The 115,343-nt window shown below is 42.0% G+C and carries 100 protein-coding genes (2 of these 100 running past the window's edge); 68 read left to right on the forward strand and 32 right to left on the reverse strand.

Going from position 1 to position 115,343, the window contains the following annotated elements:
* A protein-coding gene (locus C8D97_RS00515) for a fibronectin type III domain-containing protein (protein WP_109761380.1) crosses the window boundary here: on the forward strand, window positions 1–478 show its end. Its footprint begins 2,168 nt before the window's first position; the window shows 478 of its 2,646 coding nt (coding positions 2,169–2,646); its start codon lies off the left edge, out of view; its stop codon occupies window positions 476–478.
* Between the two features lie 119 nt (window positions 479–597).
* Here C8D97_RS00515 and cysG read toward each other — a convergent pair whose 3' ends face one another.
* Complete coding sequence (cysG, locus tag C8D97_RS00520; RefSeq protein WP_109761381.1) at window positions 598–2,031, reverse strand: siroheme synthase CysG; 1,434 nt, start codon at window positions 2,029–2,031, stop codon at window positions 598–600.
* 112 nt (window positions 2,032–2,143) lie between these two features.
* Entirely contained in the window at window positions 2,144–3,337 is a 1,194-nt protein-coding gene (locus C8D97_RS00525) for a CvpA family protein (RefSeq protein ID WP_109761673.1), read from the reverse strand.
* Between the two features lie 182 nt (window positions 3,338–3,519).
* Between C8D97_RS00525 and C8D97_RS18240 the strand changes: the two genes are divergently transcribed.
* A complete protein-coding gene (locus tag C8D97_RS18240; protein ID WP_210204803.1) occupies window positions 3,520–4,347 on the forward strand; it encodes a hypothetical protein in 828 nt (275 codons plus the stop codon).
* A 54-nt stretch (window positions 4,348–4,401) separates the two neighbouring features.
* On the opposite strand, the gene C8D97_RS00535 is transcribed toward C8D97_RS18240, so the two are convergent.
* Entirely contained in the window at window positions 4,402–5,205 is an 804-nt protein-coding gene (locus C8D97_RS00535) for a hypothetical protein (protein WP_146196051.1), read from the reverse strand.
* Between the two features lie 596 nt (window positions 5,206–5,801).
* Here C8D97_RS00535 and C8D97_RS00540 point away from each other — a divergent pair.
* Genes C8D97_RS00540 through C8D97_RS00550 form a run of 3 tightly spaced genes read left to right on the forward strand, consistent with a single transcriptional unit; the run spans window position 5,802 to window position 8,809 of the window.
* Window positions 5,802–6,344 carry a GbsR/MarR family transcriptional regulator gene (locus tag C8D97_RS00540; RefSeq protein ID WP_109761383.1) on the forward strand — a complete coding sequence of 181 codons (543 nt, stop codon included), beginning with the start codon at window positions 5,802–5,804 and terminating at the stop codon, window positions 6,342–6,344.
* A gap of 42 nt (window positions 6,345–6,386) precedes the next feature.
* On the forward strand, window positions 6,387–7,814 hold the full coding sequence (locus C8D97_RS00545; protein ID WP_109761384.1) for a cytochrome ubiquinol oxidase subunit I: 1,428 nt from the start codon (window positions 6,387–6,389) through the stop codon (window positions 7,812–7,814).
* On the forward strand, window positions 7,811–8,809 hold the full coding sequence (locus C8D97_RS00550; RefSeq protein ID WP_109761385.1) for a cytochrome d ubiquinol oxidase subunit II: 999 nt from the start codon (window positions 7,811–7,813) through the stop codon (window positions 8,807–8,809). Before C8D97_RS00545 ends, C8D97_RS00550 begins: the two co-directional genes overlap by 4 nt.
* A 166-nt stretch (window positions 8,810–8,975) precedes the next feature.
* Here the strand turns inward: C8D97_RS00550 and C8D97_RS00555 are convergent, their stop codons facing one another.
* Window positions 8,976–10,529, reverse strand: a complete 1,554-nt coding sequence (locus C8D97_RS00555; RefSeq protein WP_109761386.1) for a M17 family metallopeptidase — start codon at window positions 10,527–10,529, stop codon at window positions 8,976–8,978.
* 356 nt (window positions 10,530–10,885) lie between these two features.
* Between C8D97_RS00555 and C8D97_RS00560 the strand changes: the two genes are divergently transcribed.
* The gene (locus tag C8D97_RS00560; RefSeq protein ID WP_109761387.1) at window positions 10,886–11,356 is read left to right on the forward strand and encodes a hypothetical protein; all 471 of its coding nucleotides are present in this window, start codon (window positions 10,886–10,888) and stop codon (window positions 11,354–11,356) included.
* Window positions 11,357–11,389: 33 nt separating this feature from the next.
* Here the strand turns inward: C8D97_RS00560 and C8D97_RS00565 are convergent, their stop codons facing one another.
* Window positions 11,390–13,645 carry a tetratricopeptide repeat protein gene (locus tag C8D97_RS00565; protein WP_109761388.1) on the reverse strand — a complete coding sequence of 752 codons (2,256 nt, stop codon included), beginning with the start codon at window positions 13,643–13,645 and terminating at the stop codon, window positions 11,390–11,392.
* 736 nt (window positions 13,646–14,381) lie between these two features.
* Between C8D97_RS00565 and C8D97_RS00570 the strand changes: the two genes are divergently transcribed.
* The 3 genes from C8D97_RS00570 (at window position 14,382) to C8D97_RS00580 (ending at window position 21,907) form a co-directional block, all read left to right on the forward strand.
* Window positions 14,382–15,488, forward strand: a complete 1,107-nt coding sequence (locus C8D97_RS00570; protein WP_109761389.1) for an efflux RND transporter periplasmic adaptor subunit — start codon at window positions 14,382–14,384, stop codon at window positions 15,486–15,488.
* Between the two features lie 126 nt (window positions 15,489–15,614).
* Window positions 15,615–18,848 carry an efflux RND transporter permease subunit gene (locus C8D97_RS00575; protein ID WP_109761390.1) on the forward strand — a complete coding sequence of 1,078 codons (3,234 nt, stop codon included), beginning with the start codon at window positions 15,615–15,617 and terminating at the stop codon, window positions 18,846–18,848.
* 5 nt (window positions 18,849–18,853) lie between these two features.
* Complete coding sequence (locus tag C8D97_RS00580; protein ID WP_109761391.1) at window positions 18,854–21,907, forward strand: efflux RND transporter permease subunit; 3,054 nt, start codon at window positions 18,854–18,856, stop codon at window positions 21,905–21,907.
* Window positions 21,908–21,958: 51 nt separating this feature from the next.
* Here the strand turns inward: C8D97_RS00580 and C8D97_RS00585 are convergent, their stop codons facing one another.
* Both C8D97_RS00585 and C8D97_RS00590 read right to left on the reverse strand, forming a co-directional pair.
* Window positions 21,959–22,768 carry a response regulator gene (locus C8D97_RS00585; protein WP_109761392.1) on the reverse strand — a complete coding sequence of 270 codons (810 nt, stop codon included), beginning with the start codon at window positions 22,766–22,768 and terminating at the stop codon, window positions 21,959–21,961.
* 56 nt (window positions 22,769–22,824) lie between these two features.
* Window positions 22,825–23,331, reverse strand: a complete 507-nt coding sequence (locus C8D97_RS00590; protein ID WP_109761393.1) for a GNAT family N-acetyltransferase — start codon at window positions 23,329–23,331, stop codon at window positions 22,825–22,827.
* 451 nt (window positions 23,332–23,782) lie between these two features.
* On the opposite strand from C8D97_RS00590, the gene C8D97_RS00595 reads away from it, so the two are divergent.
* The 7 genes from C8D97_RS00595 to C8D97_RS00620 all read left to right on the forward strand — a co-directional run bounded on the left by C8D97_RS00595 (window position 23,783) and on the right by C8D97_RS00620 (window position 29,077).
* Window positions 23,783–24,148, forward strand: coding sequence for a DUF6249 domain-containing protein (locus C8D97_RS00595; RefSeq protein ID WP_109761394.1), 366 nt, complete (start codon window positions 23,783–23,785; stop codon window positions 24,146–24,148).
* A gap of 21 nt (window positions 24,149–24,169) precedes the next feature.
* Window positions 24,170–24,703 (forward strand): RNA polymerase sigma factor, encoded by a 534-nt coding sequence (locus C8D97_RS00600; protein ID WP_109761395.1) that lies wholly within the window; start codon window positions 24,170–24,172, stop codon window positions 24,701–24,703.
* A 61-nt stretch (window positions 24,704–24,764) separates the two neighbouring features.
* A complete protein-coding gene (locus C8D97_RS00605; protein WP_109761396.1) occupies window positions 24,765–25,064 on the forward strand; it encodes a hypothetical protein in 300 nt (99 codons plus the stop codon).
* Window positions 25,065–25,415: 351 nt separating this feature from the next.
* Window positions 25,416–27,542, forward strand: a complete 2,127-nt coding sequence (locus tag C8D97_RS00610; protein ID WP_109761397.1) for a winged helix-turn-helix domain-containing protein — start codon at window positions 25,416–25,418, stop codon at window positions 27,540–27,542.
* A 162-nt stretch (window positions 27,543–27,704) separates the two neighbouring features.
* Window positions 27,705–27,893 (forward strand): hypothetical protein, encoded by a 189-nt coding sequence (locus tag C8D97_RS17985; RefSeq protein WP_146196052.1) that lies wholly within the window; start codon window positions 27,705–27,707, stop codon window positions 27,891–27,893.
* 190 nt (window positions 27,894–28,083) lie between these two features.
* Window positions 28,084–28,287, forward strand: a complete 204-nt coding sequence (locus C8D97_RS00615) for a DUF2158 domain-containing protein (protein WP_109761398.1) — start codon at window positions 28,084–28,086, stop codon at window positions 28,285–28,287.
* A gap of 268 nt (window positions 28,288–28,555) precedes the next feature.
* Window positions 28,556–29,077, forward strand: coding sequence for an aminoacyl-tRNA deacylase (locus C8D97_RS00620; RefSeq protein ID WP_109761399.1), 522 nt, complete (start codon window positions 28,556–28,558; stop codon window positions 29,075–29,077).
* On the opposite strand, the gene C8D97_RS00625 is transcribed toward C8D97_RS00620, so the two are convergent.
* Complete coding sequence (locus C8D97_RS00625) at window positions 29,074–31,533, reverse strand: DNA polymerase II (protein WP_109761400.1); 2,460 nt, start codon at window positions 31,531–31,533, stop codon at window positions 29,074–29,076. The genes C8D97_RS00620 and C8D97_RS00625 overlap by 4 nt on opposite strands.
* Before the next feature lie 390 nt (window positions 31,534–31,923).
* Here C8D97_RS00625 and C8D97_RS00630 point away from each other — a divergent pair, with 390 nt between their 5' ends.
* Window positions 31,924–32,661, forward strand: coding sequence for a glutathione peroxidase (locus tag C8D97_RS00630; RefSeq protein WP_109761401.1), 738 nt, complete (start codon window positions 31,924–31,926; stop codon window positions 32,659–32,661).
* A gap of 176 nt (window positions 32,662–32,837) precedes the next feature.
* On the opposite strand, the gene C8D97_RS00635 is transcribed toward C8D97_RS00630, so the two are convergent.
* Both C8D97_RS00635 and C8D97_RS00640 read right to left on the reverse strand, forming a co-directional pair.
* Window positions 32,838–33,527: a hypothetical protein gene (locus C8D97_RS00635; RefSeq protein ID WP_109761402.1), complete on the reverse strand. Its 690-nt coding sequence runs from the start codon at window positions 33,525–33,527 to the stop codon at window positions 32,838–32,840.
* A gap of 401 nt (window positions 33,528–33,928) precedes the next feature.
* Window positions 33,929–34,219, reverse strand: a complete 291-nt coding sequence (locus tag C8D97_RS00640) for a YebG family protein (RefSeq protein WP_109761403.1) — start codon at window positions 34,217–34,219, stop codon at window positions 33,929–33,931.
* Between the two features lie 304 nt (window positions 34,220–34,523).
* On the opposite strand from C8D97_RS00640, the gene C8D97_RS00645 reads away from it, so the two are divergent.
* From C8D97_RS00645 to C8D97_RS00670, 6 genes are all read left to right on the forward strand, one after another.
* Window positions 34,524–36,017: a S10 family peptidase gene (locus C8D97_RS00645; RefSeq protein ID WP_109761404.1), complete on the forward strand. Its 1,494-nt coding sequence runs from the start codon at window positions 34,524–34,526 to the stop codon at window positions 36,015–36,017.
* A gap of 57 nt (window positions 36,018–36,074) precedes the next feature.
* Window positions 36,075–36,584: a prolyl-tRNA synthetase associated domain-containing protein gene (locus tag C8D97_RS00650; protein WP_109761405.1), complete on the forward strand. Its 510-nt coding sequence runs from the start codon at window positions 36,075–36,077 to the stop codon at window positions 36,582–36,584.
* A gap of 4 nt (window positions 36,585–36,588) precedes the next feature.
* Window positions 36,589–37,167, forward strand: a complete 579-nt coding sequence (locus C8D97_RS00655) for a DUF1415 domain-containing protein (protein WP_109761406.1) — start codon at window positions 36,589–36,591, stop codon at window positions 37,165–37,167.
* Window positions 37,168–37,244: 77 nt separating this feature from the next.
* On the forward strand, window positions 37,245–37,793 hold the full coding sequence (locus C8D97_RS00660; protein WP_109761407.1) for a nuclear transport factor 2 family protein: 549 nt from the start codon (window positions 37,245–37,247) through the stop codon (window positions 37,791–37,793).
* Window positions 37,794–37,878: 85 nt separating this feature from the next.
* Entirely contained in the window at window positions 37,879–38,796 is a 918-nt protein-coding gene (locus C8D97_RS00665) for a recombination-associated protein RdgC (RefSeq protein WP_109761408.1), read from the forward strand.
* 364 nt (window positions 38,797–39,160) lie between these two features.
* Window positions 39,161–40,162, forward strand: a complete 1,002-nt coding sequence (locus C8D97_RS00670) for a serine hydrolase domain-containing protein (protein WP_109761409.1) — start codon at window positions 39,161–39,163, stop codon at window positions 40,160–40,162.
* A gap of 57 nt (window positions 40,163–40,219) precedes the next feature.
* Here C8D97_RS00670 and C8D97_RS00675 read toward each other — a convergent pair whose 3' ends face one another.
* Window positions 40,220–40,549, reverse strand: a complete 330-nt coding sequence (locus C8D97_RS00675) for a hypothetical protein (RefSeq protein ID WP_109761410.1) — start codon at window positions 40,547–40,549, stop codon at window positions 40,220–40,222.
* 339 nt (window positions 40,550–40,888) lie between these two features.
* Here C8D97_RS00675 and C8D97_RS00680 point away from each other — a divergent pair, with 339 nt between their 5' ends.
* From C8D97_RS00680 to C8D97_RS00690, 3 genes are all read left to right on the forward strand, one after another.
* Complete coding sequence (locus tag C8D97_RS00680; RefSeq protein WP_109761411.1) at window positions 40,889–41,776, forward strand: tetratricopeptide repeat protein; 888 nt, start codon at window positions 40,889–40,891, stop codon at window positions 41,774–41,776.
* Window positions 41,777–41,881: 105 nt separating this feature from the next.
* The gene (locus C8D97_RS00685) at window positions 41,882–42,481 is read left to right on the forward strand and encodes an RNA polymerase sigma factor (RefSeq protein ID WP_109761412.1); all 600 of its coding nucleotides are present in this window, start codon (window positions 41,882–41,884) and stop codon (window positions 42,479–42,481) included.
* 39 nt (window positions 42,482–42,520) lie between these two features.
* Window positions 42,521–43,105, forward strand: coding sequence for a hypothetical protein (locus C8D97_RS00690; protein ID WP_109761413.1), 585 nt, complete (start codon window positions 42,521–42,523; stop codon window positions 43,103–43,105).
* A gap of 54 nt (window positions 43,106–43,159) precedes the next feature.
* Here the strand turns inward: C8D97_RS00690 and msrB are convergent, their stop codons facing one another.
* From msrB to C8D97_RS00705, 3 genes are all read right to left on the reverse strand, one after another.
* The gene (msrB, locus tag C8D97_RS00695) at window positions 43,160–43,549 is read right to left on the reverse strand and encodes a peptide-methionine (R)-S-oxide reductase MsrB (RefSeq protein ID WP_109761414.1); all 390 of its coding nucleotides are present in this window, start codon (window positions 43,547–43,549) and stop codon (window positions 43,160–43,162) included.
* A 231-nt stretch (window positions 43,550–43,780) separates the two neighbouring features.
* The gene (locus tag C8D97_RS00700; protein WP_170115094.1) at window positions 43,781–45,520 is read right to left on the reverse strand and encodes a sensor histidine kinase; all 1,740 of its coding nucleotides are present in this window, start codon (window positions 45,518–45,520) and stop codon (window positions 43,781–43,783) included.
* A gap of 113 nt (window positions 45,521–45,633) precedes the next feature.
* Window positions 45,634–46,548, reverse strand: coding sequence for a ketopantoate reductase family protein (locus tag C8D97_RS00705; RefSeq protein ID WP_109761416.1), 915 nt, complete (start codon window positions 46,546–46,548; stop codon window positions 45,634–45,636).
* A gap of 21 nt (window positions 46,549–46,569) precedes the next feature.
* Here C8D97_RS00705 and C8D97_RS00710 point away from each other — a divergent pair, with 21 nt between their 5' ends.
* Window positions 46,570–47,862 carry an AmpG family muropeptide MFS transporter gene (locus C8D97_RS00710; RefSeq protein ID WP_109761417.1) on the forward strand — a complete coding sequence of 431 codons (1,293 nt, stop codon included), beginning with the start codon at window positions 46,570–46,572 and terminating at the stop codon, window positions 47,860–47,862.
* A 231-nt stretch (window positions 47,863–48,093) separates the two neighbouring features.
* Here the strand turns inward: C8D97_RS00710 and C8D97_RS00715 are convergent, their stop codons facing one another.
* From C8D97_RS00715 to C8D97_RS00725, 3 genes are all read right to left on the reverse strand, one after another.
* Window positions 48,094–48,831 carry a TIGR04219 family outer membrane beta-barrel protein gene (locus C8D97_RS00715; protein ID WP_170115095.1) on the reverse strand — a complete coding sequence of 246 codons (738 nt, stop codon included), beginning with the start codon at window positions 48,829–48,831 and terminating at the stop codon, window positions 48,094–48,096.
* Between the two features lie 390 nt (window positions 48,832–49,221).
* Window positions 49,222–49,812 carry a YajG family lipoprotein gene (locus tag C8D97_RS00720; protein WP_109761419.1) on the reverse strand — a complete coding sequence of 197 codons (591 nt, stop codon included), beginning with the start codon at window positions 49,810–49,812 and terminating at the stop codon, window positions 49,222–49,224.
* Window positions 49,813–50,010: 198 nt separating this feature from the next.
* Entirely contained in the window at window positions 50,011–51,264 is a 1,254-nt protein-coding gene (locus C8D97_RS00725) for a class I SAM-dependent methyltransferase (protein WP_109761420.1), read from the reverse strand.
* Window positions 51,265–51,465: 201 nt separating this feature from the next.
* Here C8D97_RS00725 and phbB point away from each other — a divergent pair, with 201 nt between their 5' ends.
* Window positions 51,466–52,212, forward strand: a complete 747-nt coding sequence (gene phbB, locus C8D97_RS00730) for an acetoacetyl-CoA reductase (RefSeq protein WP_109761421.1) — start codon at window positions 51,466–51,468, stop codon at window positions 52,210–52,212.
* A gap of 490 nt (window positions 52,213–52,702) precedes the next feature.
* On the forward strand, window positions 52,703–53,701 hold the full coding sequence (locus tag C8D97_RS00735; protein ID WP_170115096.1) for a DUF4339 domain-containing protein: 999 nt from the start codon (window positions 52,703–52,705) through the stop codon (window positions 53,699–53,701).
* Here C8D97_RS00735 and C8D97_RS00740 read toward each other — a convergent pair.
* The 5 genes from C8D97_RS00740 to C8D97_RS00760 all read right to left on the reverse strand — a co-directional run bounded on the left by C8D97_RS00740 (window position 53,698) and on the right by C8D97_RS00760 (window position 57,331).
* Window positions 53,698–54,387 (reverse strand): M15 family metallopeptidase, encoded by a 690-nt coding sequence (locus C8D97_RS00740; protein WP_109761423.1) that lies wholly within the window; start codon window positions 54,385–54,387, stop codon window positions 53,698–53,700. The genes C8D97_RS00735 and C8D97_RS00740 overlap by 4 nt on opposite strands.
* Entirely contained in the window at window positions 54,387–55,514 is a 1,128-nt protein-coding gene (gene dapE / locus C8D97_RS00745; protein WP_109761424.1) for a succinyl-diaminopimelate desuccinylase, read from the reverse strand. The genes C8D97_RS00740 and dapE overlap by 1 nt, the downstream gene beginning before the upstream one ends.
* On the reverse strand, window positions 55,514–55,861 hold the full coding sequence (locus tag C8D97_RS00750; protein ID WP_109761425.1) for an ArsC family reductase: 348 nt from the start codon (window positions 55,859–55,861) through the stop codon (window positions 55,514–55,516). The genes dapE and C8D97_RS00750 overlap by 1 nt, the downstream gene beginning before the upstream one ends.
* A gap of 134 nt (window positions 55,862–55,995) precedes the next feature.
* Complete coding sequence (locus C8D97_RS00755; protein WP_109761426.1) at window positions 55,996–56,946, reverse strand: hypothetical protein; 951 nt, start codon at window positions 56,944–56,946, stop codon at window positions 55,996–55,998.
* A gap of 40 nt (window positions 56,947–56,986) precedes the next feature.
* Window positions 56,987–57,331 carry a PadR family transcriptional regulator gene (locus C8D97_RS00760; RefSeq protein WP_109761675.1) on the reverse strand — a complete coding sequence of 115 codons (345 nt, stop codon included), beginning with the start codon at window positions 57,329–57,331 and terminating at the stop codon, window positions 56,987–56,989.
* A 329-nt stretch (window positions 57,332–57,660) separates the two neighbouring features.
* On the opposite strand from C8D97_RS00760, the gene C8D97_RS00765 reads away from it, so the two are divergent.
* Window positions 57,661–58,938: a GGDEF domain-containing protein gene (locus tag C8D97_RS00765; RefSeq protein WP_109761427.1), complete on the forward strand. Its 1,278-nt coding sequence runs from the start codon at window positions 57,661–57,663 to the stop codon at window positions 58,936–58,938.
* An 82-nt stretch (window positions 58,939–59,020) separates the two neighbouring features.
* On the opposite strand, the gene C8D97_RS00770 is transcribed toward C8D97_RS00765, so the two are convergent.
* Together C8D97_RS00770 and metH are read right to left on the reverse strand one after the other, a co-directional pair.
* Entirely contained in the window at window positions 59,021–59,551 is a 531-nt protein-coding gene (locus C8D97_RS00770) for a SixA phosphatase family protein (protein ID WP_109761428.1), read from the reverse strand.
* Between the two features lie 147 nt (window positions 59,552–59,698).
* Entirely contained in the window at window positions 59,699–63,364 is a 3,666-nt protein-coding gene (metH, locus tag C8D97_RS00775) for a methionine synthase (RefSeq protein ID WP_109761429.1), read from the reverse strand.
* Window positions 63,365–63,561: 197 nt separating this feature from the next.
* Between metH and C8D97_RS00780 the strand changes: the two genes are divergently transcribed.
* Entirely contained in the window at window positions 63,562–63,999 is a 438-nt protein-coding gene (locus tag C8D97_RS00780) for a preQ(1) synthase (RefSeq protein WP_109761430.1), read from the forward strand.
* A gap of 145 nt (window positions 64,000–64,144) precedes the next feature.
* On the opposite strand, the gene dapD is transcribed toward C8D97_RS00780, so the two are convergent.
* The 3 genes from dapD to map are packed head-to-tail and all read right to left on the reverse strand — an operon-like array spanning window position 64,145 to window position 68,437.
* Window positions 64,145–64,966 (reverse strand): 2,3,4,5-tetrahydropyridine-2,6-dicarboxylate N-succinyltransferase, encoded by an 822-nt coding sequence (dapD, locus tag C8D97_RS00785; RefSeq protein ID WP_109761431.1) that lies wholly within the window; start codon window positions 64,964–64,966, stop codon window positions 64,145–64,147.
* A 46-nt stretch (window positions 64,967–65,012) separates the two neighbouring features.
* On the reverse strand, window positions 65,013–67,670 hold the full coding sequence (gene glnD / locus C8D97_RS00790) for a [protein-PII] uridylyltransferase (protein ID WP_109761432.1): 2,658 nt from the start codon (window positions 67,668–67,670) through the stop codon (window positions 65,013–65,015).
* A complete protein-coding gene (map, locus tag C8D97_RS00795) occupies window positions 67,670–68,437 on the reverse strand; it encodes a type I methionyl aminopeptidase (protein ID WP_109761433.1) in 768 nt (255 codons plus the stop codon). Before map ends, glnD begins: the two co-directional genes overlap by 1 nt.
* Window positions 68,438–68,790: 353 nt before the next feature.
* On the opposite strand from map, the gene rpsB reads away from it, so the two are divergent.
* From rpsB to C8D97_RS00950, 31 genes are all read left to right on the forward strand, one after another.
* Window positions 68,791–69,546 (forward strand): 30S ribosomal protein S2, encoded by a 756-nt coding sequence (rpsB, locus tag C8D97_RS00800; RefSeq protein WP_109761434.1) that lies wholly within the window; start codon window positions 68,791–68,793, stop codon window positions 69,544–69,546.
* A gap of 161 nt (window positions 69,547–69,707) precedes the next feature.
* A complete protein-coding gene (gene tsf / locus C8D97_RS00805) occupies window positions 69,708–70,589 on the forward strand; it encodes a translation elongation factor Ts (RefSeq protein ID WP_109761435.1) in 882 nt (293 codons plus the stop codon).
* An 18-nt stretch (window positions 70,590–70,607) separates the two neighbouring features.
* Complete coding sequence (gene pyrH / locus C8D97_RS00810; RefSeq protein ID WP_109761436.1) at window positions 70,608–71,345, forward strand: UMP kinase; 738 nt, start codon at window positions 70,608–70,610, stop codon at window positions 71,343–71,345.
* A 15-nt stretch (window positions 71,346–71,360) separates the two neighbouring features.
* Window positions 71,361–71,918, forward strand: coding sequence for a ribosome recycling factor (gene frr / locus C8D97_RS00815; protein ID WP_109761437.1), 558 nt, complete (start codon window positions 71,361–71,363; stop codon window positions 71,916–71,918).
* Window positions 71,919–71,985: 67 nt separating this feature from the next.
* Window positions 71,986–72,735 carry an undecaprenyl pyrophosphate synthase gene (locus C8D97_RS00820; protein WP_109761438.1) on the forward strand — a complete coding sequence of 250 codons (750 nt, stop codon included), beginning with the start codon at window positions 71,986–71,988 and terminating at the stop codon, window positions 72,733–72,735.
* 36 nt (window positions 72,736–72,771) lie between these two features.
* Window positions 72,772–73,650, forward strand: a complete 879-nt coding sequence (locus C8D97_RS00825; RefSeq protein ID WP_109761439.1) for a phosphatidate cytidylyltransferase — start codon at window positions 72,772–72,774, stop codon at window positions 73,648–73,650.
* Entirely contained in the window at window positions 73,650–74,831 is a 1,182-nt protein-coding gene (ispC, locus tag C8D97_RS00830; protein WP_109761440.1) for a 1-deoxy-D-xylulose-5-phosphate reductoisomerase, read from the forward strand. Before C8D97_RS00825 ends, ispC begins: the two co-directional genes overlap by 1 nt.
* A gap of 9 nt (window positions 74,832–74,840) precedes the next feature.
* Window positions 74,841–76,166 carry an RIP metalloprotease RseP gene (gene rseP / locus C8D97_RS00835; protein ID WP_109761441.1) on the forward strand — a complete coding sequence of 442 codons (1,326 nt, stop codon included), beginning with the start codon at window positions 74,841–74,843 and terminating at the stop codon, window positions 76,164–76,166.
* 19 nt (window positions 76,167–76,185) lie between these two features.
* The gene (bamA, locus tag C8D97_RS00840; RefSeq protein WP_109761442.1) at window positions 76,186–78,675 is read left to right on the forward strand and encodes an outer membrane protein assembly factor BamA; all 2,490 of its coding nucleotides are present in this window, start codon (window positions 76,186–76,188) and stop codon (window positions 78,673–78,675) included.
* Between the two features lie 46 nt (window positions 78,676–78,721).
* The gene (locus tag C8D97_RS00845; protein WP_109761443.1) at window positions 78,722–79,228 is read left to right on the forward strand and encodes an OmpH/Skp family outer membrane protein; all 507 of its coding nucleotides are present in this window, start codon (window positions 78,722–78,724) and stop codon (window positions 79,226–79,228) included.
* Window positions 79,229–79,243: 15 nt separating this feature from the next.
* Window positions 79,244–80,290 carry a UDP-3-O-(3-hydroxymyristoyl)glucosamine N-acyltransferase gene (gene lpxD, locus C8D97_RS00850; RefSeq protein ID WP_109761444.1) on the forward strand — a complete coding sequence of 349 codons (1,047 nt, stop codon included), beginning with the start codon at window positions 79,244–79,246 and terminating at the stop codon, window positions 80,288–80,290.
* Window positions 80,291–80,312: 22 nt separating this feature from the next.
* On the forward strand, window positions 80,313–80,750 hold the full coding sequence (gene fabZ, locus C8D97_RS00855; RefSeq protein ID WP_210204817.1) for a 3-hydroxyacyl-ACP dehydratase FabZ: 438 nt from the start codon (window positions 80,313–80,315) through the stop codon (window positions 80,748–80,750).
* Window positions 80,747–81,529, forward strand: a complete 783-nt coding sequence (lpxA, locus tag C8D97_RS00860; RefSeq protein ID WP_109761445.1) for an acyl-ACP--UDP-N-acetylglucosamine O-acyltransferase — start codon at window positions 80,747–80,749, stop codon at window positions 81,527–81,529. Before fabZ ends, lpxA begins: the two co-directional genes overlap by 4 nt.
* An 11-nt stretch (window positions 81,530–81,540) precedes the next feature.
* Window positions 81,541–82,683 (forward strand): lipid-A-disaccharide synthase, encoded by a 1,143-nt coding sequence (gene lpxB / locus C8D97_RS00865; protein WP_109761446.1) that lies wholly within the window; start codon window positions 81,541–81,543, stop codon window positions 82,681–82,683.
* Between the two features lie 65 nt (window positions 82,684–82,748).
* On the forward strand, window positions 82,749–83,312 hold the full coding sequence (rnhB, locus tag C8D97_RS00870; RefSeq protein WP_109761447.1) for a ribonuclease HII: 564 nt from the start codon (window positions 82,749–82,751) through the stop codon (window positions 83,310–83,312).
* Window positions 83,313–83,379: 67 nt separating this feature from the next.
* Window positions 83,380–84,222: a hypothetical protein gene (locus tag C8D97_RS00875; RefSeq protein ID WP_109761448.1), complete on the forward strand. Its 843-nt coding sequence runs from the start codon at window positions 83,380–83,382 to the stop codon at window positions 84,220–84,222.
* 74 nt (window positions 84,223–84,296) lie between these two features.
* Window positions 84,297–84,521, forward strand: coding sequence for a DUF1653 domain-containing protein (locus C8D97_RS00880; RefSeq protein ID WP_109761449.1), 225 nt, complete (start codon window positions 84,297–84,299; stop codon window positions 84,519–84,521).
* Between the two features lie 131 nt (window positions 84,522–84,652).
* Complete coding sequence (dnaE, locus tag C8D97_RS00885; RefSeq protein WP_109761450.1) at window positions 84,653–88,132, forward strand: DNA polymerase III subunit alpha; 3,480 nt, start codon at window positions 84,653–84,655, stop codon at window positions 88,130–88,132.
* Window positions 88,133–88,298: 166 nt separating this feature from the next.
* A complete protein-coding gene (locus C8D97_RS00890; RefSeq protein WP_109761451.1) occupies window positions 88,299–88,475 on the forward strand; it encodes a hypothetical protein in 177 nt (58 codons plus the stop codon).
* 28 nt (window positions 88,476–88,503) lie between these two features.
* Complete coding sequence (locus tag C8D97_RS00895; RefSeq protein ID WP_109761452.1) at window positions 88,504–88,956, forward strand: hypothetical protein; 453 nt, start codon at window positions 88,504–88,506, stop codon at window positions 88,954–88,956.
* A 184-nt stretch (window positions 88,957–89,140) separates the two neighbouring features.
* The gene (locus tag C8D97_RS00900) at window positions 89,141–89,884 is read left to right on the forward strand and encodes a hypothetical protein (RefSeq protein WP_109761453.1); all 744 of its coding nucleotides are present in this window, start codon (window positions 89,141–89,143) and stop codon (window positions 89,882–89,884) included.
* 34 nt (window positions 89,885–89,918) lie between these two features.
* Entirely contained in the window at window positions 89,919–90,383 is a 465-nt protein-coding gene (locus C8D97_RS00905) for a hypothetical protein (RefSeq protein WP_109761454.1), read from the forward strand.
* Window positions 90,384–90,637: 254 nt separating this feature from the next.
* Window positions 90,638–93,622, forward strand: coding sequence for a DUF2339 domain-containing protein (locus tag C8D97_RS00910; RefSeq protein WP_109761455.1), 2,985 nt, complete (start codon window positions 90,638–90,640; stop codon window positions 93,620–93,622).
* A 217-nt stretch (window positions 93,623–93,839) separates the two neighbouring features.
* Complete coding sequence (locus tag C8D97_RS00915) at window positions 93,840–94,016, forward strand: hypothetical protein (protein ID WP_109761456.1); 177 nt, start codon at window positions 93,840–93,842, stop codon at window positions 94,014–94,016.
* 131 nt (window positions 94,017–94,147) lie between these two features.
* Window positions 94,148–94,537, forward strand: coding sequence for a hypothetical protein (locus C8D97_RS00920; RefSeq protein WP_109761457.1), 390 nt, complete (start codon window positions 94,148–94,150; stop codon window positions 94,535–94,537).
* 236 nt (window positions 94,538–94,773) lie between these two features.
* The gene (locus C8D97_RS00925; RefSeq protein ID WP_146196054.1) at window positions 94,774–95,268 is read left to right on the forward strand and encodes a hypothetical protein; all 495 of its coding nucleotides are present in this window, start codon (window positions 94,774–94,776) and stop codon (window positions 95,266–95,268) included.
* 100 nt (window positions 95,269–95,368) lie between these two features.
* Window positions 95,369–95,572, forward strand: a complete 204-nt coding sequence (locus C8D97_RS00930; RefSeq protein WP_109761459.1) for a transposase — start codon at window positions 95,369–95,371, stop codon at window positions 95,570–95,572.
* A gap of 109 nt (window positions 95,573–95,681) precedes the next feature.
* Entirely contained in the window at window positions 95,682–96,209 is a 528-nt protein-coding gene (locus tag C8D97_RS00935; RefSeq protein ID WP_109761460.1) for a hypothetical protein, read from the forward strand.
* 243 nt (window positions 96,210–96,452) lie between these two features.
* Entirely contained in the window at window positions 96,453–96,983 is a 531-nt protein-coding gene (locus C8D97_RS00940; protein WP_109761461.1) for a hypothetical protein, read from the forward strand.
* A gap of 236 nt (window positions 96,984–97,219) precedes the next feature.
* Window positions 97,220–97,621, forward strand: coding sequence for a hypothetical protein (locus C8D97_RS00945; RefSeq protein WP_109761462.1), 402 nt, complete (start codon window positions 97,220–97,222; stop codon window positions 97,619–97,621).
* A gap of 78 nt (window positions 97,622–97,699) precedes the next feature.
* On the forward strand, window positions 97,700–98,635 hold the full coding sequence (locus C8D97_RS00950) for an ankyrin repeat domain-containing protein (protein WP_109761463.1): 936 nt from the start codon (window positions 97,700–97,702) through the stop codon (window positions 98,633–98,635).
* 27 nt (window positions 98,636–98,662) lie between these two features.
* Here the strand turns inward: C8D97_RS00950 and C8D97_RS00955 are convergent, their stop codons facing one another.
* Both C8D97_RS00955 and C8D97_RS00960 read right to left on the reverse strand, forming a co-directional pair.
* Window positions 98,663–99,184, reverse strand: a complete 522-nt coding sequence (locus tag C8D97_RS00955; protein ID WP_109761464.1) for a hypothetical protein — start codon at window positions 99,182–99,184, stop codon at window positions 98,663–98,665.
* A gap of 109 nt (window positions 99,185–99,293) precedes the next feature.
* Window positions 99,294–102,254, reverse strand: a complete 2,961-nt coding sequence (locus C8D97_RS00960) for a reprolysin-like metallopeptidase (protein ID WP_109761465.1) — start codon at window positions 102,252–102,254, stop codon at window positions 99,294–99,296.
* 606 nt (window positions 102,255–102,860) lie between these two features.
* Here C8D97_RS00960 and C8D97_RS00965 point away from each other — a divergent pair.
* Together C8D97_RS00965 and C8D97_RS00970 are read left to right on the forward strand one after the other, a co-directional pair.
* Complete coding sequence (locus C8D97_RS00965) at window positions 102,861–103,412, forward strand: hypothetical protein (protein WP_109761466.1); 552 nt, start codon at window positions 102,861–102,863, stop codon at window positions 103,410–103,412.
* Between the two features lie 67 nt (window positions 103,413–103,479).
* Window positions 103,480–103,839 (forward strand): hypothetical protein, encoded by a 360-nt coding sequence (locus C8D97_RS00970; RefSeq protein WP_109761467.1) that lies wholly within the window; start codon window positions 103,480–103,482, stop codon window positions 103,837–103,839.
* Window positions 103,840–104,039: 200 nt separating this feature from the next.
* Here C8D97_RS00970 and C8D97_RS18490 read toward each other — a convergent pair whose 3' ends face one another.
* Complete coding sequence (locus tag C8D97_RS18490; protein WP_109761468.1) at window positions 104,040–107,579, reverse strand: S8 family serine peptidase; 3,540 nt, start codon at window positions 107,577–107,579, stop codon at window positions 104,040–104,042.
* A 676-nt stretch (window positions 107,580–108,255) separates the two neighbouring features.
* Between C8D97_RS18490 and C8D97_RS00980 the strand changes: the two genes are divergently transcribed.
* The 3 genes from C8D97_RS00980 to C8D97_RS00990 all read left to right on the forward strand — a co-directional run bounded on the left by C8D97_RS00980 (window position 108,256) and on the right by C8D97_RS00990 (window position 112,326).
* Window positions 108,256–109,992 (forward strand): sensor histidine kinase, encoded by a 1,737-nt coding sequence (locus C8D97_RS00980; protein ID WP_109761469.1) that lies wholly within the window; start codon window positions 108,256–108,258, stop codon window positions 109,990–109,992.
* Window positions 109,993–111,351: a sigma-54-dependent transcriptional regulator gene (locus C8D97_RS00985; protein ID WP_109761470.1), complete on the forward strand. Its 1,359-nt coding sequence runs from the start codon at window positions 109,993–109,995 to the stop codon at window positions 111,349–111,351. It begins immediately after the preceding gene.
* A 354-nt stretch (window positions 111,352–111,705) separates the two neighbouring features.
* On the forward strand, window positions 111,706–112,326 hold the full coding sequence (locus tag C8D97_RS00990) for a hypothetical protein (RefSeq protein ID WP_109761471.1): 621 nt from the start codon (window positions 111,706–111,708) through the stop codon (window positions 112,324–112,326).
* A gap of 102 nt (window positions 112,327–112,428) precedes the next feature.
* Here C8D97_RS00990 and C8D97_RS00995 read toward each other — a convergent pair whose 3' ends face one another.
* A complete protein-coding gene (locus C8D97_RS00995; protein WP_109761472.1) occupies window positions 112,429–112,917 on the reverse strand; it encodes an NYN domain-containing protein in 489 nt (162 codons plus the stop codon).
* Window positions 112,918–113,002: 85 nt separating this feature from the next.
* Window positions 113,003–114,379 carry an ATP-dependent RNA helicase DbpA gene (dbpA, locus tag C8D97_RS01000; RefSeq protein WP_109761473.1) on the reverse strand — a complete coding sequence of 459 codons (1,377 nt, stop codon included), beginning with the start codon at window positions 114,377–114,379 and terminating at the stop codon, window positions 113,003–113,005.
* 412 nt (window positions 114,380–114,791) lie between these two features.
* Between dbpA and C8D97_RS01005 the strand changes: the two genes are divergently transcribed.
* Window positions 114,792–115,343 carry the 5' portion of an Ig-like domain-containing protein gene (locus tag C8D97_RS01005; protein ID WP_109761474.1) on the forward strand. Its footprint extends 1,566 nt past the window's final position, so 552 of the gene's 2,118 nt are visible here — the first part of the coding sequence; the start codon lies at window positions 114,792–114,794; its stop codon lies beyond the right edge, outside the window.

Below are 115,343 nucleotides of genomic sequence, written 5' to 3' on the forward strand. Positions count from 1 at the left end.
TGAGTCAGTTTCTTTTGTTGCCACAGCTAATGACGCAGAAGATGGCGATATCAGTACTGTCATTGTCTGGACATCGGATCTGGATGGTGAGATTGGTCAGGGCAGCACTATCGATGTGCAGTTAAGTGTTGGTAATCATATTATTACGGCAACGGCTGCTGATTCAGAAGCTTTATCGCAGCAGGCCAGTATTCAGTTTGATGTCAATCCGGCTGCAGATCCAACAATTTTAAGCTGGGTTGCTCCAACTCAGTACACGGATAATTCTGCTCTGTTAGATTTAGCTGGCTTTAAGATTTACTATGGAACATCGGAAGGTAATCTGATTCATTCCGTTTCCATCAATGACCCTTCCGTGACATCGTATCAACTTGATCAGCTGCAATCTAATACAACTTATTACTTTGCTGTGACGGCAATTGATTCACTAGGAATTGAAAGTGACTATTCTGCGACGGTCAGTAAGATAGTTCAATAATATATTGATTAACTTTAAGTACGCTGATGTGTATAACTCAGCGTACTTTTTTAAGGGCTTCCAAAATATAACATTCTATAGGTTAGAGCATCGTCCATTTAACAAAACACGAAATCTAATCAAGCCGTTTTTGACAATAAATACTCATTATCATTTTGCACATTTAACCTATTGTAAAGCTTCACCACCTCGCCAATAATGATAATCGCGGGTGAGGTTATTTGCGCTTGTTTAACGCGTTGAGCAATATTTTTTAATGTACCTATAACAACTTTCTGATTGTCCTGGGTTGCGTTTTGAATAACCGCCACGGGCATGGAAGGTGTTAAACCTTGCTCTATCAGTTTTTCTCCGATTATTGCAAGTCCTGTTAAACCCATATAGATAACCAGAGTGTTATTGCTTTGTGCCAATGCCGTCCAATTTAAGTCAACGCTGTTATTTTTTAAATGGCCTGTGGCAAAAGTTACCGACTGTGCGTAATCACGATGAGTTAATGGAATACCACAGTAAGTGGATGCGCCAGCGGCAGAAGTAATGCCAGGAACCACATCAAACGAAATGCCTGCATCCACCAGTTGCTGGGCTTCTTCACCGCCCCTGCCAAAAATATAAGGATCGCCACCTTTCAGTCGAACCACCCGTTTTCCCTGTTGGGCTTGATGTATTAACAACTCGTTAATTTTATCCTGTGGTACACAGTGTTGTGCTTTTTGTTTACCCACGTAAATGCGTTCGGCATCTCGACGAACCAGATTTAAAATAGGTTCTGATACCAGTCGATCATAAACAACCACATCGGCTTTTTGCATCAAGCGAAGCGCTTTAAAAGTTAGTAAGTCGGGATCGCCGGGACCTGCGCCAATTAAGTACACACTGCCCTGTGATTGCGACGGCATATTTGTTAAAGCTGCGTATTTGTGTTGATTAAGCAACTGAGTTAATTGCTGCTCAGCCTGTTGATGTTTGTTATCGAAAACTTTCTCAGCAATGTCGCCTTCAAAGGCCTGCTCCCAAAATGCTTTTCGTTGCATGCCAGTGGTTAACGTCTGTTTTACGCGTAATCTGAATTTATCCGCCAGTTTTGCCAGCCTGCCATAGGCCGCCGGTATTAACGACTCAAGACGGCCTCGAAGTAAACGGGCGAGCACCGGCGCTTTGCCTCCGGTACTGATGGCAATTGTTATCGGAGAGCGATCAATAATGGCAGGAGTGATAAATGAACAAAGGGGGGCATTATCGACCACATTGGCAAATATCTGCTGTTGTTCCGCCTGTTCGGCAATTTGTTGATTGAGAGCCTGATCATCGGTTGCTGATATTACCAGCCATTTTTTTGTCAGATAATGTTCGGAGTAGGTGTCTTCAATTAACTGAATGTTATTAGACGATTGCGCCATCTGTTCAACAGTTGAGCTGATCCGTTTCGCTATAACGGTGATAAGCGCACCTGCCTGATTAAGCAGCTCAATTTTTCTTGCCGCGACTTCGCCTGCACCAACCACCAGGCATTGCCGACCACGCAACTGAGTAAAGATGGGAAAGAAATCCATAACAACCACACAACATTAAAAGCTTATGCGTTATTGTTGAGCAGTGTAGGATGATTAACAAATAACGGAGTTATATGGGCTTATTCAGTTACAGGAATAAGCCACACAAATACTATTGTTGGTCTTGTTCCGGCTTTTTATCGGAATAGTGCACGCGACCGTGTTTATCGACCCACTTATAAATTTTCGATGACTTTACACTGTTAACCGTAGTTCGCGTCAGGTTTTCAGCCGGGGCTTTGTCTCGTAAAACATTGGTGTATTGATTCGCCTCTTCCGAAGTGAGTCGCTCAAACAGGTCGGCTATTTTTTGAGAATTCATCAGCTGAACAATATTACCAGACTGTAAGATACCTCTAAGCTGCGGATCATTGATAATGGCCTGTGATTGTGGATCCTGCTCGACAAATTTTGCCCGCGCCCAGATGTCCCTGATTTTTACTGCCATTTGTTGATCAAACGGGCTGTCTTGATCACTTTGTGCCAGCTCTTTACTGATAACTTTAAAATGAGGGTTATTGATAAGTCGTCGAAATGCCGGTATTTGTTGGATGCGGTACACATCACCGGAGTTTAATATTGACTGATTTTGTGATGATAAAAATAACTCGCGAAAATCAGGACTTTCGGTAAGGCTCCTAACATGATGAATCGTGGCTTTGGGCGATTCCATTAATCGCGCCGTTAAACTGGCCATCTCAGGTTGATCCGTTGTGGCGGTTACCGCGGTTTTAATCAAAGAACCGGTGATCCGTTTTGAAAACTGCTCAATCAACGAAAGAGAGGCTTCATTAGAATTTAAATGGTTCGCGGCTGTACCTGAATGGCTTTTGTTTGGAGAGGTATTTGAAGCGGTGTTTGCAGAAGTGTTTGCGATGGATGATGACATGGCATCATCGGATGGTGCTTGATTCAGTAATTCATTTCCCAAAGATATGATCCAGACCAGTAGCACGCCCACCGCCGAACCGATCACGCCGCCAAGTACTGCGCCTGTGATCCTCGATATTTGGGATAATTCAGGTTGTTTACTGGAAACCGCCTTATAGATGGCCGAAAAAATCAAATCGAGCACAAAGCTGGTGATGGCAAAAATGACCACACCAGCGACCAGGTAGCCGAGCAGGCCATTGAGCGACGTTTGCTCATTTAACCAGCTGCCAACGTTAGGAGTAAAAAGTAATGCGCTGATATAAGCGCCTGCCAGTCCTAGCAGTCGAAACGACAGTTTGGCGATGCCTTTGCGGTATCCTTGAAATATAAATAAGCCAACACAAATGAGAAAAACGAGAGTAAACACGCTCATAATTATGTGAGTTCCTTTAATCTGTCACGTAGGCTCCAGTGTGCGGTAATTAAATAAAAATCGCAACGCAAAGGACTTGTTCTATGCACTTGTAGGCACCAGAATATAAGAAGATAGAACGAACCGAATCATTGTTTTTCTAACTAACGATTATATTCAAGACAGAAAAGGAACGATTTTCTATGCAATGGCTGGATCAACAATTATTTTTAACGTTATGGCTGCAACGAAAGAAAACCGTTACGCAGTCAGCTTCATTAAATGAGTCTAGGGTGTTAGTGGAGTTTCCTATAACTGTGGTTAAAAGTCATGTCAGCACAAGTGCGCACAACTATGTTATTGAAGGAATAGGTAATGCAGAGGCTTGGTACGGTGTTATAGAGTCGCAATACTTTATGATCGAGTGGGTATGTGGCGATCCATGCTTTTCTATTTATTTATCGAACGACGATGGTCAGCCGCCGAGAGATTGGCAATTTATTAAACAACTGGAGCAATTACCGTTTAATGTTTTGGCTCATTTAAGCTGGATAAGTAACCATCAGACCGATGGTAAATATTCGTTGTTTTACAAGGATGGGCAGTGTATTCAACCGTTTTGGACAAGTTCATCACTCGACAGTGTGCAGCAACTGAAACAGTATCTTAATTCACAGGGTGATAATCGAAATTTTGCTGTGGCATTAACTGAGCAATTTTACGCGGATTGGGCCGGCTATAAAGTCATTAATGGCAATAAAACATTACTTTGTCGATACCCGAATCGTTATTCTGTAGAACGCGCGATTCAGCATGAGCAGAAGCAGAATAATCAAGGAAAATATATTATGGAGTGTGAAGACGCAGAAAACGAGTCGTTGCAAAAAAAGTGGGGATTGTTTCGGCTGGATGATAACGATAATACGTTTTTAATGGAGCGATTTACTTATCAAGTTGATGCGGAATTTGCCGCTATGGCGTATGAAGCGAAAGGGCATCATCAAAGCTATTGGGTCGAGCCTGTTAAATAACAAAGCGTAAGTTGATATCTTCGGTCATCGAACTTCAGGCGCTCTACTCTTACTTTAAGACGGGCGATTTAATAATCGTTTCAGTTCAATGGTTGCAATGTAATGCTCCACCAGTTCGTCGAGCATTTTTCGCCCAAAATTAACCCAGCGTTTGCGATCTTCCAGTTTATCGCTATTAATAAAGTTGATGATGGGCTGTTCAAATTGGGCTTTTACAGAATCCAAAATTTGTTGCTGTGATAGCAGGTAGATGGATATGACTTTTGTTTGACGTTTCGGTAATGACCACACCGGATGTTCGTGATCGAGATCAGTTTGCGCTAATCCACTGTACGAAACAATAGGTATATAAGGCTGCGTGTCATTTAATGTTGCTTCGGTTTTATCAAACGCATTGGACAGTGACAGCATAATGTCGGGGACACCCAGACCTGCCTTATTCAATGCGTTGATCCAGTCACTATTTTTATGATGAGGCAACAGATGTTTTGTAGCGAAGTCAATGGAGCATTCTTTTCCGTAACGGACGAGCGTGCTGTCGATGCTGGCATTTAAGTAAGCTAAATAAGATTTTTTAATCGAGCGTTGCGAAAGGAAGTGTTTTATTGCAGGGATTGCCGCATGGACCAAAATAGCGACTGCCAGAGCAATAATAAATTTTCCGAGAAGAGAGTGATTCGTTGCTGGGGATGTCGCAGCGTGGGCGGTCGATGAGGCTGATATTACGCCAATTAACGCAATAATTAGCCGACTTTTGGGCCGACCATAAGCTTTATATCGAGTGTGAGCAAGGCTTTGAAAACGATCATTTTGGAGTTTTCCTTTAAAAGCGTGGGTTAAGTTTAGCGTAGTTCGCATGTTTTTGTCCATTTTATGCTGTTGCTGTACCAATCCATATTGGCGAAAGGGTGCTTTGTAATGGTAGCTCAATGCAACTGCTTGTATTTTATCATTATTTATTAACTCATAGAGCGTGTTTATCTTTCATTATTTGAGATGCAGGAGGTTATTTTATGTCACAACAAGGCAGAGGGAGTGATGAATAGTTATTCTCGACTTTGTCTCCTGAGTCGTTCTACCTCCTACATCCTGTAGTCGTATTTGAATGACCGATAACGCAGTTGTGACATAAAATCACCCCTGCCCGAAGGGTTGAGGCTAAAATTAAGCCACTCTTTGTTGAGAATTTCTTATTTAGAATAACTAAACTTCAAAATTCACGCCGCGATTGGCTTAATTTTGGCACTCAAGATCTCAAATAATGAAAGATAAACACGCTCTAGTAGCAGGATTTTACTGGATTTATCTAAATATGAAAGCGTTTGACGTTAGCGGATCCTCTGCCTAGCCTTAAACGGTTATATAACGTTAAAAAATAAGCGGACATTAAATTATCTTGTATAAATATTATTAGTGTTTATAATTTCAGTAATTTCTGAAAATTAAGAATTGTTATGAATTTATCGCCTGAAATTGAGCCCTTTGTCATACATTTTGGCGAAATGGGCAGCCACTGGGGGTTTAACCGCACGGTGGGGCAAATGTTTGCTTTGCTGGTGCTGTCAGAAGACGCTTTAAACGCCGATCAACTGGCCGAGTCGCTCGATGTGTCGCGCGGTAATGTCAGTATGGGGCTTAAGGAATTGCTATCCTGGCGATTGATTCGGACACAACCTCAGCCGGGCGACAGGAAAGATTACTTTCGACCTAATGGCAGTATCTGGGAACTGGCCATGCAGGTATTGTCCGAGCGCAGAAAGCGCGAAGTCGATCCAACCCTTTCAGTGCTGCGCAGTCAGTTGATGAGAGTGGAAGATGGCAACAACAGTTTTGCCCACGACAAAATGCAAGAAATTCATGATTTACTTGAGTTATTCATCGGTTGGTTTGACGATATTCACAGAATGAATCCGGAGAACTTGAAAACGTTACTGAAGCTGGGATCGGGCGTCGGTAAAGTGCTGGATATGAAAGATCGATTGTTGGTGAAAAAATAAATTGTTAATTCGCTTATGTAAATAAGCCTGAAGGAGAATCTAATGATAGAGACTCTTAATGAAAGTACCGAAATATTATCGCGGATTCAGTTTGCGGTGAATATTAGCTTTCATATTTTGTTTCCCTCTATTTCCATAGCGCTTGCCTGGTTTCTGTTTTATTTTAAAGTTCGCCATCATATTTCCAAGCATCCAGTCTGGATGCGCATTTATCGCTTTTGGGTGAAAATATTTGCTTTAACCTTTGCACTGGGTGTGGTCAGCGGCATAACTATGTCGTTTCAATTTGGCACCAACTGGCCGGGGTTTATGGATAAAGTTGGCAATATTGCCGGACCACTGTTGGGCTACGAAGTACTGACCGCATTTTTTATGGAAGCTACTTTTTTAGGCGCCATGTTGTTTGGTATGAATCGTTTACCGCCGTGGTTTCATACGGTCTCAACCTTTCTTGTGGCGATTGGCACAACCATGTCTGCGTTCTGGATTTTAGCGTTAAACTCATGGATGCAAACCCCGCAAGGGTTTGAAATGATCGACGGTGTCGCCCATGCCAAAGACTGGATGGCAGTTATTTTTAACCCATCATTTCCTTATCGGTTACTGCATGTTTTATTGGCTTCTGGATTAACCGCCTGTTTTTTAATGGCGGGTATATCCGCGTATCGTTTATACAAAGGTGATGAAAAACGGGCACCTAAAGTCGCGCTGCGCATTTCCCTATTTGCCGCGGCGCTGTTAATACCGTTACAAATTTTAGTCGGCGATTTGCACGGGCTGAATACCTTTAAACACCAACCGCAAAAAGTCGCAGCAATGGAGGGTATCTGGGAGACTCAAAAAGGTGCTCCGTTATTATTATTTGCTGTGCCGGATGAAGAAACTCGCAGCAATCATTTTGAAATTGCGATCCCTAAATTAGCCAGTTTAATTTTAACCCATGAAACAGAGGGCGAAGTAAAAGGACTGAATGAATTTAAAGGGGAGCACCCACCCGTGAAACCGGTATTTTATGGTTTTCGAATAATGATTGGCGTGGGCTTCTTAATGTTGGCAGTCAGTTGGATTGCGTCGTTATACTTTATCCGAAAAAAATCACTTCCAGTCTGGTTAAACAAAAGCATTATTGCCATGACATTTTCTGGATGGATTGCCACACTGGCCGGGTGGTATGTGACTGAAATTGGTCGGCAACCCTATTTAGTATCTGGCATATTAAAAACCAAAGATGCGGTTACAACCATAGCTTCAACAAACGTTGGTATTTCTTTAACTTTATATATTGTAGTGTATGCAGTATTACTTTTTGCCTATATTCAGACGTTATTTTATATGGCTCGTAAATCCATTGATGTGGATGAGTTCAGCACCATGGACGATGCAATCAAGCAATCGACACTGGGTGATCATGATGGCTCTGCTTCAAACCATGACTCACAAAAAATTTCTGCTCAGGAGGGTAACGCATGACATTAGAACAAGCTCTACCCAATATCTTTTTATTGTTAATGGCGGTCGCCATTTTATTGTACGCCATCCTGGATGGTTTTGATTTAGGTGTCGGCTTATTGTTGCCGATGGATAATCTGGCGCATCGTGATCGCATGATCGCATCCATTGGCCCTTTTTGGGATGCCAATGAAACTTGGTTGGTGTTGGCTGTTGGTATATTGCTGATAGCGTTTCCTTCCGCTCATAATATTGTTTTGCGTGAACTTTATTTACCGGCAGCCATTATGTTGGTGGGATTAATTTTACGCGGCGTTGCGTTCGATTTTAGAGCGAAAGCGGTAACCAAGTATCAGCGGTTGTGGGATAAGTTATTTAAAGCCGGCTCTTTTATTGCCGCTTTGTCGCAAGGCTTTATGCTGGGCATGTATGTTACTGGTTTTGAATACACAGTGGCAACGGTTATGTTCTCATTACTAACATCCATTGGTGCTGCTGCGGCCTATTTGTATATTGGTGGTGCCTGGCTGGTATTAAAAACCGAAGGTGAGTTACAGGTTTTTGCGGCAAAACGCGCCCGTCGGGCGGGTTGGCTTATGGCGCTTTCGTTTGTTGCCATTTGCGTGGTGAATCCATTAATTAATCCGGAAGTGGCCACTCGTTGGTTCAGTATGCCGGGTGCATTAATTTTATTTTTAATCCCGTTAATGTGTGGTTTGATCATCGTTATTGTTGATCAATACTTAAAAAATGTACCGGTGAGAGATGACACAGCCTGTTGGCTTCCTTTTGTTGGTGCTGCAGCTTTGTTTGTGTTTTGTTTGGCCGGTTTTGCTTACAGCTATTTTCCTTACGTTATTCCTAATCAGCTGTTGGCCGAAGATGCTGCCAGTGCACCTGCTTCTCTTATGTTTGTGTTCTATGGTGTGGCTATCGTACTTCCGGTTATATTGGCTTACACCATTTTGTCTTATCGAATATTTAAGGGAAAAACAACGGAACTTACTTATTATTAAATTGAGTAATGTTAACCGATCCGTTGAAGTGGGTTTAGGTAATACCCTGGAGCGAAAGATAAACACGCTCTAGGAACATTCACGAACAATAAATACGTCTAAAACAAAAAGGGAGTTAACGGCTTGTTAAACAAGTCGTTAACTCCCTTTTTTATTGCTTGTTAACCTAACCCTTTAAAAAGTGACCCGCTAAAGCAATCACGGGTGCTGCGGTGGGTTTGTCGTGTTGCCAGTCGCCAGACTCAACACCACTGCCGGCAATATCAATATGACAGTAGGGTAATGGTTTATCGGAGTATTGGCCGTGTTCATCCAGGCCGGAAGCAACGCTTAAAAACGTCATTGGGAACTGGTGACCACGAGCCACGGATACGGAGGCACCGTTATTGGAAGATAAGAGATCATCAGCTTCGCTTCGTGGTCGAATAATTTTCCAGTCTTCTCGACGTGGCCGACTGATTTCGGCACAGTCGCCCCATATTTCACCGCTGGCCTGAAGATTTGACGCCAGCTTATTGTTTCTCGCAGGCGCGTTTTCTACAAAGATTGTGTAGGGACCTGCGGTAAGCGCTGCGTGTCCGGTTAGGGTGGCGATGGTGAATAATTGAGAGTTGGCTTCATTGGTTGCTTGAGCGCGACAGTGGGATAAGAGATCACACATTACCAGTCGGCCTTCGGCATCGGTGTTACCAATACGAACCCGTTTGCCAGAATGGGCTGTAATAATTTCGTCAGCAACAAAACAGTCGGCACCAATGCTGTTTCGCACAGCGCCAATGGCACCAATCACTTTTATACCTTTAGGTTTTAATTCGGCGACGGTTTTCATAAATCCTGCAACCGCTGCTGCGCCGCCTTTATCTCGGCTCATACCGGCCATGTGGCCGCCTACTTTAAGATCCGCACCGCCGGTATCGTAAGTGACCGCCTTGCCAACAAACATTAACGTTTGTTCGATGGGGCCTTCGCCTTCATAGGTTAGGTGAACGACACGAGGTTGATGACGAGTCACACTTTGAGAGGCACGAGCGACAGCCGCCAGCAGCGGGTATTTTTGCTCCAGATCAGCGCGATCCGACTCAACGGTGACTTTTACGTCGGAACCCTTAAAGGCGTCTTCGCAATATTCAGCGAATTTTGGTGGCGCCATACGCTCTGGCTCGGTACCGCACAAGTCACGAGCGAGTCTACGTCCGGATTCAACCGCCGCCAGATAATTAATATCCAGTCGGTTATCCGGATCCAGAAGGCCAATGGTTTTTACCGGCTCCAGCTTTTCTTCGCCGACTACTTCACGGCCTTCAAGTGGTTTCCATAAGGACTGACAGGCGGATAAATAGGCAACAGATAATGCTTCTTGAAACGACTCATGTTTTGGTAAACCTTCAACGGCGATCACTGGATTAACAGCACCGGCGTTTTTTGCCATTTCTATGGCCTGTTTTGCGGCATCACCAAAGTCGCGTACATCGGCCACATCTCTTGTTAAATCGGCAGTGGGTGCGTGGATCAGTCGATGACCCGGACAGTCGTCACTGTGTAAGAAAACAATTTCTTTGCCAACGCGATGGTCAGTTTTGGCGGCGTTGCGAATTTGCGCATCAATGCCCTCGTGATGAGAGAAACCAATGGTACTGGATACAATGATCAGAGCGTCGAATGAAGGCTCCTGACTTAATTGATCAAAGCTGGATAATCCAACAGGATTCGGAAAAGACATAGTGTACTCCGTAAAAGATAAAGTAACTTTAAATATGGCTCTAACCTACTGCTATCGTTAATAAAATACAAGTCTCGTGAGCTTTTGACGTCACCTAAAACAGTGAGCAATTCAAGGGTATTGAAGTTAGCTTGTTAATTATCTCAAATTTATAATAGTTGTTGTTATTCAACAGGTTACAGAAACTTTACCCGGTTTTTACCCATAAAATGCTTATCGTGGGTAATAATTGCGAGTAAATTACAGGTTAATTAAGAATCGGCGATCTTTAAAATTGAATCATTCAGAGTTGATTGATTTATAATCAGGTTCACTAAGTATTAACAATAATAGAATCTATAACAGGGGTAATTTTTATGGCGTTGTTAAAACATTCTCTGGCGATAGCTTTATCCGTAACAAGCTTGAGTATTTTGTCTCATGAACAGGCTATGGAAAAAGGTTGGTGTGCTGCTGGTACAATTTCAATTTTGGGTAACTTCAGCTTAAACAAACCATTACTTGAAAAATTCAAAGGTGAAGAAAACGCAGTATGTAATCAATTAAGAAGTTGTGGTCAATTTGATGATGATGACTACACCATATCCACACGTGCGGCGACCAGTTTATGCCATTCATTCAGTGAAGCGGAACTTGAGTATCGCACAACGGGTGATCATCAAACGGTTCGGGCTATTATTCACTCGCCTGTTACTGCCAAAAACTCGGAAGACAGCCATCACGAACTTTACTCAATTGATCAAGGGATAGAGTTTTCATGCGGTATTTGCCGGATCGAAACAGAGCAGCGTCGCAGTAATGCAACCGCTACTCGAAGTAGTCAGTAAGCTTTTGATAAACAGGACTTATCGTTTCGTCAGTTACAATAAAGCTTCAGCTCGAATGTGCTGTGTTATTCGATCGAGCTTTTGTTCTAACATTGTTTTATCATTCTCTGGCGGGTCACACTCCGCCAGAATAAAGTGAGCGGTACGCAAAACTTCGCGCCAGCGCGGTTTTTTAGGCAGCGTCTTAATGGTTAAATAACGATCCAGCGAGCGTGTTCGCAGTCGACCATCATCAATCGACACGCGCCAGATACCGCTTTTTTCTGCCAGCTCAATGCGAGAAGTCTTTGTTGTGGTTTCCCATATCTGTAAGCTGTTTAACATTAGGTCTACCAGCATTTGATGATAACTTGCCTGGGGTAAGACGGCATTGACCGGCAGGTCATTCGCGGCATCATGATGATCACAAATAATTATCATAACCATAGGTTCCTCACGATGAATGCTGCTGGCAATAATATTGTATTGCTGTGATTTTCCTTTGATCATTAAAGTGATGTCTTTTAAGTGTCGATGCTCAATATCTTCTTCACTTTGCCAAATATTCCAAAATGTTTGATTGCTAAAAGGAATAATATTTTTCAGTTGCTCGCCTTCTATTTTTGACGGTGCAATATTAAGCAGTTCACCAAGAGCATTATTTGAAAATATCAGTGTTTGTTGATTATTGAACAGCATGATGGGCTGAGTCAGCTGGCCAAAGGCGGATTTTAATGAATTGTAGTTACTGCCAAGATCAGTCACTTTTTGTCGATGAAAGGCAATTTCTTGTTCAAAGGTTGCTTTCATTTGTTTTCGTTTTTTTAATAGCCAGATAATAAAAACCACGGAAGCCATAACCAACAGGAAAATGGTCAGTATCAGTAATGTGATTTTATTTTTGTTATTAGAAATTTCCAGCTGCTTAATTCGGTTGTCCTGATTGAGCAGTTTTATTTCTTTTTGTTGTTGATCGTACTCAAAAAATGCACGTTTTTGAGCGAGCGATTCATCGTGACTTCTTTCAAAATAATCCACCTGCCGAGCCATTTGTTTGGTTTGGAACTGCAGCGCTTTTTGCCATTGCGAAAAATGAGAGGCATTTTTTACCAATAAATCGAGCGCTTTTAATTCAAGGCTTCTATCCGACTGAGACTCTGCCTGTTGTAAGGCTGATTGGTACAGTGATTCGGCTTGTTGATAATTGCCCTGCAATGACTGCAGTTTACCTAGCGCCAGTTTTAATTTTGATGACTGATCATTAGCGCCTAAAGCCAGTTCCAAAGATTGCGCGTGATCCAGATATTGTTGCGCGATGGTTAGTTGTTCTTGGTGCAGGCTGTTACTTGCCAGTAAAACCAATAAACGGAGCTGTGCGTGTTGTTGATCGGATTGTTGGAAATAATCTAACGATTGAGAAAAGACCTGTTGCGCTTTTTTTGGTTGATTCTGTTCCAGATATATCACACCTAAATTTTCTCGCGTATGAGCAATCGCGGCTTGATGATCGGCCTGTATATAATAGTTTAATGCTTGAGTGTAATAGTCTTCTGCTTTAATCCAATCTTTTAATTTCCGGTAAACCGAACCAATATTATTTAATGTAACGGCCAGAGATTTAGGCGATGCGTAAGTTTCTTTTATGGTTAAGCTTTGTTGGTAGGCTTGCAGCGCTTCTGGGTATTCGGTCATCGCCAGATGAGCGGTTCCTATGTCAGACAAAGCTTTACCAGTTAATTGCGGGAATTGTTGATTTTGTTTTCTGTTGGTTAATGCTTTGGCTTGTTGAAATAAATTTAATGCGTGCGGATAACGTCCCTGACGATAAGCGAGTATGCCCTGTCTGCGTAAATAATTAAATTGTAATGTCAGTGGCTGTTGGGCCCAATTATAGGATTGTAATTCACCGAGACGTTGCTCGGCCTGTTTAAAGCGACCCTGACGAGTATAAAGTTCAACCAGCTTCAGTTGCCAATCTATCACTGAGGTATTGGTCTGTTTAGTATCTTCTAATGTCGTCTTCTTGAGAGTTTTAGAGATGATGTGTTCACAGTATTCGATCTGCTGCGCTAACGTGTCCTTGGCGATCAAGCAATGATCATCAGGTAAATTATTAGGTGCCACAGAACTTGTGTTGTTTTTTTGTTGTGAGAGATGACCAGTGGCTTGTTCTGCATACACTATCGAGCAAGCACCGCACAAAGACATTAGGCCAAGCAAAATAATGGCAAAGGAATACCCTGAGCATAATTGAGTTGAGCGTGACTGATTTGGGCATAAGTAACTGGGCATGGCAGGTTTAAGCATCATTGAAAGCACCTAACCTTACGCATTAACGATAAGACATTCAATTGTTCATATTGCGCACAGATATGCCTGGACATTTCTATCGGAAGGTTTTGTTTAAATAATTAAATCCTTTTAAGGGCTTGGTGCGTCTAAAGATTCCGATAGTGCGTCAATCGGATGATCATTTGATCGTAAAACAAATGGATCGCGGAAGGGGTCATTGACCAGCCGAAGAATTGAATAGCCAAGATCCTGTTTGAGGTTAAGCGCATTCTTTTGCTTTAGACACATTCGTTAACATTTGCAGTCATCTGAACCACTGCATCGACGTATCGTTTAACTAAGTAGCCACTTTTTTGTGTAACTGACTAATTTTGAACGGTCATTGATATCGCTACGATTAATATAGTTCCATAAAATCAATAGGTTATGGCTTTTATATTGGTTTGGCACTTATTCTGCTTGTGGGTTAATTATCAGGAAGGTTAATGACGTTCTGTTGAGCGATATTAAGGCTAAACAGACGTTTATGTGAATCTTCTGGATATTTGGTTACAAATTCAGGCTGTATTCATGTGACTTGGTGTTGTATAAATGTATAACACATGGTGTTAAGTCCTTACATTGAGTCGTTTGGACAAGGCTTTGCTGGTGAAAAGGTTAATGCTCTAGATTGAACACGCTCAAGCTAGAACAAAAGCAAAGCAAAAGTAGAGAAAAGCAGTACTTCAGAATTTATAGATAATTAGGATGAGTTATGAATCGTTTAAGACAGGTAGTGGCGTTAAGTACAGTAGCTGCAATGGCATTATTAAGTGGCTGTAATGATGGTTCGGCAAAGACATCTGAGCAGGCTGAAAACGAGAAAAAGGAAGAGGTAGCTGTACCGGTTGAAGTTGCCAGTGTCGCAACGGGTGATATCAGCGCTGTTTATTCAAATACCACTTCATTGGAAGCTGAAAATCAGGCGGTCATAGTGGCAAAAAGCAGCGAAATCATTACCGAGATTTTTGTGGAAGAAGGTGACTTTGTTGAGAAAGGTCAGCGTATGGCGCAGCTGAATACCGATAAACTAACACTGGAAGTTAAACGTGCTGAGGCGAACTTAAAGCGTCTTAAAACGGAATTAGAACGAAATCGTCGAATTTACGAAAAGAAAATGGTCAGTTCCGACACTTACGAAAAATTAAAGTTTGATTATCAGGCTCAAAAAGCGGCTTACGAATTGTCAAAACTGCAATTGGAGTTTGCCTCGGTCGTTGCGCCCATATCAGGTGTTGTTTCTGAACGAATGGTAAAAGTTGGCAATATGGTGAATTTGAATCAGGCCATGTTTAAAGTGACCGATTTCGATCCATTGCATGCGGTTATCCATGTGCCCGAGAGAGAGTTATCCAAATTAAAAACTAATCAAGCGGCCTGGTTAAAAGTAGATGCACGGGAACAACAATTATTTACAGGAAAAATTTTACGTATTAGTCCAGTGGTTGATCCAACCAGTGGCACTTTTAAGGTAACCGTAGAAATTGAAAACAAAAACAATGCGCTTATGCCCGGCATGTTTGGTCGAGTGGGTATTGTTTACGCTAACCATAAAGATACATTGTTAATCAGTAAAGATGCTCTAATCGCTGAAGAGCAGGAACCTACTGTATTTAAAGTTAATGACGGTGCCGTCGTCAAAGTTAATATTACAACTGGATTTGAAGATAACAACAATATCGAGGTTCTGACCGGTCTTAATTCAGGTGATCAGGTAGTTATCGCGGGTAAAAATAGCTTGAAAGATAATAGTAAGGTAGAGATTTTAGGCCAGTCAAAAGAAGCTGATGCAACGTCACTAGCGGGTCTTAAAGTTAACTAAAACGGATGACGCATGGCGAAAGTATTGTTACGCAAGACTTTCGCTGCCATTTTTAACAGGAATAATAAATCGCTGCAGTCAAATGCGGTTTATGAACCATCTTATTGCAATTCTTTGGGGACATAGATGAGTTTAACCAAATCAGTTGTTGATGTATCGACACGACGTCCAGTAACCGTTTCAATGTTTACGATTGCGCTGTTGGTGTTTGGTATGGTTTTGGTCGGTCGATTGGGTTTAACGCTGCTGCCCGATTTATCTTATCCAACTTTAACCGTGCGAACAGAGTTTGCCGGTGCTGCTCCGGCCGAAGTTGAAAACTTAATTTCAAAGCCTATTGAAGAATCCCTTGGTGTTGTTAAAAATTTGAGACAGATACGATCAATATCTCGTGCCGGACAATCGGATGTTGTGCTTGAGTTTAACTGGGGTTCTGACATGGGTATGGCAGGCCTCGATGTGCGTGAAAAACTGGATGTTGTGCAGTTGCCATTAGAAGTTAAGCGCCCCAGTTTATTGCGATTTAATCCGTCTTTGGCGCCAGTGGTCCGGTTTGCACTTTCATCAAAAACGTCTGCTGCATCAAGTAATGAAGAAAATTCTGTTGCGAGTGAATCACGATTAATCGAACTGCGCCGATTTGCGCAGGAAGAAATTAAACGTCGAATTGAATCGATAGAAGGTATTGCTGCAGTAAAAGTCAGTGGCGGTCTGGAAGATGAAGTTCAGGTATTGGTGGATCAGGAAAAACTGAGCCAGTTAAATCTATCGATACAACAAGTTGCTGCACGGTTACGCGCCGAAAATGTTAATTTATCCGGTGGTCGACTTGAACAGGGTTCGCAACAGTTTTTAATCAGAACCATTAATCAATATCAATCCGTCAGTGAAATAGCCAACTCCATTATCGCCATTCAAAATGGTAAAACGGTTTATTTGAATGATATTGCCGAGGTTAAACAGAAGTTTAAAGAACGAGAAGCCATTACTCGCCTTAATGGGGCCGAAGCGGTTGAAATTGCCATTTACAAAGAAGGCGATGCGAATACGGTAACGGTCGCTGAACGATTAAGTCAAAAAGTAAATCAAATTAAGCGAAGCGTACCTGATGATATGCAGCTTAAGGAAATTTATAATCAATCGACATTTATCGAACAGGCAATTGATGAAGTGGTTAGCAACGCCATAGTAGGTGGTGTGTTGGCCATGATTATTCTGTATTTGTTTTTAAGGAATTTCCGCGCAACCTTAATTATTTCATTGTCGATCCCAATTTCAGTAGTGGTGAGCTTTAATATGATGTTTGCTGCTGAAATAACCATGAATATTATGTCGCTGGGTGGTCTGGCGCTGGCGGTTGGATTGTTGGTTGATAATGCTATTGTGGTGCTGGAAAACATTACACGCCATAAAGAGCAAGGTAAAGATGCGGTTACAGCCGCTCGAGAGGGAACCAAAGAAGTTGCTTCGGCAATAACGGCGGCTACCTTTACAACCGTTGCCGTATTTTTGCCCTTGGTTTTTGTTCAGGGGATAGCCGGGCAGTTGTTCAGTGACCAGGCCTTAACGGTAACTTTTGCTCTGCTTATTTCTTTATTGGTTGCGATAACCTTTATTCCTATGATGGCATCGATTGGTGGGCGCAAAAATCCATATTCTGGCAACGATGAACATACCGCTAAACAACCTGGTAAGAATATTTTTATTCGTTTGTTAAGAGCGATTTTTGTCGCTGGGCCCAGTTATCTGATCTCATTTTTTATGATTATCAGCAAGATTTTTAGTCGAGTATTTTTTGCTGTTTTTTATTTACTATCGATCCCATTTAACTTTTTTTATCAAGCCATAGAAAAAGGCTATGCGCGTTTACTTAAGCGCTCGCTTGAATTAAAAGCGTTAGTGATACTGGTGGCTCTGGTGGCCTTTGGTTCCAGCTTATGGCTGGTAAATCGTATAGGCGTTGAGCTAATACCTCAGTTGTCGCAAGGGGAATTGATTGTTGAAATTAAGGCAGCATCCGGTACGCCCTTGCAACGAACCGATGGATTAGTCAATCAGGTTCAATCAATCGCCTCTTCAATTTCAGGCATTGAAAGAACCTACTCTGTTGCCGGAACCGGCAATCAGTTGGATTCAAGTCCGGAAAAAGGCGGTGAAAATATTGGTGAGCTTAATATTGTTATTGCCAAACCCTTGTCTCCAGAAAAAGAAGCCCGGGTGATCCGTGAACTACGATCGGCGTTAAGTAATATTACAGCCATAGAATTTAATATTGAAAAGCCATCGTTATTCAGTTTTAAAACACCTCTGGAAGTTGAGGTAATGGGCTTTAATCTGGAAAAGGTTAAGCAGCAGTCAAACCGTCTTATGGATAAGATGATGCAACAAGACAGATTCACCGATATCAAGTCAACCTTGCAGCAAGGGCATCCTGAAGTTCAAATTAAATTTGATCATGTGAAAGCTGCACACCTTGGGCTCAGTGTGCCCGATGTTGCGGATCGCGTTGTGGATCAACTTAAAGGAGAGGTTGCTACCAAGTACGCATTTCGTGACAGAAAAATCGATGTATTAGTAAGAGTAGAAGAAGATGATCGGGCATCAATTAATGATGTTAAAAAGCTGATCGTAAATCCACAAGCCGATAGACCGATCACATTAGACGCTATCGCGGATATTACCGTGGCCATAGGTCCCAGTGAGATCCATCGTATCAATCAGGAACGGGTGGCTATTATCAGTGCCAATTTAAATTATGGCGATCTTGGCGAAGGCGCTAATGTATTAAAAAATCTGGTGGCGGAATTACCTGAGCTAAAAGGTATTGAAGTGAGAGTTGCCGGACAAAACGAAGAAATGGAAGTGTCATTTAATTCATTAAAGCTTGCGCTTTTATTGGCAATCTTTCTGGTTTATCTGGTTATGGCGTCACAGTTTGAATCCTTATTGCATCCTTTCGTTATTTTATTCAGCGTTCCCTTAGCCTTGGTGGGTGCGGTTTGGGCGCTATTTATTACGGGATCAACCATCAGTGTGGTGGTGTTTATTGGTTTAATTATGTTGGCGGGTATTGTGGTTAATAATGCCATTGTCCTGATTGATAAAATCAATCTGTTAAGAGAGCAGGGCATGGAAAAATATCAGGCAGTAAAAGAAGCCGCTAATGCCCGATTACGACCGATTGTTATGACGACCTTAACAACCACATTGGGTATGTTGCCATTGGCATTAGGGCTGGGTGAAGGTGCCGAAATTCGCGCACCAATGGCCATTACGGTAATAGGCGGCTTATTAGTCTCGACATTGCTCACATTAGTGGTGATCCCTGTGCTCTACACCTTGTTTGATAGAAAAGGATAGCGCCAATGAAACTTACAGCACTTGCACTGAAACGCCCGGTTACCACCTTAATGTTTTTCCTTTGCTTTCTGGTAACCGGATTGCTGGCTTCTCGGTTGTTACCACTTGAGTATTTTCCTTCGGTAAATTTTCCGGGGATCTTTATTCAGGTGCCCTACGGAAATTCATCGGCAGAAGAAATTGAAGAAACCATCACCCGGCCGATGGAGGAAGTGCTGGCTACCATGAGTTCCATTCAAACTCTCTGGTCGACCACCACTGATAATAATGCACAATTGTTTTTGCGCTTTGGTTGGGATCAAAATGCCCGCATTAAAGGTATTGAGGCAAGAGAAAAAATTGATGCTATTCGTGGTCAGTTGCCCGACGACTTGCAGCGAATCTTTGTGTTTACAGGTGGCACCGGTGATATGCCGGTTTTGCAGCTGCGTATTTCGAGTCAGCGTGATCTGTCTAACGAATATAATTTACTGGAAAGAAAATTAAAGCGACCCATTGAACGCATCGATGGTGTTTCAAAAGTTGATTTATATGGTGTCGATCAGCAACAAATTAAAATTAAGTTAAACGCTGATCGGGTTGCCGCTCACAATATCAATCTGATTGAGTTAAATCAGCAATTGCAAAAACAGAACTTTTCCTTGTCGGCGGGATTAATTACCGATGATCAAAATCGTTATCGGGTTAAGCCACTGGGTGAATACCGAAGTATTGAGGATATTAAAAATACAGTGGTTAATGAACAGGGTGTTCGCTTGTCTGATATAGCCAATGTTGTTTTTGAGCAACCCATCGCACGAGAAGGCCGACATCTGGATAGAGACTATGCGATTGGTATGTCGATCACACGTGAAGCCAATGCAAACCTTGTGGAGGTAGCAACAAAAGTAATTGAGGAAATTGAAAAGGCTGAAAATGATCCGGCATTTGACGGTATTAAACTTTATACCATGGACAATCAGGCTGAAGGTGTTACTAACTCCCTTGGGGATATCAGCTTGTCGGGCATCATTGGTTTTGTATTATCGGTTATCGTTTTGTATTTCTTTTTACGGGAGTTTACCTCAACCATTATAGTCGCTTTAGCGGTTCCTTTTTCGCTAACCATCACCTTGGCCTTTATGTTTTTCTTTAATGTGACGCTGAATATTTTATCGATGATGGGATTAATGCTCGCCATAGGTATGCTGGTGGATAACGCAGTGGTGGTTACTGAAAGTATTTTTCGATATCAGGAAAAGTACCCTGACGATCAACATAAGGCGATTCGTTTGGGTGTTAAAGAAGTCGGCGTGGCGGTTTTTGCAGGAACAGTAACAACGGCCATTGTATTCTTGCCTAATATCATTGGTGAAAAAGTCGAGATGACAGTATTTCTTAGTCACGTGGCCATTACCATTGTTATTGCACTAGCGGCGTCGTTATTTATTGCGCTCACCATAATTCCATTATTGTTGGCAAAGTTTAAAATTCGCAGTCAGGAAAAATCGAGTCAATGGATTAATCGACTGACCGATCGCTATTCGTCTTTTTTACAGTGGTCATTGAACCGACCAAAAATTTCCGCACTTTTTGCGGTACTGGTTGCTGTGAGTATCGTTATTCCTATGGGACAGGTGACAAAAGATAATTTTACCGACGACACTCAGCGTCGATTGTTTTTACCTTACTATATCGATAATCAGTATTCGCTGGATAAAATTGAAGCAACTGTAGATACCATTGAAGAATTTTTGTACGCCCATCAGGCTGAATTGGATATAGAATCGGTTTACAGCTATTACAATAATAACCGTGCGGAATCGACCATTATTTTAAAAGACAAAGACATGGCGACTAAGGCAGTGTCCGAAATCCGTGAGTTTATCGAAAACAACTTACCTAAAATAGCCATTGGTGCCCCTAGTTTTGAACGCAATCGTGGTAATCAGGACGGTATAAAAATTTACGTGACCGGTGACTCGACAGAAACGCTGCAAGAGCTGAGTCACGAAGTTGCCAGAATTTTAAATACTATTGAAGGTATTTACGATTCCCGTTCTGATGCAACATCCGGCGATCGTGAAGTACGTGTAAAAGTTGATAGAGTGCGTGCGCAAAAGCTCGGTCTTGATCCCGCTCAGGTAGCGAATATGGTGTCGATTGCGATGCGCGGTCAACCACTTCGATCTTACCGTGGCCAGGATGGCGAGGTGCAAATGATGTTGGAGTTTAATCAAAATGATCGTCAGTCATTAGCGGATTTAAAAGGCTTATCACTTATGACGGCAAGTGGCGAAATTATATCGCTCGACAGTATTGCTGACTTTCAGGTAGAGCAAGCGGCTAACACAATTTCACGTCGAAATCGCCAAACCAGTATTGGTATCACTACAAATTTAGACGAAATCACCATGGATGAAGCTAAAAAGTCTATTGAAGAAGTGATGAATAAAGTTAGCTTACCACCGGGTTATAATTGGAATCTAGGTCAAGCTTTTGAGCGTGAGCAAAACGCTGATAATATACTGATGCAAAATATGTTGCTGGCATTGTTGATGATTTTTGTAGTGATGGCTGCACTGTTTGAATCGTTACTGTTTCCTCTGGCAGTCATTACGTCTATTGGCTATGCCGTTGTGGGTGTGTTCTGGTTCTTTTTAATGACAGGCACCACCTTTTCGTTTATGTCCGGTATTGGCATTCTTGTGTTAATGGGCGTGGTTGTTAATAATGGCATTGTATTGATCGATCACATCAATCATTTAAGACGCAGTGGTATGCCAAGAAATGACGCGATTATTCAGGGCGGCCGAGACAGGTTACGTCCAATATTAATGACGGTCTGTACCACTATTTTAGGTTTAATTCCATTGGGCATTGGCGATGCAACTGTCGGCGGAACCGCAAACTCACCACCTTATTATCCAATGGCGCGAGCGGTTATTGGTGGCCTGGCTTTTTCTACCATTGTCAGCTTACTTATACTGCCGACCATTTATGTTGGGCTGGATAATTTAAGTGCCTGGCGGCGCAATGTATGGCGACGTGGACGGACTGTATCGGAATCGATTTTTTAAACTAAAGAATTTTTGAATGATATGGTATAGATAGTTTGGGATTATGAATGTTTATGAAAATTGACTGACGTAGTCGTCAATCATTTGATGTTTCTGCGGATCTTCATCCATTAATGACAGTTTGATTTGAATTAAGGGACAGTCGGGTTTGTTTTCGGTGCTGGTAATCGAGTAAACAAATCCGTTTATGCGCATCACTTGTTTTTCATCATCTTGTTGAAACTCAATATCAACAGAGACCTGATCCAATACCGTTGGTAAATAATCCACAAACTTAAAAATACCCAGGCAAAAATCTTTGGTGAGTTGTTTTACAGCACATTTAACTTCTCCATTGGCCGTTCGAACCAATGCCACGCCTTTGGGTAACGGTTTCTTTTCTTTTTTCGCTGTTGGTGTGGTGGTGTCGACTTTATTGCCGGTAAGCACTTCGATGGATGAAGAGGCGGCGCGCTCTGGGTGAGCCATTTTTCCAACAATACCATGACGCTTTAAAGCACGTTCTACTTTTTCTGAAAACTGTTGGCGGTTGAAAGGTTTTACCAGATAATCACTGACACCAGCATTTATGGCTTCCATGACATATTCTTTATCGCCACGACTGGTGACCATGACAAACGGCAGTGATTTAAATCGGTCTTCAGCACGCAACCATTCAAGCAATTCCAGTCCGTTCATTTCTGGCATTTCCCAGTCGCATAACACCATGTTTATTTCCTGATGAAGTAATACGGATTTTCCGGCCTGGCCATTATTGGCATCAAATATTTTTGCGTTGGGAAAATAATCGCGAACAAACTTTTTAATCAGATCGCGGATCATGCTGGCATCATCAATTATTAGAATATTAAAACGTTTCATTGCCACCGTACTGTTTGTCAGTCATTTTAATGATGCTATAAGTGTAGTTGATAATTTTAAAGCTGTCTGACCATCACATAATCGTCCATGACAAACCCTTCGCCTATATCAAATACAGCTTCTTCTTTTACAGTAAATCCCATCGCTTTGTAGGCATTGATTGCTCCTGTATTGTACTTATTGACGGTTAACTCTATTTTGGACAAATTTTCATCCACTGCCAGTTGTTCTATAAAGGATAATGCAAGACGTGACAGTCCTTTGCCTCGCGAAGATGCGTCGAGATAGAGTTTGCTTAGAAAAAGGGAGTCAGCTCTTGCTTGAATGGCAAAATAACCAATGATTGTCTGTTCCGTCTCTGGCTCATCCATAATGGCATAATAGCGATAGCCATCGGCAATCTGCTGTTTCATTGCCGAGAAACATTGATACTTTGCCAGCATATAATCCACCTGCTGCTGACCAATTATCGGCGTATAGTGCTGATTCCAGATCTCAAACGCTAAACTTTCAATCGCCAGTAATAATGTATCTTCGGTGGCCAGTGTAATTTGCACGGACATTTTTACTTCACTTATATTCCTGATTAAATTATCTGGCTACTTTACCTGAGAAGGAACCTTGACGCAGCTGCCGAAAAATTGAGTTTATTGGTTTATTTAAAAAAAGCATAAAATATACTTGTATAAGTAGTGGTTGTTTTGCTAGTATCTAGTGACTGGCTGGTCACTCATACAGGGCAGGGGTGTCTAGGGTGGCCGCCAGCCACTTTTTGGTGCAATCGGAGCTTTTCGGCATAGTTAGGCTTCGTGCTTTGTGAGTACAAGTATTTTTAAAAGCAGGCTTTGCAACAAGTCTCTTTTATACACCCTGATATTTTACTCACCCTCCCGTGCCCGTAGCTGAACGAGCTGTTTGCTACGGGCTTTTTTTTGCGTTTTATTTATAAACCATCATCCAATTGATTGCCTGGCTGTCTCTATATTAATAGTATTCGATATTAGAGAGGTCACTATGAACAATTACGAAGCACTTATTCCAATTTCGGCTTTTATAGCCACCGCCCTGGTTATTATTGTTTTTCTGTATTTGAGTCATAAAAACAAAACGCAAATACAGGAAACCATTAGGCTATCACTGGATAAAGGTGATGCTTTAACCCCTGAGTTGCTTGAAAGCCTTGGTACTAGCGGTTCTACCAGAGTTAAAGACTTGCGTCGTGGGGTAATATTAGCCGCAATAGGTGTCGCGTGTATTCTGGGAGGTTTGATTGCAAATGATGTGGATGCTTTTACCGGGTTTAGCATTATTGGCATGTTCCCATTACTGGTTGGCAGTGGATTTTTATTGGTCTGGAAACTGAACCGCTATAATGATTAACACCAGTCAGGATTTGATGTAATGCAGACCGATAGTGAGTTAATCGCAAGGATTTTAACGCAAGGAGAGCATCAGGCTTTTAACGGACTGGTTGTGAAATACCAGTCTGGTGTGCGTCAGTTCTTAAGACGATTGACCGCTGGTGATCATTCTATGGCGGATGATATTTCGCAAGATGTATTTATTTTAGCGTTTCAAAAGCTGCGTCAATATAACGGCTCTGGGAGTTTTGCTGGCTGGCTAAGAAAACTGGCGTATCATCGCTTTTTAAGAGTTATCCAGACCGGTGCGTGCAAGTACGAAAAGCCCTGCGAAGTCAGCTGGCAAAGCTTGCATACCAAGGATTCTGTAGAGGCCGATATATTAGCCGAGTCTTTAATGAAAGCGCTGGAACCGAATGAGCGTATGGCCATAACATTAAATGTTAGTGAGGGGCTCAGCCACAGTGAAATTACTCAAATTACAGGCATTCCTCTGGGAACCATTAAGTCTTATATTTCGCGTGCAAAAAAGAAACTGAGTGAACTGGTTTCTGATCGTGAGCAGGTGGCCTGATGTTTAACTTGAGTCTTTATATTGTGAATAACCCCGACAAAGGTGTTTGTGAGGTATCAAAATGAGTCATAATGATCTTTTAAAATCTTTACTTGGTTACCACCAACGACTGGTGAGCGATGAATTCGTACGCTCAGTCATGAAAAAAGTAGACCTGTTTTACAAACGACGCCTGTGGATATTAAGTTTATCAACATTGATGGGAGTAATATTTGCTTGCATCGGGATTGCGATGGTCTGGCCTGATGGAGTATCCATGCCTATGGTGATGGGTGTGCCTTATATGATAGAAACCATCGCTGTTGTACTAATGGCTTCACTTATTACCTGGGTGTTTCAGGATGAGCTGAGTGGAGGTTAGCATTTAGGCTTCGATTTTGGAGTAACTGCTTTATTATCAGGATATTTGAACCAAGAGGTTTTATAAAAGTACTTTAAATAAAAAACTGTTTGAAAATGGGGGGATCTAAAATCACGGACATTTACTGAGATTTAAATATCTCACTATCGAGATATTTGATAGGCGTATCCACCGCATTATTTTCATCTATACCTACCTACAACTTTTTCTTCTGACATAACGTAAATTTTTTTAATTTCATTTAATAACAGTGCTAGAATGGCTTGTGATCTGTCGTATGTTATTGAAATTTAAAATAATTGAATAAATTTAAGTCAGTTCTGTCGAAACTAGGTTTTTAAGTGAGTATTAATGAGTGAGTTGCCATCGAGCCAGGCCGGTAGCGTAAGCGAGGCTGATCTCTACGAAGACTGGAGTGCGCATCCTATTAAAGTTGGTGAGTTTATTATCAACTTTAACGAACGCTACGCAGAAGCTCCCGATGGTGAGAAAAGGAACATCACACCGAATTCAATAAAGCTATTATTATTGCTTCTGCATAACTCCAGTTCGTATGTCTCCCTGTCCGATATCCACAAGTTTGTTTATGGTAATCAATACAAAGACGACTCTTCTACACGTAAACAAGTCACATCTCTGCGTAAATTATTTGACGATACTGCCAAAGAAAAACACTACATTGAGAATAAGCTGGGGCATGGTTACAGGTTAGTTGCGCCAGTTGAGTTTATTGATGAGGAGTCTGTTGAAATACCTGATAGACAAGAAAGCAATAGAGTTGTTTTTAAGAAAGTATTCTGGGCGCTTGTCTTAATCGTTGTGCTAGCAGTTTCATTGTTAATTTATATTAGCTTATATTCTAAGCAAGAAAGTTCACGTTCGTTAGATTATTTACTCGCAAAACCTACGCCCATCACTCATTTGAAAGGACTCGAGCTTTACCCGTCATTATCACCAAATGAAAAGTGGATGTTATTTACACATAGGACTGAAGGTGAAAAAAAGTGGAAGATATATGTTCGAGATATGCAAACAGGTGAATTAATTAATTTAACACAAGCAAATCATAGTGAACGTATGGCAAGGTGGAGTTCAGATAATCAGATTGTCTATTCTAGGTTTGAAGGGGAGAACTGTTTTTTTTATTTATCAACATTCGATCCTATAACTAAAACATTGTTAGATGAAAGCCGGCTTGTAGAATGCAACATTTCTTCTGAGTTTGCGCAGGGGCAGCTATGGCTAGATAAACAGGGTATGTTTTTCAACAAAGCAGAATCTATAAATGCACCTTTTATAATATATTCTCATTCTTTTCTAAATGATGAAAGCTGGCCTATAGCTTCTCCACCACCTAGCGGTAAAGGCGATTATTACTTTTCATTATCGGCTGACGGGACAAAGCTGGCTGTTTTAAGAAATAAAAATTGGTCACAAACGGAAGTTTGGATTTATGACACAACTTCATGGGAAACGCAGTTAGTAGACTCCGTGAACTCAATATTACATACAGTAAGTTGGTCAGGCAACTCCAGTGTAGTATATAGAAATGACGCTAACCAAATTATCCAATATAACCTTAACGAAAAGAATAAAGTTATTCTGGCGCAACCGTTAGTCCCAGTACTCTCTCCATTAGTTCTTAAAAGTGGGAAAACTATTTTTGCAGGAGGTAGCCCTTTTAAAAAGGACTTGTATAGCCAGCTTTTAAGTAATGGAGATGTACGCTCTCTAGAAAGCTCTTCCTACCACGATATTATTCCCGCCATTTCAAAAGATGGTAAGCAGTTAGCCTGGGCTTCGAATCGAACTGGCGTGTTTCAAGTATGGCTTAAAAAAGATGGAGAGCGACCAAAACAGGTTACTCATTTAGTTAATAATTTACAGTTTGTAGATCTAAGTTTTTCTCCTGATGGATCGGCAGTAGGAGGAACTGCCAGTGGACGTTGGTTTGTCATAGATCTTGAGACTATGTCAGTAAAGTGGGCCTCAGATGAGAGTTATTATACAAATTTTCAATGGAGAAAAAACTCTAATCAGGCCTTTTTAGCAATGAAGCATATGGAGCAATGGGAGCAAGTTATTTTAGATCTTGATAAATGGGAAGTAAGACAAGCAAACATTCCACTAGATGCATTCATAGTTCTTGAAGACTTAAAGGAGGAGCTTTTATACATAGCTAGCTTTAAGAAAAATGGTTTCTGGAGAGTGAAGGACAATAATTACTCTAAACGGGAGTTTTTTGAAGTTGATGAAATCATCAATACTACTGGAAGGTGGAGCTTGGTAGATGATGGGGTATTGTTTACTGCAAATGAAAAATTATATTTCTTACCAAAGTCAGCCTCTAAATTTGAGCTTTTGGAAGTAAAGTTGCGTGGAAAATGGATATCATCACCATTACAGAAGAGTTGGATTGTAACAACCGATATAACTGAAGGCGAAATGGACTTAATGCAAATGGATTATGTTAGATAGCTAATTGCGATTAAAAAGGTGGTTTTAATGAGCTACTCGCACTAATCGCTCGAAAAATCTCTATTTTCACGTGATTTGCGCATCTATTTCACAGCTTTCACATCTCAAAACCGCTAATTTACATAAGTGTTCTCAACATAGAAATGTAACGAGGTGGCGGTTATGACAACTTTTAAAATATTCTTATTTTTCTTAGGTTTAGGTTCATTTGCTGGAGGGCTTAATACAACTGATACAACAAATCCTCCCCCTGTTTATCAGTCTGTGGAAGCTGTAGAGCTAAACAAGTCTAATGATGGTACTGTCAAAGTATCTAAGTGTAATAGTTGGCCTTTGTGCACTAGCGATTGAGTCAATGTGGCTTTCAGATACCTTCGAACTTAAATTGTTTCTCAATATCTTGAGCAAGAAATGCTGTTAAGTTCAATCAAGTGAATTGATTACGTTCTAAGTGATGAAGGGAACAAGCCACAAAATATTCAGTTTTATTAGTAACAATAATTTTATCCAACATTTAACAAGGTATATTTAGGAGGACGGTATGAGACGCGGTGACATAGTCCAATTAAATTCTGGCGGCACCAAAATGACGGTATTTTCTTTTGTTAAGGATCTGCCGGTAGAACAGAAAGAACCCTTTGTGGGTGAAGGTTTTCGCGAAGAAGATGTGGTGTGCAAGTGGTTTGTTGGAACGACATTAAAAAAGGATATTTTTCGCTCATCCATGCTGAAGCAGGTGGTTTAGTCATCTGCTGAAGCTAAAGCGACACTCTGGCTGATAGCGTGCTCTTATAACAGGATATTAGAGCACGCAGTTAAATCAGGCTGCAAAGGAGTAGGTACTTTTGTGACGAGTATCTACTCCTATTTTTTCTATAAATCAGCTCTAACAGTCCAAACAGTTATCTAAAGATAATTGTTGGTTGAATTTTGCACAATTCTATCGATCTTTTCTATCCAGGCGCGTTAAAATATCAGCGATGTTGGTTTATTACTGACACAGGAGGATAGACATGACTATTCCAAAAGCCACTGAACTGTTTGACTCGAAGGGTCTGCAGTATCAGGTGTTGCAACACCCTCGCTCTGTTACTGCGAAAGAAACTGCAAGAAAATCGCATATTGCTGACGAATCTTTAACCAAAACCGTAGTAGTGCGAGCGGATGACCGATTGGTAATGATTTTGATCCCCGCGGATTCCAGTCTTGATATTTTTGAGTTGGCACATACCTTAAAAGCGGATTGCGTGAATCTCGTTTCAGAACCTGAGCTTGCTACCTTGTTTCCAAACTGTGAATTAGGGGCATTTCCGCCCTTGGGCAATGTTTATGGAATGCCGGTATATTTGGCAAAAGAACTGTACGAGCGACTGGAAATAACCTTTAATTCAGAAACCCATACTGAGCTGATCCGCATGAATACGGTGGATTTTTGCCAAATGGTGGATGCGAAACGAATAGAAAAAGGCTACCAGCGTACCAATACACGTATCTCGTTGTATGAGCAGGTGTCGCAGCCCTGGAGCTGGATTTAAAACAGGTCGATTTGCTGGCTGGTGATATCGTCGAAGGTTTGGCCAAGAAAGTGCAAAATACCATCGGCGATGGGTTTAATTTGGCGCTCCAGATATAAGTCGTAATCCAATGGAGCGTTACGGCTCTCTATTGCCTGCGGACCTTGTGTGGTGAGGTAGTATTCTATCCAGCCACCTTTTGCGTATTTGCTGGTAAGCCCTCGAGCGGCCCGATCCGACTCAGCCATTTTTGCAGCCTGCACATGTGGCGGAATGTTCTTTTTGTAATCGCTCAGCTTTCTGCGAATGCGCTTACGGTAAATAAGCAGCTCATCTTTTTGCCCAGATTTTATGGCGTTAACCGTATCGAGAATCAGATCATGGTAATCCTGTTCATCAAACACTTTTTGATACAGAGACTGCTGAAATTGTCTGGCGGCCTGAGTCCAGTCTGTTCTGACGGTTTCGAGACCTTTAAAGATCAACGCAGTTTGTTTATTCGGTAGTGACTTTAGGCCTGCATAGCGTTTTTTCGATCCTTTTTCCGACCCTCGTATGGTCGGCATAATAAATCGCTTAAAATGAGTTTCAAATTCAATCTCTAAAAAACTGTCAATCTGATGCTCGTTTTTGAGTGTTTCTTGCCACCACTGGTTTAATTGTTGGGCAAGTTCCTGCCCAATGCCCTGAATGCTCTCTGGGGCAATATTGCGGTGATACCCTTTTAACCAGACGAATACCGAGTCGGTATCGCCATAAATAACTTTAAAGCCTTTTGCCTCGATAACATCTTTGGTGGTGTAAAGGATCTGGTGGCCCCGAAGCGTAATCGAGCTGGGTAAGCGAAAATCGAAAAAGCGGCAGCCAGGCGTGCCCAGTACTCCATAAAATGAATTCATTAAAATCTTAATCGCTTGCGACATAGGGGCATTGTTTTGCGACTTAGCAACGTCTCTTGCTTGCCACAGCTCTTTTATTAGCTCTGGCAGTATCGCTTTGGATTTATCGAATACTGCGCCATTAAAACCAGCAATTAATGAATGTTTGTTCGATATCGACGTCTCCTGTTGATCCTTTATTGCTGTGTTGGGTTCTTGTTGTAACCCTTCAACTAAAGCTAAGGGATCAATTTTGAATGTTCGGATAATACTGGGGTACAGACTTTTAAAATCCAGCACTAACACATGATCGTAAAGGCCAGGGTAGGAATCCATAACATAGCCGCCAGGGCTGCCAACGTTTTCTGGTTGTAAAGGAATATTGGGAGCCACATAGCCAGAGCGATGGAGTCTGGGCAAATAACGGTTATCAAAACTTGCCACAGAGCCGCCAAATCGATCCATAGCGAGGCCTGTTAACTGTGCGCGTTGCAGAGAAAAGTTAATCAGGTCGGCTTTTTGAAAGATATCCCAAACCAGTTGGCAATCGTCAAGGTTATAACGAGCCAATGCCAGTTTGTCTTCGTTAAACTGACGGATAATCTCTGATGCTTTATTATCCGAATCTTCAATCAGCTTTTGTTTACCTAATAATTCAGAAGCAACATGGTTGAGTGAAAAGCTTTCGAAATTATAGGTTGCTGATTTAAGGGTATCTATGCCATCGAGAACACAGCGGCCCGGCAAAACCAGAGTAAAATGATCGCTGTCATTTCGAGATTGGCGCCAGTCCAGTGGTTGGTCGGCACGACCTAAATTTAGCGAAATGTTTAACTGCTCACACTTTTGTTGTAAAAAGCGCAAATCAAAATTAATCACATTCCAGCCAATGATGATGTCTGGATCTTGTTGTTTAAAAAAGTCTATAAATGCGCTGAGTAAGTCCGTTTCATTATTTACCATGTGCAGATAATTTAATGTTGGATTATCTAATGGCTTACCAATCATCCATACTTTGTTATCCACAATATCTGGCGCATTGGTACTCGAAAAAATCATAGCAATGGATAAAAGCTCGCCGGTTGAAATATGGGTTTCAATATCAATTGAAGCAATAGTCAAGGGAACCGTTGTTTCTATGGCAGCAATTTTAGGATTGATGATTTCTGAGTATTGTTGGTGCTGTCGCTGCTCACCTGTAAAGCTAATGCCGCCTCGTAGATTGCGCTCCATCATAAAACGGTCTGTTGGCTGAATGTCCGACTCTAATGGATAGATATTAGAATCCTGCAGTAATTTTCTGGCAAAGTAGAGGGTTCGTTGTTGATTAAAATAAAACGCTGATGCAGGCTGCTGATCAAAGGATTTTAAGTTAATGGTTCTCACATACCAGCTTTGACGAGGTAACTTTTTCTCTAATAGGTTTAAGGCGTTTTCCAGCTCTGACTGTCGTATAAAAAAAACCGAAGCCTGGTCGGTAAAACGAAGTTGATGAATGCCATGGCACGACTTGACCCAAAACACCAGCGTTTGTTTTCGATTGGTGTTTGTATCTAACCAGTAACGGTTGAGTATAAAGCCTTGCTCAGTTTTCAACATGGAGTAATAGATTTATTCGATAAAATTGTAGAGTGTTATTCAGCTTAATATCCAACTGTACTGTATTTAGTAGAAGCTATCTTTAAAATGCTGCACTTGCTGATACAGCGTTAAATTTCGACTAAAAATGTTAATATACTAAGTATAAACGGTACTTTCTCGTTAAACTTTGTCTTGTCTCACCTTCGTTCACGCTTTTTGAGATGGTTTCTAATAATCAATAGGGTTGGTAAGTGGGACTAAAAGCTAGTAGCTTACAATAATCATAAATTATATGAGATAAAATAACACTATTCGCTTATCACGAACACAGTAATGGATTTAATCCAGTTTACTCTTTTAGTGCTATCCACCATACTCTTTGTCACATTCAATAAGTGAGGCATAACCATGACCGCTATCGAAAATAAAGAAGGAAAGGCTATACCAACGGCAAAATTTAATGTTCGTGTTGGTGATGAGTTTAAACAGTTAACCACTGAGCAGTTATTTAAAGGTAAAACTGTTGTGGTGTTTTCATTGCCAGGTGCTTTCACACCTACCTGTTCATCCACACACTTACCTCGCTATAATGAGTTGGCTGGCGTATTTAAAGACAATGGCGTAGACGATATTGTTTGTATCTCCGTCAATGACACTTTTGTTATGAACGCCTGGTTGCGTGATCAGGAAGCGGAGCACATTACTGTTGTTCCCGATGGGAACGGTGAGTTTTCTGAAGGAATGGGAATGTTGGTTGATAAGTCCGATCTTGGTTTTGGGAAGCGCAGCTGGCGTTATTCTATGTTGGTAAAAGATGGTGTAATCGACAAAATGTTCATTGAGCCAGAAAAGCCCGGCGATCCCTTTGAAGTGTCTGACGCTGATACCATGCTTGAATATATCAACAGTAAAGCGGTTAAACCTGAAGCAATATCCGTAATAACAAAGCCAGGTTGCCCTTACTGTGCGAAAGCAAAACAAATGCTGATTGATAGAAATATGGCGTTTGAAGAAATTATATTAGGTCAAGATGCGACCTCAGTGTCACTGAAAGCCATTTCTGGAAGTAACACGGTTCCGCAGGTATTTATTTCAGGTAAACATATTGGCGGATCGGAGCATCTAGATGCTTATTTGAACAGTTAACACTGATTCAAATTTTAAATACTGTACTTTAAAGATTGAACTTTAAAAGTTGAACTTAAAATACAGAATAGAAGAGTCGCCCTTTGTTGATGTTTCCACAAAGGGCGTTTTTATTTAATGCGCGTAAATTGCAGTTAATACTTGGAACCAAGGCATATTTTGTTTGGATAGGCTTATTAAAACTGATGATTAAGAGCAAGTGAAAACCAGCTAATGTCGCCCTGACCGGACACTTTTACATCTTCTCCCGCAAAGCTGTGGGCAATGCTTGCTTCAATTCTAAGCTTATCTTGTAAATTATAAGCTGCATTAAGACCAATCTGATTATGACTGTGGCCATCATAAGTATCGTTGGCATAACCATTATCAAAACCAATTTCTAAATAGGGTGATAAGGAAATGCTTTTACTAAGTGAGATGGCATACAGTGCTGAAAATGAATGAAAATATCCATTGGCATAATTTGAGTAAACACTGTTCACTGAAAAAGTTACACCTCGCCACGATGTGTCAAGAGTAACACTAATTTCTTCATCGTCAGGAGTGTTATCTGTGTACACCTTATTTAAAGCAACTTGCGCATTGATGGATGAAAAGGTCGTATTGTAAGCAAGCGCTATATTGGTTTCATCATAGTCGCTTCCTGCGGCTTCACCATGCCAAAAGATAACTGACCAGGGCGATTGCCACTGTAGATCAGCGTACAAAGTAGCAATGCCATTTCCGTTTAAATTTTCTCTGCCTTCGGTTATGTAGCGTGAAGAATACCCCGTAGAAAAATCGCTTGAATAAACAGATGATTGACTGATTAAAAAGTAACTTAATGCTATAGCAGGGTATAACTTCAATAATAATCTTGAACTCAAGTCCAAACTCCAAATCCAACCGGCAGAACAATACTGCCAATCGGCTATTATGCGGTCTTTTTATAAATTACGTCTATAAACATTATTTGGATTCAGCCATTCAAACTTCTTTTTAAACCTTCTTTTACCATGACACTAAATACAGGAAAGCTCTAAATTGAGAATAGAGGTGGAAGTAAAATTGTATTAAAGGCTGAATGTTGTCAATAAGAGGATGGTTGGAGGTGCATAAATCGCTTGTAGGCTTGTCGTTAGAGTTGTTAAAAGTCTTATTTGAAAAACGTCTTTTCTCAAATGAGGTTTAGTTTCATAATACTTGAAACTAGGAGAAGCTATTGTTCAATAGCGTTGTAACAGCCTGCAGATCGATGAGTGTAGAGTCTGCAGGCCGATTTATGACGTTACTCGTTTGCCGCAATGGCGGTAACATTTTCACTGTTATTGCTGTCTTCTTCCTCCAGTAAGACTTCCGGCTTACCTTTAATGGCTTTAGCCAGCTGATCTTTATTTTCGGCAATTAACATCCCTATTTGTTCGATTTGCTGCTCGCTTAGCCCGTCAATTTTTTGTTCCATCCAGGCACTAACGTTTTCAGCCAGTTCAAGCATTTTGTCGTACTGATCGGCTGCTTTCTTATCGGTAAATGTTTTTGAATCGTCGCGATCTGACATAAATAAAGTCACCACTGCCATATTGGTTTGCTCCAATAATTTAATATTTAATGAATTCGCTCTCGATGCTACTTAAGTAAGTAGTGTTTTGCAAGCGTTTTATTGCCTGGTGTTTATCCTTGTAATGGTTTGAAACAATTGACCCGTGAGTTCTAACGATTGGCTCATGTGTAAAATATGATAAGTCTGGTGAGTTTCTATAGAATGACTGCCAATAATAACAAGTTAATAGGGTCGGCAAGTTAGGAATCCCTCATTGGTACTGAGCAATGTTTGGCCTTTCTAAAACTTACAAGACCCATTATTTGACTGAGAAGAGGTAAGTATGAAACATCTGCTATTAATCGTAACGCTACTGTTCGTTGGTTTAAGTTACTCGAATGACAAAAAAGGTGACAATATTAATGATCCTTTCCCGAAGGAGAAAGTCGTTAAGACGGAACATTCCGTCGAGATTAATGGTCGTGATATTGATTATACCGCGACGGCAGGCACCTCATTTGTGTTTAATAAAAAGCACGAAAAAATCGGAAATATTTATTACACGGCTTACACCAAAGACGATGCTAAGTCAGATCGACCGATTACTTTTGCCTACAATGGTGGACCGGGCTCAGCCTCTGTCTGGCTGCATATGGGAACCTTTGGCCCTAAACGTGTGGTAATGGATAAAGAAGGCTTTATGCCAACACCACCTTATCAAGCGGTGGATAACCAGTACTCTATTTTAGATTTAACGGACATTGTATTTATTGATCCGGTAGGAACGGGCTACAGCCGGGCTGGCGGTAAAGGCACCAATAAAGATTTTCATGGAACCTGGGAAGATATAGAAACGGTGTCTGAATTCATTCGCCTTTATCTGACCCGAAATAATCGATGGTCGTCGCCCAAGTTTTTGGCCGGTGAAAGTTATGGCACATTACGTTCAGCTGGTATTGCTTATCATATGGGACAAAATTTAGGCGTTAATTTTAATGGCATTGTTCTGATATCTAGCGTGTTAAATTACACATTGGATGAATTTGATCATGGCGTGAATATTCAGGCGCCCATTACATTGCTGCCAACCTATACGGCAACAGCCTTCTATCATAAACAGTTGGGGAATCGTTTTAGTTCAGTTGATGAGGCGATTAATGAAGCCAAAATATTCGCCATGAACGACTACGCATTAGCGCTGTTACAGGGCGATAATCTTTCTGAAGAAAAACGGCAAAGTGTTGCCACTAAACTCTCCGAGCTGACAGGTTTATCAAAAGACTTTATTTTGCTGAATAACCTGATTATCGATATGGGACAATTTGTTCACAACTTGCGTCGTGATGAAGGTTTAACACTGGGCCGACTGGACAGTCGTTTTGTGACAGAAGAAGTCGATGCCATGGAGCAACCCGGTTATCGAGATCCCAGCTATATGGCAATACACGGTCCCTACACAGAAACCTTGATGGACTATATGCGCTCTGAACTGAAGTTTGAATCGGATCTGGTTTATCACATTCTTGGCGGTGGTGTTGGATCATGGAATACCAAAGACCTCGCCAGAGATTCTTTTGATATGAGTCGAAAGCTTCGTCATGCCATGCTGCGCAATCCATCTATGAAAGTGTTTGTGGCAAATGGTTATTACGATATGGCGACGCCATTTTTTTCAACCGAATATAATTTCTCTCATATGGGGCTGCCTAAGTCATTGCAAGACAATATTATGATGACCTATTACGAGTCGGGGCATATGATGTATATTCGCAAGCCGGATTTGATCAAACTGAAGCAAGATTTAAACGATTTCTATCAGTTTTCCTTATCAAAGTAATCAGTTAGTGGGTGAACAGATCATTGAACTGTTTAAGTTTTTAATGGAATTCACTTAATGCATGTTGAACAACTAACATCGTTATTAAAGGCGTGGGGTGTTGACTACAAAAGGTATCAACATCCTCCGTTGGATACTTGTGATGAGGCCGATGCGCTTCAGTTACAGCGAAGCGGTACCCGATTAAAAAATTTATTTTTAAAAGATAATTATGGTCGCCGACACTTTCTTCTGTTGACCACTCCTGAAAAACGAGTTGATCTTAAATTGCTTTCAAAGCAAATGTCGATTGCACGGCTTGGTTTTGCGTCAGAACGACGACTATTAAAGTACTTAAAGGTAAAGCCCGGCTGTGTCTCTTTGTTGGCACTCATTAATGACGAGCAGCAACAGGTTGAGTTATTACTGGATAACGATATTGTAGACAGTGAGTACTTTCAGTGCCACCCTCTGATAAATACTGAAACCTATGTATTAAGTCATCATAATATAGATAAGTTTTTAGCCAACACGGGACATACCGTTAAGAGTGTTCTTGTGCCCGAAATTAATGAGAGTAAAGGCTAATTAAATGATAAAAGAACGGAACGATGTTAATGAAAGTGCCATATCAGCGGTCGAGCAATGGGTTAAACAGGTTGTGATTGAAGAAAACTTTTGCCCATTTGCCAAGCCCGTTGAGCAAAACGGAAGTATTTGCTACGTCACCACTCAGAGCAACACTCTGGAAACGGCTTTGATGCACTTAATTGTCGAGTGTGAACGGTTAAGTGAAAGTCAGCAGTATGAAACGACATTATTGATTTTTGATAAAGGTTTTAAAATATTTGATGATTTTCTTGATTTAATGTCACTGGCGGATGACTTAATTGTTGAACAAGGGTATGAAGGAGTTTTTCAGCTAGCGCACTTTCATCCTCACTATTGTTTTGACGGCTGTGATGAGCAGGATGCCGAAAACTATACCAATCGATCACCATTTCCTATTTTGCATTTATTACGTGAATCAAGTGTAGAACAAGGGTTGAAATCTATTTCTCTGCCTGAAAATATACCTAACCGAAATATTAGGCATGCGCGAAAGAAAGGCCGAACTTTTTGGCAGAGTAAATTAAAAGGTTGTTTTAAAACTGAACTCAAAAAAGACTGATATTTTGGTCTGCTTAAAATTTTACGTAAAGTCGTTTTAAAAATTAATTTAATGGTAACAAAAAATAGGAAGCTGAAATGCCTTTAAAGTTCAAAGTGAAAATTTTATCTGTGTTATGTATGTTGCTGCTAACTGGTACTGTCAACGACACTTATGCTAATGATACCAATAATAAAAGTACACATGCTGAACAATCTGACATTGATCAATTAAAAATTAGCGTGGCCGATATATTAAACCAACTGCATCAATTTGCAGCCGAAGCAAAAGGCGAACAATATTTTCAGTTGTTTTCCAAAGATGCCGTTTATATTGGTACCGATGCTAGCGAAACATGGTCGATTGACGAGTTTAAAGCATTTGCCACGCCTTATTTTTCGAAAGGTAAAGGTTGGGATTACCGTGTAACACAGCGAAACATCTATTTTTCGAGTGATAAGCAGATGGCATGGTTTGATGAGCTGTTGTGGAATGATAAATACGGTGTTTCTCGTGGCTCTGGAGTTTTAGAGTATAAGAAACAACAATGGAAAATCGCTCATTATCATTTAACTTTTCCTATTCCAAATGAACTTGCGGCTGAGTTTACCCGACAAATCAAGCTGTTCGAGAAGAATAAAAATTAATCAAATTTACCGTTCGTAATTTAATAGATGCTTCGGCATAATAGCTGGCCATTTTGTTCTGTTTTCAATCTATCTGGTAGTGTTTATGTGGTTTAGAAATCTTCAGTTATATCGTTTCGTTGACTCGTTTAATTTGTCCGAGCAGGAGTTCGCGGAAAAGCTTGCAGAGCAGCGCTTTCAGCCCTGTGGACGGCAGTCTAAGGAAACTGTTGGCTGGATATCACCGCTGCATCGCCATCAGGAAGAACTGGTCTACCACGCCAATGGCTGCTTTTTGTTCTGTATGCGCAAAGAACAAAAAGTGATACCGCCAACAATGATCAATGAAGCGCTAGAAGAACGTGTCAGCGAGATAGAAATTGAGCAGGGGCGTAAGGTATTTCGTAAAGAAAAACAGCAGTTTAAAGAAGATATCATGGCTATGTTACTGCCTAAAGCGTTTACCCGGGCCACGCATACCCATGCGTACATAGACACAAGAAATGGTTTTATGGTCGTGAATGCAGGAAGTATTGCCCTCGCGGATACCTTTATTAGCCTTCTGGTGGATTCCCTTGGGGTTCTTGGCGCAGTTAAAATTGATGCCGAACAAAACCCTGCGGCCACCATGAACCAGTGGTTACTCGAAGGGTTGCCCGAGCCCTGGTCATTAAGCGGCGAGTACGAACTGAAAGATCCTCAGGATGAACGGGTGGCTCGTTTTAAAGATAATGAGTTAGAAGGGCAGGGCGGCCAGGTCATTCAAGATTTAATCAATGATGGATACTGGGTAAGTAAATTGGGAATTTACTTTAAAGATCTGCTCAAGTGCACCGTGACTGATGATTTGCAAATAAAAAGTGTTAAGTTTGGTGATGAATTACTCAATCAGAACGATGAGCTTGATATTGAAGATCATATGGCAAAATTTGATGCTGACTTTGTATTAATGACGCAAACTGTCGCTGAATTTTATGATGATTTCGCAAAGTCGTTTACGTTAGTGAATAGCACGCCAGAATAAATGGATATACTTAGTCAGTATGTCCGAAATTTAAAAGCCGGTTGAAAAAAAAATTCAATAGAGGTTTTTGGGTGAACTTTCTGTTAAATCCTTAATCCTTAATCCTTAATCCTTAATCCTTAATCCTTAAACCTTTAGCCTTCTTATACCTTTTTCGAAATGTATGAGAGTTTAATTGTGTCAAGGAGGTAGTGATATAAATCGATTTATATTGTCAAAACGGACTGCTTTAACCCTAAAAATATTATCGTCTCGTTACTACAGGCATTAAAGCTCAGCAGTACAAGATCTTTGTTGTTTAAGAGATTGGAGTAGCTTATTAAAACGGTAAGTAGTGAGTATAAAAATCATTAATGAGGGTGTTATGAAAAGTATTTTAATGGTATTGCTAGGTTTTCTTATATCAACTTATGCAAGTGCAAATACCAATTTATTCAACGAAGTTGTAATGAACTCAATTCATGATAGTGGGTTTAATGGTTCTATTGTAATTGGTAAGCAAGGAGCTGTTATTTATCAGAAGTATATTGGGTATTCTGACAAGAAGAATACGGATAAACTTACAGTGAACCATATATTTAGCCCTGGTTCAGTCGGGAAAGAGTTTACAACAGTTACAATAATGCAGCTTGTAGAGCAAGGACGACTGAGTTACTCCGATAAAATAACCAAGTATTTGGATTGGCTACCAGAAGAAGCTGAAAAGGTAACCGTTGAGCATATACTGACGCACACATCGGGCCTTCCTAAAATAAAGTGGAAAAGAAACATAAACACTGCAGACGCCGTTGAACAGATAAAAAATAGTCAGTTAAGTTTCGCGCCAGGAGAAGGGTATCTTTACTCAAATTTAAACGTGGTTTTGCGTGCACTTATTGTAGAGAAAGTATCAGGAGATTCTTATTCAAATTATTTGAAAAATTCTGTTTTTGATGTTGCAGATATGAAAAGTTCCTATCAACAGCTAACAGAAAGTGATGTTTCGGATTTTAAAGTGTACGGTGATTACCCTACCTACTTATTAGGTACCACCATCTATGTGACGCCAGTGGATTTGTTGAAGTTTGAGAATGCATTATGGAGTGGAACACTTATTCAAGTCGATGAGTTAAAACGTGTGCTTGATGGCGAACGGCTATCTGGAAAAACAAATCACGCTTATTTTGATTTTGGTAAGTTTTATAAGGACTCTCAAGGTAAGTTAGTGAGCTGGGAACATGACGGATCAAACCCGAATCACCATACGTTAAAATTTCATGATTTTATAAGTGATTATACAATTGTTATTATGTCTAGCGATGGAAACAAGGAGACGTTGTATAAAATTCGGGATAACTTAAAGTCTCTGATAATTAATAAATCTTAAATTTAAGCGCTGAATATAAACAAGCAAACATTAGAGATGATTACAGTCGATAACAGACTACTTAACTTGCGACTTTAATGTTTGAATAACTTCCAGGTTTGAGTTTATCGCTGCTTTTTCTATATGTTGTCGATAGTTTTCAGGATTGTAAACTTCCGCTAATATTTCAAGCAGCAGGTGCTTCAAAGCTTCATCACCGTAACGGCTGCTGATGTAAACTTTAATGGCTCGCATCCAGACGGGCCAGTTAAATTCAATTTTATTGTCGGCCTCGGCAAAATCAAGTGGCATGGAAAATAACTGGTGGTAACCGCCCGATTGTTCGGCCGCATGCCGGACAACCTGCCAGATATAGTGCTTATCACCGTCAGTTAATCGATATTCCATATTCGACATTCCTAAATAGTTAAGTTTGCTAACGCTCATCCGTGTTAAACAGTGTCAATTATTAAGCCTTTTGCTGGCTTGACGGCATAATAGACACATTCTCATGCAGCTTGTTTTTACCTGAGTAAGGTTAGCTTAGCTATAGGCCATCGGGCAGGTCTGATTGTCAGTTTATGCTGTAAGACATTCGCCCAAATCGCTTTAATTATTATAGTTGCTGACAGGCAGGTTTGTTTAAAAAAGCAACAATTGTTTACAGTCTAGTCTGGATACGGTGGCGCAGAGGAAGGGAATTAATGATAAACTTGCCCTTGTTTAATTAATCGTCAGTCCAGATTTATGAAGTTTTTGTTGTTTCCCAGTATTCTTGCTTCCCTGTTTTTGTTTTCCGCCTGCCATTCTGATAGTGATCGGCAAACAACGCGTTTGTGTGAGTCACACTACAAGGCCGAAAGTTATAAGGTTGCACTGAACCTGTGTCTTGAGTCCGCTAATGCCGGAAATTTAAACAGTCAATGGATTTTGGCCAACTTGTACATTCAGGGGTTGTTGGGTGAAAAACAGTATGATGAAGCGGTAAAGTGGTTAACCAGAGCGGCTGAAAATGGCCATACGGCAGCTCAAAGAGAGCTGGGTAAAAGCTACTTGTGGGGACGAGGTGTAAAGCAGGACTCTGAGACGGCATTTAAGTGGTTTAAATTGGCGGCTGATCAATACGACAAAGATGCACAATTTTTAATTGGCGTGATGTTTCTTGGCGCTAAAGATCGGCCCGCTGATCAGGCCTCGGCGATCAACTGGTTTAAAAAGTCGGCAGCGAATGGTCATAAAATAGCCATCAATAATTTAGCCTGGATTTATGCCACCAGCCCAAACTCGTCACTGCGAAATGGTAAGCGGGCCATTGCCATTCTAAAACCACTTATCGAAAAGGAACCAGATTCTCCAGTAATACTGGACACTCTGGCGGCGGCTTATGCCGAAGCTGGCGATTTTGAACAGGCGATCCAGGTTCAACAAGATGCGATTGATCAGTTACCCGAGAAAATGAATCAACGTGCCCGACAATCCTATTTTGATCGTATGGATCATTATCAAAATCAAAAGCCTTGGCGTGAAGCGGTGCCGCTTTGGTCCACTGAATCTGAGGATAGGGAATCTGAGGATAAAGAGCTGGAAGAAAAAGAACCTGAAGAAAGAAACAAGCCTGAAGAAACCAAGTCATAAAAAACATAAGCATTCAAATCCTGAGCTTCAGGCATACTTCTGTGTAATAAAATCGACGAGTTACCGACTCAGAAGAGAACAGTTGCTAAGAGGAGCTTTCGGCTCATGCAGTCGATTCAATTGGCATCGTCGATCCAAATAAAGCACAATAATATTAAAACCGACTGGGTTAGTCTGGTTACAGACGTTGGGGATAATCAACAGAATATGAGTGAGCAAGAACGCCTGTTTAATGAGGCGTGGCAAGCATATAAACCGGCTATTGCACGTGTGGTTCAGTCATACGAAGCGATCCCTGCGTTGCAAGAAGAGTTGCAACAGGATATTGCCTTCGCTGTGTGGCGTTCACTGCCGCGCTTTAATCATAAAAGCGCTTTAAAAACCTATATTCTATCCATCGCGCATAACCGTGCAATCAGTCATGTGGCAAAGCATGTGCGTGAGGGAAAAACCACTTCAAGCGATGATGTTGTGTTAACCGGAGACACTTGTCCTTCGGGCAGAATAGAAGCGGATCGAAAGCAAACTCGGCTTATGGCTGGCATGCAACAGTTGCCAATTGCACAAAGACAAATACTCGCTCTGGCACTGGAAGGACTCAGTTACGATGAGATCGCAGAGATACTTGGTATCACTATCAACAATGTTGGCGTGCGTCTGAATCGTGCGAAAAAAGCATTAAAGGATGTGGTGGAGCATGAGTAAACGAACTAAAGGGTGTTCTCCTTTAAAGGTTATTTTCTTATGACAGATAAATTTGACTGGGACAATGCCGTTAATGAATGGCAAAATCATGAACCCGATATGCCTGCATTGAAAAAGAATATGCTGTGGCAGTCGTGGCGTATGAAACTAGTGCTTGCGTTGGATATTATCGGACTGCTGGTTTTATTTCCGTTTGCGTACTTTATTTTTCTTTCCGATGAAGCCATGAGCATTAAAGTGTGGTTTTCTTTGGTGTGTATTATTGCGGCGGTTGGGGTTTACTTTGACTTTTACCTGCGAAAAGATTTGTGGGAATTACCGTCGACAACCAAGGGGGTGTTTCGGCATTTGATAAAGCGTGCCGAAGCAGGAATAAAGATAGCCCGGTTTTCCATAGTGTACTTATCATTATTTTTGTTGTTTTTGGTTGGCTGGGGATTGTACCTGGTATTTTTTGAAACGGAACGCCTGGCAAAAGCCGGTTCGTTAACCAGTTTGATTATCGGCAGTACGGTGATCGTTATTTCAATTGCCGTTTCTATCTGGTACAAAAAACGAAAAGAAGTACAGCTTGAATCCGCAAGAAAGGATTACGAGGCGTTTATTCAGCCAGACATTGACTAAAGCTTCGGGACAAGCTTTAGTCAAATATTTAGCTTAAAATGGTTTATTCTGAAATTAATCTTTTGCTGGCTCAAACGACAGAGACAGCGAGTTAACACAAAAGCGTAAGCCGGTGGGCGCTGGTCCATCTTCAAACACATGCCCCAGATGAGCATCACATTTGGCACAACTGATTTCAGTACGGATCATGCCTAGTGTGGTGTCCCGAGTGAGGGTTATATTATCCTCATCAATCGGTTGAAAAAAGCTTGGCCAGCCACTTCCGGAATTGTACTTACTGTCAGATGTAAACAGAGCCGTGTTGCAACATTTGCAATGGTATTGGCCTTGTTCATGATGATTATAGTATTCGCCACTTCCCGGTGGTTCTGTGCCTTTTTCTCGAGTGATTCGATATTCATCGGGCGTTAAACACATTTTCCACTCGGCTTCTGATTTCTGCATAAATCCTCCTGATAAAATTATCAGCATGGTGTAGTAACGTGAAGAACAACCTGACGGCAGGTGCGCTTCATATAAAACAGAGCGTTAATAATAAATAAACCGACTCAGGTTATATAGAAGCGCAAGAGTGTAAAACGTTACACTAAAATTTTAATTAAAGTCTCATTTAAAGTTTATGCCGACTACTTTGTTTGTAAACTTAGTTTATCTATAACACGCACCTTATGTAACTTAATCTTTGTGCAAAGAAACAGTAAACCAGAACCGCGAGCCTTTTTGAGGTTCACTGTTAACACCAATATTACCACCCATCAATTCAGACAACTTCTTGGAAACGATCAATCTAAGACGACCCGCAAAGCTGCTGTTGGTTAGTTTAGTGCGTTGTTCCAAAGAATCAAACAGACCGCGTTGTGCTTCTTCCGGAATGCCAACGCCAGAATCCTGTATTGTCAGTCTTAAGTATTCAACCGATTGTTCCATAACCAAGTCGCAGTACACCGAAACCTCACCATCTTTGGTGAATCGGATGGCATTACCGAGCAGATTTTTCAGTATTTGTTTAACACGCTTTGAATCGTTATAAATGTGTTCGGGGACTTCGTTAGCAATATTGCACGATAGTTGCAGTGACTTTGATTTTGCATGAGGCGTGTATTCCGAAATGGTTTCTTCAATTAGTTGTCGAACATCAAAGTCATTTTTATACAGCTTTAACAAGTTAGCATCGAGCTTGGAAAAGTCGAGTATATTGTTAAGGTTATTAATTAGTGTATTGGATGACCGTCTGGCAATACTTAACAGTTCTTTTGGCTCTTCATCCAGACTGTATTCACTCAGCAAATGCAACATACTTGTGAGAGTTTTCATTGGCGTGGTTATTTCATCACCCATGCGTGATAAAAATTCTGACTTTGTTTTAGGCGCCTGAACCGCACTGTCGCGCTCAACCTGTAAAGATACTTTTTCTGACTTAACATTGTGTAAGGTTGAGTCCAATTGTTTCAATTTGGTTTGCATGTTTCTCAACTGAGTATTCTGTTGAGTTACCAGCTGATTTACTGAGTTGGTAAAGTCTTCTAGCTCAGGAATAATATTCAAAGACTTTATTACTTTGCTAAGTTGATTGGCATTCTCGACCGACTGACTTGCCTGAGATAACTTCTTTAGACTGCGGTAATGACCGCTAATAAACATAAAGGTTAATATCACCAGAGCAGACATTAAAATTATAATTAAAATAATACTGATAATACCTGTGTCGGGTAGAGACTGACTTAACGAAGCATTAGGCAGATGATAATAAATTTTACCGGAAACTTTGGATTGAATAGGCCAGGTGAGTTGTTGACTTTCATTATACGGCAGTGCGGAATTTGTGGTTAAACTTGAGCCGTTAATTGAAAGTTTAAAGTCTGCCCCTGTTTGTTGCTTTAAATGATTAAAAAAAACATTATTAAGCTTTAGAACATTAAAAATAATGCCAGTGACTTTATCGTCAATTAACAGTGCTTGTGACTTTACCAGAGCAAAGTGTTTATCGAACTTTGTCACGGTTGTTTTTGAGCCCGGCGATTTCATCTGACTTAAAATTATATGTTCAAGCTCGTAAAACTCACCTTGTTGCGGCTCTAATCCGGGGCGAAGTAACTGGTTATTGTCTGCATTGTATAGAGCTATTTCTGTGGTGTTATTCGCCGCTGCATTTAACAGGCTTAATAATTGGGGCAAGTCAGTTTGTTGAAATGACGACTTTATGGCATCGGTACTCTCGGCGGAATGTCCCGTTTGAATAAATTGATTAAACGCCAGATTAACGCTGTTCTGCAACTGATTTACTTTATTCGTTTGCTGGGTGGTAACGGCTTTAGAAATACCACTGCTGATATTGATGTAGCTGAACCAACTGATTGCTGCAGTTGCTGCTGCAATCGCGATGCTGGTAATAATAAGTTTTGACTTAATGGTCATTGCTGTCCCTTTCTGCGGAAACATTTATTGATGATAGGCATTCTACTGAATCTAACTGTAGCAAAATGTGATTAGGTTCTCCCGAATATCGATTAATCGGGACGCTGGTCTGATTACTTATTGACTTGAGCGTAGAGCTTTTTGTACTGGGGTATTGCGATGTTATTGTTTTGTGCGATGTTAATCAAATATTCGCATATGGCAGGTAGTTCAGTGGCCTGGCCCTTAACAATATCCTGAAGTGTAGAGCTGACATTGCTGGCTGTTTTTTGTGCGGTTTGATTCACTTGCTCAGAAAGATTCGTCCAATCCTGCTCCGGGCAGGCTTTTTCCAGTATCTTTTGTATATCATTAATGATGAGCTGCAAGTGATCCCGATACTCAAAGTTGCTTAAAAGTTCACCATTTTTGCAACGGTAAAGGGCTGTTAATGGATTGATCACGGCGTTAATGGCCAGTTTTTGCCACAGACGCTTTTGAATATCCCATTGCCATATGACGTCGGGTAAGGCTTCATTCAATGCCTGACACAATTGTGGTATTCGAGTCATGGTAAATGTTGACGATTCAATCGTTGTCTTATTGTCTGCCGGGCCAAGGTAAGTTTGACCTTTGCCTGCGTGGTGTAAACCATCATTCGATAGGTATGCGCCTTGTGTTGTGGTGGCGACTAATAATTGACACTGTGGTAATAATGATTCGGCAAGCTGCTGGTGACCCATACCGTTTTGCAACAATATAACCGTGCTCGTGTCGGTAATACGACTGGCGACCGAATTAAGAGCCTGTTCCAATTGATAAGATTTTACACAAACTAACAATATATCGATGGCTTCAATTTGTTCTGGTGATTGTTGTGCAATAGACTGTGTAAAAGTTTCTGTTCCGCTGATGTAGTTTATGGCGTAATTTGGACAATCGAGTTGTCTAGGTATCAGTGTGGTGTTAAATCCAGCTCGAGCCAAGCTGCTGACCCATAAAGAACCGATTGCACCTCTGCCAAGAATGTGGAATTGAAATTGCGACATAGTTAACCCAAGAGTCGGTGTATGACCCAAATAATAAAAGAAAAGAAAACACTTAAACAGGCGTTACTGAACAAAAGAATGCTGATTTGTATTTTAATTGGCTTTTCTTCCGGTTTACCGCTCTATTTATTGATTCAATTTGTTCCTTTATGGCTACGAGAGCACGGTGTTGATTTAACCACTATTGGTCTGTTTGGCATTGTTTTGTTTCCTTACACCTGGAAATTTCTGTGGTCGCCAATAATGGATCGATATGTTCCTCCGTTTTTAGGTCGCCGCAGAGGTTGGATGCTGATAACCCAAATTTCATTAATCGTATTAATGGGCATATTGGCAATGTTTAATCCTGCAAAAGATATTGCCGCCATAGCCGTTATTGTCGGATTCATTGCATTTTTTAGTGCCAGTCAGGATATTGTGATCGACGCCTATCGCCGTGAGTTGCTACCGGATGAAGAGTTGGGGGCGGGCACCGGCTTTTCCATTCAGGCGTATCGCTATTCGTCTTTTATTCCTAGCGGCATTGGATTTATAGTCGCTGACTTTATGGGATGGCAAGCTGCTCACTGGTTTGTTTCGATCTTTATGCTGGTGGGTATCATCACTACATTGTTTATTGATGAAACCTCAAAAGCCGGCGATGAGCCACAATCAATTCGAGAAGCGGTTGTTGAACCCTTTAAAGAGTTTTTTAACCGGGACGGTTATCGCAGCGCCATTATGATTTTGTTGTTTATGTTGCTGTATAAGCTTGGCGACAATATGGCGACAGCATTGGAAACCCCTTTCTTTTCCGACATGGGTTTTTCTGCACTTGAAATAGGCACTATTGCAAAAATTTCCAAAACAGTCAGTGCTGCCGTGGGTACTATTATCGGTGGCATTATTATGATTAAGCTGGGTATTAATCGAAGCCTGTGGATCTTTGGTATTTTTCAGATGATATCCATTCTGGGTTATCTTGCCTTGGCACTCGTGGGTAATAATGCTGTGATGTTAGCGGTTGCAACAAGTTTGGAATATTTAGGTGTTGGCCTTGGTAGCGTGGCTTTAATTGCTTATATGTCACGCTCAACCAATAAGCATTTTACAGCGACTCAATTTGCTCTGTTTTCCAGTTTAGTGTCGATCCCTCGAACATTCGTCGGCGCCGCCAGTGGTTACACCATTGAGCACATTGGTTATGCACAATTTTTTGTGGTGTGTTTTCTTTGCGCCATTCCGGGCATGCTGATGTTATTTAAAATCGCCCCGTGGAATAGTAAAAAAGAGTCCACAGAAAATCAGTCGGCTCAACAGACAACAGCTGAGTAGAAGCTATCTTAAAAATGCTGCACTTGATGATACGACGTTCGCTATTTTTGAGTTGTCTTTTAGTCTATTTAATTTGATGGATTATAACTGTCTGGTAAAAAGTGAGTGAGTTAAAGGATGTCTCGGTGATTAAAAAAGCCACCGCAGTAAGTACTTTAAGTAAACTGGCAGTGGCTTCTTATTACGATGGAAGCAAATGCTGGTTGCTTCTTTTAACTGATAAACCTAGAACTAAAAATGAAACGTTGCGTTGATAAAGACGCCGTCAAACTCCAAATCACTGTCTAGCTCGTCATTGTCATCCACTTCAACATTAAAAGTGCGCAAGCCACCTTCAAGTCCCAAGCCAATGGATGTTTCATAACCCAGTACCAAAGAGGTATCAGAAATTGAGCTGCCAGAAGCACTTATATAATTGACAATGGCACTAAGGCTCAGTCCGGTTAATGGGAGATCAAATCGTGCTTTTCCGTAGAGCATTGGAATGGTTTGATCAATTTTTTCATAGAACTGAGAACCAGTATCGTTGTCTTCTAATTGAACAAATCCATCAAACTTACGACCGCTTAGACCTAAATCCAGATTGACCCAGTTGTCGAGAATTTCATAGTAAAGCGTGTAATCACGATGGGATAAATCGAACTGAGTAGACACGTTACCAGTATAAACTTCGCCATCGAAGGTACCGACAAAGTCACCTTGACCTGATGAAGACATATCCTGATCTCTCACCATAATATTGGGAATGACAGGAATCGGGTGCTCAAAAGCTATATAAAGCCCGGATTGATTTTTTTCTCTGATATTGCCATCTTCGCCAGCAGAAAACTGGTTTCCGCCATCGTCAGCAATATTCCCTTTAAAATCGGGTTTCCAGTTACCCATTCCAGCATAAACACCTAATGTGTCAGCACTGGCAGCGCCGGATAGAATTGAAGCAGTAATGAGTGCAGGTATTAGCTTTCGCATAGGATTCTCTCTGTGGTTGTTCATTATTCAAATTTATATTACATCTAGTGTAGTTTATAAATCATTGACTGATAACACAAAAATAAAAAGATAATCGTTAAAAATCAGCGGATGAATGCGACTTATATCACACAATACACGGATGTATACCGAGTAAAAAACGAACTAGTCAATCAATTATGGCCAGAGAGAGTGGATTTTAAGCGTTGTAAAAAAGAAGGCGCTGTATAGGCGCCTTATGGAAAGTTGAGGGTTTAAAGAGTCGAGATAAGCCAGACATGAATTAACTCGACTCAAGATAAGTGTAGTTCAGAGTTTCCCTACTGCAAGAATTTAGTGACTATTTTTCAATATATAGTGCGTTATTCTTTAAGTAGACCCTATATAAGCTTATTGAAGCGTATTGATAAAATTGAGTACCTGCTCATCACTAAACGCTGCCTGTAATAGCTTACCAACGGTTTCATTGGTTAACCCGGTAACTTCAGATTCATTGGCGTTAAGTGCCACCACCAGTGATTGACTACGACTGAATGACTTTTTGAATGTGTTTGGTTTTTGGTACAACTCAACGGTTAATTTACCGTTTACTTTTATTTCGTCTTTTACGGTACCTTTATGAAGTGTGACCTGTAACTGGTGAAAATCGAGTGTCATGGCAAAGTCAGAAAAGTGCTTATTGGAGCTGATTTTATAACCGTTCTTGCTTAGAGCATCGATAACACTGCTTTTTACCGCTTTGGAAAAATCATTGTCTGCATTGAGGTATTTTACGTTTTCGGTGTCGCTTGATGTCAGCATGGTTTCCGGTGGCATTACCGAGATGTTCACGGTCTTACCGGTTGTTTGTTCAGCCCCTGAAATAACCACTTCCGGGTCCACCGTGTATTGTGTGGGATGACTGGCACAGGCGGTTAATAATAAGCCGCTGATTATGATCATGTATTTGGAAAATGAACCAAGGGGTAATTGTATCGTCATAATTTTTTGCCTTTTTTTGTATCGCTTGTTTTATAGGATAGGATTCGTCTAGTTGGGATATTCGTTCATTTTTTCAACTTAGCGTTCAGTTTAACCGTTTGCTATGTCGAAATTGTAACATGCCATAAAGCCCATTTTTGTGAACCAATGGTTATGCATTTAGACTTTATTATTGCAAATAGTTTACAAGCGAAATGGTTAACTGTTTTCAGCACAAAAAATACTGAACTTAGCGTTTGACGAGACGGTTTCAACGCGATGGAATTGTTTGGCTAAATCACGGTAATAGCCCAAATGCCGGTTGGCAATAACCCAGAGCCGCCCATTACTTGAGAGTTTGCTCCTGGCTTGTCTGAACATTAACTTTGCGGTGTCTGTGGTTACCCGTCGCTCCTGGTGAAAGGGGGGATTGCAAAGAATAATATCAAACTTCACCGCATCCTGAGCATGGCTCAACATATTACTCACGGTAAACTGCGCTCGAATATTGCCTTGCTTATTGACGATTCGGTTGGCATGAAAGGTTAATTTGGCACTGGCAATGGCAAGGTAGGATTCATCAAAACCGTAAAGGTTTGCCTGGCTGTTTTGCAACGCCGCCGCTGCGGATAAAACACCATTTCCACAACCCAGATCAGCAATATGTTCTGCAGACGAAACGTTCGGAAAATTATCGAGTAAAAACCGCGCGCCTATATCGAGTGATCCTGATGAAAAGACATTTGGAAGAACTGGCATTTTTAGAGATTTATAATTGATGTACTTTAATGGCATCGCTAACCCCGGCTGAATATGGGCAGGGATATTATCAAGCCAATGGTGCGATAAATCTTCACCGGCTTCACTATCGTTTTGTTTGTTATTAACTTGGTTAAAAGCGTCAGTGTAATGGGATTCATCGGGTGTTCTGGCGCTGATAACCCGAGCTTTTTTTTCACCCATTCCTGGTTCAACCCGTGTCAGGTATTGATTAATAGCGGCTTTGACGCCTGTGGTTATAAACTTTTGCATAATGCCGCAGTAGACTGCTGTATCTGGAAAATAGTGACTTAACATCGCCAGTTGATACTGCAGATAGCTGATGTTTTTGGTGGGTCTAATTAATATGGCGTCAGGGATAAGTTCGGCTATGTTGTCGGTAGACGAGTAATAGCAAATGGAGCTTACTGAATTATTAGCGGCATTTCTTTCGGTTGCTTTTTGCGATAACAGCGAGTCACTCCAGTGAGTGACATTGAATTGATTTGCCAACGCGACGGACAGGGCTCCAAACTCATCATTAACGATAAGCAGGTTTTGAAGGCTGGAGCCTGAACCTTTTGTTTCGGTCGATTGATAAAAGCGTTGCAGCAATAATTCATCGGCCGAACACCAGGCTCGAAGTGATTGATCATGTGCGGCAGGGTAGCGTTGTAAAGTGACATTGCCAAATGGCGTTGTAAAAATGGACATAGATCGAATGGTTATGGCTGCAATGGTATTGGATAACGCGCATTATAGTCGTATCTGCATAGCTATTCGGAATTATTTTTGATAGCTTCATAAAACAGTCAAATTATCCCTATATTTTATTGATTAACAGAATTTGATGAAGATAAGACGTGGGTCAGGGTTAATCGTATCACTCGCAATCGCACTTAAGGAGAATGAACTATGTCAGGTAGGGTTGCGTTAGTAACCGGGGGAACCGGAGGTATAGGTACTGCTATTTGCCAAACACTGGCTAAGGCAGGTTATAAAGTTGCCGCTGGCTATAATGGCGGGGGTAATCATGATCGCGCAAAAACCTGGCAAGCAATGCAGCGGGAACAGGGATTTGAGTTTGATATCAGTTACGGTGATGTTCGTGATTACGACGCATGCGGTGCCTGTATTGCCCATGTGGAAGAAACACTTGGGCCAGTGGACGTGTTGATTAACAATGCAGGCGTGACCAGAGACACAACACTAAAAAAGATGTCTCAGACGGAGTGGGCCGATGTTTTGAATGCCAATCTGGATTCTGTTTTTAATATGACCCGTCAGGTGATCAACGGCATGATAGAACGTAAATTCGGTCGAATAATTAATGTCTCTTCGGTTAATGCGCAAAAGGGCCAGCTTGGGCAAACCAACTACTCTGCTGCAAAAGCTGGTATGCACGGATTCACCAAAGCCCTGTCACAAGAAGTGGCCCGTAAAGGTATAACCGTAAACACTGTGTCGCCAGGCTATATTGCGACAAAAATGGTGATGGAAGTGCCGGAAGATGTGCGTGACCACATTATTGCCGATATTCCTGTTGGCCGGCTCGGTTCCCCGGAAGAAGTGGCTCATGCGGTTGCTTTTTTAGCCTCGGATAATTCTGGCTTTATTACGGGAGCAAACTTATCGGTTAACGGTGGCCAGCACATGTTTTAAGCGATTCAACTAGAGGGTGTTTATTTTTGGTTCTTTGAGATGTTGAGAGTTAAAACTATGTCAGTCGCGGCGTGAATTTTGAGGTTTAGTTATTCTAAATAAGAAATTCTCAACAAAGAATGGCTTAGTTTTAGCCTCAACCCATCGGGCAGGGATTATTTATGGCACAACCGCGTTATCGGTCATTCAAATACGACTACAGGACGTAGGAGGTAGAACGACTCAGGAGGCAAAGTCGAGAATAACTATTCATCACTCCCTCTGTCTTGTTGTGCCATAAAATAAACGCCTGCATCTCAAAGAGCGAAAGGTAAACACGCTCTAGAGTAATCACCGTTATTTTTGTTGGCATGCTGCCCTATAACTGTGAACTTGGTCAGCTTTTAAGGGCTGACTTGGTCCGCTTACTGCCCTTTGTGATTCCAGTCACAGCTTTTTATTGAGCAAATATTAGACTTGCTCCATCTCTTAAAGAGGCATGGAGCATATAATGCGTGGCAAAAGCTGGTATTTCAGTCGTAATGGACGGGTTGAAGGCCCATTTACGCTTGAAAATCTTAAAAATCGAATTCAGCTAAACGACAACTATCTGGTTTGGAGCCCTTCTTTTTCCAAATGGAAAACCGCGGAAGATTTTTTTACCCAACACGCGCAACAAAATAAACTTCAGGTTAAGTCTTCTCAGGCAAAAACCGAGCTTTCCCGCTCGCCTCACATTGAAAAACAATCGACCCAGGTTATTCCCAAATCCAGCTCAGATCAGAGTGCGCTGACTGCCTCAATTGATCGTGCGCAACAAGCCTTGTCAGAATTTCAACATATCTCGGACGAAGGCTCGGTTCTGTTAAATCGGGATGATCCTCTGGTACGAAAATTTACCGAACAGTGGAATCAGTTGGAGCAAAAGCAGGCCGCTGAACGTCGCGCCCTGTTAATTCGTTTTTTTGACGAAAACAAACAGATTGAAAACAAGTTGGCAGAAAACAGACAAGTTGCTCGTCAGCAAACCTCGATGAAATACCAACAAGCAAGTACAGCTCGCTTAACCGCCAGAGCAGCTGCCAGTGGTTCTGCTGTAACTCATGGGCCAGAAAATTCATCTCAGCCATCAGCACAGCAACCTGTACAGCAGCCCAGTCTTCGCAAAAAAGCAGCGAAACAATCTCGTTTTACTCAGGAGACTTCAGGACAATCATCGGCATCACGGCATTTAAAACCGGTGAAAATCAGCGAGAATCAATCGCAAGTTAAAACTGATGGTTCGAGAACAGACGGCTCGAGACTGAAGCAAAGAACAAAAGCGGAACAGAGTACAGGAACAGAACTTAATACGAGAGTAGAACAAAATAACAGTCGGGTAGAGTCGCTGCAGCGAACGTTAAAAACATTAAGCGGTGGCGTTGTTTCTAAGCCGACTGAAAAAGTGGAATCTGATCACGAAGCCATGATGAAGCGGGTTAATCGACGTCGACGCCGCAGGGCTCGTTAGCTTACATTAAAAACATAGTTTTGCAGATAATCCTGCAATTCGTTTAAAAGTGTTTCTCCCCCGGGCAAGTTACATTGCCTAACCAAAAGGGCGACTTCGGTCGCCCTTATTTCATTGAGCAACGGATTAGCTTCAGGGCGATAACTGATATGCCAGGGTTCGGGGCAAACGCCGCCTCGGTATTCCGAGTAGGGACGATAAAAGTCAAAATCCGCTAAATTATTATCCAGCCAATAACCGAGCGACTCACACACACCGTTTTTACCGAATTCGCTTTGCACCAATTCGACACGGTGGCCTTGAGCGATAGGTTCCGATAAAAATATATCAAAATCTGTACCCCAGTGATGGCGGCTGGTGCCGGGCAGGGCGCTCCAGAAGCAGAGTGCTTCGAGCTTTTGCTGATCGGTTAAATGGTCTACTTCTAACGGTTTAGAGTCCCGATCCAGCAGTGGCCGTTCACCTGACCACTTTTTTTGCCAAATCGCGAGCTGATGATCAAAAGAGCGCCAGTGGCTGATCACTTTAATCGGCAGGTCGTCATTCTTCAGTGCGGTCATTAAATCTGATAAGGGTTGCACAGCATTTTTGTGCAGGGTAATGGTTTGTTCCGGCAGCACCAGCTCGGTCAGGTAGCGATTGGCGAAGCCGTAACATAGTTTTTGCCGCTCGGTCAGTTGTTTCATCACAGTAAGGTGTTCTCGAGTATTCGTTGATAAAGACGAGAAAGCGCTTCAAGATCCTTTATCGATACACATTCATCTACTTTATGAATGGTTGCATTAACGGGCCCAAGCTCGACCACTTGTGCACCTGTTTTAGCGATAAAGCGTCCATCCGATGTACCGCCGCTGGTTTCTGCTCGAGTGTCGATATTCAGTTCCTGTTTAATGGCTTTTTGACAGGCATCGAGTAACTCGCCTTTTTGCGTGATAAAGGGTTCACCATTGAGTTTCCAGTTGAGTTGATAATCCAATTCATATTGATTCAGGATCGCTTCAACCTGTTGCTTCAATGAATCGGCAGTCTGCTCGGTGGAATAGCGAAAATTAAACTCCAGAGCCAGTTCGCCGGGAATGATGTTTCCTGCACCTGTGCCTGCTTCGACATTGGTGATTTGAAAACTGGTGGGAGGAAAAAACGCATTGCCGTTATCCCATAGTTTGTTCGATAAATCGCTTAATGCCGTTAATGAAACATGAACCGCATTTTTGGCCAAGTGGGGATAGGCCACATGCCCTTGAGTGCCCTGTACTTTAAGCCAGCCGGTAAGAGAGCCACGCCGACCATTTTTGATTACATCGCCTAAAGTTTTGCCTGAAGATGGTTCGCCAACCAATGCGTAATGAATCGGTTGTTGTCGTTGCATAAGTTGTTCAACGACGCGCACCGTGCCATTGATAAATGGGCCTTCTTCATCACTGGTGATTAAAAAACCAATGGAACCTTTATGAGTCGGGTGCTGATCAACAAATCGTTTGGTGGCCGTTAGCATGGCCGCAAGGCTTCCTTTCATGTCCGCTGCCCCGCGGCCATAGAGATACCCATTATGTTCCGTGGGGGTAAAGGGATCGAACTGCCATTTTCCCAAAGGGCCGGGGGGAACTACATCCGTATGGCCAGCAAATACAAACACGGGAGCAGCATTACCACGGATTGCCCATAAGTTTTCGGTGTCGTTAAAATCCATTTTTTCGCAATCAAAACCAAGCGGTTTCAACCAGTCAATCATCAGTTGCTGACACTCTTTATCGTCGGGTGTGACTGACGGGCGACGAATAAGTTCTTTTGCTAGTTCCAGTGTTGATGCCATCAGTTAAAGATCTCTTGATACTGCTCTGGTTTAAAACCAAGATGATATTGCCCATTCACATTTAACAGAGGGCGCTTAATAACGCTGGTGTTTTCCATCATAATTTCTTTGGCGCTGGTTTTATTTAAATTATTCTTAACTTCGTCATCGAGTTTTCGCCAGGTGGTTCCTCGTTTATTGATTAAATGTTCGAGTTCAATATGTGTCAGCCATTCATCAGCCAACTGTGCTGGAAGGCCAGACTTTTTGTAATCATGAAAGGTGTATTCAATATTATGATCGTTAAGCCAGGTCATGGCTTTTTTCATTGTGTCACAGTTTTTAATGCCGTAGATGGAAATACTCATTGTTGGATGACTCTTAATTTGCGTTTGTTTTAGTTGTTTAATGATAATTCTGCTCTATCATAACGGGATAAATAGAGCAGGTAAAATCCGTAGTTAAATTCGAAATTAAACCCAGACATTTATTATCGGAATATTTAAGTCTGTTTAATTTTATTAAGGTTGCTGTACAGCTCCCAAATACACACCAGTGCAATAAAACCAATAATCGAATACACCACTGAGTTGAGCATAGATTCAAGTTCAACGGCATTTATATCGGTGAGTTTGTCAGCTTGCAAAACAATGTATTGATCAAACAGAGCAATTTGAATAATTATGCCAAGAGAAACCAGGTTTAAGGCAATATCAGTTATCAAACTTATTTTACTCCAGCCGGCAATGATCAGTTTATAAACGTTTAAAATGATACTGGCCGCAACAACTATATTAACGATCAGCCAGATGGACTGCCATTCGCTACTCAGCGATACCGGTAACAGGTTGTTTTCAAATAAAATGTCAGAAGGCCAGCTCACCAGATCATTCCACCATGATAAAAATAGGCTGTAGATAACTATTTCAAATAACATTTCAAAACGATTTATCGAAAGTTTGGATGATTTGCTTTTCAGGTTTTCCGGTGACCAGGCATAAATGGAGTCGAGTCCCACCTGCCACTTTTGCAATAAATAGAAAACGATGGTGATCCAGGCGAAAACATAAAGAACTGTATCCAGTGCATTAAACAAAGCGGAAAATAAACTGCCAATTACACTGCGATCGGTAAATATATGCGGTAGCGCGGTTAAAATGGATATTCCAATAACAATAGCCAGTGCGTATTCTAATGCGCGTTTATACGCCGGAAAGTAATCCTTACTAACAAGCTCCTGATTCGGTAGATAGGCGGCAGCGATCCGCATGGGGTGCCCCATATTTTTTAGCAATTGACTTTGCTCTCGCTGGTTAAGTTTACGCCCCAATTCCTGTTGCTTGTCTTCTATTTGTTCGTATAGTGAGTTGGCCAACTCCTCGGTGATATCTTCTTTCATATCATCGGGTAAGTAGTGCTTTACATTACTGATGTAATTTTCAATCATTTTCATAAAATGCTCCTTGATATCCTTTATATTTTTGAGTGCTGGCTTACGACAAAATGGTATTGAGCGTTGTTTCTACATTTCGCCATTCATCGGTTAATGCATCAAGTGTCTGTCTACCGATGTCTGACAGGGTATAAAAGCGTTTTTTTCGATTGTTTTCTTCACGCCATTCGCTGGTGAGCAGTTGTTGTTTTTCCAGACGTCGAATAAGCGGGTAGAGGGTGCCTTCATCAATCTCAAGACCTTTGGCCATTAAGTTTTTACGCAAAGAGTAACCGTAGTGCTCCTCGGATAACTCGGCCAATACCGCCAGAATTAATACACCCCGGCGCAACTCATTTTTTAGCTTTTGGTAATGTTCATTAGGATAATCATCACTGGTTGTCATCGTTTTGCCCATTGCCCTATTGGTTGATCCGTTTTTCGATTTGCCCTAATTATTTACTCTGCATCATACTGTGTATCGTACAGCGTATGTTTGTACTGTATGTAAAATAGTATTTTATGTCAAGTAACTTTGTTTAACTATTTATGGCTCATATTTCTCATTGGCCCCAAATGGTTAAACCTACTAGAGGCGAATTGCTCGCGTCAGCTTGTGAGATATCTCTCAAAATTACGCAAGGTTTGGTCGATATATTAATTTGAGATAGAGGCGAGGCTTAAAAAGCGGTATTCTTAGCATCAATTTTGAGGGAGATAGAAGCGATTTCGCTAATGTTAGAGTCTACTGTCAAGGAACGATTGCCCGAGTCTTTCGATCGACACTTTTTCTGGTCGTTATTTGAACGAATGCAGGAAGGTGTGTTCGCCATACAAGACAACCGCTTTATATTAGTGAATGCGGCGCTATGCGAGTTGCTCGGTTTTTCAAGAGACGAGTTAATCGGAAAGTCGTATATCGAGGTGGTAGGCGAAGCGAGTCGTTCATTGGTGCTGGAACGTGCTAAACAGCGGCTTAGTGGTGAAAGCCCGCCAAACCTCTATGAAATAGACTTACTGCGTCAAAATGGTCAAACCATTCATGTGCAAATTAAAGCGTCAACCTTTCGACTGGACGATCAATCAATAGTAAATGTCGGTAGCATTCGTGATATTTCGAATGAAAAAAAGATTTTACAAAAACTGCGTAAGTCCGAGCAAGAATTCCGCCGTATTATCGAAAATCTGCCCGATATCTTTTACCGAACCGATGCTCAAGGTGACATTACGATGGCATCGCCTTATGCCGCAGATGTTATGGGGTATCAACTGGATGAAATCATTGGTAAGCCTTTAGCTCAATTTTACGCAAAACCGGATGAGCGTGAATCGGCGTTAAAGGCTATTTTGGCGGGGCAGGGCGACATGGTGGCGGTGGAGTCCTGTCTTCGACACAAAGATGGTTCCATAGTGTGGGTGGCAACGCATGCCTTTGCACGTCTCGATGAAAGCGGTGAGTTTTTGGGGGTTGAAGGAGTGGCTCGTAATATCACTGAACGCAAAATACTAGAGCAGCGATTAAGGCATATGGCGATCCGTGATCCTTTAACTCAGGTTTTTAATCGATTTGGTTTTGACGAATGTTTAAATGCTGCCATCAACCGGGCCCGCCGGCATAAATCAACAGTCGCTTTGTTATTTTTCGATCTGGATAAATTTAAGTTGATCAATGATAACTATGGTCATGATGTGGGCGATCAGTTTTTGGCGGCTTTTGCCAAGCGCCTTGAAATTGGTTTTCGAGAAACCGATACCATTGCGCGCCTGGGTGGCGATGAGTTTGTGGCGTTACTGGAAAATGTTGATAATGATGAAGCCATTTATGTATTGCTGGAGCGTTGTCTGACAGCACTTTCGGATCCCTTTGTTTGCCAAGGTCATTCGTTAGAATTTAAATACAGTTACGGTGTGGCGCAATACCCAAAGCACGGCGTTGATGCAGAAGCATTATTAAAAAGCGCCGATCAGGCAATGTATCTGGATAAGCAAAAAAAGTCTGTAAAGAAGACATAACTCTGTAAAGAAGACATAACTCTGGACAAGTGAATTACATCTGGATCAAAAAACTTAATCTGTTAGTTGCTGTCATCGCTCTTCAATCTTTTCTCACTTCAATCTCAGTTTTTAATAGCTGAGACTTTACGCCTTCAGGTGTAATTATTAATCGGTACAGGTTGTCATAGTCATCATGCTCAATGGTGGTTTTGATTTTGCCTCCAAACCGAATGACGAGATCGTTTAATGTATTACTGTGGCCAACAATTAAGGTATTTTTCTTGCTGTTGAGCACTTGCTTAATCATATCGTCAGGATGGGAAGGGGAGTAGATTTCGATAGCAATACCCTGCCTATTGGCAAGCGGTTTGGCGGTCGAACGGGTGCGCTTATAATGGGTTGAAAATATTTGTTGGATGTTTTTATTGCTTAGTAACTGTGCGATATAAAGCGCTCTGGCTTCACCATTGGCGGTTAGTGCAGGATCATCTTTAGGCTGTGCCTGTTTTTCGGCGTGACGGGTTAAATAAATGACTTGTTGTTCTGCCAGCACAAGTTCAGGCTTTAGCAGAATAAACCCAGAGCTGAGCAGAATAAGTAACCTAAGCGTAATGGATTTAATGTAATTCATAAGCCATTTAAGATTTTGTCGTAGATAACAATACTTTAATGCTTATTCTTGAGAATTACTACTTATCATAACGTCAGGCGCATTGGTTCAATAAACGTATATTTACGTTTAACCTACTCTGGATATTCAATTGGCAAGTAAATGTTCTCAATAAGCAAGCACGGGTGATAACCAGCGTTCTACGTCTTTAATGGTCATGCCTTTTCTATTGGCATAGTTTTCTACCTGATCCCGATTGATTTTTCCTGTGCCAAAATAACGGGCATCGGGATGCGCAAAATACCATCCTGACACTGCCGCTGTGGGTGTCATGGCGTAACTTTCAGTGAGTGAAAGGTCAATGGATTCTTTAACGTTTAACAAACGCCATAAGGTTCCTTTTTCCGTATGATCGGGGCAGGCAGGATAACCAGGAGCAGGACGAATACCTTGATATTTTTCGGCAATGAGTGCTTCATTACTGAGTGATTCATCTTTTGCGTAGCCCCAATACTCTTTACGTACCAACTCATGCATTTTTTCAGCGAAGGCCTCTGCCATCCTGTCAGCCAGTGATTTTAATAATATCGCCGAGTAATCATCGTGGTCGGCTTCAAAACGGGCAATATGTTCATCGATACCTATACCGGCGGTTACCGCAAAGGCTCCTATATAATCGGTTACGCCTGAGTCAGCGGGAGCAATATAGTCGGCCAAAGATAAATTGGGCCCCCGGTTTTTCTTTTTTAACTGTTGACGAATAAAATGCAGTTTGGCTTTTTCCAGTGTATTGTTTTTTTCGTGGTAAAGAGTTACCGAGTCACCATTGGCACTCGCCGGAAAAAAACCAATGACGGCACGTGCCATTAACCAGCCTTCAGTCACTATTTTGTCGAGCATGGCTCTGGCATCACTGAATAGTTTGCTTGCAGCCGAGCCAACGACTTCATCGGTTAATATTTTGGGGTATCGACCCGCCAGCTCCCATGAGCGAAAAAATGGTGTCCAGTCAATTCGCTCTATCAGTTCTGTTAATGGATAATCATTGAATACTTTACGACCAAGAAAACTTGGCTGGGTAATTTGTTGTGATGACCAGTCACATTTAAAACGGTTTGCCAGCGCCGCTTCATAACTTGTTAAATTCTTTGCATCGTCGCGCTTGGCACGTTGTTCTCGTTTCTCTTTATAAGTTTTTTTATAGTCATCGATAAATGTATGCTTGTGTTCGTCACTCATAAGTTTTGAGGCAACGTTAACCACCCGTGATGCATCTTGCACATGGATCACGGCGTGTTGATATTGAGGATCAATTTTTACTGCCGTATGAATACTGGATGTGGTGGCTCCGCCAATCAATAAGGGTTTATCAAATGACAGCCGCTTCATTTCACTGGCCATATGAACCATTTCATCAAGGGATGGTGTAATTAATCCCGATAAACCAATAATGTCGCAGTTCTGTTCCTTTGCGGTTGTCAGAATTTTTTCCGCAGGAACCATTACGCCTAAATCAATCACTTCATAACCGTTACATTGCAGAACCACACCGACAATATTTTTACCTATATCGTGTACATCGCCTTTTACTGTTGCTAATAATACTTTTCCGGCGGACTGTGATTTTGATTTGTCTTTTTCCATAAAGGGCAAAAGGTAAGCAACGGCTTTTTTCATCACACGAGCCGACTTGACAACTTGTGGTAAAAACATTTTACCTGAACCAAATAAGTCACCGACAACGTTCATCCCGTCCATCAGTGGACCTTCGATCACATGTAAAGGTTTTTCAGCTAATTGACGCGCCTGTTCAACATCTTGTTCAATAAATTCGGTAATGCCTTTTACCAGAGAATGCTCAAGTCGCTTATTGACTTCCCAGTCACGCCAGGCCTGTTGCTCCTGTTGCTGGGCTTTATTATCCGCACGAAAGCTTTCTGCCAGTGTTATTAATTGTTCTGTCGCCTCGTCGGAACGGTTTAATATCACATCTTCGCAGGCTGTTCTTAATTGTTCCGGAATATCCGAGTAGACCGCAAGTTGTCCTGCATTGACGATGCCCATGGTTAGACCGTGTTGCACGGCATGGTATAGAAAGACTGCATGCATGGCTTCGCGAACCGGGTTATTACCCCGAAATGAAAACGACAGATTTGATACGCCGCCACTGATGGATGCGTAGGGTAAATTTTGTTTAATCCACTCGCAGGCTTCAATAAAGTCAAGACCGTATCGGTTGTGTTCTTCGATTCCGGTGGCTATCGCAAAAATATTGGGATCAAAAATAATATCTTCGGCTGGAAACCCAACTTGTTCCGTTAACAGTTGATAAGCGCGCTGGCAAATTTGAGTTTTTCTTTCGAAGGTATCGGCTTGTCCTTGTTCATCAAACGCCATAACAATTACGGCAGCGCCATAGCGTCTTACTTTGGTTGCTTGTTCAAGAAAAACCGCTTCGCCTTCTTTCATCGAAATGGAGTTAACAATGCCTTTGCCCTGAATACATTTTAATCCGGCTTCAATCACTTCCCATTTGGAAGAGTCAATCATAATGGGGACGCGGCTGATATCAGGCTCGGATGCTATCAGTTTTAAAAACTTATCCATGGCTTCAATCGAATCGAGCATGCCTTCATCCATATTGATGTCAATGATTTGGGCCCCATTGTTAACTTGTTGCAGCGCCACTTCTAATGCTGTTTCGTAATCGTCATCTTTAATCAGTCTTAAAAATTTTGCCGATCCGGTGACATTGGTACGCTCACCCACATTAATAAATAATGACTCATCATTGATAATGAGTGGCTCAAGGCCAGACAGACGCATAACTTTATCTAGTTTGGGGCGTTTACGTGGCGGCTGGTTGCTGATGACTTTGGCGATTGCGGCAATGTGATCGGGCGTGGTGCCGCAGCAGCCACCAATAATGTTTAGAAAACCAGCCTCGGCCCATTCAGACAAGTCGGTAGCCATGGCTTCGGGTGATTCATCGTACTCGCCAAACTCATTTGGCAGACCGGCATTAGGATGAGCACTTACGTAGCAGTCGCAAATTCGGCTGAGTTCTTCAACGTAAGTCCGTAATTGCTTGGCGCCCAGCGCGCAGTTTAATCCAAATGAAACCGGATTAATGTGCTGCAACGAGTGATAAAAAGCCGCGGTGGTTTGTCCGGTTAATGTTCGTCCCGATGCATCGGTTATGGTGCCTGATATCATCACTGGTAATTTATAACCAATTTCATCAAACAGTTCTAATATGGCAAAAGCGCAGGCTTTTGCATTGAGCGTATCAAAAATGGTTTCTATCAACAGAATATCAACGCCGCCTTCAACCAATGCTTTTGCACCATTGAGGTAGTCATCTTTTAATTCATCGAAATGAATGTTTCGAAATTCAGGATGGTTAACGTCTGGCGATAAGCTGGCGGTTTTATTGGTGGGGCCCAATACGCCAGCTACGTACCGGGTTCTATCGTTAAATTCATCGGCCACTTCACGTGCCAGACGTGCCGATTCGTAATTTAACTCAAACACCAGTTGCTCCATGCCGTAATCCGACAGAGAGGCGGCATTGCCGTTAAACGTATTGGTTTCAATAATATCCGCGCCTGCAGACAGGTATTGGCGATGAATATCGCGAATGATATCGGGCTGGGTCAGCGTTAATAAATCATTGTTGCCTTTAACATCACTAGGCCAGTCAGCAAAGCGAGTGCCGCGGTAGTCCTGCTCCTGCAACTTATGCTGCTGGATCATGGTTCCCATGGCGCCATCAAGGATCAGTATGCGTGACTCAAGATCCTGATAAAACTGTTCGATGCGTGCTTTATTCATATAACCACTCGTAATTGCGCTGATTATTTATTGTAGACGTCTAGACGTAAAGAAGTGTATTATCTCGAACATTCCTGAAAAGATAAAGCCCTTTGAAGTCAGTTTAGGCCATAAGGCAGAAAAGTTAGTTATATGGCGCTAACAGCACCATTTTCGGGGGGAATCTACAGACATTTATTAAATTAAGAGGTTGAGCAATGAATAACAGGGTAATGACATGGGAGTCCATCGATAGGGAGCAGCTAAAAGCTTTGCCTAATCCATCGAACGGTGCTTATGAAATCAAGGTGAAAATACCGGAGTTTACGTTTTTGGGGGTGCATGAACAGCCAGATTTTGCCACCGTGTATTTAACGTTTTACCCCACCAATAAAATAATTGAGTTAAAAGCCTTAAAACAGTATGTCTACCAATTGCGCAATATTGTTGTGTCTTACGAGCGCCTGATTAATGTGATGTACGATCATCTGGTTTCGGTTTATGAGCCGGATCGACTTCGACTGGTGATGATATGTAATCCAAGAGGCGGGATCAGTTCGCGCCTGACCATCGACTCAGACTGGGGCGCTCGTGGCGGACCCGAAAAGTACCGCGACTGGATGAGTCATGACGATGTATGGGACGTGGTGTTGTAATACTGTTGAGGTGATAGTTATCAGTTTCGAGTTTCGAGTTACGAGATTCGAGTTAAGAGTTTGGTGAGGTTAGGAAAGTAATTATGACAGCACTCGCTCAAGTGAACTCAGGTGAGTGCTGTCGAATTTAACAAAGCAGGGAAGATCAGGCCAGACGAAGTAATTCGTTAATGCCGGTTTTGGCGCGGGTTTTGGCGTCAACCTGCTTTACAATAACGGCGCAATATAAACTGTAGCTACCATCTTCCGATGGCAAACTGCCTGGCACAACTACCGCCCCTGCAGGGATCCGGCCATAGCTGACTTGCTTGGTTTCACGATTATAAATTTTTGTGCTTTGGCCAATATAAACACCCATGGAAATTACCGCGCCTTCTTCGACAATTACACCTTCAACAATTTCTGAGCGGGCGCCAATAAAACAATTGTCTTCGATAATGGTTGGGCTGGCTTGCAGTGGCTCTAATACTCCGCCAATACCTACACCGCCTGACAGGTGAACATTTTTACCAATTTGCGCACAGCTTCCCACCGTTGCCCAGGTATCCACCATGGTGCCTTCACCAACGTAGGCACCAATATTGACATAAGAAGGCATCAGCACAACGTTGGGTGCAATAAAGCTGCCTCGGCGTGCGACGGCTGGCGGAACCACACGAATACCCGTTGCCGCAAACTCACTGTCGCTCATCTGGTTAAACTTGCTTGGAACCTTGTCATAAAATTGAGTAAATCCGGCATCCATGGTGGTGTTGTCGTTTAGTTTAAAAGACAACAGAACGGCTTTTTTTAACCACTCATTGACGATCCATTCGCCATTTTTCTTTTCGGCAACTCGTACTTTTCCTGAATCAATTAATTGCAGGGCTTGTTCAACGGCATCACGCACATCTTGCGGCGCTGAAGTTGGTGAAAAGTCGTTGCGTTGTTCAAAGGCGGATTCTATGGTTTGCTCTAATTGTGACATGGTAGTTCTCGTTTTTGGCCATTAGTGAATGGGAATGTTTGTTAAATTACAATAGCTCAATCTGTTTTAAGATTTGACTTTTTAAATGGATTTTTTGTTCATTATTAAGTGGTGTTAATGACAATGTTGAAATTTCAAAAATATCTTCTACTTTTTCGCCCAGTGTAACAATGCGCGCTGAGTGAACGGACATGTTGCATTTTCGGATGGCGTCGCCAACAGCGGCCAGTAAACCGGGTTGATCCAATGCTGTCAATTCCATTTGGGTATAACGCATATTAGGATCATCCGAAAAACGAATTTTGGTTGGAACATCAAAATGCTTAACGCGACTGGATATATGGCGTTTCACTTTTTTCGACATACCATCAATATTTTTCAGTTTCTTTTGCAGTAACTTTCGAATACTTTGAACCCGAGTTTTCGACTGAATGGGTTTGCCTGATTCTTCAAGAACAACAAACGAATCGAAGCATTGCCCCTTATTGTTGGTGAATAATTCGGCTGCTTGAGTGCGCAGGTTTTTCTGACTTAAAGTGGCCGTCATTGCGGCAAATAGACCGGGTTGATCGGCGGTATAAATAAAAATTTCCGTGCCGGCGTCATTGTGATGTTTTTTTATTTCAACAATCGGTGCGTTACTGTGTGCATTTTTTATAACCGATCGTGTGTGCCAGACCAAACGGTTTACAGGAGTGGTTTTAAAATAGTTTTCTTCCAGTGTTTGCCATAAAGCTTTAATTTTACTTTCAGGTACTTTTTTATCCAGTAGGCGTTTTAAAGCTTGCTGTTTGATGTCTTCAATGTGTTCCTGTTCCGATAATGGTGTAGCCGTGTCTTGAGATAAATAGTTGGTGGTGACCAGGTACAATTCTCTTAATAGAGCATCTTTCCAGGAATTCCAGAGTTTTGGACTGGTAGCCCGAATATCGGCAACGGTCAATATATACAGCAGATCGAGACGTTGCTGGTTTTTTACCTGTGATGCAAAACGGGCGATTACTTCCGGATCTGAAATATCTTTACGTTGCGCGGTAACCGACATAACCAGATGAAATCGAACCAGCCAGGATACCGTATCGGCATCAACTTCTGGCATATTCAGGTAACGACAAAAGTCGTATGCATCTTGTGCGCCTAACTCGGAATGATCGCCACCACGGCCTTTGGCGATATCATGAAACAAACCCGCTAAAAAGATCAACTGTGGCTTTTCAAGCTTTTGCATGATTTTACTGCAATAGGGGTATTCTTCGGCAAATTCCGGATTAGCAAAGCGAGTCAGATTTTTCAGTAAAAACAATGTATGTTCATCAACCGAATAGGTATGGAACATATCGAACTGCATTTGGCCGGTGATCTTTTCAAACAATGGCAAAAATTGCGCGAGAATGCCGTTGCGTTTTAGCAAGAAAAACGGTCTGTCGCCCTGATGTTTGATGCTGAAGAATTCAAGAAATTTTTGTTTATAAGCTTCGTTGTTGCGATAGTTTGCATCGATTAAATGACGATTGTCTCTAATGGCTCGTAATGTTTTTGCGCTGACGTGCTTATTACCCGGAACTTTTGCAGCAACAATAAAGGTTTCTAATAGCAACTCGGGGTATTGACTGACCAGCTCAGGATTTTTCAGTGCAATGCGATCATTTTCAAGTTGATACCAGTCATTAATGGGTTCAATGACCACATCTTTGTCGTTATCCAAGATGACTTCTTCAAACACCTGAAGTAATAATTCTGTGACGTTTCGAATGCGACTGGCGGCACGAAAATATTTTTGCATCAATTGCTCAACCGCCAGAGCTTCTTGCTTATCTTGAAAGCCTAAAAACTCGGCGACTTTTTTCTGGTGTTGGAACAACAGCCTATCTTCACCCCGTTCCGTAATAATGTGTAATGCAAAACGAACTCGCCATAAAAAAAGTTGTGAACTCATTAATGCCCGATATTCTTTCAATGTAAAAATACCGGCATTGGTCAAGTCGTGCAGAGATTCCGAGCTAAAATAACGTTTGGCAATCCAGCCAACGAGTTGAATGTCTCTTAAACCGCCGGGGTTTCCTTTTAAATTTGGCTCAAGTTCGAAAGAGGTGCCTTTGTATTTGCGGTAGCGCGCTTTTTGCTCCGCTACTTTGGCTTCATAAAAGTTTCTTGCAGGCCAAATTTTATCGGGGCCTGTAGCCTGACGCATGTCGTTGAACAGTAATGGCTGACCCGTAATCAGTCGGGATTCGATAAGATTGGTGGCAATGGTGATGTCTTCATTCGCTTGTTGAAAACATTCATCAATGGTGCGAACACTGTGGCCAATTTTTAACCCTATATCCCACAATAATGTGATTAACGGTTGCAGGCTGTTAAGTGTGGCATCAATGTTGTTTTCATCAATTAAAAACAGCAGGTCGATGTCGGAGCCCGGGTGCAGTTCATGACGACCATAGCCGCCTACCGCTACCATGGCCGAGTGTTCATCATCCACCTTAAACGATTGCCATAGAGCAACCATGAGTTGGTCCACATGATGTGAGCGGGCACGGATAAGGTGTCGTATTGAAATACGACGATTAAATGCAGCGGTTATGGTGTCCTGACCCTGTTGCAAATATTGTTTGCAGGCCAGCAGTGCTTCGGGGCTTTTAATGTCGACGGTGGTAAAGTCGGGCGGCTCCGGTAACTGCAGCTGCTGGATTATGCGATCGGACATCAGAAGGATTCTTCACCACGTTTGGTTAATACTTCGACACCGTCGGCCGTAACCAGTAGCGTATGTTCCCACTGTGCGGATAAACCGCGATCTTTGGTTACAACGGTCCATTCATCGGGCAGGATGGTGACATGACGTTTTCCGGTATTCACCATAGGTTCAATGGTCAGGCACATGCCTTCTTTAAGCTCAACACCAGTGCCTGGCTTGCCGTAATGCAATACTTGCGGATCTTCATGAAATTCCGCGCCAATACCGTGGCCACAAAACTCACGGACAATGGAGTAATTGTGTTTATGCGCATGATTCATAATGGCATGGCCAATATCGCCGAGTTGAACCCCAGGGCGAACCATATCAATACCCAGATACAAACACTCCTGAGTGACTTTGATCAGTCGCTCGGCCATCACTTTGGGTTTTCCCACAATAAACATTTTACTGGTGTCACCGTGGTAGCCGTCTTTTATAACGGTGACATCGATATTAATAATGTCGCCATCTTTTAGCTTCTTATCCGCTGGAATGCCGTGGCAAACCACATGGTTGACGGAAGTGCAGATGGACTTGGGAAAGCCATGGTAATTGAGTGGTGCCGGAATGGCCTGTTGCTCATTAACGATATAGTTATGGCAGATTTCGTCCAGCTGATTGGTGGTAACCCCTTTTTTGACGTGAGGGCCTATCATTTCAAGTACTTCAGAGGCCAGTTTGCCGGCCACGCGCATTTTTTCTATTTCTTCTGGCGTTTTAATTTTGATATCCATTAATCGCTAACCTGTTGTTGACTGCATATATAATAAGTATGTATTGCATATTGGGCTCAGTGTGGGCGATTTTAAAGCTTTTTTGCTTGTACTTCACGGTATGCCCATAACTTTTCGATCACCCCAGTTGGCAGAAATGCTAAAAGGCCGAAAAGTTGCGGTCTATAGGCAGTTCTGATTGTTCTCTTTTCGAAGATGTGGTATAAATCGCGCCCGGCTGGATGAACCAGTCGGATAAACTAAAACACACGCAGGTCGACACATAAGTTTGGGTGCTGGTAAACCGGGAGGTCTCGCTGGTTGACTTATGGGATTTGCGGAGGTTAAACCCTTGATTTTTCGGAGAAAATTAAATGTCTAAAGTATCTATGCGTGATATGCTCCAGGCGGGCGTTCACTTCGGTCACCGTACTCGTTTCTGGAATCCTAAGATGAAGCAATACATCTTTGGTGCGCGAAACGATATCCATATTATTAACCTTGAGCAAACAGTACCAATGTTCAACGATGCGTTGAATTACATTTCGTCTGTTGCGTCTCGTAAAGGTAAAATTCTTTTTGTTGGCACCAAGCGTGCTGCCAGCGAAATCATCAGTGAAGAAGCAAAGCGTTGTGGCCAGTTCTTCGTTGATAAGCGTTGGTTAGGTGGAATGCTGACCAACTACAAAACCATTCGTCAGTCTATTAAACGTCTGAAAGATCTGGAAGTTCAATCACAAGACGGTACTTTTGATCGCCTGACCAAGAAAGAAGCTCTGTTATTAACTCGTGAAATGACTAAGTTAGAAGCGAGTATTGGCGGTATTAAAGACATGGGCGGTTTGCCTGATGTGCTTTTTGTTATTGATGCTGATCATGAGCACAATGCCATTGCAGAAGCTCGTAAGCTGGGTATTCCAGTTATTTCTGTTGTGGATACTAACTCAAACCCTGATCACGTTGATTATGTGATCCCAGGCAATGACGACGCCATTCGTGCTATCCAGCTCTACGTTGGTGCCGTTGCCGATACCGTTTTAGACGCGCGTCAAAGTGCTCAAGTCGTTGAGCAGGCGGGCGAAGACGAGTTTGTAGAAGAAGCAGACAAGTCTGACGCAGAAAAAGCTTAATCGATTATTGGTGAGTTATTAAAACCATCGGTTAGGCAAATAAAGGGGGCTTAGCCCCCTTTTTTCGAGTCTGAGTTTCTTTCTATTAAGAATCGTTAAAGTATTTTAAGTTTATTAGAATTAGTTCCATTTGCTCGTGCAAATTAAATTGGAGAATTATCATGGCAATTACTGCTGCATTGGTTAAAGAACTTCGCGAGCGCACCGGCGCTGGCATGATGGAGTGTAAAAAAGCATTGGTTGAAACCGATGGTGATATCGAAAAAGCCATCGAAAACATGCGTAAGTCTGGTCAGGCAAAAGCGGCGAAAAAAGCCGGTCGAGTTGCTGCTGAAGGCTTAATCATTATTAAAACTTCCGATGACGCAAAAACAGCGGCTATCGTTGAAGTTAACTGTGAAACTGACTTTGTGGCACGTGATGAAAACTTTGTTGGGTTTGCCAATAAAGTTGCTGAAATTGCATTGGCCGGAAAAATCAGTGACGTTGAAGCTTTAAAATCAGCGGATTACGCAGATGGCAATACTGTTGAGCAAGCTCGTGAAAATCTGGTTGCTAAAATCGGTGAGAATATGGCGGTACGTCGTGTTTCTATCGTTGAGTCCAACGAAGGTTCTTTAGGTTCATACTCTCACGGTGTTCGCATTGGTGTTGTTGTTGAAACCAAAGGTGGCGACGAAGAGTTAAACCGTGATCTGGCAATGCACATTGCAGCGAGCAAGCCTGATTACTTAAACCCTGACGCTATCCCCGCAGAAATTTTAGAGAAAGAAAAAGAAATCTTCAGTGCGCAAGCGTTAGAAAGTGGTAAGCCTGCTGAGATCGTTGAGAAAATGATTGGCGGTCGTATCCGTAAGTTTGCTGGTGAAATCAGCTTAACGGGTCAGGCGTTTATTAAAGATCCTTCACAAACCGTTGAGAAGTTATTGAAATCGAAGTCGGCTGAGGTACTATCCTTTGTACGCTTTGAAGTTGGTGAAGGCATCGAAAAGAAAGAAGAAGACTTTGCAGCTGAAGTTATGGCTCAGGTCCGCGGCGAGTAATCCTCCGGAGAATAATAAATGACAACAGTATCTGAGCTTCCATATAAACGAATTTTACTCAAATTAAGCGGTGAAGCGCTTATGGGGCAAGAATCTTTTGGCATTGATCCACAGGTTCTTGATCGACTAGCCGGTGAAATTCGCGATATTGTAGAAGCAAAGGTACAGGTTGGAATTGTTATTGGCGGTGGTAATTTATTTCGTGGCGAAAAGCTGGCCAGAGCTGGTATGAACCGTGTTGCTGGTGACCATATGGGTATGCTGGCAACGGTTATGAATTCACTGGCTCTGCAAGACTCACTCGAGCGTTCAGGTATTGAAACTCGAGTGATGTCGGCCATTTCGTTAACGGGTGTTTGCGAAGATTATAACCGACGTTTTGCCATGCGATTTATGGAACGCGGTCAGGTTGTTATTTTCTGTGCCGGAACCGGTAATCCTTTCTTTACCACCGACACAGCGGCGTGCTTACGCGGTATTGAAATTGAAGCCGATTTAATATGTAAGGCGACCAAAGTAGATGGCGTTTATTCGGCTGATCCAAACAAATACTCGGACGCCGTAAAATATGAGCAGTTAACTTACAATGAAGCGCTTGAGCGTCAGCTTGCAGTGATGGATCTGACTGCATTTTGTCTGGCTCGCGACCATCAAAAGAAAATTCGTGTTTTCAATATGAATAATCCCGGTGCTCTGGTAAGAGTGGCCACCGGTAAGCAGGAAGGCACCATAATTGAATGTGAGTTAAACAACTAAACAAGGGGACATGTTGTGATTAACGATATTAAAAGCGATGCGAAAACCCGTATGGGAAAATCGGTCGATGCCTTTAAACAAGATTTAACGAAAATTAGAACCGGTCGAGCGCACCCCAGCTTAATTGAGCACTTGATGGTTTCTTATTACGGTTCGGATACGCCTATCACTCAGGTGGCCAATGTTTCTGTTTCTGATTCCCGTACTTTGCAAGTACAGCCTTGGGAAAAAGACATGGTTGGCGCAATTGAAAAAGCCATCATGAACTCGGACTTGGGTCTTAACCCAAATACAGCGGGTCAAATTATACGTATCCCTTTGCCTCCATTAACAGAAGAGCGACGAAAAGATTTAATTAAAGTGGTTCGCGGCGAAGCAGAAAATGCCAAAGTGGCCGTTAGAAATATTCGCCGAGACGCAAACTCAACCTTTAAAGAGTTAGTGAAAGAAAAAGAAATATCCGAAGACGATGAGCGTCGTGCACAAGATGATGTGCAAAAGCTTACCGATGAGCACGTGGCAAAAATTGATAAGGTGCTGGCGGAAAAAGAAGAAGAATTAATGGAAATATAATTTCATTAAAAACGTTGAACAACAACGCCGCGGAACTGTATCGCGGCGTTTGCGTATTTAAGAGACGATGACAGATCAAGCTCAATCACAAACCATAACTCCGCAACACATTGCCATTATTATGGATGGTAATGGGCGCTGGGCGCAGCAACGCGGCAAAAAGCGGGTACAAGGTCATAAGGCCGGAATGGAGCGTGCCCGTGAAATGGTGCAGACTTGCGGTGCGTTGGGTGTAAAGGCGTTAACGTTATTTGCCTTTAGCAGCGAAAACTGGCGCCGACCCAAAGACGAAGTTGGTTTTTTAATGAACTTGTTTATTACAGGTTTAACCAACGAGAGCAAGTCTTTACATAAGAATAATGTTCAACTTAGGGTGATTGGTGACGTTTCAATGTTTGAGCCAAAGCTGCAGAAAGCGATTGAAAACGCTGAGACGCTAACCAAGAACAACGATGGTATCGTTTTGCAGATCGCCGCTAATTACGGTGGTCAATGGGACATTGTTAATGCGGTTAATAATATTCTGGTTGAGCAGCCTGATACACAACAGGTGACAGCAGAGCAGTTGTCGAACAAATTAACCGGTGCCGATTTACCGGACCCCGATTTACTCATACGCACCGGTGGCGAAACCCGTATTAGTAATTTTTTATTATGGCAATGCGCCTATTCCGAACTTTATTTTTCGTCGCAGCTATGGCCAGATTTTGACAGTGAAGCCTTGAAAGAGGCGGTCAATGACTTTGCATCGCGACAACGTCGGTTTGGTAAAACCGGTGAACAGATATCGTCAGCCGATACGATATCTACTGACTAGACTCAGTAACAACTGACTAAAACAAGAGAGCCCTAAATGCTTAAACAACGTGTGATTACAGCCGTGCTTTTATTGCCTCTGGTCGGATTCATCCTGTTTGGCCTCAATTTAAACGGCTTTGCTATCACATTGTTAATTGTAAATTATTTGTTGGCCTGGGAATGGGCTCGACTATCTTCCATTGAACACAGTCCGCTTAAGTCTTTGTACGCATTGTTCGTTTCTCTGGTGTCGCTTGTGGTTTGGTATTACGCGCCGGCTATTGAGTTATGGCCCTCCACCTGGTTTATAGAGTGGCACTGGACGTCAACATTATTGGCTTTTTGGTTGGCGGTTGCTGGCTGGGGAATTGCATTTAGCATGCTGTTGCTGGCATCCACTACCCGAGAATTCTGGAATCGTACACCCTGGATTCGATTGTTGCTCGGCGTTATCTTGATAGTGGGCTTCTGGGTTTCTGTGATTGCATTACGAAACACCGATATAAACCAAAGTCCACTAATGGGCGGCTTTTATGTGTTGTTTATGTTTACTCTGGTTTGGGGAGCCGATGTCGGTGGGTACGTGTTTGGTAAATTATTTGGCAAGCATAAGTTAATCCCATCTGTCAGTCCCGGCAAAACCTGGGAAGGTTTTTTTGGTGGCGTATTTTTAACCTTGGTTGTGGCTGTGGCCGGAGCTTATTTGTTGGAATTACCGGTCAATAACCTTGGCTTGTTTATTCTGGCAATTATCACCATTGCTATTATTTCAGTCCTCGGCGATCTGTTTGTGAGCTTGCTGAAGCGTCAGGTTAATGTCAAAGATACCAGCCAGTTATTACCCGGTCATGGCGGCATACTGGATCGATTGGATAGCACCATTGCAGTGTCACCTTTTTTTCTTTTGTTCGCTAAAGCCCTGGGGTGGATTTAATGCAGCAGGTGACGATACTGGGCGCCACAGGTTCCATTGGCGTTAACACATTAGATGTGATTGCCCGACATCCGGCAAAGTTTGCGGTGTTTGCCATTACCGCTAATCGTAATTTGTCCTTGTTTTTGCAACAAATTCAGCAAACCCAGCCGAAATACGCGGTGTTAGCCACCGCCCCTGAAAACTCTGATTTTGTAAAACAAGTTCAACAGGCCTCGCCTGAAACAGAACTGCTGACTGGTTCTGATGCATTGCAAATGGTCTCCTCTCACAATGATGTCGATGTAGTCATGGCGGCTATAGTGGGCGCTGCGGGATTGATGCCAACCATGGCTGCTGCATCGTCCGGTAAAAAAGTGCTATTGGCGAACAAAGAAGCGCTGGTGATTGCTGGCGACTTATTGATGACGCAAGTAAGGGAGTCTGGTGCGGTACTTTTGCCAATAGACTCCGAGCATAACGCCATCTTTCAATGTTTGCCTAATCAGTTTGAGAGTCAGCCATTTAGTAAAACTGGCGTCAGTAAAGTATTGCTGACTGGTTCGGGCGGACCATTCCGCACATTACCGCTGGATCAATTCGTCACAATCACACCTGAACAAGCCTGTAATCATCCTAACTGGGATATGGGGCAAAAGATTTCGGTGGACTCTGCCACCATGATGAATAAAGGCCTGGAAGTAATAGAAGCTTGTCATCTATTTAATATAGGTGTCGATCAATTAGATGTGGTGTTGCACCCTCAAAGTATTATTCATTCCATGGTGAGCTATGTGGATGGCTCAGTCATTGCGCAAATGGGGCAGCCAGATATGCGAACACCCATCGCCTATGGGTTGGCCTGGCCTGAGAGAATTGATGCCGGGGTTGAACCATTAGATTTTACCGAGGTCTCTCAATTAGACTTTAGTAAACCCGATCTGACTCGTTACCCCTGCTTGGCACTTGCGTTTGCCGCTTTTGAAGCGGGCAACAGTATGCCTGCAATACTCAATGCAGCTAATGAGGTCAGTGTCGAGGCATTTTTGAACAGACAAATAGCCTTTACTGATATTGCTGCAATTAATGAGGCTGTGATGAATAAAATGACTGCCAAAAAGTGCACAACCATTGAGGCATTGCTTGAGCAAGATAATATGGCTCGAGATATAGCAAGCCAACTTTGTGCGCAATTAGGATAACTGAAAAGTATGTTTGATTTTTTATTTTATACCGCTGCTTTACTGGTTACGTTAGGGGTACTGGTTACATTTCATGAGTGGGGGCATTTTTATGCCGCACGAAAACTGGGTGTAAAAGTGCTGAGATTTTCAGTGGGTTTTGGAAAGCCTCTGTGGAAACGAACTGGAAAAGATGGTGTTGAGTACGTTATTGCGGGCATTCCATTAGGCGGCTACGTTAAAATGCTTGATGAACGAGAAGGCAATGTTGATTCTGCCGATCAATCGATGGCGTTTAATCGACAACCCATCTGGAAGCGAAATATCATCGTTGCGGCGGGTCCGGTGGCTAATTTTGTATTGGCGATTATTGTGTTCTGGATCATGTTTATGATGGGCACGTATGTGGTTAAACCGATTACCGGTGAGCCACCAGCACAGTCGATAGCTGCTGAAGCAGGTATTACCGCTAATCACCGAATTATGGCTGTCGATGGACAATCGGTAGCGGGTTGGAAGGATGTGACATGGGCGCTTGTTGAAAGATTAGGCGAAGCCGGCGAAATAGAGCTTCAGCTAGAAAGTACTGAAACCGGCATGCAAAAACAGGCCGTGTTGAATATCAGTAACTGGCAGGTGGATGATCGACGCCCTGATGTATTACAAAGCTTGGGGTTACAGCCTCAAATGCAATTGACCCCGGTTGTTTATAACGTATCCAGTGGCAGTGCTGCGGATCAGGCTGGCATGCAGAAGGGTGATCGTATCACTCAACTGAACGATAAACCGGTTACGTCTTTTCGTGATATCAGTGATTTTATGCAGTCGGTCAAATCCACTGATCGTATTTCAGTCACCGTACAGCGAGATAATGAATCACTGGAACTCGCGGCTTTCCCTCAACTGGTAGACAATCGTTACCTGTTAGGGATCAGTGCCTATCCGATAGTCGAGCAGCAGTCTGCCGGGGTATGGAAAGGCTTTCAGCTTGCGCTGGATGAGACCTGGCGGGTGATTGCCCTTACCGCAACCATGTTTAAAAAGCTTGTTTTAGGAGAGGTTTCAACCAAGTCCCTGGGCGGTCCTATCTCAATTGCCGAAGGTGCGGGTAGCTCTGCGCGCGGAGGACTGGTATATTTCCTCAGCTTTTTGGGAATGATCAGCGTAAATCTTGGTCTTATAAACTTATTGCCCGTACCTGTGCTTGATGGTGGACATTTATTGTTCAATCTGATGGAGACTATCAAAGGTAAGCCTTTGTCAGAAAAAGCGCAGGAATTTGGAATGAAAATTGGCATCGTGATGGTGCTGGGATTGATGTCAATAGCGATATTTAACGATATTGCTCGTTTGTAGTTGGAGTTCAACAGTCTGTATGACAATAAAACAAATAGTTTTAAGTTCGATTTTATTTTTGGCGAGCAGCTCGGTATTTGCGAGTTTTTCTGCCTTTAAAGTGAACGATATTAAAGTCAATGGGTTACAGCGGATTGAGCTAGGTACTTTTTTCACGTACTTACCCATTCAGGTAGGAGAAACATTGGATGAAGCTCGATTACCCAGAGTAATACGCTCATTAAGTGAGTCAGGTTCTTTTCAATACATTAAAGTCTCTCGAGATGGCAATACATTAGTTATTGATGTGGAAGAACGACCAATTATCTCTGATATCATCATTGAGGGTAATAAAGAATTAAAAACCGAAGATTTACTCAATGGGATGCGGGGAGCCGGTTTTGCCAAAGGCGAGGTTTATCAGGCTGCCGCACTTGAAGCTATCGCCTCTGAAATTCGTAATCAATATTTTTCCCATGGTAAATACGGCGTTGAAGTGAAAACTCGCGCTGTGAATATGTCCCGTAATCGGGTTCAGGTTCGCATGGATGTGGATGAAGGTGAGCCTGCAGCCATCAAAGAAATCAACATAGTTGGTAATAAAGTTTATTCTGATGAAGAGCTGCTGGATCAATTTGAACTAACGACTGGTGGTATGTTTTCGTTTTTCACCAGCGATAATCAGTACGCAAAAGAAAAACTGTCCGGTGATATTGAAAAGCTGCGAAATTATTATCTGGATCGCGGGTATTTAAAATTTCAGGTAGTGTCTACTCAGGTTGCAATTTCGCCTGATAATAAAGGCATGTTTATTACTATGAATGTGGATGAAGGTGAAAAATTTACCGTTAAAGAAATTAAGTTTTCTGGTGAGTTGATTTATACCGAAGAACAGTTGCGTTCACTGGTTCCATTACGTGCTGGTGATACTTATAGCGGAGCCGCAATAAGTTTTTCCGAAGAACGCATTTCCGAATGGTTAGGATTTAAAGGCTATGCATTTGCCAATGTACTCAGTGTTCCGGAACTTGATGAAGAAAATCTTGAAGTGTCATTAATCATATTTGTGGATCCAAAACAGAAAACCTATGTTAGGCGAGTGACCTTTTCTGGAAATGAAAGTACAAATGATCATGTACTACGCCGTGAAGTTCGTTTAATGGAAAGTGAAGCTTTGTCGACGCAATTAGTGGAACGCTCTAAAACACGAATGGAACGACTCCCTTATATTGAAAATGTATCGGTAGAAACACCTAAAGTTGAAGGCACAAGTGATCAAGTAGACGTAGAGTTTAAAGTTAAAGAGCGATCGGCAGGAACTATTTCGGGTGGTTTGGGATATGGTAGTTTTTATGGACTCTCGTTACAGGCCAGTGTCAGTCATGAGAACTTTTTAGGCAGTGGTAATCGCGTTGCTTTTTCTTTGAATAATTCCAAAGCAGTAAAAAATTATAACTTTAATTTTACTGATCCCTATTTCACACTTGATGGTGTCAGCCTAGGTTATAACTTGTCTTATCGAGAAACGGATTACAGTGAATTAAGAATCAATCGATCTTCACAAAAGTCCACAGGATTGGGAGCTACACTAGGTATCCCATTAAGTGAAGTGTCTCGATTTAATATAGGATCAACCTATTTAAGCAATCAGTTAAATTCATTTCCACGAGACAGCAATGGGGGCCGTTCGCAGCCTATTATTGATCTGTTTGAAGGCTTTGGACTGGATCCATTTGTCGATACATCGTTAGACTTCCAAATTTTGGAAATGCAGACTAGCTGGATTCGAAATACACTAAATCGTGGCGTTTTTCCGGATAATGGCTCACTGAACCGGGTGTCACTAGAAGCCTCAGTGCCTAATAGTGATTTAGAATATTATAAGCTGAGCTATAACTTTACTAACTACTGGGGATTCACTCGTGGTTGGAGTATAAAGACCGCTTTTAATTTATCGTTTGGTGACGGTTACGGGGACGGGGTTAATGAGAACTTGCCGTATTTTGAAAACTTTTATGGAGGAACATCAGATTCACTCAGAGGGTTTGAAAATAATACGGTTGGACCAAGAGAAATCATTCGTTCTCCAACCACAAGTACTATTATTGGTCCCGATGGTAATAGTTACCCTGTTATTTTACCATCGGAAAACGATCGCTTACAGTTAACTCGCTTCTCGTCGGGCGGTAATGCATCCGCTACAGGCTCTTTGGAATTAATATTCCCAACACCTTTTGCTGAAGATAACCGTTCTGTTCGCACCAGCTTTTTTGTAGATGCAGGAAATGTCTGGAATACAAAGTTTGATGTCAACAGATATCAAGGAATGCCAGTTACCATTCAAGGCACCAACCAGGTTATTTCTATGCCTGATTTTGGCGACCCATCACGCTATCGAGTATCGGCAGGTTTTGCGATACAATGGTTGTCACCTATGGGCCCAATATCAATTAGCTTAGGCCGACCTATAAAAGAACAGGCGTTTGATGAGTTTGAAACGTTGCAGTTTAATATTGGTCGTACATTTTAATTAACTTTATTATTTAAATTTTAGAAAATCTGTAAGGGGAAAGACGTTGAGAAAATTACTAATTACAGCACTATCTGCACTGGCTATTTCTACATCTGCGTTTGCGGCGGATATGAAAGTTGGCTTTGTTGATATTAGTTATATTATGGCAAAATCACCACAGCGAGTGGCTATCACTGAAAAACTGAAGGGTGAATTCAAAGAGCAGGAAGAAGAGTTAAAAGCATTATTGGATGAGTATAAGAAATTACAAGAAAAAGCGCAAAAAGACGGCGCTACCATGAGCGAACAAGAGCGTATTGATATGTCTCGTCAAGCTCAGGAAATGGAAGGTAAATTAAAGCTTAAGCAAAATGCTTTAAACGAAGATATGAAGCGTCGTGGGCAAGAAGAGCAGCGTATGTTGGCGGGTAAAATTATGGAACAAATTAATGCTCTGGCGACCGAAGAAAACTACGATATGCTGGTTAACAAAGAAGCATTACTTTTCGCTAAACCATCCATGAATGTTTCTGACAAGGTTTTAGCGAGACTGGGCGCATCCGGTAATTAATTTGGGAGTGGTTGGATGCCTCATCAAGGCTATACACTTGAGTATATTGCTCAGCACATAGGTGCTGATGTTAAAGGAGACGCGGCTTGCCGCGTTTTCGCCATTAATACAATACAAAATGCTGAAAAAGGTGACATTGCTTTTCTTAGCAATCCAAAATACCAACATTACCTATCCTCGACGAACGCTTCCGCAATCATTCTTTCACATGATTTAGCGGATGATTGTTCGATTAATGCGTTGGTGATGAATAATCCTTATCTTGGATTTGCCAAAGTGGCTCAGTTACTGGACACCACGCCACAACAAATCATAGGAATTCATCCTTCAGCTGTCATTGAAGCTACCGCTAATGTGCACTCTGAGGCGGCCATAGGGGCCAATGTGGTGATTGAAGCCGGTGCGATTATAGAAGAAAATGTGCAAATTGCCGCTGGATGTGTCATTGGCGAAAACTGCAGAGTTCAGCGTGATTCCCGATTATTTGCTAATGTTACCTTATACCACAATGTTAAAGTGGGGCAGAGAGCGATAATACACTCTGGCAGTGTGATTGGTTCCGATGGTTTTGGTTTTGCCAATGAATCGGGGCAATGGGTTAAAATACCTCAACTCGGTGGCGTGACCATCGGTGATGATTTTGAATGCGGCGCTAACTGCACCATTGATCGGGGCGCTATCAAGGATACTGTCATCGGTAACGATGTAAAACTCGATAACCTTTGCCACCTGGCTCATAATGTAGAATTTGGTGATCATAGCGCTATGGCAGCCTATTCGGGTATCGCAGGTTCTTCCAAAGTCGGCCAGTTTTGTACCATCAGTGGTCGTGTAAGCATTCTAGGACATATAGAGCTGGCTGATGGCGTACATATTACCGCTGGTTCACAGGTCAGCAAGTCTCTGGAAAAAGGCGCTTATTCATCGGGCAGTCCGTTAATGACCAATCGTGAGTGGAAACGTAATGTGGCCCGACTGCGTCAACTGGATGAGATGGCAAAAACAATTAAAACCTTACAAAAAGAATTAAACACATTAAAAAGTGAGAGCAGTAATGAGTGAGCAAGGCGATGTAATGTCAGTGATGGACATTCATGAAATAATGAAACACTTACCCCATCGTTATCCGTTTCTTTTAATAGACCGGGTTGTTGACTATAAACTCGGTGAATACCTTAACGGGATTAAAAATGTAACCTATAACGAACCTTGTTTTACTGGTCACTTTCCGCATCGACCTGTTATGCCAGGCGTATTAATTCTTGAAGCCCTGGCTCAAGCCACCGGAATTTTAGCCTTCAAAACCATGGGTGAGCTACCTGATGAAGACTCGCTGTATTACTTTGTCGGAATTGATAATGCCCGGTTTAAGCGTCCTGTTGAGCCAGGCGATCAGGTTCATCTTCAGGTAAAGGTACAAAGGCGCAAACGTGATATGTGGAAGTTTTCAGCCGAAGCATTGGTTGATGATCAAGTCGTTTGCTCTGCCGATTTAATGTGTGCCAAAAGTAAAGTCGCATGAGTCATCCTTCTGCCAAGATCCATCCTTCGGCAATTATTGAGCCTGGTGCTCAACTTGCCGAAGATGTTGAAGTAGGGCCTTTTTCCGTCATTGGCCCACATGTAACCATAGAGTCGGGTACACGTGTTGGCCCTCATGTGGTGATCAACGGTCATACCAGCATCGGTAAAGATAATCGCTTTTATCAGTTCGCCAGTATTGGCGAAGAGAATCAGGACAAAAAGTATCAAGGCGAACCCACCAAAACCATTATTGGTGACAATAACGTTTTTCGAGAAGGGTGTACGGTTCACCGAGGAACGGTTCAAGATATCGGTTATACACAAATTGGTAGTCACGGTTTATTTATGGCTTACACCCATGTTGCTCACGATTGTTTAGTGGGAGACCATGTGATTTTTGCCAATAATGCCACCATCGCTGGTCATGTGTCTGTTGGTGACTGGGTCATTTTAGGCGGCTTTACCGGCGTCCATCAGTTTTGCAAAGTCGGTGCCCATGCGTTTGCTGGTATGAACAGTAGTATTACTCAAGACGTTCCGCCTTATGTCATGTTGCAGGACGGTGTACCTCGTGCCATAAATGCAGAAGGCTTGAAACGTCGAGGGTTTTCAAGCGATGATATTCGAGCCATTAAAAATGCATTTCGTGCGCTGTATCGAAAAAATTTAAAACTGGAACAAGCAAAAACTGAAATACAGACAATCGCCAATAACAGTCAGGCGGTTGATGTTATTGTTCAGTTTTTAGAAAATTCTCAACGCGGCATCGTCCGTTAGTCCCCTCTATTATGACAAGCAAAAAAGTCTTTATAGTCGCCGGAGAAGCCTCGGGTGACTTTCTTGCTGCTGGCTTAATCCGTCAGTTAAAAACTAAATATTCTGACATTACTTTTTCCGGAATTGCCGGGCCAAAAATGCAAGCCGAAGGCTGCGTTAGTGTTTATCCTATTGAACGCTTATCGGTGATGGGCATAGCTGCTGTACTAAAGCGGTACCGAGAATTATCACGAGTAAGAAAACAGCTGATTGCTCAATTAATTGCCGATCCACCGGATGTTTTTATCGGCATCGATGCGCCTGAGTTTAATTTGGATTTTGAGTTGTCATTAAAACAGGCGGGCATTAAAACGGTGCATTACGTTAGTCCTTCTGTCTGGGCATGGCGACCCAATCGAATTTTTAAAATTAAAAAAGCGGTTGATTTAATGCTGTGCTTGTTTACATTTGAAGAGCCTTTTTATCAACAGCACAATATAAAGGTCGCCTGTGTCGGGCATCCTATGGCGGATGAAATTCCATTGGAACAAAACACGCAAGCGATTAGAAAAGAATTAAGCTTAGCGGAAACGGAGCCGGTTTTAGCGGTATTGCCGGGCAGTCGTTCCAGTGAAATCAAATACATTGCAAAACCCTTTATTGAAGCTGCACGAATATGTCAGCAAAAAATGCCGTCACTTAAGATCCTTATACCAGCGATTAATGAAACCCGAAAAGCACAGCTTCTGGCAGCTATAGGTCCACTGGCCGATGAAGTAAATTTAATGATAACGGTAGGCAATGCTCGTGAAATTATGGCCGCTGCTGATGCTGTTCTGATTGCTTCAGGAACGGCAACCTTAGAAGCCACTTTACTTAAAAAACCGATGGTTGTTGGTTATAAAATGTCGTCCTTCAGTTACGCTATTTTTAGTCGTATGTTAAAAATTAAAAATGTATCGCTGCCAAATTTGTTAGCGGGTCAAACGCTGGTTTCTGAATTAATACAAAGTGATTGTCAGCCGGATAAATTAGCCAAAGAATTATTGCCATTACTCGAAGGTAATGAAAAAAGTCAGCAAATGAAGCTGGCTTTTGAAGATATCCACCGGGCGTTAAAAAAAGATGCGGATATTATTGCGGCTGACGCTGTTTTTCAGTTACTGGAATCCTAACGTGTGGAACCTGGAACCTGGAACAGCTAAACATTTAGAACCATGAAATATGAGAGTAAAAAAACATGCGATTGATTGCCGGTGTTGATGAAGTTGGTCGAGGGCCATTGGCAGGTCCTGTCGTGGCCGCCGCAGTTATTCTGGATCCCGATAATCCCATCGAAGGATTAACCGATTCAAAAAAACTATCGGAAAAAAAGCGTGATCGTTACTTTGAGCTAATTAAAGAAAAAGCCTTATGTTGGGCAATTGGTCGGGCTGAAGTGGATGAAATTGATCGCATTAATATTCTACAAGCGTCCATGCGAGCAATGGAGCGAGCTGTTGAGCAGTTAAATGAATCACCGCATCATGTTTTAGTCGATGGTAATAAGTTACCGCAGTTTTCCATGACGGCAGAAGCCATTATTAAAGGCGATTTGATTGAACCCTGTATTAGCGCGGCATCCATTATTGCCAAGGTAACACGAGACAGGGAAATGGTTGAAATGGATGAGAAATTTCCCGGATATGGCTTTGCTAAACACAAAGGCTATCCAACAAAGCAGCACCGTGATGCCTTGTTAACATTAGGTTTGACTGATATTCATAGACGATCATACGCACCGGTTCAAAAAATACTGCTATAATCATTAAACCCACTCGTATTAATATATGTGCTAAGACACAGATCAAAAATAACAATGGAGTGTGCCTTTGAGTGAGCACTCGGATAACAATAATAGAACCCCGCAGCCAAAGAAAATAGGCACTTCAGGCAACACAGCCAAGGCAAGTCAGCCTTCCGCTAAAGCAAGTCAAGTGGCCTTATTAAATCCCAAGCACTGGGTTTTAACTCGGTGTGGTAAGGTGATTTTTATTGCAGAGCATTCGGTTCGTGATTTTTCCTGGGAATTTGCGGATGCACATGATCCCGCTATTCAACAACGTTGTTTGCAGTTTGCCATTGATCCTGCCCATTTCACCATGAACCACCCAAAAATTGAAAATGTAGACGATGCTATTGCAACACAAATCCCCTTTTTTTATTGGACAGATCCGGAAAAAACCACCTTTTCCATTTTAAATGTGGCGGAAAATGACTCTAAGTTAATGTTTTTGAAAAGCAGCGAGATTGATTTACTGGTGGGCGATGAAAACTGGACGCTGATTGCCGCACAACATCCTGCGAAAATAAGTTTAACCAAACGGCTTGAAATGTTTCGTGCCCAAAGCGATAAAGTGAACAATAATCTGTATTTTCTCGGCGAAGACAATGGCTGGCTAATTATGCTGCGCATGGAACCCAATCGATTTCATAACTCAATTAAAGTGGAAGGGATGATTTTTCACAACGATCCCATGTTGCAATTAAATACCCAGCAAAACTGGGAGCGACATGGCAATAAATCATTGCATCTGGCTTTTTCTAAAAGAGGGGCTGAGTCGCATATGCAGGACTCAATCTGGATCAATGTGGGGTGGCCCAATTCAACTCATTGTTTGCGCTCACACTTGAAAATCAGTGACAAAATGGTTAATGATAACCGTTTTAAATAGAATCATCGCTTTATATAAACCATCGTTTAAAACTGGAACGATGACACCTACACAAATTATTTCTGGCATATAATATGACTGAATCAATCAAACCCGGTATCTACCGGCATTTTAAAGGCAATGAATATCTGGTTCTGGATACCGCTCGCCATTCAGAAACCAATGAGTGGATGGTGGTTTATCAGCCTCAGTACGGTGAAAAAGGGCTTTGGGTACGACCCTTATCCATGTTTGAAGAATCGGTGGAGGTGAATGGCCAGTTTAAGCCTCGATTTGAGTGGGTCTGCAAAGCCAATTAAGCCATCATCGACGCCTATTAAAATCCCTAGTTTCTATCGCTCGTTTAAATTAAAAGTCAAGCCTACCGCTGTTGTCGATATTCCCTTAAGATAAGCCATTATTTCATCTTTCATTCAATGCTAAGTTGTTTATGACCTCAAACTTTGTCCATCTGCGCGTTCATACCGAATACTCCATGAGCAATGGCATGTGCCGCATAAAGCCGCTGATAAAACTGGCGTCTGAACTGCAGCAGCCCGCTCTGGCACTCACCGATCAAAATAATATTTGTGGACTGGTTCGGTTTTTCAGCGAGGCTCAATCTAATGGCATTAAACCCATTATTGGTTGCAACTTATGGGTGCATTGCGATGATCTGGGCGATGAGCCCTTTCGGATTTTATTGCTGTGTATCAGTCAGGATGGCTATACCAATTTAAAGCGCCTCATTTCAGAGGCTTACACCACCAACCAACGACGTGGAGTGCCGATCGTTGAGCGTGAGTGGCTTAAAAAGTGGAATGAAGGGCTGATTGTACTGTCTGGCGGGCGAGAAGGCGATGTGGGCAAAGCGCTGCTAGCCGGCAATATTGAACAGGCCGCACAACTGCTGGGCTTCTGGGGACACTATTTCCATAATCGCTATTACCTTGAGTTGCAGCGCACCGGTCGTGCCAATGAAGACGACTACATTCATGCCGCAGTAGGCCTGGCGCAAGGCTCGAATGTACCTGTGGTTGCCACCAATGATGTGCAGTTTTTGGAGCAGGAAAACTTTATTGCTCATGAGGCCAGGGTCTGCATTGGCATGGGACGGGTACTGGAAGATCCGGATCGACCGCGTAACTATACCGATCAACAATATCTTAAAACATCAGAAGAAATGGCGGAGCTATTTTCTGATATTCCCGAAGCCATAGAAAACACGCTGGAAATTGCCAAACGTTGTTCTGTCCAGCTGGAACTTGGTACCTATTATCTACCGGCGTTTCCCACCGGAGATATGGACGAAGCAGAATACCTGTGTAAAGTCAGTGAAGAAGGACTAGAAGAGCGGCTCGATGTGCTATTCGACAGAAATTCGCCAGACTTTGCTGAAAAACGCAAAGAGTACGATGAGCGTCTCGAAATTGAACTGGGCGTTATTAATCAAATGGGCTTTCCCGGTTACTTTTTAATCGTTGCCGACTTTATTCAGTGGGCCAAAGACAACGATGTGCCGGTTGGGCCTGGGCGTGGTTCCGGTGCCGGATCACTGGTGGCGTATGCGTTAAAAATTACCGATCTGGATCCGCTGGAATACGACTTACTGTTTGAGCGATTCTTGAATCCAGAACGGGTTTCCATGCCCGATTTTGACGTGGACTTTTGCATGGATGGCCGCGACAGAGTCATCGACTATGTGGCGGAAACCTATGGTCGGGATGCCGTGTCGCAAATCATTACCTTTGGCACCATGGCGGCAAAAGCGGTGGTGCGCGATGTGGCCCGTGTATTGGGTAAGCCTTATGGTCTGGCTGATCGCATGTCCAAATTGATTCCGCCAACACCGGGAATGACCTTATCAAAAGCGCTCGATGAAGTGCCCGAACTGGTGGATTTCATTGAGCAGGATGAAGAAGCGCAAGAAGTTTGGGAAATGGCCAAGTCATTGGAAGGTTTGTGTCGTCAGGCGGGTAAACACGCCGGTGGTGTTGTTATCTCACCCACAACCTTAACCGATTTTACTGCCATCTATTGTGATGAAGATTACAGTGGGTTAGTGGCGCAATTTGATAAAGACGATGTGGAAAAAGCCGGTCTGGTTAAGTTTGACTTTTTAGGGTTAAAAACCTTAACCATTATCGACTGGGCGATGGCGATTGTGAACCGGCTTCGCGGCGAGAAAGATCAGGAGCCGCTCGATATTAATCACATTCCGCTGGAGGATAAAGCCTCGTTCGATTTGCTTAAACGTTCCGACACCACCGCAGTATTCCAGCTGGAATCTCAGGGCATGAAAAACCTGATTGATCGGTTGGAGCCCAGCAATTTTGAAGAAATTATCGCACTGGTGGCCTTGTTTCGACCAGGGCCTTTGCAATCTGGCATGGTGGATGACTTTATCAACCGTAAGCACGGCCGTGCCGAAGTCTCCTACCCGCATCCGGATTATCAACACGAATTATTAAAACCGATTCTTGAGCCCACTTATGGGGTTATTGTCTATCAGGAACAGGTCATGCAAATCGCGCAGGTGTTGGCGGGTTACAGTCTTGGTGGCGCCGACTTATTACGCCGAGCTATGGGTAAGAAAAAAGCGGAAGAGATGGCCAAGCAGCGAGCCATTTTTGCCGAAGGTGCCGAAAAGCAGGGCATCGATGCCGATCTGGCGATGAACATTTTCGATCTGGTGGAAAAGTTTGCCGGTTACGGTTTTAACAAATCGCACTCGGCAGCTTACGCATTAGTCGCTTATCAAACCGCGTATTTAAAAGCCCATTATCCGGCGGCGTTTATGGCCGCGGTAATGTCGGCAGATATGGACAACACCGACAAAGTCGTGACCTTTGTTGATGATTGCTTGCAGCACAAAATAAAAATTATGCCGCCCGATGTTAATCAGGGTGAATACAAATTTACCGTGACCGATGAAAACACCATTATTTATGGTATTGGTGCAATCAAAGGGGTTGGTGAAGGCGCCATAGAAAGTTTTGTTAACGAACGTGAAGTCAATGGTCCTTATACGGATCTGTTCGATTTTTGCCAACGGGTGGATTTGAAAAAAGTAAATCGCCGTGTGCTCGAGTCGTTAATTCGGGCTGGCGCACTGGATCAATTAGGGCCAAACCGTTCCGTCATGATGGCCAGTCTCGATGAAGCCATAAAAGCGGCGGATCAACAAAATAAAGCCGCCGCAATTGGTCAGGATGATTTATTCGGCGAAGCCTTTACTTCAGACGCCAGCACGGGCGAACTTAACTGGGCAAAAGTTCGACCCTGGCCAGAAGAACAAGTACTGCAAGGAGAAAAAGAAACTTTAGGGCTTTATTTAACCGGTCACCCCATCGATCGTTATTTGCCAGAACTTAAAAACTTTGTGCCGAGTCGAATTAAAAACTTACAGCCGACACGACGCGGTGAAAATATAAAAGCCGCCGGATTAATCATGGATGTGATGGTTCGCACTAATAAGCGCGGTGATCGATTTGCCATAGTGACTCTGGATGATAAAAGTGGCCGAATCACACTGTTTGTTAATGCATCGGTTTACGAACAATGCAAAGAGATTATTCAAAACGATAGAATTATTGTTGCCGAAGGCGATGTAAAACACGATGACTTCAGCGGCGGTTTACGCATTAACACCGTAAACATTCATGACTTTATATCAGCCCGTGAACAATTCGCAAAATGTTTATGCATTGAATTAAGGGACAATAAAACGCCGGATAACTTAGCCGATCAACTGCTACGATTTATCAAACCATGCCTACAAGGGCAAACCCCCATTAAGTTTAAATACACTATGAATGGAAGCACTGCCATCATTCCTTTATCTTCCGACTGGCAGGTACAACCAACCAATGATTTACTCTATCATTTAGAAGGAATTGAAGGCTGTGAAAGGGCAACGTTGGAGTATTAGCATCAGTAAGTTGTATTTGCCAAATTAATTGTTCAATCCAATTTACCCGTAAATAATCAGTGCGAATATTACAGCTCTAAGCTTCTGAGAACTTTCAGCGATTTGTCATTTAAATGGTGACGGTCATAACAGCCGGTTGCGTAAAAACCAGCCGAGGAAGTTGGCTATGTATTTATGTCAAATCTTATCGGATGAAAAGTTAGCTAATATTGCGGAATATTTTGGTTTAAAAAGTGTTGGCAGTGTCTGCTCTGCTATAAGTGAGATGAAGAAGCTAGAAGAAAAAGGGGAGATGGGCAAGGTGCTTAATCAAGTGTATCGAATACTTAATATAAAGAAATGAACCTGCCCCCCCCCCTCTGCCCCCCCCTTTGGGTGTAGAAGTCACTAGAAATTTAAGGCTAGTAGATGAAGACGAGCTTGGGACTATTGAGTTTAGTGGGAAAAACTTTCAGCGGAGAATTGATATTGTTTTGAAAGGCTCTAGTTCCACCGATTTGCCAGGAAGTCCCAACACAATATGGGTAGAAGTAAAATCACTTAAAGGTAAAGAAAACCGTACCAGAGAAGTATTTAAGAAGTCTAATTGGGCGCCCTGGGCGATGAATGGGTCAAAATATTCCTACCATAGGCAGTTCTATCTTGACAGAGTGGGAAATACTGATATCAATACTATTGAAGATTATAAACAGTCTAGTGACTTTGAGTGGTGGATTCAAAAGTTTAGAAAACGCACCGTTGAGGGCTACACTGAAGAACATTTTGATACAGCAGCTACAGAGCTTGAAAAATTACCAACAGGCGGGGTAAATCTGCATATTTAAGTATAAATTTTTCGAGTAGAAAATCTCACAATGATAGATATAATAAAAGAGATGTGTTGAGAAAATTTAAACCTGCAAATATCAAAAATATGTTAATTGAAGAAGGTAAAGATTTCATATTTTACAATGCAGAACCTCAGCTCGTAGAAGAGTTGTTTGTTAATGCTACAGAGGACTGACGTGTATGATTACACATAGTGATGAATGGCTTATTCACGATAAAGACTGGGTTAAAGATAGAAAAAATAAATGGAAAGACTTTGAGTTTAACTTGATTAGTAGTTCCTTGATAGAAAAGGAGTATATGGAAGCCTACAAGCTTTTTTATTTAAAAGGTGATGAAAATGCATTTGATGAAGTATTTCCGCGTTACGATGTCAATAGCATAATATTAGAAATGTGGTTGCATCCAGCGACATCTCCTGATTTTTTCTCTACGGTCGTAGCGAAGTGTGATGAAAAAGCCATTCTGGAAACCGCATTTAGGCAGTATACGCCTGATACAAAGAAAAAGTTTCATGGAGTCAGTCATTATTGCGGGCGAGATTTGATGATGTATGAGGCTATTTTTCCTAAAGTAGTTACTAGAGAGAGTTATCCCAATTTAAGCGATAACGAATATGTCCAAAAAGTAAAAACCAAATATATCGATTTTTTTCGAGTTCTTTTAAATTTTTTTCGTGAAGAATATAATCCATATAATTATTGTACCCTAGCCCTTCCCTATTGGAAAAGTTGTATTATGCAGGGATATCATGAACATCCATATTTAAAAAAATTTATTAATTATTTGGATGATTGGGTCTTAAATTGTGAGTTAAAAAACAGAGAGCAAGTATCTTTTTCAAATAGAGTGTTAGCAATATTTGAAGATCCTGAGTTGCCAAGTCAAGCATTGGATGCAATAAAAGAAGCTAGAATGAAATAAACAATTAAATAAAGTAAAGGAGAGGTAACTAAAATTGGAATTTAATGGAATAATTTATACTGCCTTCTCAAGCAACGATGAGATCAAGCAATTTCATAAGTACATAGATTTCGATACTCGACCTCGTTTTCCTGAAGACTTGCCTGAAGGAGAGCGAAAACTTGCTGAAGAAGCTGAATTTATTGAATACCCAGTTGATATAGAATATTTGAGTGAGCTTGAGTGCTTATATACATTGAGCTACTTAGGTGATTTTGAGGTGACAAATAAAGTTATAGTTAAACTAGCTCGATTTTTTAATGCCAAAAGGCTTGTTGTTTTTATTCAAAATGATGAGGAATTTTGTGAATATAGACAGTATATTCCAGGTGAAAATCGGCTGCTTTACTCGTACTTATCACCTAAATCACCTTTAAAAGATAGCGCGATAGAAGATTATTTAATTGAACATCAATTCGATAACAGTGCTTTTAAGAAGATTTTAGAGACTTATCCATGATTTCTTTTAAATCTATAAAATGGACTCCCGCTAATACTATCTTGCTGCTGGTCATTCTGGCCTTCCTTCGAAAAGTCATACAGTCACAATTCCTCATTTTTAACGAACGCGAATCAATTATAGCCACTTTAAAATTTAACTAGGAATTGCACTTAAGATATGAATTCGAGGTCTGGTAAATTCGATGATAACTTGACCCGTCACCAACATTAAGTATAACGTTCAAGACATCTCTGTTGAGCAGGTCATCATCAATGAAGGACGATATCGCGAAATTGCGCTCAGAAGTGGCGACGCTTAGAAGGCTTTTTCTTAGTAAAGTGGACATAGTTGAAAGTAAACTGAATGCTCTGGAAGAGGAATTAGGGGGCGAACCAGAACTCACCATTGATGACGACAGGGAAAGCCAGGTTCAGGCAACGCCAGAAGTCGCCAAGAATCCAGTCTTGTCGGAACACCAACAGAATATACAATCCAACAAAGCTGTGTTCACTGTTTCCGAACCGCGAGTCGCTGCGCAAGAACCAGATAGTCCAGCATCGAAAACACGGCAACAAGCCCAACGTCCGCAGCAGCAACAGCAAAAGCCCTCAAGTATCAGCCTGTTGTTTTTCTGGTTCGTCAATTTGGTGATGGAACAATGGCGGCTTGGTGCCATCGTTGAAAGGGGGCTCGACACTTATCGAGATTATCAACGACAGGGTAAGGCTCCGCTTTTTCTTTTGACGGCATCGGGTATTGTTATTCTTCTTATTGGTCTGGGCTTTTTGCTTCAGTTTACTTTTGATCAGTTTACGCCACTCATGAAGGTAGGCAGTGGCTACTTGCTCACAGCGGCTGTTTTCGCCACGGGACTTTACCTGCGACGAAGCAATGAACAATGGGGCAGTTTTTCCAGCGCCATCATCGGACTCAGTTTGCTGATCGGGTATTTGACCAGTTACTTTATCGGGCCGTACTTTGGGCTGGTGTCGTCCGGTGCAGCTTTTTTTATTTTTAGCGCCATCACCCTGCTAGGGTACCTTCTTTGTCATTTCTTTGAAGCCAGAATACTGGCGTACTTGTCATTGATTGGCGGCGTCTTCCTACCCTGGATTGCCGGTGCACCTCAGGCGCTGTCGCTCACTTTCACCGCTTATCTGTTTGTCCTGAACGTCGCCAGTTTGCTCATCGCAAAACGTCATGACTTACGCTCGCTGACATATCTGACCATCGTCCTTACTTCGGCGTCAATCGAATACCAATTGGTCACCAGTGCTGCGAATCATTGGGGATTTGTCGCGCTCCTCCACGGTTTCTTCTTTTTGTACGCTGGCTTTATTTATTCATCAGTGAAACATCAGTTGACCGGTAAAGTCTTAACGCTGTTTAGTACCAATCTATTGTTTTACACTTTTGTTTCCTGGCAATGGTTCGATAGCTTTACCCAACAGTCGCCGAATAACATCTATTTTCTGATGGCAGGTGTTGCGTCTCTTGTTGCCTTAATCACCTTACTAAAACGGCGCAGCTTCGAATTCACACTCAGTGTTATGCACGCGGGCGTATTTTGTGCATTCGCGGCGGTCGCCTGGTTGGGCGTTAGCGGTGCCGGAATTATCTGGGCCATTGAAGCGGTATTGCTGTTTGCGCTCGGCTTGGTGTTTCGTCAAAAAATGCTACGCACCGAAGCCTACCTTGTGTTAATCATTTCGATTCTGATAAATCTATGGGCCATTATCGAATGGTTTGCAGCGACAAGCTCGGCCAGTTCTTATTTCGCGCTGATTTATCTGTTTGCCCTAGGTCTGAGCGCACAATGTATCATTAGTTTTCCGGGCTTGATCAAAAAGCCCTGGCCACAGGGCGAATCGCTCGCCGTTTATCTATTGAGAGAATGGGTGTCATTTTGGTTAGCGGCATCGGTTATTGCGATCTGTTATTTGTACTTTCCGATTGCTTTTATGGTCTCGCCCCTGATACCCATGTTTTTACTGATATGGCGCCACGGGAAGTACCAACTGCCGTTTTCTCAGGCAGTCGCTGTGTTGGCTTTTTTCTTTTCGGCCGGATTGATACTTCAGGACATTATCGAGCTCGGCAGTTTTCACTTCAGTGATTGGCCGCTAGTCATCAAGTTGAGTGCAGCCGCTGCGTTTGGCTGTCTGTTCCTGTTGCCGAAATATTATGAGAAACGACTCCCTCAGGGAAATCTACTCGGCTTCATGGGGGTATTGAAATTGATTTTCTGGCTGCTACTACCCATTATCTATTTGCCCAGCGCTTTGCGCCGCGTACCCGACTGGTTCCCACTCATTTGCTGGTTCTCGGTATCATTTTCCAGTGTTATCTACTGGCGGGTCAAGCAAACCATTCTCGGAATTGAGATGATTGCATTAACCTGGGTCGCAATAATCGCGACACTGATCGGTTGGCTCGTGCAACAGTCCAATGACGCGTTTAATGCAGCACAAATTGCACTGTTCTTTGCTCTAACTTATTTTGGAGTGATTCTTTACTGGCGAAAAAGCTACCAAAGAACGGGCCGCACCAGAATTCAGGTGACTCCTCTATTTAACTGGCAGGCATCGGGAAGCTACTACTTTGCCTCTTTAGCCGTTGCACTAACAACTTACTGGCTGTCAAAAAACGTCGCCATTATGTTGTTGACTGCTTTTGCTTTGCATCTGAGTGTCGTTGTTTACTGGCCGGCGCTAAAAGCAATGCGGTATCAGCGAATCAAACATCTTGCCCACCACTTGCGTCTCGGCTGGATGTTGGTGCTTACCTTATTACTGTTCAGTCAGGTTCGAAACTCGATATTTGACTTGTCGCTTGCGTTGTTATCAGTGATTCTCCTAGGACTGGTTTTGCACGGGAAACGACATTACCAGAAACTTATCACACAGCTGGGTAAGACCAACAAGATTACCTACTGGAGTTATCAATTAACATTGATTCTCGCTTACAGTTTTGTGCTTGAGTACGTGACAGGAAACTATTTTGGTCCCGCCTTAAGTGTCGCACTCATCTTACATTCGATAGCGCTATTTTTCTTGGCGCAAAAGCCACTCTTTCACTCGTTTGAGAAGTTGGCGCTGGGTATGTTTGGTCTCAGCTTACTGAAAATATTTTTACACGATATGAGTGACTTCTCATTGATTGAAAAAGTCATTAGTTTTATTGTTATCGGAATATTATTGTTGATTGCCGCATTTCAATATCAGCGACTGAAAAGCAAAGACGCAATAAGGCATTAGTACTCAATATACCCGATACTTAACATCGATCGAGGGGCGTAACGTCCCTCACAATTGTTGCTATTCTCACAAACAGTTACTTCGCCATATTACAGATAAGTGTCCATTTAGTTTCGGTCACAGGTTGTAGAAAAGTTACAAGGTCAGGGCTTGACCCCTTTTTATTTGTGAGGGTCATAACAGTCGGTTGCGTAAAAACCAGCCGAGGAAGTTGGCTATGTATTTATGTCAAATATTATCGGATGAAAAGTTAGCTAATATTGCGGAATATTTTGGTTTAAAAAGCGTCGGCAGTGTCTGCCCTGCTATAAGTGAGATGAAGAAGCTAGAAGAAAAAGGGGAGATGGGCAAGGTGCTTAATCAAGTGTATCGAATACTTAATATAAAGAAATGAACCTGACCCATAATTTCTATTCATGCTATTTGATGATAATAATTCACTTTATGATACATTTAACTCTCGTCATTGGATTATTGGTGGGATTTCTGTTGCAAAAAACAATATTCGAAACGGGGTAAGGTTGTATGAAAGGTAAGGTAGGTCTTTTAATTTTGCTTTTGTTTTTTTGCTTAACTTTATGCTTTTTTTATTTGTCAAGTAATAAAGTTAAAGAGTTGAACATGTATCAGCTTTGGGATCTTTATTTAAATGACTGCTGGAGTTATTCAAATATAATGTACTGTCAATTTCAGTTCGTTTATAAAGAAGAGTTAAATAACCGCATTTCAACAAGTGTTAACTGGGACTTTTTTATTGGTGAGTTTGCAGACTCACACTATAAAAGTTTAGAAAAAAGATCGAAAGTAAAGTGGTTGTATTGTGAGGCTGTTAAAAGCGTGCAGTTTAATAATTATTTGATAAAACACGATGATAAAAGGTATTTTCCAAAGTATTTAGGTAATTGCAATCAATGAATTATGTGGGGGCAAATATCTTGCGGTCACGCCTATTTTATATAGTCTAAAAAAGGCAAACTATGGGGTCAAAGAGATCATGGGGTCAGAATGATCTCCTATTACTTTTAAAGAGTTATTATATTGGAATGTTTTTAAAAGTAAAAGCTCCTAGTTATATAGAACATATGGTAAGTGTACATAAGAATATGACTCAGAAAAAATTGATATTAAAAGAATGAAGTGGGACTATTTTAATGATTAAAGTTAATCGTAAAGTATTACTATTTATATTAGCTTGTTCAGTTAAGTTGTGCTTTGCTGCATGTTCGAGTGAGAGCTTGATGTTTGAAGCGATGTCTGAAAAATTTTGTATTGACAATGATTACTCGTTTTCATGGAGTAATGGTGAGCTGCTTGTAACTAGCGCAGCTATTCATGAAAATAAAAAACACAAAAGCGAATATTTTAAAGTCACTGTTGGAACTGGAAGTGAGCTAAGTCAATTAAGGAAAGAGTTTTCAGAACCAAAAAAATGTAAGAGCTTTAACATTAGTGAAGGTGCATTGGGCGCTACGATTTATGATAACTATATAACATATTTTATATTAATAGATGATAATGTAGATTATATGAGAGTTACTACAGATGAGCTTTCTAGTATTTATAAGCTTTTAGGTATGTTAGATATTGCTAATCAAAATTGTGTGAAAAAATATTTGAATAACCTTACTGTAAATGAATTGAAGTAAAAAAACACAGAGGCAAAAAAGATTATGGGGTCAGGCTGAACCTCCCCCAGTTTAACGGATACTTAAAATAAGCGACATTGTCGCGAAAGGAGTATCTAAAATGGTTACCAAAAGAAAGCCTTATAAGACGTTTACCAAAGAGTTTAAGTTGGAGGCTGTACGATTGATGAAAGAGTCGGATCGCCCAGCACGAGAGATAGCCCTTGAGCTAGGTGTTCGACGCAATCAGCTGTACAAATGGGCAGAGCAGCTAGAAGATAAGGGAGAAGCAGCCTTTAAAGGGAAAGGGCGTCCAAAGAAATGAGGTTCCCCCAATTAAACGGACTGATTTAGTTGGAGGCACTCTGGCAATTCTTGACTTTGGATAGCCATGGTTGTGAAACGGAATATAATAACTATGGGTGTGGAATATAATGAAGGTTTTACTACTTTTAATAACCTTGTTGATTACTGCATGTAGTCAAACAGTATTACGATCGCATATTGATGTTGAGCAATCTTTGATACAAGATAAGACACACATGCTGAGCGGAAAAGTTATTCTATATGTTATTCACGAGTGGAATCTTATCAACGAAGGCATGGTGTCAAGTATAACTGTTAACTCTGAAAGCCAAAAAGCAAGATTTTTTACGAAAACAGCAGGAATCTGTAAAATTGTCTTAGACCGCGGGAGATATGAAGTAGAAGTTACCAATCCTTTCTTTAAAGGACTAGAACAAAAAGTTAACCTTAAACTCAACGTAGTTAGTCCCAAGTTTATATATATTAAGCCTAAGTCTTTGCTATTTTCGGGTGAAAAAACAGAGTATACAGCAACTGTGTTAAAAGACGATAAGGTTATAGCTCGACGCCTTCAGGAAAATAAAATATTTTGTTTAAAGGGGAGTGAGTATATCTCATCAAAAAAATTAGATGGTGGCATTGGTTATGTTAACTAGCATCGGATAAGTATGAAGATGAAATCGATAGGTCAGTTCTATTTTATATAATTTAAACAAAAAAATGGAGTAAAAGTGAAGAAGAGTTTGGAGAAGATCAGGGGTCCCCGAATTCATATCATAAGTGCAATTCCTAGTTAAATTTTAAAGTGGCTATAATTGATTTGCGGATCAACAACCACTACCAAGGAATTGCACTTATGATATGAATTCGGGTACACAAGTATAGTGCGGAGTATATGAGTGGTAATTAAGCCATCAAACTTTAAGAAGTTAAAATATTATTATAATATCTATGACAAGTTTGGTGGTATTCTGCTTGCTATTATATTGTTACCTATTTCGATATGGTTATATTTTTTATATTTTAGTGGAGCATTAAATCTTCCTGAACTAAAGAAATATGTAGGTAAGGCTTCTATTGTTCGTTGTATTGAGTATAGTAGTTATAGCTCTGTCTACTTTAAGATAAGTGGTGAGCAGAGAGTGAATGCAAAAATAAATCATATCAACTGTAAGCAAGCTAAGGAGCTATACAGAAGCAATAAAATATACGAAATAACTTATGGTAGCTCTGGTTCTATATTTGGGCTTCATGTAGATAAACAAGAGATATTGAATATTGATGAAGAGAAAAAGGAGCATGTTGTTACTGCGTATGGAATATTATGTTTAGCTACTATTTGGCTTATTTTATCATTTCTTATTATTCGAAATAATACGAAATATATAACTGAAAAAAAGAAGTCAAAAGAAAATAATGTAGAGAAATAATAAAAAACTCAGGTTAAAAATATACGGTGGTCAAGTCAATTTAATATAGTTGGAAGCATTAAAAATGAACCTGGCCCATTATTTCAGAGTAAGTGATAATTGTTATGTGTAGTCATAATTAATATCTATTTCTGCTTCAATTCATTTAGTATATCTTTATCGTAATTATCTTATTAGGAAAATTATTGGCATATAATCTGATTGTTTATTAATGGTTTTGGCTAGAGGGAATTGTAGTGAAAATAATACTGGCATCTTTTTTTAGCATTTTTGTTATTGGTGCTCATGCAGTTCAATCGGTATTTATAGTTGACTTTCTGTCAAATAAAGAGAGTTATATAGATAAAGAGATTGACGTACTAGGCTACGTACACACAAGAGGTAATTCTTTAGGACTCTACTTAACTAGAGAGTATGCAAAAGCATACTTGGCAGATGGAATAGGTCAAGTTCCAATCAGATTAAACTATAAAGCAAAGCTGGATGAGCTTCCTGTAGAATGTCAGTCTGGCTATTTAAATGTTACTGGCCAAGTTAAAGTAGAGTACGGCATTGTAGTTTTGAGGTTAACTAGAGATACAACCTATTTCGGTGAATCGGAAGAGCAAATATTTGATTGTGGACACTATAAACATTAATCTTGGGAATTGCTCGTATTATATGAGTTCGCGTAACACAATAGGAAATTGCACTTAATACTTGAATTCAGGTGAGTTATGAGATTTTTATACATAATTACTTTGCTTTATTTTCCATTACTCGAAGCTAATAAGTATAGCTTTTCTTTAAGTGAGTTAGAGGGCAATAGCTGTTTTCAAAATGAAATTGAGAGAATGCCTCTGGTGATATGTAAAAGAAACAAAAATATATTGTTGAAAAATAAAATTCTGGAAAAAAAGTTTGTGTATAGTGATCTACTTGAAAAGGTGAATCAGGTTTTTGAAAATCATGGCAGTTTAATCGGTAGCTCGCTTTTGGAATTTAATGTGAGAAATTATAAGAGCAGGTTTTTATCAGAAACGGTAGTGTTTTATGCACTTGATAGCAATGGTTGTGTATTGAAGATAATGGATGATGTGCTGATATCGCCATGTACAAACGTGTTATATGATTTTAATGGAATCGCTTTGTCAGATGGCAATGAAAAGCTATATAGCAATTTATTAATGGTGCCTAACCAAGTGCATGATAGTACTCTTAATATTGATATGAGTTCTAAGTTGAAGATTAAGTTTTACCTTGCTAAGAATGTTGATAGATATACGAGAGATAACAAAATTATATCGTATATAAAGTGGGGGATGATTGAAGAGCTAATTGAGATAGCTGACTCTCATACTTTGAGAGATTTTTTAGATGATGAAGGGAATAATTTGCTAATAATTGCGTTGACAGGCAACGGTGAGAACTTGCTTGAGATGCTGAAGTATCTTTTATTTAACAAAATTGATGTAAATCAAAAGAATGAGTATGGTTATTATCCAGTTTATTTTGCATGGCTTTCTAATTCGATTGAAAATACTTCTTTATTAATAAGGCATGGAGCTGATATATGCTTGTCTAAACATAAAATCAGGAATGATTTGGAAAGAAACGTCCATGTTAGCAAGGAGGTTAAAGAGTTTGTTGTAAAAAAAATCAATAACTGTTAAGTAGTTTTTGAGATCATGGGGTCGGGTTTATTCGTCTAAAGGATTGCTTTTACAATGAGTGGACAGGGTTTGGTTGAACTGTTCTGCATAGGTAAGCGCCTTTTCCATTAACGTTTGGTGATACTGATTGAGCAGGGTATCGCCAGCACCAGGAATAAATTTAGTACCGCATAGCTTAGCAAGTGCTTGTTGCTGATCAACAGCGATACCCGGCATAGGGTTTCCGCGAGATGCCAAAACATATAATCTAAAGTCATTGTTTTTGATGGCGGATTGTATTTCTTTTTCAATATCTGTTGTATTGACCCACTCTAAACGTTTGATCGCTTGTTTTTGGTCATCGGTTAATTGTGGATCTGAAATGTTGCTGATTGAGTCAGTCAGTGATTGTTCTCTTGATGTAGATTGCTCCCTGGATGTAGATTGTGGACCTGTTTTATCGTTTGCAGCTTGATTTGTTGTCGATTCAGATGTGCATGACTGTAAGGCTATGCTTAAAGTAATGGCAATAATTATCGACTTAATGCTTTGCAATACAATTTTTAACATGCTGTGTGCTTTCCAATGATAGTAAATTGGTCTCACTTTTTATGAGACCAATTATGAGACAAACTATGAGAGAATATTGACTTAACGCTAACTGTTACAAGTTTGTTAGTTACTTATTACGACTGTAAACCACTCGAGCACCCACTAGCATTAAACAAAGTAACGTCCACAAGTTTATTGTACCTCCGCCACCTTCTTCAGGCTTTTCAGTGACCGTTATTTGTACGTTTGCGGATGCGCTTGCTCCAGCTTCATCGGTTATTGTATAGCTAAATGTTTCATTGCCAACAAAGCCAGAGCCCGGTGTGTAGGTGACACTTAAATTATCGTCTGATAATTGCAGAGTACCTGAGCCAGAATAATTTACATTGGTAATGCTAAGTACACTTGCAATATCCACATCACTGTCGTTATTTAATAGATTAAAACTGTTTTGTTGACTGTCTTGTTCAACACTAAAGTTGTCATCGCTTGCAATTGGCGCATCATTAACGGGTGTAACCGATACAGGAAGCGTAATAACATTACTGTCCAGCTCGCCATCACTTACGCTAACTTGAATGGATATATCGCCTTCAAAATTTTCAGAAGGTGTAATGGTTGTATTCTCAACGCTGTAATTTTCGCCACTAATAATATTTAAAGTGAATTGCTGGCTATCAATATCGTTAATAGAAACAGCGGATAATGAAATGTCTAATGAGACATCTTCATCTGTTATTAACTCTTGATTAGAAGCCGATATTTGAGGAGCATCATTAACCGCTTCTACATCAATCTCTAATGGGTACACAGGGCTTGTGTACTGGCCATCAAATACGGTTATATTGACTGAAAGTGTGCCATTGAAATCGGCCGATGGTGAAACCGTAAAGTTTTCAAACGTATAGTTATCACCATTTTCTAAGGATAGGGAGAAGTCATCAGGGAAGTTATTATCGACATCTGTAACAGTAATATCCGATAACGATAGGGTAAGTGAATTATCTTCCAATACTGTTAAGTCACTTTGTCCCGTTATAACCGGTACACCCGCTAGTGCGCTTACAGAAAAACTTGTTGGCGATACGTTAAAGAAACGATCATCAGTACAGGCAACCAATATACGGGCATCATTAATATCGGCATTGGGTAACTGTACATTTTCGGTTCCATCGTTATCCGTTGTTTCCAGTAATACATTATCAAATGAATTGCCTCCATCATCCGATAAAACTACTTTTACTGCGTTACAATTGGTTATGTCATTATTGGTGTTCGCAACATTCCAATTTAATTCAATGGTAGTGAATCCTTCAAACGGCCCATTATCTGATAAGGGCTGTACAGTAAATGGCCCCGCCGTATCATCAACGGAAATAGAAACCGTATCCATATTGACACCACCCGCACCATCGCGCACGGTTATTCGAAAATCCATGTTTCTGTCTGTCGTAGGCAATACTTCATCGAACGAAGATGTATCGTTTAACACGCGACTAAGTTGTGGAAAATATCGAGTCGCGTTTGAACTGGGTGTGTAAGATCGAAAAAGAGGGCGCTCACCATCATCGATCATTTCGCTGCGCGAAAATGTTTGAGGGCCCAGGTCGAGTTGCTCCCAGGAATAGGTCAAACTGTTGTTGCCATCAGTATCGATTGCTTCTGCGGTTAATGAAAAAGGTGTACTGGCAGGGATGGTAATATCAGCGCCAGCGTTAACGGTGGGTACGTTATTGGACAAAGAAGAGTTTGTACCGCAACTGGCTCCGTTAGAGTTCGAAATGTAATTTCTGATTTCTTCAATACTGTGACTATGGAAGAAAGCATCACTGCTATTTTGTAAGTTTTGATCGCCGCAAATTCCTGCATACCCCATAATGGTTGAAGCACTTCCGGGTTCGTAAGCAGCCCCTGATGAGCGGTTACTACCACAGCTTCCTGCACCGCCATTAAAGGTATGATTAGCGCCAAATTGATGCCCAATTTCATGGGCAACATAGTCGATATAAAAAATATCCGTAGTAGGGTTTGAAAGACCCGTTACTCCACTGGCCCTTCGGTTACCACAGACAACACCCAAACCGGCAAGGCCGCCACCACCTGTATTTACAACATGCCCAATATCGTAGTTGCTAGAGCCAATATTCGTATCTAGCACATCACGATTTAAATTAATATCACTGGTATTGTTGTTGAAAGGATCAGAAGCTGTGTCTGTGAATATTACTTGATCATTATTCTCAGAAAGCATTAAAAAAATGGCCAGATCTTTTTCATAAATTTCATTGACACGATTAATGGTTGTGACAACCGCTGCCAGGCCAGACTCTACCGTTCCACCGTGAAATTGCGTGAACTCTGCTGCAGCGCTAACGGCTAAACGATAAGTTCTTAGCTCTTCACCAAACTCTGCTTTTAATGTTTTCGTTTTATTATGAAAACTCTCATTTTCAGAACCTTCTTTTTCCGAACTCTCTAAAACTCTGTCTAGTGGCCGGTAAGATTGGCTATTAAGAGCTTCGCTTGCATTGTAAATACGGTAGTGTTGATTTGTATTTTTTTCAGGGTCAATAATATACATGGTGCCATTGTGACGAAACATGGCATGAAACCCTTGTGGGGTAATATCAAACTTTCCGGTGTTATCGGGAGCTTTAAGATTAAATCCAGAAAACGTTTTAATGGATGGATATTTTTGAGACAAGCTTGTCGGCAAAACTGCAGATTCGTAAACAATATATTCAACGGACTCTCCATTGGGTAATGGAAGTTGTAATTTAATACCTGTTATCGACTTATCGTGTTGATTTTTTGTTATGTATGAAGGCGTGCTGGTTAATATTTTAGTAAGCTTTGTTTCATCGACATTCATCAAGGTATAAGGATAATTTTCTGCTTGACTAGAATACTGGCTATCATTCATTTTTGAAATGATATTCCAATAAGATTTATCTTTGAATGTTGAGTGAGTTGCTTCAGTTATTTGTTCGCTAGTCGATGTTGTCGCCTGTGTGATTTGTGAAGCAAGGCATATAGTAATTGCACTGGTAAGCGTAACAACTTTATTCAGTCCTGATTGAGTATTCAAACGGTATCTCCTTAAGTACGTGAGCTGGATCCGAAAATTATAGAAAGGATCTTGTCAGTTTGTTAAATGTGACATCAGTTGGCAAGATAAATCGCCTTTAGAGTCCGTTATTGTGAATTAATTGACATTAAATATGTGAAAATTTAACAACTTAAGATCAATATGGTATATACCGGATAAGCATCTTTCATTGGCTGTCTTGGTAATAGGGTAGTAAATTAATCTAACTATCCAGTGGGATTTTCTGTTTATCTCGCACTGCAATTTCTTGTCTCTAATGCAGTTTCATCAAAACCTTATTAGCACAGTAATTAATGATTTGAAGGAATGAGCTTCAATAGAATAGGGCAATATAACTTTATTCAGTGAATCTCAATGCTCATATCGATATTCTCAATAAAAAATCGACCTTGTCTTACAGAATCAAGTAATTATCCGCTTTATACCAATGTATAAATAAGAAAACGTCGATTCATTATCTCAGTCATAAAGCGTACTCTGTTTTTAAACAAAGTCGGCTATCAAAATATTGTTATTAAACGGCTTGCTTATCAAACTGTGAGCGTTTGGAATGATAGTTTGGAAGTATTTAAAAGGAGCTTAATTATGCATAAGGGAATGCTGAGTCTGGTTGTTGTACTCTTATTAATTAATGTTGTTTTGACGTTAACGTTAATTGCTACTGCTCCAGAAAATGTAAGTGATGATTTCAAATCAAACCTGACAGCCAGTAGTGATCATTATGAGCAAGAAACTTTCTCGTTTATTGAAACAGAGAAAAATATTAATGCCAATCATCGGTCACTTAACGAAAAAATCAATCACCTTTCACATCTGGTTAACAGCCTGAGTATAAAAGTCACATCGCTGACGAAAACCATTGAAAATAATCGTACAAGTGTTGCTGAAAGCTCCTTACCAGTTTCGAAGGAGCCTTTAACAGATTATCAACAAGCGTTACTGGAACAACATAATGAAACCGGTTATCAAGCTGTTGAATCGGTATTAAGCATTGGTAGCCTCGATCAGCAGGGCGTTCATCGGTTGCGAGAAAAAATGGCCAAGATGTCACCGGAGGATCACCAGGCTGCGTTGCAAAAATTAATTATGGCGATTAATCGCGGCGAAATAGAAGTGCTTCCGGGAACGGTTCTTTAGTGTGTGCTTTAACGGTTAGCGCACAGGGATGGTTTTATCAACCGCAGTAAACTCAAGGAGAAACACTATGAAATACGTTAGTTTTGCATTTGCTTTATTGGTTGCCAGTATCAGTTATGCCGGTTATACCAATCACTATGTGGTGAATATCAGCAGTAATATTGCCTATGGCTCAATGGTGGGGGCGCGTAACAGTGCCGATAACAGTCAGTTTATCAGCTGCGCTTTTGTTGGATTGCCGTCTTCGCAGTACGGTGTGTGCAGTGCGCGCGATACAGCGGGTACTTACTTCAGTTGTACCACAACCGAGCCATACCATGTGGATCAAATAAGAGGACTAAGCAATGAGTCTTATTTGTATATTCGACGTGATGGCAGTAAGTGCGATTACATTTATTCGTCAACCGGCTCGCAATACCATCAATAAATATTGCAGCAGTTTTTGTGATTAATTTTGAGCGAAAGATAAACACGTTCTAATTCATTTGATGAATAAAAAAAGGCCGGTCACTTTTGTGACCGGCCAAAGCACCGGGGTGTATATTTTTATTGTCATACTATTACTAGTATTTTTACTGGTCAGCACCAGGTTGACCAGATTGCCAAATCCTTTTAGGGCAATTCTTTTTAAGGCAGTTCGTCCACCAGTTGAGTTACTACGCTTCCGGTAATTGGATTAACGGTCACTTCAACCAGTTGATCAAACAGCGATGGATCCTCGTCTGTTTCTGCTGTTGCCGAGGCACCACTGGCTTGCGTGGTTGAGCCGGATTCAAGTTGACGGTAGCCCGTTACTTTTACATAAATCTGGAACAACTCATTGGCCGGATCGGCAAAACGAATATGCCGCGCTTCGGTGGTTTCACCCGCACTGAACACATCGTCATTACCCAGTTGGTAGGAGTAATCAAAAATTGCATGATTACCTTTGCTACCTTCACCACCGTTATCGGCATTAATCACTTTTACCGTGCCAGAGGCCGATTTGATTTTCTTAATGCGATAGGTAAGCAGTGGCACATAATCAGTCGAATCGTCGTTGGTTAATGCCATGTCAAGACTGAAGATGCCATTGCTTAAATCCAGATTCGAAATTGCCATACTGACTTTACGGGTCAGGTTGGTTTTTTCGCGCTGATCAATGGTTACGGATTTCACATTACTTGGCGCGCTCACGTAAAAACCAATTTTGCCATCAAACAATGAACGCACGCGGTAGTGATAAGTGCCATTGCCTAACTCGCTATCGGTAAACTCGGTTACCGAAGCATCTAGCAGGGCTATCGCTTCGAAGTTTTCGCCATCGCTTGAGCGTTCCACTTCAAATTTACGCTCACCACCATTGGCGGCCCAACTGATGGTGACTTCACCATCAAAATCGATGGACTCACCATTGCTGCCGATAAAGTCAGCCTGTGACATGGAAACCGTTGGTGCAATACCACCGAGTTCCTGAGTGCTTATTAACGTTGTTTCAACCGGACCGTTTAACCAACCGGACACACGGTAAGTATAAGTACCGGGTTGAATCACATTGGCTTCAACATGCTCCGGGCCACCAGCATTGGTGGATGAAGCAATTTGATTGCCATCGGGATCAAGCAGGAATAAATCAACATCATCAACCCCATTGCTGGTGTAATCCAGATCACCCACCAAACGGAATGCCGACGCATCCACTTCAACAGGGAAATCCTGATAGGTCACACCGGCAACCGCCTGTGTATTTTGATCGCCAGCCGTCAATGTACCGTTAAAAGTTTCGCTTTGTGTGCCCACTACGGCAGCGGGTTCACTCATGCGTGGTTTTAAATAAAACGGCATACGCAAGGTTTCGCTACCATCGCTGCGTTCGGCAATCACATACCACATGGTTTCAAGGAATTGACCATTCTCAAGCAGTGTCGAACGAACTTTATCGCCATCAAAATTAGCACTCACGGTAAAAGTGGTGCTGCCGTTGTCACTGACAGAAACCGAGTTGCTCGACAGGCTGACATCTATGCCGTCGATTTGTAGGTCGCGATTGTTAGCAACGCTCAGGTTGTAGTCTCCGGCATTACCCAGACCTCGCAAGGTCACCTCAACGGTTTCGCTGTGTTGAATACGCGTATCAATCACCGGCAGTGATTTAAATGAGTAGCTGCCCAGTAGCGTTGGTTCAATTACACCATCACCCGGGATCCCCATCACCGCTTTGGCATTAACCGCGGCTTTAACATCAATCAGGCCAGAGCCCTGTGCAAGAATGCTGTCGTTCATGATGTTATCGGCTTTAGGTGTACCATCGGCAAAGCGAGGATTAGTTGATGTATTCATCAGTACAGCACGAATGTCCGCCACCGAAAGCTCAGGTCGAGCCTGACGAACCAGTGCCGCTGCACCGGCAACATGAGGCGAAGCCATGCTGGTTCCGTTAGCCGAAGTGTAACCCGTGGGGTGTGCCATGGTTGCAACCGGAGGGCCCGATTTAGTGGTGGCGGCTAATACCGCTACCCCTGGCGCGGCTAAATCCGCTTTAATTTGCCCAGATCCCAAAATAGGCCCGCGCGAGCTAAAGCCTGCAATGCCGGGTTGATACAAAGACGCATCCACCGGGTTTAACTGAATCTTACGATTCGATATACCGGCTGCGTTGTAACCCAGTTCCTGCAAAGTTTCGCCATCGGTACCAGAAATGGTAAACACTGGCGATGCTGCTGGCGCTAATACTTCACCCACAGGCTCAGGCGTGTTGTTAAAGATAACCGTCGCAATAGCGCCCTTGGCCTGACAGTTCGCCGCTTTATTGGCGAATAATCCGGTTCCGGCATCGGCCGCATCCACATCAACCGTGCTGCCACGTTTAACCAGACAAATGTTACCGGCGACCGAAAGCGGTACCTGATCCGGCGTATCGGCCAGACCCGCAAAAACATAAAAACCATTTAATGGCGCATCAAGCGGCTGTTGTAAGTTACTGTCGGCAGACATGGCCGCAACAAAAGGACCAAAGCTTGCGTCAATATCGGTATTGGTGCTGTTAAACACTTCTACGCTGTTTGGCGCTACACCGGGATCGTTACTGGCAGCTACCGCAATTACATGTCGACCTGCTGCAGGTGAACCCAGCGTTTTCTCTCCGGGGCCATCGTTACCGGCAGCGGCAACCACTACGGCACCAGCAAGGGCGGCGTTACTCGCGGCAACGGCGCTGGCATCGTCAGGGCCACCGGGGCCGCCCAAACTTAAGTTAATTACATCGGCCACTGGCTTCACATGACCGGTCAAGGTGCGAGGTGAAACACTGTCTTCTAACGCCATAATAGTGGCCGGGCTTATACAACGACCAGCCACATTACACACCTGATAACCCATTACTTTGGCTTGCGGTGCCATACCGTGTACCGCAGCGTCATCGGCTGTATTAGGTACGCCATCAGCACCCGGCGTGTAAGCCAGATAACCTGCCGCGGTAGAGGCAACGTGTGTTCCGTGACCGAAGGTATCCATGCCTTCACCGGAAATCGGTAAGTAATAGGCCACTTTGTTATTGTTTAAAGCTGCCACTGGGGGCGCCACACCAAAACGCGGTGGTGTCGGATCGCCGCCAAACATTTCATTCGACCAGTCGATACCGGTATCAATCACCGACACATACATGCCCTGGCCTTCGTAGCCTTCGCGATGATCATCAAATGCCGTTAATTCTTCTATTTGGCCAAATACTTGATTCGCTCGCGTGTAGGCAACGCTTTTATCCAGCATTGGTTTCAGTTCACGCACATCGTGCACTTTTTTAACTTGTGGCATATTTTCCAATGCCGTCAGTGCACTGTCGGTCACATCGATATTCATGCCGTTAAACACCAGGGTGTAACGGTAATCAATACGGAAAGTATTGCCCTCGGCATCGGGTATATCCACCGATTCCATGGTATAGGCAATGCCATTGCTTTCGAGCGATTGTAAAAAGCTGTTTTGATCGGCCGTTAAATCGGCACGTTGCGCCTGAATTTGTTCTGCCGTCATTGGTGTACCCGCCTGTCGCGCATGAAACATTTGGTGCGCAACTGGAGCATCATTTAATTCAACAATAACAGACTTGGCCATTGTTACACTGGAGGCTGTCCCAACCGCCAGCGCAACCAGCAAGCTGCTTTTTTTAGGAGTAAAGGGTGTAGACATTATTGTTTCCTCTATCGGTTATCCCATGCCCCGATTTTTTAAGCACACATTCACTCAAGCACTCAGGGCAGAATGCCATCCCACTGGTCAGAAAACTTGTTATTAAATATTGGATGTTGTCTGGTGATAGCCCAGCGGCATGGCTTAAAACCGCCGTCATCGCAGTCGCTTCAGGCGAATTGCAATGCGCGATTAATCTATCGCCAATAACCTTGACACAAACAGGCGTTTAAAAGGTATGAGGGGAAACCCTTATAACCGGTAAGGAAAAACATGGGTGGATCATTGATATTTTTTCATAGGGTGTGGTTTTTGTAGAGTGCGCTACGAGGATTGGTTTGGGTAGGGTGCGCATGTTGCGCACCGGAAGATGGTTGATTTGAGTGTTTGGTAATTGGTTCGCACAAAAAGACGTGCAAACCCTACGGGGTTGGTTTTTGTAGGGTGCGCAAGTTGCGCACCGCAAAGAAGGTTGATTTGAGTGTTTGGTAATTGCTACGCACGAAAAGATGTGCAAACCCTACGAGGGGTGTAGGGTGCGCATGTTGCGCACCGAAGATAGTTGGTTTGGTACATTGCTCGACATTTCACTTTTGGCACGTCCTTTGCTCTTACCTAGGATTATTCGAAATAAACTGTAATAATCTCCTCATATGGGGATTTTTGAGGCCTGGGTATGTCGCTAAGAAATATAATAATGCTGAGTGTATTGTCGTTCTTGCTGGTGGTGGTGGCCATTAATGGTTGGCATTTGGCCCGTTTGACCGACAATATTGATCAAAAGCTGGGTGAAGCCTCGTTTCAGGTGAGCAAAGACACGGTTGAGTCGATGTTATCGCAGCGTTTGTCGTCGAGCGTGTTGCTGGTGAACTCACGGTTTGGAACGGATTCTGGCGAAGATGATACTGGTGATGCCGCTGTTGTTGATGGGGCTACTGAAAATAAACCAGATGAGCTTGGTGATAGTAATCATTCAGAGCCTTCAAATTCAGAATCTTTAAAATTAGAGCCTTCTCATTCAGCGAAACAGGCAAATAGAATAAAGCAGACCCATCGGCGGATGGTGGTGCGCAGTGAGCAGCTTACCCTGGAGCAAATGGTGGATTTACAATTGTCCGACTCGGGAGAAAGTCGTTCGATTATTTTGGAGCGAGGTGGGCAGCGCTATTTTATTCCGATTCCGCGTACCGAGCTGGAAAAAACCATGGAAAAGGCGACCGATGCCATCATCATCAGCAGCGTGTTGATTATTGTTTTGTCGATATTGTTTTTTTTCTGGATCAGCGATCGCATTACCCGGCCGCTAAAAAAGGTCAGTAGCACCAGTGCATTAATCGGCGAAGGTGAGTTTGGGGTAACCATTGATGATGCCGGTCGATTCACCGGATCGGAACTGAAACATTTGATTGGCTCCATCAATAAAATGTCTGCGCATTTGCAGTCGTTAGAAATTCAGAAAAATCGCCTTAAGGATCAGCAAACCACCAGCGAAATATCCGAAATTACCCGTGGTCTGGCACACAGCATTCGAAACCCTCTGCATACCATTTTGTTGTCTTTAGAATTACGCCCGAATGATGATGAAAGTTATGCAAAATTGCAGGAAAATATTAAACAACAGATCCATCGAATTGATCAGCATATAAAAAGTTTAATGGTGATTACCACTCACGAAGCGCTAACGCCCGAACCCATCAATGTTTATGAACTGTTGCAATCGATTGTGCAGGAGCAGGGCAGTCATCAATGCCAGTTAATGGTGGTCTTGAGTGTGCAGCCTTTATTATCTAATAGACAACAGAGCGAAAAAAATGCCGCCATTGAGAAACACACTCCCGAAGCTTTTGACTGGCAAGTTGAGGCGGTTTATTCGGAATTGCACGCGGTGTTTGCAACTTTGACCAATAATGCTCTGGAAGCGATGGAGGGTCATTCAACTGAACAACAAGGTGATTCAGACAATACCGATAAATCTGGTCGTTCCGATAAGTCAGATCGTTCAGAAATAGCGGTCACTGTTTATTTAAGTCGAACCAATAAAGCCGAATATCAAATTGCTTTTGTGGACCAAGGACGCGGCGTTTCTAAACAGCAGCAGGCCAATTTGTTTAAGCCCCATAACACCAACAAAACCCACGGTTCCGGTATGGGGCTTTATATCGCGCAGCGGATCATTAGCGGACGTTATGGTGGCACTATTCAGTATCAACCAAATCAGCCACAGGGATCGGTATTTATGGTTACCCTGAGCAATCGCGAGTTGAACGGCTCAGATAAAGTTAACCCTGATAAAAGCCAACAATATAAAAGTAATGGTGATAACCATGACAGTGACCAAAATAGCAGTGATAAAAATAACAATGATCAGGCTAAAGATTCTGATCACAGTAAACATTCTGAAAAAAGTGAATAGATGATGGAAATTTTAATTGTTGAAGACGAACAACAGCAACGCGAGCTGGTTAAATCGATCATTGAACAAAACTCCGACCATCAATGTCAGCTGGCCGAGTCTGCCGAGGCTGCCATAAGATTACTTGAGCAGCGGCGATTTGATCTGGTGTTGTCCGACTGGAAACTTAATGGTGCCGATGGTTTGTATTTACTGGAGCAGGTAAAAATCAATTACCCTCACACCTCGTTTGTGTTGATGACCGCTTATGGCAGCATCAGTCATGCGGTGGCCTCCATGCGTTCCGGTGCGGATGATTATTTAGCAAAACCCTTTGAAAAAGAGCCGTTATTATTTGCACTGGCAAAGCTTGAAAATGCCCGGCTGTTGACGGAAGAAAACAATCAGTTAAAACAACAGGTGGTCGTGCGAGAGTCGCTGGGCAATATTATTGGTGGCAGTGCAAAAATGCAGACGCTGTATCAACAAATCGACAAAGTTTCCAATACGGATATTACCGTATTGATCCACGGTGAAAGCGGAACCGGTAAAGAACTCGTTGCTCAGGCGTTGCATAAACGATCAGAGCGCGCCGATAAAAAATACCTGGTGGTGAATTGTTCAGCAATTCCGGAGACATTGGCTGAAACCGAATTATTCGGTGCGGAAAAAGGCGCTTATACCGGCGCATCACAACAAAAAATTGGCAAAATTGAAGCGGCGGATGGTGGCACTTTATTTCTTGATGAAGTAGCGGAATTGCCTGCGTCGATTCAGGCCAAGTTGTTACGGTTTTTGCAGGAAGGCACCATTATGCGTGTGGGATCAACGGAAGAAATAACAGTGGATGTTCGAGTGATCGCCGCATCCCATAAATCGCTGAGTGACGAAGTCGATGGCGGCCGTTTTCGTGAAGATTTATTTTACCGCTTAAACATTATTCCTTTATCGGTGCCACCTCTGCGGGATCGGCTGGACGATTTACCCGAACTGCTGGATCATTTTTGCCTGAAATACGCAAAACGGCATCAGCGAAAACCTCTGGTGTTTTCTAAATCCGCCATGCAGTCACTGTATCAGCACACATGGCCGGGCAATATTCGGGAGCTGGGTAATTTGATAGAACGCTTAAGTGTGATGAATGATAACCAGCCAGTAACCGAGCAGGATCTTCCCTTTAACCAAACGGTCAAATCATCTGAGTTACTGGTTGAATTACCGGCCGGTGGGATCAATTGGGACGACTATGAAAAATCCATTTTACAACAAGCGCTAAAACAAAGTCGTAACAATAAATCGAAAGCCGCCAAGCTGTTAGGGCTTAACTACAAAGCTTTTTTGTATCGCCTGGATAAGCATCAAATTAGTTCAAGTGATTAGCGTGCATAGCAATAACTCTGATTTCAATAGGATAGATAGTTAAGATTTCCCCATATCAGGCTTAATTTCCCGATATGGGGATAACTGCTTTATAGAGTTGTCAGGCGTAGATCAAATAAGCTTTCTAAACATCTAGGTAAATTTCATATAAAACAAACAGTTAATAACATTCAGGTACTGGAAAAAATAGTTGGCACATTAGTTGTTATATAACTCACAGTCATTGATAAACAGACAGTGACCAAATACAAAAGATCCACTCGCTCTATGTGAACGACTCTTTGAGTCATTGGGTATTTATTAGGATGGTAGTGGAAAAGCTTCTGTCCGATTAATCAAGAAAAGGAAAAGACGATGAAATTATCCATAATTGTTACAGGTTTATTGTTAAGCGTGTCATTGGTGATGTCGAATGTGGCTGTTGCTGATGAAGAAAAAAATGTGTCGATTTTTGTGAAAAAAAATAACGACGATAATGCCACGGTTGATATTAAAGTGAACGGTGAGGCAACGGTGTTTGAATTACCTGAGTTGGCCGAAGGCGAAGAGCGCATTATCACCACACAAAGTGGCGGTTCGGTGACGGTTAAAAAAGTAAACGGAGACTTAATCATCATTACTGAAAGTGGTGAAGAGGTTGTGTTACCAAAGCCGGATAAAAATCATATGGTGGCACGGGTAATGGCTCATCACAGTGGTGGAGAAGCCGATGATTCCATTAAAGTATTGGCATCAGGATTATCGGAAGATCAAAAAGAGTCGATTAAGGCATCTATTTTATCTGCAGGAATTACTCGGGACGTGACGTTTATTGATAATGCAAACATGCGTATATTCACTGGCAGCACAGAAGATATAATACACATGGATGATAACAAACGTGTATTTATTGAAAATGAGTATGAAGTGGTAAGATCCTCCGACGATGCGGATCAAAAAGTAAGAAAAATGATTATTAAGAAAGACAAGCAGTAGTCCGTCATTCTTTATTTACTTAAGCTTTACTAAGCCGCCTATTATCGGGCGGCTTTTTTTGTAGGTAATACAAAGGATCTTGTCGAGCTGTAAAGTGTTTGTTTACTTGGGTAATAGCAGATGCTCGGTAATGGATTCAAAATGATCCGCAGCATTGATCAGGGATTGCGCCGTTAAAGATTCAACACCGTACACAGTGGATGAAACATTATAGTTTTGTTTAACGTGTTGCAGCAGCCTGTCAAAGTCACCATCGCCCGATAATAATACCAGGGTGTCTATGGTGTTTGATGATGCTGCTTCAAGGGCATCAATGGTAATGCCCACATCCCAGTCACCTTTGGCAGATCCATCTTTGCGTTGAATAAAAGGCTTCAGTTTTACATTAAAGCCAATATGACGCAGAGCGTCCTGAAATTTTCGTTGGCTGTCCAACTGTGATTCGATGGCATAAGCATTAGCCATGACAATCTCACCAAAATTGTTTAACCGCTGCCATAAAGCGCGATAATTAAATGAGCGCCCAAAAGCGTCTCGTGTGGTGTAGTAAATATTTTGCACATCCACCAGTACGGCAATTTTTTTTGTCATAAGGATTTATCCTGTTAGCCGTTTTGCTTGTTTCTCTTGGTTTCAAGTCTTATTAATAAGTAACTCATTATCAAAAGTAACACGATTAACTGATGCGTCGTGTTTTGATGCGTCGACCTTTTATTTTTCCATTGTTCAGTAACTCAAGCGCGGTTTGAATGGTATCGCGTTTTACTGCAACGTAAGCATTACGGTGCGCAATGTTGATGTTGCCAATGTCGTCACCGGACAGTTGTTTGGTGGCGGTTAAAGCGCCAACAATATCACCCGGTCGTAGCTTGTCTTTTTTGCCCGCCTGTAATTCAAGCGTGATCATCGCCGGTTTAATCGCCTTAGGCTGCGTTGACGATATGGCCGATGCAGACTGTAATTGAATATTGATTGACTGGTATTGTTCGATGGCAGCGATTTTTTTAATTTCCGTTTCTGACACCAGGCTGACGGCCAGCCCTTTTTGCCCGGCACGACCGGTGCGGCCAATGCGATGCACATGCACTTCTGCGTCATGGGGTAACTCGTAACTGATAACCAGTGGCAGCTCTTTTATATCGAGCCCCCGTGCCGCGACATCGGTGGCGACCAAAATGGAACAGCTTTGATTGCTGAATAATAATAATGCTTTGTCACGCTCCGGCTGTTCCATATCGCCCTGCAACGTTAATGCATAGGCGCCTTGTCGATTTAACGCATCGGCAACATCACGACACTGTTGTTTCCGGTTGCAAAAAATAATACAGGAAGCAGGCTGATGCTGATTAAGCAGGGCGAATACGGTGTCCAGTTTTTTCTCGGTTTGATAAAACTGTTGCTCAATGTTGCGTTCCTGTTGTTGGGTGTCGACTTGTACTTGCACCGGATTGTGTTGAATGCGTTGGCTGATGGTTTGTATTTGTTCCGGGTAGGTTGCGGAAAACAGTAAGGTTTGTCGTTTGATGGGTAACTGCTGAATGATGGCATTAATGTCGTCATAGAAACCCATGTCCAACATACGATCGGCTTCGTCCAGCACTAATACGTTTAACTGAGACAGATCGAGTGTTTGTTTTTCCAGATGTTTGAGTAAGCGACCGGGCGTGCCCACCACAATATGCGGCGCATGGGTCAGTGATGCCAGCTGCCGTGCCATAGGCGTGCCGCCACACAGGGTAATAATTTTAGTGTTGGCGATGGCGCGTGCTAAACGGCGCAGCTCCTGGCTAACCTGCTCCGCGAGCTCACGTGTAGGGCAAAGCACAAGCGCTTGCGTTTTTGATAATCCCACTTTCAGTTGTTGTAACACGCCCAAACCAAAAGCGGCGGTTTTTCCGCTGCCGGTTTTTGCCTGCGCCAACACATCTTCTCCGGTGAGCACAGCAGGTAAGCTTTGTGCCTGAATATCGGTCATGGTGTGGTAACCCAGCGACTCCAGGTTTTTCAGTTGCTCGGGGGATAAAGGCAATGAGGAAAATGTTTGGTTGTTCATAAGGTGCCTGTAGATAGCTGGACCAAGTGGTCAATAATGGGACGAAAATGATGGATTGCCAACGACGTTCAATAATCTTAATTGACGCTATATAACCTGAGCCGACATTAATTATTGTTGCGATAGGAAATGAGGCGTGGATTATACGTCTTGTGATTAAAAAGTATACAAAATTTAAACGTTAGATGACTAAAAGTTTAATATAGTATCTTCAAAGTAACGGTGATCAAATAATAACTGACGGATAATCACGGTGTAGATTGAACTTCTAAGGCACAGAGCTTTAAATTCTTGTGTATAAAATTTGAGCGGACTGTAAGAAATAAACAATTGGAAATATTTCACATTGATATAGTAAGTGATTTTGGTTAAATTACGCGCCCAATTGAATTGATATGAAAAGGATATTTAAGTGAAGTATTCCATTGTTTTAATTTTTCTATGTTCTTTATTGGCTGCTTGTGGTGGCGGGTCAGGCAATGATACCCCTCCTGTACAGCAAAATAACGCGCCAGTTGCGATTGCAGACTCAGTTTCGGTTGCCTTATCTAAGTCGATTACGATTGATGTTTTGGCGAATGATACTGATGCTGAGGATGATTCTCTATCCATTGCATCTGTTAGTAATGTATCTGGTGGTACAGCTAGCATCGTATCGAATGAAATCTTATTTGTTGCTGATACAAATATTGGTGATTTTTCGTTCGATTATACAGTGTCCGATGGTAATTCAGAAAGTGATGCTGCTACAGTTTCGTTATCCGTTACTGCTTTCACATTGTCGTTATCTGGCTCAACCACCGCTGCTTTGTTTAATGGTACTGTTACCGCGCATTGGGGTAATCAAACTGTATCAGCTCCAGTTTCTGAGCAAGGTACGTATTCAATTGATATTGATGTTGTCGACATAGCATCATTCATTCGATTGAGTGCTGAGTCAGAAAGTAATTCAGCTTATCTAGAA

This window comes from Pleionea mediterranea (genome assembly GCF_003148745.1).
Classification (GTDB): Bacteria; Pseudomonadota; Gammaproteobacteria; order Enterobacterales; family Kangiellaceae; genus Pleionea; species Pleionea mediterranea.

What these genes read in the sequence shown, in the direction of transcription:
- bamA (WP_109761442.1), top strand. Translation starts at nt 76,186, where the DNA reads ATGACAATAAAACAAATAGTTTTAAGTTCGATTTTATTTTTGGCGAGC.
- C8D97_RS00980 (WP_109761469.1), top strand. Translation starts at nt 108,256, where the DNA reads ATGTCGCTAAGAAATATAATAATGCTGAGTGTATTGTCGTTCTTGCTG.
- C8D97_RS00610 (WP_109761397.1), top strand. Translation starts at nt 25,416, where the DNA reads ATGAGTGAGTTGCCATCGAGCCAGGCCGGTAGCGTAAGCGAGGCTGAT.
- msrB (WP_109761414.1), bottom strand. Translation starts at nt 43,549, where the DNA reads ATGCAGAAATCAGAAGCCGAGTGGAAAATGTGTTTAACGCCCGATGAA.
- C8D97_RS00590 (WP_109761393.1), bottom strand. Translation starts at nt 23,331, where the DNA reads ATGTCCGTGCAAATTACACTGGCCACCGAAGATACATTATTACTGGCG.
- rseP (WP_109761441.1), top strand. Translation starts at nt 74,841, where the DNA reads ATGTTTGATTTTTTATTTTATACCGCTGCTTTACTGGTTACGTTAGGG.
- C8D97_RS00585 (WP_109761392.1), bottom strand. Translation starts at nt 22,768, where the DNA reads ATGAAACGTTTTAATATTCTAATAATTGATGATGCCAGCATGATCCGC.
- C8D97_RS00920 (WP_109761457.1), top strand. Translation starts at nt 94,148, where the DNA reads ATGAAAGGTAAGGTAGGTCTTTTAATTTTGCTTTTGTTTTTTTGCTTA.
- C8D97_RS00880 (WP_109761449.1), top strand. Translation starts at nt 84,297, where the DNA reads ATGACTGAATCAATCAAACCCGGTATCTACCGGCATTTTAAAGGCAAT.
- C8D97_RS00630 (WP_109761401.1), top strand. Translation starts at nt 31,924, where the DNA reads ATGACCGCTATCGAAAATAAAGAAGGAAAGGCTATACCAACGGCAAAA.
- C8D97_RS00625 (WP_109761400.1), bottom strand. Translation starts at nt 31,533, where the DNA reads ATGTTGAAAACTGAGCAAGGCTTTATACTCAACCGTTACTGGTTAGAT.
- C8D97_RS00755 (WP_109761426.1), bottom strand. Translation starts at nt 56,946, where the DNA reads ATGAAAATGATTGAAAATTACATCAGTAATGTAAAGCACTACTTACCC.
- lpxB (WP_109761446.1), top strand. Translation starts at nt 81,541, where the DNA reads ATGACAAGCAAAAAAGTCTTTATAGTCGCCGGAGAAGCCTCGGGTGAC.
- C8D97_RS00550 (WP_109761385.1), top strand. Translation starts at nt 7,811, where the DNA reads ATGACATTAGAACAAGCTCTACCCAATATCTTTTTATTGTTAATGGCG.
- C8D97_RS00705 (WP_109761416.1), bottom strand. Translation starts at nt 46,548, where the DNA reads ATGTCGCAATTTCAATTCCACATTCTTGGCAGAGGTGCAATCGGTTCT.
- C8D97_RS00890 (WP_109761451.1), top strand. Translation starts at nt 88,299, where the DNA reads ATGTATTTATGTCAAATCTTATCGGATGAAAAGTTAGCTAATATTGCG.
- C8D97_RS00560 (WP_109761387.1), top strand. Translation starts at nt 10,886, where the DNA reads ATGGCGTTGTTAAAACATTCTCTGGCGATAGCTTTATCCGTAACAAGC.
- C8D97_RS00760 (WP_109761675.1), bottom strand. Translation starts at nt 57,331, where the DNA reads ATGACAACCAGTGATGATTATCCTAATGAACATTACCAAAAGCTAAAA.
- C8D97_RS18490 (WP_109761468.1), bottom strand. Translation starts at nt 107,579, where the DNA reads ATGTCTACACCCTTTACTCCTAAAAAAAGCAGCTTGCTGGTTGCGCTG.
- C8D97_RS00645 (WP_109761404.1), top strand. Translation starts at nt 34,524, where the DNA reads ATGAAACATCTGCTATTAATCGTAACGCTACTGTTCGTTGGTTTAAGT.
- C8D97_RS00555 (WP_109761386.1), bottom strand. Translation starts at nt 10,529, where the DNA reads ATGTCTTTTCCGAATCCTGTTGGATTATCCAGCTTTGATCAATTAAGT.
- C8D97_RS00575 (WP_109761390.1), top strand. Translation starts at nt 15,615, where the DNA reads ATGAGTTTAACCAAATCAGTTGTTGATGTATCGACACGACGTCCAGTA.
- C8D97_RS00985 (WP_109761470.1), top strand. Translation starts at nt 109,993, where the DNA reads ATGATGGAAATTTTAATTGTTGAAGACGAACAACAGCAACGCGAGCTG.
- C8D97_RS00710 (WP_109761417.1), top strand. Translation starts at nt 46,570, where the DNA reads ATGACCCAAATAATAAAAGAAAAGAAAACACTTAAACAGGCGTTACTG.
- C8D97_RS00565 (WP_109761388.1), bottom strand. Translation starts at nt 13,645, where the DNA reads ATGATGCTTAAACCTGCCATGCCCAGTTACTTATGCCCAAATCAGTCA.
- dapD (WP_109761431.1), bottom strand. Translation starts at nt 64,966, where the DNA reads ATGTCACAATTAGAGCAAACCATAGAATCCGCCTTTGAACAACGCAAC.
- dnaE (WP_109761450.1), top strand. Translation starts at nt 84,653, where the DNA reads ATGACCTCAAACTTTGTCCATCTGCGCGTTCATACCGAATACTCCATG.
- map (WP_109761433.1), bottom strand. Translation starts at nt 68,437, where the DNA reads ATGGATATCAAAATTAAAACGCCAGAAGAAATAGAAAAAATGCGCGTG.
- dapE (WP_109761424.1), bottom strand. Translation starts at nt 55,514, where the DNA reads ATGGCATCAACACTGGAACTAGCAAAAGAACTTATTCGTCGCCCGTCA.
- C8D97_RS00825 (WP_109761439.1), top strand. Translation starts at nt 72,772, where the DNA reads ATGCTTAAACAACGTGTGATTACAGCCGTGCTTTTATTGCCTCTGGTC.
- C8D97_RS00525 (WP_109761673.1), bottom strand. Translation starts at nt 3,337, where the DNA reads ATGAGCGTGTTTACTCTCGTTTTTCTCATTTGTGTTGGCTTATTTATA.
- C8D97_RS00700 (WP_170115094.1), bottom strand. Translation starts at nt 45,520, where the DNA reads ATGACCATTAAGTCAAAACTTATTATTACCAGCATCGCGATTGCAGCA.
- C8D97_RS00620 (WP_109761399.1), top strand. Translation starts at nt 28,556, where the DNA reads ATGACTATTCCAAAAGCCACTGAACTGTTTGACTCGAAGGGTCTGCAG.
- C8D97_RS00680 (WP_109761411.1), top strand. Translation starts at nt 40,889, where the DNA reads ATGAAGTTTTTGTTGTTTCCCAGTATTCTTGCTTCCCTGTTTTTGTTT.
- C8D97_RS00720 (WP_109761419.1), bottom strand. Translation starts at nt 49,812, where the DNA reads ATGACGATACAATTACCCCTTGGTTCATTTTCCAAATACATGATCATA.
- rnhB (WP_109761447.1), top strand. Translation starts at nt 82,749, where the DNA reads ATGCGATTGATTGCCGGTGTTGATGAAGTTGGTCGAGGGCCATTGGCA.
- C8D97_RS00780 (WP_109761430.1), top strand. Translation starts at nt 63,562, where the DNA reads ATGAATAACAGGGTAATGACATGGGAGTCCATCGATAGGGAGCAGCTA.
- C8D97_RS00580 (WP_109761391.1), top strand. Translation starts at nt 18,854, where the DNA reads ATGAAACTTACAGCACTTGCACTGAAACGCCCGGTTACCACCTTAATG.
- C8D97_RS00925 (WP_146196054.1), top strand. Translation starts at nt 94,774, where the DNA reads ATGATTAAAGTTAATCGTAAAGTATTACTATTTATATTAGCTTGTTCA.
- C8D97_RS00820 (WP_109761438.1), top strand. Translation starts at nt 71,986, where the DNA reads ATGACAGATCAAGCTCAATCACAAACCATAACTCCGCAACACATTGCC.
- C8D97_RS00615 (WP_109761398.1), top strand. Translation starts at nt 28,084, where the DNA reads ATGAGACGCGGTGACATAGTCCAATTAAATTCTGGCGGCACCAAAATG.
- C8D97_RS00995 (WP_109761472.1), bottom strand. Translation starts at nt 112,917, where the DNA reads ATGACAAAAAAAATTGCCGTACTGGTGGATGTGCAAAATATTTACTAC.
- lpxD (WP_109761444.1), top strand. Translation starts at nt 79,244, where the DNA reads ATGCCTCATCAAGGCTATACACTTGAGTATATTGCTCAGCACATAGGT.
- rpsB (WP_109761434.1), top strand. Translation starts at nt 68,791, where the DNA reads ATGTCTAAAGTATCTATGCGTGATATGCTCCAGGCGGGCGTTCACTTC.
- C8D97_RS00690 (WP_109761413.1), top strand. Translation starts at nt 42,521, where the DNA reads ATGACAGATAAATTTGACTGGGACAATGCCGTTAATGAATGGCAAAAT.
- C8D97_RS00605 (WP_109761396.1), top strand. Translation starts at nt 24,765, where the DNA reads ATGAGTCATAATGATCTTTTAAAATCTTTACTTGGTTACCACCAACGA.
- C8D97_RS00640 (WP_109761403.1), bottom strand. Translation starts at nt 34,219, where the DNA reads ATGGCAGTGGTGACTTTATTTATGTCAGATCGCGACGATTCAAAAACA.
- fabZ (WP_210204817.1), top strand. Translation starts at nt 80,313, where the DNA reads ATGGACATTCATGAAATAATGAAACACTTACCCCATCGTTATCCGTTT.
- C8D97_RS00970 (WP_109761467.1), top strand. Translation starts at nt 103,480, where the DNA reads ATGAAATACGTTAGTTTTGCATTTGCTTTATTGGTTGCCAGTATCAGT.
- metH (WP_109761429.1), bottom strand. Translation starts at nt 63,364, where the DNA reads ATGAATAAAGCACGCATCGAACAGTTTTATCAGGATCTTGAGTCACGC.
- ispC (WP_109761440.1), top strand. Translation starts at nt 73,650, where the DNA reads ATGCAGCAGGTGACGATACTGGGCGCCACAGGTTCCATTGGCGTTAAC.
- C8D97_RS00545 (WP_109761384.1), top strand. Translation starts at nt 6,387, where the DNA reads ATGATAGAGACTCTTAATGAAAGTACCGAAATATTATCGCGGATTCAG.
- phbB (WP_109761421.1), top strand. Translation starts at nt 51,466, where the DNA reads ATGTCAGGTAGGGTTGCGTTAGTAACCGGGGGAACCGGAGGTATAGGT.
- C8D97_RS00535 (WP_146196051.1), bottom strand. Translation starts at nt 5,205, where the DNA reads ATGCGAACTACGCTAAACTTAACCCACGCTTTTAAAGGAAAACTCCAA.
- cysG (WP_109761381.1), bottom strand. Translation starts at nt 2,031, where the DNA reads ATGGATTTCTTTCCCATCTTTACTCAGTTGCGTGGTCGGCAATGCCTG.
- C8D97_RS00930 (WP_109761459.1), top strand. Translation starts at nt 95,369, where the DNA reads ATGGTTACCAAAAGAAAGCCTTATAAGACGTTTACCAAAGAGTTTAAG.
- C8D97_RS00765 (WP_109761427.1), top strand. Translation starts at nt 57,661, where the DNA reads ATGTTAGAGTCTACTGTCAAGGAACGATTGCCCGAGTCTTTCGATCGA.
- C8D97_RS00750 (WP_109761425.1), bottom strand. Translation starts at nt 55,861, where the DNA reads ATGAGTATTTCCATCTACGGCATTAAAAACTGTGACACAATGAAAAAA.
- C8D97_RS00950 (WP_109761463.1), top strand. Translation starts at nt 97,700, where the DNA reads ATGAGATTTTTATACATAATTACTTTGCTTTATTTTCCATTACTCGAA.
- lpxA (WP_109761445.1), top strand. Translation starts at nt 80,747, where the DNA reads ATGAGTCATCCTTCTGCCAAGATCCATCCTTCGGCAATTATTGAGCCT.
- C8D97_RS00665 (WP_109761408.1), top strand. Translation starts at nt 37,879, where the DNA reads ATGTGGTTTAGAAATCTTCAGTTATATCGTTTCGTTGACTCGTTTAAT.
- C8D97_RS00935 (WP_109761460.1), top strand. Translation starts at nt 95,682, where the DNA reads ATGAAGGTTTTACTACTTTTAATAACCTTGTTGATTACTGCATGTAGT.
- pyrH (WP_109761436.1), top strand. Translation starts at nt 70,608, where the DNA reads ATGACAACAGTATCTGAGCTTCCATATAAACGAATTTTACTCAAATTA.
- C8D97_RS00915 (WP_109761456.1), top strand. Translation starts at nt 93,840, where the DNA reads ATGTATTTATGTCAAATATTATCGGATGAAAAGTTAGCTAATATTGCG.
- C8D97_RS00770 (WP_109761428.1), bottom strand. Translation starts at nt 59,551, where the DNA reads ATGAATTACATTAAATCCATTACGCTTAGGTTACTTATTCTGCTCAGC.
- C8D97_RS00670 (WP_109761409.1), top strand. Translation starts at nt 39,161, where the DNA reads ATGAAAAGTATTTTAATGGTATTGCTAGGTTTTCTTATATCAACTTAT.
- C8D97_RS18240 (WP_210204803.1), top strand. Translation starts at nt 3,520, where the DNA reads ATGCAATGGCTGGATCAACAATTATTTTTAACGTTATGGCTGCAACGA.
- C8D97_RS00910 (WP_109761455.1), top strand. Translation starts at nt 90,638, where the DNA reads ATGAAGGACGATATCGCGAAATTGCGCTCAGAAGTGGCGACGCTTAGA.
- C8D97_RS17985 (WP_146196052.1), top strand. Translation starts at nt 27,705, where the DNA reads ATGACAACTTTTAAAATATTCTTATTTTTCTTAGGTTTAGGTTCATTT.
- C8D97_RS00675 (WP_109761410.1), bottom strand. Translation starts at nt 40,549, where the DNA reads ATGGAATATCGATTAACTGACGGTGATAAGCACTATATCTGGCAGGTT.
- tsf (WP_109761435.1), top strand. Translation starts at nt 69,708, where the DNA reads ATGGCAATTACTGCTGCATTGGTTAAAGAACTTCGCGAGCGCACCGGC.
- C8D97_RS00740 (WP_109761423.1), bottom strand. Translation starts at nt 54,387, where the DNA reads ATGAAACAACTGACCGAGCGGCAAAAACTATGTTACGGCTTCGCCAAT.
- C8D97_RS00965 (WP_109761466.1), top strand. Translation starts at nt 102,861, where the DNA reads ATGCATAAGGGAATGCTGAGTCTGGTTGTTGTACTCTTATTAATTAAT.
- C8D97_RS00570 (WP_109761389.1), top strand. Translation starts at nt 14,382, where the DNA reads ATGAATCGTTTAAGACAGGTAGTGGCGTTAAGTACAGTAGCTGCAATG.
- C8D97_RS00600 (WP_109761395.1), top strand. Translation starts at nt 24,170, where the DNA reads ATGCAGACCGATAGTGAGTTAATCGCAAGGATTTTAACGCAAGGAGAG.
- C8D97_RS00685 (WP_109761412.1), top strand. Translation starts at nt 41,882, where the DNA reads ATGCAGTCGATTCAATTGGCATCGTCGATCCAAATAAAGCACAATAAT.
- C8D97_RS00660 (WP_109761407.1), top strand. Translation starts at nt 37,245, where the DNA reads ATGCCTTTAAAGTTCAAAGTGAAAATTTTATCTGTGTTATGTATGTTG.
- C8D97_RS00655 (WP_109761406.1), top strand. Translation starts at nt 36,589, where the DNA reads ATGATAAAAGAACGGAACGATGTTAATGAAAGTGCCATATCAGCGGTC.
- glnD (WP_109761432.1), bottom strand. Translation starts at nt 67,670, where the DNA reads ATGTCCGATCGCATAATCCAGCAGCTGCAGTTACCGGAGCCGCCCGAC.
- C8D97_RS00735 (WP_170115096.1), top strand. Translation starts at nt 52,703, where the DNA reads ATGCGTGGCAAAAGCTGGTATTTCAGTCGTAATGGACGGGTTGAAGGC.
- C8D97_RS00990 (WP_109761471.1), top strand. Translation starts at nt 111,706, where the DNA reads ATGAAATTATCCATAATTGTTACAGGTTTATTGTTAAGCGTGTCATTG.
- C8D97_RS00900 (WP_109761453.1), top strand. Translation starts at nt 89,141, where the DNA reads ATGATTACACATAGTGATGAATGGCTTATTCACGATAAAGACTGGGTT.
- C8D97_RS00650 (WP_109761405.1), top strand. Translation starts at nt 36,075, where the DNA reads ATGCATGTTGAACAACTAACATCGTTATTAAAGGCGTGGGGTGTTGAC.
- C8D97_RS00715 (WP_170115095.1), bottom strand. Translation starts at nt 48,831, where the DNA reads ATGCGAAAGCTAATACCTGCACTCATTACTGCTTCAATTCTATCCGGC.
- C8D97_RS00540 (WP_109761383.1), top strand. Translation starts at nt 5,802, where the DNA reads ATGAATTTATCGCCTGAAATTGAGCCCTTTGTCATACATTTTGGCGAA.
- C8D97_RS00595 (WP_109761394.1), top strand. Translation starts at nt 23,783, where the DNA reads ATGAACAATTACGAAGCACTTATTCCAATTTCGGCTTTTATAGCCACC.
- dbpA (WP_109761473.1), bottom strand. Translation starts at nt 114,379, where the DNA reads ATGAACAACCAAACATTTTCCTCATTGCCTTTATCCCCCGAGCAACTG.
- C8D97_RS00955 (WP_109761464.1), bottom strand. Translation starts at nt 99,184, where the DNA reads ATGTTAAAAATTGTATTGCAAAGCATTAAGTCGATAATTATTGCCATT.
- C8D97_RS00725 (WP_109761420.1), bottom strand. Translation starts at nt 51,264, where the DNA reads ATGTCCATTTTTACAACGCCATTTGGCAATGTCACTTTACAACGCTAC.